The organism is Ruegeria sp. CDSA241, from assembly GCF_059611265.1.
This window is the reverse complement of record NZ_JBXWPF010000003.1, coordinates 1-110,344: the sequence shown is the minus strand read 5'-3', so window position 1 is coordinate 110,344 and position 110,344 is coordinate 1. Positions and strand designations below refer to the sequence as shown.

The window sequence follows — 110,344 nt, the reverse complement described above, 5'->3', positions numbered from 1 at the left end:
CCTGGGTCGCGCAGCCGTCTACCCTGCGGGATCCTGGGAAATTTCGGGCTTCAATGCGCAGGCCGATTTCGAAATGGGCGCCTTTAAGCCGCCAGTCCAGAATGCGGGCGATACCTGCTATATCTCGGACCACACCGACATTGGCATTGGTATGAATGCGGCCACCGCGAATCCCGAAGCTGCCGAGACGTTCCTGGCCTGGGTCGCAAGCCCGGAATTCGCCGAAATCTTCGGCAACGCCCTGCCTGGCTTCTTCCCGCTCTCGAACACTCCGGTCGAGCTGCAGGACCCGCTGGCCAAGGAAATCGTAGGCTGGCGCGAAGAGTGTGAATCGACCATCCGCTCGACCTATCAAATCCTGTCGCGTGGCACACCGAACCTTGAAAACGATACCTGGGGCGCTTCTGTTGCTGCCATCAAAGGTGCAAAATCCCCCGAGGAACTGGGTGTCGAACTGCAGGAAGGCCTGGCCTCCTGGTACGCTCCGCATCAATAAGCTGATCTATACCCGGGCGGTGCCGACCGCCCGGGTAACTCCGACACCCCTTTGAAAGCAATCCCATGACCCGCCCCCGCATCCGCTGGCATATCGTTGTATTTCTGGCACCTGCCGTACTCGTCTATACCGCTGTGATGATTTTCCCGCTGTTCAACACACTGCGCCTTGCACTGTATACAGAGGTTGATCAGGCTCGCGTGTTTGTCGGATTGCAGAATTTCCGGACCCTGTTTTTCGATCCCAACTGGTCGGATCAATTCTGGAATGCTCTGGGTAATAATTTTTGGTTCTTCCTGATCCATATGTTGGTTCAGAACCCGATCGGCATCGCGCTGGCCGCCCTTCTCAGCCACCCCCGCCTACGGTTTGCCGCCCTGTATCGCTCGGCGATCTTTATTCCTACGATCCTCAGCTTTGTGATCGTGGGCTTTGCCTGGAAACTGATCCTGTCGCCGATCTGGGGCATTGCGCCTTCGATGCTGGATGCTGTTGGGCTTAAGTCCCTCTTTGCACCGTGGTTGGGCAAAGAGGAATACGCACTGACCGCACTGGCGTTGATTTCGGTCTGGCAGTTTGTCGGCATCCCAATGATGTTGATCTACGCCGCGCTGTTGACCATCCCCGAAGAAATTCTTGAGGCCGGAGAGATCGACGGGATCACCGGAACTGCGGCCTTCTGGAAAATCAAACTGCCGCTGATCCTGCCGTCGATCGGGATCATCTCGATCCTGACCTTCGTGGGGAATTTCAACGCATTCGATCTGATCTACGCGTCACAAGGCGCGCTGGCGGGGCCGGATTTCTCGACCGATATTCTTGGTACCTTCATGTACCGCACATTCTTTGGCTTCCAGCTTCAATTGGGTGACCCGCATATGGGTTCGGCTATCGCCGGGGCGATGTTCGCCATCATCCTTGTGGGGGTCTGTATCTACCTGTTCGGCATCCAGACCCGGATGCGCCGGTATCAATTGTGAGGGCCACGCGATGAACAAAGCACGTCATAACCCCCTCAACATGGTCGCGATGCACGGCGCGCTGATCCTGTACACGCTGATCGCGCTGTTTCCGGTCTTTGTTATCCTGATCAACAGTTTCAAATCCCGCCGCGCGATCTTCCGTGAACCACTGGCCCTGCCCAATGCCGACAGCTTCTCGATGATTGGCTATGAGACGGTGATGAAGCAGGGAGATTTCTTCCTGTATTTCCAAAACTCGATGATTGTCACCGTGGCATCGCTGTCCTTCATCCTGCTTTTTGGCGCGATGGCCGCCTATGCGTTGTCGGAATACCAGTTCAAGGGCAACCTGATCATGGGGCTGTATCTGGCGCTGGGGATCATGATCCCCATCCGTATCGGCACCGTGGCGATCCTTGAGATGATGGTGGCGACCGGGCTGGTAAACTCGCTCTGGGCGCTTATCCTGGTGTATACGGCTCAAGGGTTACCACTGGCCGTATTCATCCTGTCCGAATTCATGCGACAAGTCAGCGATGACCTGAAGAATGCCGGGCGCATCGACGGTTTGTCCGAATACACGATATTCTTCCGCCTTGTTCTGCCTCTGGTCCGGCCCGCGATGGCGACCGTGGCCGTGTTCAACATGATCCCGATCTGGAACGACCTTTGGTTCCCGTTGATCCTGGCCCCAGCCGAAGAAACCAAGACCCTGACGCTGGGAAGCCAAGTATTCATCGGCCAGTTCGTGACCGATTGGAACGCAGTTCTGTCGGCCTTGTCGATGGCGATCCTGCCGGTGCTTGTCCTGTACGTCATCTTCTCGCGCCAGCTGATCCGCGGCATCACATCCGGAGCAGTCAAATGACCCGCGTTCTGATTGCAGGCCTCGGCAATATGGGTTTGAGCCACGCGCTGGCGCACCATCACCACCCCGACGCGCAGATCGTTGGTTTGGTGAACCGGTCCGGCCGTGTAGATCACCCGGACCTCACCAAGTACCCGGCCTATTCCGATTTCGACGCGGCACTGGCTGAAACCAAACCCGATCTGGTCGTGGTCGCGACCTACTCTGATAGCCACGCGGACTTTGCATGTGCGGCCATGGAGGCTGGCGCACATGTGTTTGTTGAAAAACCGCTGGCCACTAATGTCGCCGACGCCCGGCGTGTGGTCGAAACAGCAACGCGGCTAAATCGTAAGCTGGTAGTCGGGTATATCCTGCGCCATCACCCCTCTTGGATGCGGCTGATTGATGAGGCGCGCAATCTTGGCGGGCCCTACGTGTTCCGGTTGAACCTGAACCAGCAGTCGTCGGGCGCGGAATGGGAAACGCATAAGGCACTGATGCAAACCACTTCGCCCATTGTCGATTGCGGCGTGCACTATGTCGACGTGATGTGCCAGATCACCGATGCGAAGCCTGTCCGCGTGCATGGTATGGGCCTGCGCCTGTCGGATGAAATCGCACCGGACATGTACAATTACGGCCAGTTTCAGGTGGTCTTCGACGACGGCTCGGTCGGCTGGTATGAGGCCGGATGGGGCCCGATGATGTCTGAAACCGCGTTCTTCGTGAAAGATATCGTTTCGCCCAACGGGTCCGTTTCGATTACCGATGGAAACAAAGGCGCCTCCGCCGACATTGACGGCCATACCAAAGTCGGCGGCTTGCTGGTCCATACACCGCAAGGCGACCACATGATCGAGATGCCGGACGAACCCGGCCATCAAGAACTCTGCGATGCCGAGCAGGCTTATATGCTGCGCGCCATCGCCGAAGATATCGACCTGACCCGTCATATGAATGACGCCGTCCAATCGCTCGCCATTTGTCTGGCTGCGGATCAAAGCATCCGAACCGGCCAGCCCGTTTCCCTTGAGGAGCCCGCATCATGACCGCCCTGACGCTGAACAATGTGAACAAGTCCTTTGGCAACGTGCAAGTCCTGAAAGACATCACGCTGGAGGTTGAAGAAGGCGAATTCGTCGTCTTTGTCGGCCCGTCGGGCTGCGGCAAGTCCACCCTGCTGCGGGTGATTGCGGGGCTAGAGGATGCATCATCCGGTGAGATCAACATTGGCGGGCAGCAGGTCAATCTGGTGCCGCCATCCAAGCGCGGGATCGCGATGGTGTTCCAAAGCTATGCGCTCTATCCCCACCTCAGCGTTCGGGGCAATATGACCCTTGCACTGAAGCAGGAAAAGCAGCCCAAATCGGAAATCGAAGGCCGCGTGGCCAAAGCCAGCCGGATGCTGAACCTCGAGCCCTATCTGGATCGCTTCCCCTCGGAATTGTCGGGCGGTCAGCGTCAGCGGGTTGCCATTGGCCGCGCCATCGTGCGCGAACCCAAACTGTTCCTGTTTGATGAGCCCCTGTCCAATCTGGATGCCGCGCTGCGCATGAACACGCGGATCGAGATCGCCAATCTGCATCGCGCACTGGACGCCTCGATGATCTATGTCACCCATGACCAGACCGAGGCCATGACGCTCGCCGACAAGATCGTTGTCCTGCGCGACGGCCGGGTGGAACAGATCGGCAGCCCGATGGAGCTGTATAACAACCCCGCGAACCAGTTCGTGGCCGGGTTCCTCGGCTCTCCGTCAATGAATTTCCTGCCGCAGGGGTTGCTGAACGAAAGCGGTCAGAACACGATTGGCATCCGGCCCGAGGACCTGTTTGTTGCAGATGACGGACCACTCACCGCGCGTGTCAGCCATGTTGAGAAGCTGGGCGGAGACACAAATGTCATCGCGCAGATCAACGAACACGCCATAACCGCCCGGCTGTTTGGCCAGCATGCGATATCCGAAGGGCAGGAATTGCGTTTCGCCTATTCTCCGGACAAGGCCTATCGGTTCAATGCGGACGGTCAGCGCCTTACCTGACCGCTTTTCCTGTCAAAAAGCCAATAAAAACAAGATGTGATCAGCCCGTTTTGACGGGCTGATCACATCGGCGTATCCTTACGCATCCCGAGTAAATCTGTTTCCTGAGTATCCCGGCGCCATCGTTAATGGTGCTGTTATCACCCTGTCACAAATGCCCTCTAAATGCGTTTCATCGACTTTTCACCGACAGCCAGGAGCAATCCATGAAAGACGTTGACCCTACCACACTTTCCGCCGACGACTGGGACGAGCTGCATTTCCCCCGCCCTGAAGAAAACGACTTTGACCATGTCGTCGAAAGCGCCATTTCCCGCCGTGGATTTCTGTCCGGCGTCGTGGCCTTCGGCTCTGGCGCGGCTGCGTTGGGAACCGGCCTGCTTGGCTCGACCTCGGCGCAGGCACAAGCAGCATCCCGGTTCGCTTTCACCCCGATTGCCGCACAAACTGATGGCACCGTCCATGTGCCTGAAGGGTTTGAGTGGAAGATCTTGATGCGCTGGGGCGATCCGCTGTTTTCGGATGCCGATGGCTATGACCTCGCCGAGGGCGGCCCGGTCGAGAACTCGGACCGCATCTTTGGCGAGAATACCGACGGCATGGAGACCTTTACCTTCCAAGGTCATGAGCTGATTGCGATCAATCACGAATATCCGAACGGTAAAATCAACCTGCCCGCTGCGCAGGAAGGTGTTCCGGCCAGTGCTGACGACGTGCGCAAACTGCAGAACCTGCAGGGTGTGACGGTGATGGAAATCACCGAAGGCCCCGAAGGTTGGTCCGTGGTCAAGGACAGCCCGTTCAACCGGCGCATCCACCACAACACTGAGATGAACATCGTCGGCCCCGCTGCCGGCCACGACCTGCTGAAGACCGAGGCCGACCCGACCGGCACAACCTCGCTGGGCACCATGAACAACTGTGGTGCAGGCAAGACGCCCTGGGGCACGTATCTGACCTGCGAAGAGAACTTTAACGGCTATTTCGGGTCCAGCGACGAAAACGCCAGCTACGATCAAAAGGTCGCGGACGGCTTCAAGCGCTATGGCGTCAAAGCCGAAAGCTGGAATGGCTACGAACTGTTCGATCCGCGGTTCGACACCTCCAAAAACCCAAACGAGCCGCACCGAGTGGGATGGATCGTTGAAATCGACCCGACCAAACCGGACAGCACCCCGGTCAAACACACCGGTCTTGGCCGTTTCAAGCATGAGAATGCCGAGGTGACTCTGGCCGCTGATGGCCGCGTGGTTGTCTATATGGGTGATGATGAGCGGGGCGAGTATCTGTACAAATTCGTCTCGAACGGCACCTATCAGCCCGGCGGCGAAACCCAGAATCTGTTGAACGACGGCACGCTTTATGTGGCGAAATTCGATGACGACATGACAGGCACCTGGCTGCCGCTGACGCCGGATGCAACCGGCATGGATGCGGCGGATATTGCGATCTTCACCCGATTGGCGGCATCCAAGGCGGGTGGCACGACCATGGATCGCCCTGAATGGGTGGCGTCCAGCCCGGTAGCGGTCGAAGCCTATTGCTGCCTAACCAACAACAAGAACCGCGGCGTGAAACCAAATGCCGGGGGAGACGACACGTCGACCAATGGCCCCAACCCGCGTGAGGCCAATAAATATGGCCAGATCGTTCGCTGGAAACCGGACAACGACGACCACGCAGCCGACGCGTTCGTTTGGGATCTCTATGTCATGGCGGGTAATCCGACAGTGCATTCTGACGCCCGCGCCGGATCGGCCAATGTGAACGAGGGCAACCTGTTCAACTCACCCGACGGAATGACCATTGACTCGACTGGTCTGGTCTGGATCCAGACCGACGGCAATGACGACAACGAAGAAGACTTTGCAGGCCACGGCAACAACCAGATGCTGGTCGGTGATCCGGTCACGGGCGAAATCGCCCGCTTCATGACCGGTCCAAACGGGTGTGAGGTCACGGGGCTGGCTTGGTCCAGCGATCTGCGCACCATGTTTGTCGGCATTCAGCATCCCGGCAGCGAATGGCCGGATGGAGGCACGCCGCGCTCATCGGTGATCACGATCAAGCGCACCGATAACGGGCTGGTCGGTTAAGCTGTTCCAGATTGTCCCCGGTCCTATGGATCGGGGACATCTATTCCTCAGATATCCTTACCTGGCGGCTCCAACGGTCCGCCCGGAGCCATCAGGTGGCGCTCGGACAGCCAGGGGTTAAGCTCCAAGGCATGTGACAGTGCCGCACGGGCTTCATCAATCCGATGCAAGCCAAGCAGCGTCAGGGCGCGCCCGCTGATCGCCGCGACATGGTTCGGAGACAGCTCGATCGCCTTGTCCAGATCCGGCAGTGCAGATGCGAAATCCTGGCTAAGATAATATGCAAAGGCGCGCTGATTGTACCCCTCGGCATAGTGCGGGCAGTATTCGATGAGCTTGTCAAACTCCTCGATGGCGCCCCGAAGGTCCCAGCCACTGCGGCGGGTCATGCCCCGGTCCAGAACGGCCTGCGCAACAGCGTCGGGCGCATCGGTCCAGAACTCCCATAATTGATTGGAAAATGTCTGGGCTTCGGCCTCGTTTCCAACATCCTGAATTTGCGCGATTACGGCCGAGATGCTTTCGGTATGATCCGGCGAGGACGGGCATTCTTCAGACCAGGCGACACCAGGAGGGGCCACCAACACTAGCAGAGGGAACACAAAACGCTTCATACGCGTATGGTGACGCGCTTGCGCAATTCGTCAACCCACCCTGTCCAAAGCGCCTGAAACAACGGTTTCCTTAACTGCCTCCATCGCCACAAAGGTCGAGGTATTCGCCACATGCGGAAGCGAGGATATCTTCTCAGCCAAAACGGCGCGGTATTCCGACATTGAACCAGTGCGGATTTTCAGCAGATAGTCGAAATTCGACGCGATCATATGGGCTTGCTCGATTTCGGGCACCTTGCGGACTGCGGCGTTAAACTCGGCCAGTGCCTTCTCTCTTGTGTCGGTCAGGCGCACCTCGACAAAAGCCACATGGTCCAGCCCCAGTCGGATCGGGTCCAGTAAGGCGCGATACCCGGTGATCACCCCGCTAGCCTCAAGTCGCTTTAGACGCGCCTGGGTTGGGGATTTCGACAGCCCGATCCGCCGCGCTAGGTCGGCAACTGATATGCGCCCATCCTCTGAGAGAATCGCCAAGATCGCTCGATCAAACCGATCCAAATCCGGAAAGCTCATTTGCACGGCATTATCCCCTAAATACAGTCCATCCGACCAGATGAATTAAAAAATACGGCAATCGTCCTGAGAAATCGACATTATATTCAACAAAAGCCTGGAGGATTCATGTCACACAGCCTGAGCACCCATATCGACAGCCAAACCTACGCTGATCAAACCGCCGTTCTCGACAATCTTATCGATCATGCCGCGCTGTCTGAAACTGATCGAGCCCAAATCTGTGCGGCAGCCGCCCAGCTTGTGCGTGATATTCGATCCAGTACATCGCCGGGCATGATGGAGGTGTTTCTGGCCGAATATGGCCTGTCTACCGATGAGGGCGTGGCGCTGATGTGTCTGGCCGAAGCGCTGCTGCGCGTGCCGGATGCCGACACGATCGATGCTCTCATCGAAGACAAGATCGCGCCGTCCGACTGGGGCAAGCATCTTGGGCAATCCTCCTCGCCGCTGGTGAATGCCTCGACTTGGGCGCTGATGCTGACCGGTAAAGTCCTCGACGACGGCAAGCCCTCGCCTGTCAGTGCCCTGCGAGGTGCGATCAAAAGACTGGGTGAACCGGTTATCCGCACGGCCGTCGGGCGCGCAATGAAGGAAATGGGTCGTCAGTTCGTGCTGGGCGAGACCATCCAGTCGGCCATGGAACGTGCCAGCGGGATGGAGGCCAAGGGCTATACCTATTCCTACGATATGCTGGGTGAAGCCGCACGGACCGAGGCCGACGCGGCCCGATATCATTTGTCTTATTCCCGTGCCATCACCGCCATTGCAGAGGCCTGCACCCATGATGACATTCGCGCCAATCCAGGCATCTCGGTAAAGCTGTCAGCACTGCACCCCCGGTATGAGTTGGCCCAGGAACAGCGAGTGATGGCCGAGCTTGTCCCGCGCCTGCGCGCTCTGTGCCTTTTGGCCAAAGCCGCTGGCATGGGCCTGAACATCGACGCCGAAGAGGCCGACCGCCTGTCGCTGTCCCTGCAGGTCATCGAAGCGGTGATGGCCGAGCCTGCACTCGCAGGATGGGACGGGTTCGGAATTGTGGTTCAGGCCTATGGTCCGCGTGCTGGAATCGCTCTGGACGCGCTCTATGGAATGGCCGAGCGCTATGACCGCAAACTGATGGTGCGGCTGGTCAAAGGCGCCTATTGGGATACCGAAATCAAGCGCGCTCAGGTTGAAGGCGTAGAGGGTTTTCCGGTGTTTACCAGCAAGGCCGTGACCGATGTCTCCTATATTGCTAATGCGCGAAAATTGCTGGGCATGACCGACAGGATCTATCCGCAGTTTGCCACCCATAACGCCCATACGGTCAGTACAATTCTGCAAATGGCAACTGATCAGCCTTTCGAATTTCAGCGGCTGCACGGGATGGGAGAAACCCTGCACCATCTGGTTAAGAACGCAAACAACACACGCTGCCGCATATATGCGCCTGTCGGGGCCCATCGTGACTTGCTGGCCTACCTGGTGCGGCGACTGCTTGAGAATGGTGCAAACTCTTCATTCGTGAACCAAATCGTGGATGATACTGTTCCCCCGGAGGAGGTTGCGGCCGATCCGTTTCTCACTCTCCTCGAACCGGCGCGCGCCATTCCAACCGGACCCGAGCTGTTTCAACCCGAGCGGCCCAATTCGCAGGGGTTTGACCTGCGGCACATTCCCACTTTGGACCGGGTCAACGCCGCGCGGGACGCGTTTCGGACGCATCACTGGTATGCGCGCCCGTTGTTGTCCGGCGATGCGCGGCCCGATGACGATCAGCCCATCGTCAACCCCGCACAGTCGCGGGATCGCCCCGGTGCCGTTGCCCCGGCCAGCGCACAAGATGTCGAGCTTGCTTTGACTGCAGCCACCCCCTGGCAGGTAGTGGCAGATCAACGCTCGCAGGTTCTGAATGCCGCCGCCGACCTTTACGAGACCCATTTCGGTGAACTTTTCGCCCTGCTGGCCCGTGAGGCTGGTAAGTCCCTGCCCGATGCAGTCGCCGAACTGCGCGAGGCGGTAGATTTCCTGCGCTATTATGCGGCGAATATACCCGACGCAGAACCAGCGGGTGTGTTCACCTGTATCAGCCCGTGGAACTTTCCGCTGGCCATTTTCACCGGTCAAATATCCGCCGCTTTGGCCACTGGGAATGCGGTATTGGCAAAGCCCGCACCGCAGACACCATTGATCGCGCATCGCGCCGTTGAATTGCTGCACGAGGCCGGAGTGCCACGCAGCGCGCTACAGTTGCTGCCGGGCGGTCCATCGGTGGGCGCAGCCCTGACCTCGGACCCGAGGGTGTCGGGAGTGGCCTTTACCGGCTCGACCGGGACCGCCCTGAAAATCCGTGCAGCCATGGCCGGAAACTTGCGACCGGGAACGCCTCTGATCGCGGAAACCGGTGGTCTGAATGCGATGATCGTGGACAGCACCGCCCTGCCCGAACAGGCGGTTCAGTCGATCATCGAAAGCGCATTCCAATCAGCGGGACAAAGGTGCTCGGCGTTGCGCTGTCTTTATGTCCAAGAAGACATTGCCGATGATCTTCTGACCATGCTGACAGGGGCCATGGACGCGCTGCTGGTTGGCGATCCCTGGTTGATTTCAACCGATTGCGGTCCCGTGATCGACGAAGATGCACGCCTTGGTATCGCTGATCACATCGCATTGGCACGGTCCGAAGGGCGTGTCCTGAAAGAGATGTCCGTCCCCGGCGACGGCACGTTCATCGCCCCAACCCTTATCGAAATCCCCGGCATTGCCGAGTTGGAGCGCGAGGTGTTTGGCCCCGTCCTGCATGTAGTGCGGTTCAATTCCTCGGAGTTGGATCAGATCATCGCCGATATCAACGCCACAGGATATGGGCTGACCTTTGGCCTGCACACACGGATCGACGACCGCGTTCAGCACATCACCGAAGCTGTTCATGCCGGAAACATCTACGTCAATCGCAACCAGATCGGCGCCATAGTTGGATCGCAACCCTTTGGCGGCGAGGGTCTGTCGGGGACCGGCCCAAAGGCGGGCGGGCCGAACTACCTGACCCGCTTCTGCGCCCCGGACCGGCAGGTCAGTCCCGAGCAATGGTCCACCGATATGACCGATCTACCATTGCCAGAAGGAAAATCTGCTGAGATCAGGGCGCGGTTGCTGCCCGGTCCGACGGGTGAATCGAACCGCCTGAGTGAATTCTCACGCGCACCGCTATTGTGTATGGGTCCCGGAGTTGAAGCCGCACAAGCGCAGGCCAACGCGGTCAAAGCACTGGGCGGGCGGGCTATCACTGCTATCGGCGCGTTAGACCTGCACCGGCTTGAAAACCTGACTGGCTTCTCGGGCGTATTGTGGTGGGGCGACGACGCAACCGGTCAGGAAATCGAGCGTCATCTGTCCCGGCGTGCAGGCCCGATCATCCCTCTGATCCCCGGCCAGCCAGATCGCACCCGCGTTCTGGGAGAACGACATGTCTGTGTCGACACAACTGCTGCGGGTGGGAATGCCGCATTGCTGGGGGGTGCGGCCTAAACAGGCCTTGACGCTGGGCAGCCAACCGCCCAGCGTCGCACCATGTTTCCAATTCGTGACCATAACCCTTCGGGACGCACACCGTATGTCATCTATCTGTTGATGGCTGCAAATATCCTGATTTTCCTCAGCTATGCGGGAAGCATGGAGAACCAGCGGCTGATCACCCAGCTGTATACCGACTATGCGGTGGTGCCCGCCCGGATTACGGACGGCTATACGCTTGAGACCCTCGTGACCTCGATGTTCCTGCATGGCGGCTGGATGCATCTGGCAGGAAACATGCTGTTCCTGTGGATCTTCGGCGACAACCTCGAAGACGAGATGGGCCACCTGCCCTTTCTGCTGTTCTATCTTGCCGCCGGTATCGGGGCCGGTCTGATCCACGTCGTCACAGCGCCACAATCTCTGGTCCCTACGATTGGTGCGTCTGGCGCAATAGCTGGCGTCATGGGTGGCTATTTGTTGATGTTCCCCAAAGCGCGCGTGGACATCCTGCTTGTTCTGGTGATCTATTTCCGTGTCTTCTCGATCCCGGCGTTTGTCATGCTAGGCGTGTGGCTGGGTATGCAGTTCATTGGAAGCCTGTCCAGCAACCCCGACGAGGGCGGCGTCGCCTATTGGGCCCATACCGGGGGCTTCCTTGTTGGTTTGCTCTTGTGCATACCCCTTTGGTTGCGGCGCGGCGCGAGTGACTATTGGAACCGCACCCATGGGCATCCGCCCCATCCAGAGCACGAATACAAGCTGTCACAATCCCGCATCCCCCGCATCCCGCACCGGTAAGCGCCCACCGCTGAGCAAGGTAACCTCTTGCGCGGCGGCTTGTACCAATCGGCCTAATTCCGGCGCGCGTTCAGTGCTGAACCGGGCGGTAGGGCCAGATACGGAAATGCCCGCACAGGGTTCCCCCCGGTCGTTGAAGATGGCCGCACCGATGCATGACATCCCCTCGTATCGTTCCTCCCGATCATGCGACCACCCGCGGGCCCGGGTCTGATCCAGATCGCTTTGCAGTGCATCGCCGGGCACCAGTGTTTGAGGCGTGAAGACCTTTGTGTCCAACGTGCCCAGCGCTTTGATCAATGCAGCCTCGTTCAACGCGGCCAAGATCGCCTTACCGGTGCCCGAGGCATACATCGGTGTCCGCGCGCCCGGTGGAAAAAAAGCCCGGATCGGATTGGCCGTTTCGACCTGCCCCACAAACACCACTTCGGCCCCGTCCGGAACGGCCAGATTCGCCGTTTCGCCGCTATCCTGCATCAGCCGGCGTAAAATGGGCCTTCCGATTTCGATAACACCATTACGGCGTAGAAAGGACGCTCCGGTGCGATAGGTCTCGATCCCGATCATCCATTCTTGACGCTCTTCATCAAAGGCGACGAAACCGTGCTTCTGCAGCGTCACCAGAATTCGGTGTGTTGTGGCCGTGGGCACATCAACTTCGCGCGCCAAATCGCTGAGTGCTGCGCGTTCCAGACTGGCTACTGTGGTCAAAACGCTAAGCGCCCGATCCAGCGATTGCATGGTCCCGGCCGAGCTTTCCTTGAACAGCGATTTTGGTCTGCCGCGTGGCCTTTTCTGCGTTTCCATCCCAGGCATTTCCTTTCAGCTGTCCAAAGTTTCTCGCGTCCGGATTTCTTGTATGTAAAAATGAAAAACGGAAAAGTTCAATATATCAGTAGCTTAATATTTATCTTCAATAAATGAAAATATTTTTCAAGAAAATTGCGTAATGCAGCTTTTTCCCGGACACTTATCTCCAAAGCAGAGGAACAAGCCATGTCGAACCAAAACCCGGTTTTCATTCCCGGCCCGACCAACATACCTGATAGATTGCGCCTGGCCATGCAGGTCCAGACGCAGGATCATCGCGCGCCGGACTTTGTCCAGACATTTGCACCCGTACTGGAAGACACAAAGAAGGTCTTTGATACCGCTACGGCCCAGATCGTTACCTTTCCCGCCAGCGGCACAGGTGGATGGGAGGCTGCAATCACCAACACGCTCAGCCCCGGTGATAAGGTCCTGATTGCGCGCTATGGCGTTTTCAGCCACCGCTGGATTGATCTGTGTACACGTCACGGGCTTGACGTTCAGGTCATCGACTGCCCTTGGGGCAGCGGCGCCCCCGCCGACCAATTTCAGACGGTTCTGACTGGGGACAAAGCGCATGAAATTCGCGCCGTTCTGGTCACTCATAATGAAACGGCGACAGGGGTGCTTTCGGATATCGGGGCTGTAAGGCGGGCGATGGATGCCGCCAATCACCCGGCGCTTTTGATGGTGGACTGCGTCAGCTCTTTGGCCTCTGTACCGTTCGAGTTCGACCGCTGGGGCGTCGACATCGCGGTTTCGGGATCGCAGAAGGGATTCATGTTGGCCACTGGCATGGCCATCCTTTGCGTCAGCCAGAAAGCGCTGGACGCGATGGAAACCGCAGAGCTGCACCGGACCTTTTTCGATTTCCGGGATATGATGGCGGCCAATGCGACCGGAGGGTTTCCCTACACACCACCTCTGCAACTGATCTACGGGCTGCGTGAAAGCCTGAAGATGCTGTTTGAAGAAGGCTTACCTAATGTTTACGCCCGTCATCATCGGCTTGCCGAGGGTGTCCGGCGCGCCGTCGATGCTTGGGGGCTGGAACTGGTTGCTCAATCGCCAGACCTTTACTCGGACACGGTCAGCGCAATCTACGTGCCCGAAGGGTTCGACAGCAACATTCTGACCGACCATGCCTTTAACACCTACGGGATGTCCTTTGGTGTTGGCCTGGGCCAGTTGCACGGCAAGGCGTTCCGTATCGGGCATCTGGGCAGTCTGACAGATGCGATGGTCCTGTCCGGACTCTGTACGATCGAGATGGCAATGGCCGATCTAAGCTATCCGATCACGTTGGGCTCTGGCGTCGCCGCAGCCCAGGAACACTTTCGCGCCACACCCGGCAACCGAACCGAGGCCGCGGCGTAAGGAGAATGACAATGTTGGATCACCCCTCTGCCGCGGATCTGACGATCGAGGACATGCGTGTCGCGCATGATCGGATCAAACCGCATATCCGCCGAACTCCGGTCATGGTTTCGGACCACCTGAATGACCTGACCGGCGCGCAGCTGTTCTTCAAATGCGAAAATTTCCAAGAAGCCGGGGCCTTTAAGGTGCGTGGGGCCTGCAACGCTGTATTCGGCCTTGCAGACCATTTGATGCCCAAGGGTGTCTGCACGCATTCCAGCGGCAACCACGCCTTGTCTTTGTCTTATGCGGCCGGCCGCCGCGGTATTCCGTGCAACGTGGTCATGCCGCGCACAGCCCCGCAGGCCAAGAAGGATGCAGTTCGCCGATATGGCGGTACAATCACCGAATGTGACCCTTCGACAAGCTCGCGCGAAGCAACATTTGCCGAGGTTCAGGCCCGAACCGGTGGCGAATTTGTTCACCCCTATAACGACCCGCGTGTGATTACCGGTCAGGCCACCTGCTCCGCCGAACTGCTGGAACAGACTGGTGGTATGGACGCCGTTATCGCGCCCATCGGCGGTGGCGGCATGATTTCAGGCACCTGTCTGACGGTTTCGAACCTTGCGCCCGAGACCGCAATTTATGCAGCGGAACCGGAACAGGCGGATGACGCTTACCGGTCATTCAAGGCCGGTCATATCATCGCAGACGACGCACCCAAGACAGTTGCGGATGGGCTGCTGGTGCCCCTGAAAGAAAACACCTGGCATTTCGTATCCAACCACGTGACCGATATTTTTACCGCCTCGGAAGAGGAAATCATCGAAGCGATGAAACTGACCTGGAAGCACCTGCGCGTGGTGATGGAGCCGTCTTCGGCGGTTCCTCTGGCAACCATTTTGAAGAACCCAGAGGTTTTCCAAGGCAAGCGCATTGGGGTCATCGTGACCGGTGGCAATGTAGACCTGGACAAACTGCCCTGGCTGAAAGGGTAAGGAGAAACAACATGAACAAGACCGTAAATTTTGAAGACCTCGAGGTCGGCTTCGACATCCCTGCCGCGATCGGCATGGACGAAAGCGAGATACAGACGCCTTGCCTGATCCTTGATCTGGACGCGCTAGAGAGCAACATCCGAAAGATGGGCGATTTCGCAAAGGCCCATGGGATGCGCCATCGTGTTCATGGCAAGATGCACAAATCGGTCGATGTGGCCAAGCTGCAGGAACGGTTGGGCGGTTCGGTCGGCGTCTGCTGTCAGAAAGTGTCGGAAGCCGAGGTATTTGCCCGTGGCGGCATTACGGACATCCTTGTATCCAACCAGGTGCGCGACCCGGTCAAGATTGACCGACTGGCACGGCTGCCCAATTTCGGCGCACGTATCATTGTCTGCGTGGACGATATCGACAATATCTCCGACCTTTCGGCTGCCGCCTCGCGTCACGGTACAGAACTGGAAGTGTTCATCGAGATCGACTGCGGCGCAGGGCGCTGTGGTGTAACCACGACACCGGCGGTCATCGAGATTGCCAAAGCTGTGCAAGCAGCGCCAAATCTGAAATTCACCGGCATTCAGGCCTATCAGGGTGCGATGCAACATCTCGACACCTATGAGGCCCGTAAAGAGAAGCTGGATGTAGCCATTGCCATGGTCAAAGACGCTGTCGCCGGGTTGAAAGCAGAAGGGATCGAGTGCGAACTGGTTTCGGGCGGCGGCACCGGTTCCTATTACTTCGAAAGTAACTCGGGCGTTTACAACGAATTGCAATGCGGCTCTTACGCCTTCATGGACGCGGATTATGGGCGGATTCTGGATCAGAACGGCCAGCGGATTGATCAGGGAGAATGGGAAAATGCGCTATTCATCCTGACCAGCGTCATGAGCCACGCCAAAGCAGACAAGGCCATCTGCGACGCCGGCCTCAAGGCGCAGTCGGTCGATAGCGGCCTGCCCTTTGTGTTCGGGCGTGATGATGTCGAATACCTCAAGTGCTCGGACGAGCATGGGGTTATCGGGGATCCAGACGGCGTACTGAAGGTCAATGACAAGCTGCGGTTGGTGCCGGGCCACTGTGACCCCACCTGCAATGTCCATGATTGGTATGTGGGCGTACGGGGCGGCAAAGTCGAAGCCCTGTGGCCGGTCTCGGCCCGCGGGAAAGCCTATTGAGATGCGGGATGTTATGAAAAGCGACGGCCTGCTGATTGTAGGCGAAGATCTGTGCGAGAAACTGGTAGGACGCCAGCAGGCCTTTGACGCGGTACAGGCTGTGTTCGGTGCGATGGCTAAAGGTGGCGCGTGGAACTTTCCCGTTATCCGCGAGGCTTTGGGCCATGCCGACGCTCTCTATGGGTTCAAATCGGGATTTGACCGCGACGGTCAGGTGCTGGGCCTCAAATCCGGTGGATACTGGCCGGGCAATGCGGCGAAGGGCCTGACCAACCACCAATCCACGGTGTTTCTGTTCGACCCCGATACCGGGCGATTGTCCGCGCTTGTCGGGGGCAATTACCTGACAGCGGTGCGCACAGCGGCCTCTTCGGCGGTTTCGATCGCGCAGCTGGCGCGGCAAGACGCAAGAGTACTTGGTATGGTCGGGGCCGGACATCAGTCAACTTTCCAGCTGCGGGCGGCGGCGGAACAGCGCGACTTCGAAAAGGTCATTGCCTGGAACCCGCATCCCGACATGCTGCCCCGCCTTGCAGCTGTGGCCACTGAGGTTGGGTTGGAATTCGAGGCCGTCAGCCAACAGGAGCTTGGCGCACAGGCGGATGTGATCATCACCATCACCTCGGCTTTTGAGCCGCTCTTGATGAAAGACTGGATCAAGCCCGGCACGCATCTGGCTTGCATGGGCACCGACACCAAAGGCAAGCAAGAGGTCGACGCGGATCTCGTCGCTGCGGCGACTGTCTTTACCGACGAGGTCGCCCAGTCCGTGACAATCGGCGAGGCCCAACATGCCATCAGCCTTGGCGCCTTGACCGAGGATGCAATCGCGCCCATCGGCGCCGTCATCAATGGTGACCACCCCGGTCGGACAAGCGACGATCAGATCACTCTGTTTGATGGAACCGGGGTCGGGTTGCAGGATCTTGCAGTCGCCTCAGTCGCTGCACGATTGGCTGAAGAGGCGGATCTAGCCCAGCGCGCGACCCTCTGAAACGAAAAAGCGCGCCTCAATCGGGCGCGCTTGCTTAACCTGCCTGTTGGTGGCTCAGCCCCGGATGACCTTGGAAAACTGATCAAAGATGGGCTCGTTGGAACAGATGAGCTCGCCATCCTCCAGCACGTTACCTTCCGGGTTCAAAGCCTGCACAAAGCCACCGGCCTCTTTCACGATGATGATCCCGGCGGCAACATCCCAGGCATTCAGACGGCGTTCCCAAAAGCCTTCATACCGGCCAGCAGCAACATAAGCCATGTCCAGCGCTGCTGCGCCCCACCGACGTACACCGGCGCAGACTGGCATCAGACGTGCCAGATCCTGCAGGGTCGCAGGCAAGTCAGACCGTCCGCCAAAAGGCAGCCCGGTCGAAAAGATCGACTCGATCATGCGGTGACGACCCGAAACGCGGATACGGGTGTCGTTCATCCATGCGCCTTCGCCATTTTCTGCAAAGAACATCTCGTCCTTGGCGGCGTCATAGATCACACCGGCAACAATTTTGCCTTTATGTTCCAACGCGATCGAGATCGCCCAGTGCGGCAGGCCGTGCAGAAAATTCGTGGTGCCATCCAGCGGATCCACAATCCAGCGGCGGGTGGGATCTTCACCGGCAATCTCGCCGCCCTCTTCGGCCAGCCAGCCATAGGTCGGGCGCGCGCCAAGCAGTTCCTCTTTCAGGATCGCCTCGGCTGCAATGTCTGCCTTGGACACAAAGTCCCCGGCGCCTTTCATCGACACCTGAAGGTTCTCGACTTCACGAAAATCCTTGACCAGTGAACGCCCCGCTTTGCGCGCGGCTTTGATCATGATGTTGAGGTTTGCACTGCCAACCATTGTCCAAAGGCTCCTGTCCGGTCAAACCGCGCGTATACTGGGGCAATGCGCCCTTGCCAAGAGGAATGATACGCATAGCAGACCCGCGTTTTGTGCCTATTGCTCCTGCAGCTTGCGCGCCTCGGTTTTGGCCAGCTTGATCAGCTCTTGCACAAAGGGTTTTTCAAGGTCCTCGGTGCGCACTGCAGCATAAAGGCGACGTGTAATGCCCGCCTTGGTCAGCGGGCGGGTAACATAGTCGGAATTATACTTCACCTCACGCACAACCCAGTCCGGCAGCACCGATATCCCCCGGTTTGACGCGACCAGCAACAGGATCACTGCGGTCAGCTCAACCTGCCGGATCGCAGCCGGTTCAACCCGCGCAGGGATCAGCAGCTGGCTGAATACATCCAACCGTGTCCGTTCGACCGGATAGGTAATCAGGGTCTGGCCCCGAAAATCTTCGGCCTCAATGAACTCTTTCTGGGCAAGCGGGTGTGTCGAAGCCGCGACAAACACCGCGTCATAGTCAAAGAGTTCGATGAATTCGACACCGGGCAGATCTTCTGGGTCCGAGGAAACAACCAGATCGACCTCTTCTTTTTGCAAAGCCGGCAAGGCATCAAAGGCTAGGCCGGGGCGGATATCGACATCCACATCGCCCCAGGATTTACGAAAGGATTCCAGCACCGGGAACAGCCACTCAAAACAGGCGTGGCATTCAATGGCGATATGCATACGGCCCGTGCGCCCGTCGCGCAAAGAAGAGAACTCCTGCTGTGTCGCCTCGACCTGCGGCAGGATCTGCTCGGCCAGGCGTAACAGCCGCAAACCGGCCGCCGAAAGTTTCATCGGTTTGGACCGGCGCAAGAACAATTCGACCCCGGCCTGATCCTCTAGGCCTTTGATTTGATGGCTCAACGCGGATTGAGTGATGTTCAGTTGATCTGCGGCACGGGCAAGCCCGCCACATTCATGGATCGCCTTGATCGTACGCAGGTGGCGGAATTCGATATGCATTGCGTGGAACTCATGTTGTTCTTGAATAATATGAGTTTGTCTCACAATGCGTTAGCTGGCACAAGGGTCAGAGATTTCACCCGTGAGGCCGAGATGACAAGACCAGAAGTTTCATTTGAATTTTTCCCGCCACAGACGCTTGAGGCTTCATTCCGCCTTTGGGATACGGTGCAAACACTGGCACCGCTTGAACCGCGCTTTGTTTCTGTCACCTATGGCGCGGGGGGCACCACGCGCGAGCTGACGCGCGATGCGGTGGCCACATTGCACAAGTCCTCTGGCCTGCCTGTTGCTGCACATCTGACTTGTGTGGATGCGTCACGTCAGGAAACACTGGAAATCGCAGATACCTTTGCTCGGGCGGGCGTGGAGAACATCGTCGCCTTGCGCGGTGATCCGCCCAAGGGTCAGGATCGGTTCACGCCGCACCCGGAAGGGTTCGCGGACTCGGTCGAATTGATCGAAGCACTGGCAGAAACCGAGATGTTCAGTATCCGTGTTGGCGCCTATCCGGACAAACACCCGGAAGCACAGGATTTTGCCGCCGATATCGACTGGCTAAAGGCCAAGCTGGACGCTGGGGCCGACGAAGCCCTGACTCAGTTCTTCTTTGAGGCCGAGACATTTTTCCGTTTCCGCGATGCCTGTGAAAAGGCAGGGATCGACAAGCCCATCGTTCCGGGCATCCTGCCGATCGAAAACTGGAAAGGGGCGCGCAACTTTGCCCGCAGATGCGGGACACATATTCCGGATTGGATCGAGAATGCCTTTGAGAAGGCCATTCGTGACGACCGCGAAGACCTGCTGGCCACCGCATTGTGCACAGAACTTTGTTCAGACCTGATCGAGGGCGGGGTGGACAAGCTCCACTTTTACACCCTGAACCGGCCGGAACTGACCCGGGATGTGTGCTTTGCCCTTGGCGTCACACCAAAGGCCGAGCTTCAGAACGTCGCTTGATATCCGCTTGTTTCAGACTGTGCACCCGAGGCCAAAACCCCGGGTGTTTTTGCGGAATAAGTTGGGATTACCCTGTCTGACTGGGCCACTTGAACAATCCAGCTGCAGCCTTAATCATTGTCGCGATAAACCGTTCAATTCTGTTACAAATTTGACTTTAGCAACCGCCCATTCATTGTGGGGCCGTATAGTTTGTTTATGAGTGAATTTAGTATGGAACCTTTTGACAAGGTTAGTGCCCGCGCCAATGCCTTCGGCACACTTGGTCTGGCTCAAAGCGCCAGTTCAGATGACATTCGAGAAGCCTGGCGCAACATCGCATTCGAAGCCCACCCCGACAAGAATGGCGGAGACGGTGCGGCCTTGGCCAACGCCAAGGCGGCCTATGATTTGCTGCGCAGCGAGGGGCTGGCTGGGAAAGGTCTGGCGGGCTCGGCGGCGGGGAAACCACGCCGCCCCCGATTGCGCAAACGCGTTATTCAGCTGGAAACCCAAGATATTGATGCCTGTCGTGCAATGCTGAATACGGCGCTGCCCCACTTGCAGGACACCCCGGTGGACAGTCAAGATGCGGATCGCCTGCAAGATGCTGACCACATTCCGGACGCTGTCGGCTTGCATGGCCGCAACCTGACTTATTTCATTTCCGCACCTGTCTGCGAAGGTGCTAACCGCGTCGCATTGCCGACGAGTGTTCTCGCTGGCTCCAAGCGCGTCAAGACAGAGATTCTGAGCTTTCAGTCCAAAGATGCGGGCACTGGCGAAGTTGTCGTACCCGTTGCGCTTGCGACCAAGAAATTTCCGGGCGCCCGCAGCGTGCGGATCAGATTCAACGCCGACCAGCAAACGCAGGATGAGTACTGGTTGGCCGGATGACAAACAAAAAGCCCGGCAAATCAATGCCGGGCTTTGCATCCGTTGCAGAACTCTCAGTTTGCGACCGGGCCTTCGGAGGTAAACTTCGGGATCACGCTGCTGGAGGCCCCGTCGGCCTCGATGCCCGGCCAGTTTCCTTCAGCCAGATTGATATTGCCGGGAATATCTTCTTCAAAGAACCCGACAACCACATCGGTAATGTTCAGATACAGCTTGTCATCAACAATCCGCCACAGGTTCGGGTTCGCAGGCACCTTGCCACCGCGTGACACGCCATAGGCGCAGTGACCGTCATATTGCGGCGCATAATAAGCAGGGTTTTCCAGGAACTTGTCCCGGTTCTCTTCGGTCGAGAATGCCCAGGTAACGCCGTTGTATTCGGCCGTAATATCTGACCTTCCGCGAACGGCTTCGGGCTGTGATTGACCGACAGCAACCTGATCCAGACTGCGATAGGCAACCACGTCATATCCCGACACCGCATAGCCGGTGCCGTCCACATACTGATCTCCTGCAAGGGCAGGCATGGCAAATGCCAAGGTCGCAACTAAGGTCCAGGCAAGTCGTTTCATAAGGGCGGTCCTTTTTTATTGGATGGATGATCGGCCCGGAATACGGGGCTGTGCAGAGAATAGGTGATTCCTCGATCGAACGCAGTCCCGCTCGCGTCGCTGTGACATCGAATGAGAAAACGTGAAGTCTTTTGCACTGAATGTTACAAAATCTTCCCAACAGGCAGGGTTGGACTTTGCCCTTTGCAATATTAGCTGTTCAAGCGAACGGATAATTCACCCGAACTTTGCTGAGAAAGGCAATAAATGAGCGAGCAATCGACCTATACGCCCCCTATGGTCTGGACATGGGACAGCCAAAACGGCGGACAATTCGCTAATATCAACCGCCCGATTGCGGGGGCAACTCATGACAAGGATTTGCCTGCTGGGCGCCATCCTCTGCAGCTCTATTCGCTTGCTACTCCGAACGGGGTAAAAGTAACCGTCATGCTGGAAGAGCTTCTGGCGCTAGGCCATGAAGAGGCCGAGTATAACGCCTGGCTGATCAACATCGGCGAGGGAGATCAGTTTAGTTCGGGCTTTGTAGAGGCCAACCCGAACTCGAAGATCCCTGCCCTGTGGGATCGGTCCGGTGAAAAACCTGTGCGCGTGTTCGAAAGTGCCTCGATTCTGTTTCACCTGGCTGAAAGGTTCAACGCTTTCCTACCCGAATCCGGGCCCGAACGGACAGAGGTGATGAACTGGGTTTTCTGGCAAATGGGCAGTGCACCATATCTGGGTGGCGGGTTTGGCCATTTCTACGCCTATGCGCCCGAGAAATGGGAATATCCCATCAACCGCTTTGCCATGGAAACCAAGCGGCAGCTGGATGTTCTGGATCGGGAGCTGTCCGAGAAAACCTATATCGCAGGCGAGGATTACTCTATCGCCGATATCGCGATCTGGCCCTGGTACGGACAACTGGTTCTTGGGCGCCTGTACAGCGCAGCCGAGTTCCTGGACGTCGAATCCTACAAGAACGTCATGCGCTGGGCCAAGGAGATTGACGCCCGTCCCGCCGTGAAACGCGGTCGCATGGTCAATCGTGCCTTCGGCGAAAAGCATACACAGCTTCACGAACGCCACGAGGCCGGCGACTTTGAAACGCGTACACAGGACAAGCTGGAGCCGGCAGCCGAATAAACAAACCGGGCTTCGCGGATCAATCTGCGAAGCCCCATTCTGCCATTACTTAAGCAAAGGCGGTTTGTCCGGATCGCGCCCAGGAGCGATATGCGCATTCACACGTGCCTCAGGCTGCGGCAGATCGTACCGCAAACCCACCCGCGCCAAAGACGCTGCGGCCGTGTCACTTGATTTGAAAAAACCTACGTCCATTGCCCCAGCTTCGACCCCGGAAAAGGTAAGCGCTTCAGACGCGGCCTTAGCCAGAGCTGCCTCTGCCCCTTCGACGGCATCGACAAATCCCAGCAAATGCCCGAAACCACCTTCAGCCGTTTTGGTGCTGACCAGATAGGCGGCTTGCGCCAACCCAATGGCCGTAGCCAGCTTGGCGTCCAAAGCTGTCAGCAGTTCGTCGGGCAACCCCGATGGAGCCAGGAACTCGGACAGGTGCTGTTGCACCTCTTCGGGACCATGCTGCAAAGTTTCCACCAACCAGCCCAATGCCTCGGGCGGGATCAACATCGAGGACGGGGCAACTTCAAGGTTCAACCCCAGCCCGATCCCCTGCCCCGACAACATAGACGATAAAACCCGCCCCGACAGCGCAACATAGGGCACCGGGCGGTCTGCGAAGCGGGCCAGCCGGTCTTCACGATCGAAAGCCAGCACAAAACGCCCGTCTGCCACGTCGAACAATTCGGGCGAAATATTCTCGTTCTTTGCCTCTTCCGTCAGCATCAGGAACAGCTCACTGTCAGCCAGCCGTTCAAAGAAACGCAGACGGGCGGCATCATCCTGCGGAGCGGCCTCAGCCGCGGCATGGGCGGCGTCCAGAGCCGAAATCTCAGTCATTCAGAACCTCTTGCACCCGTGCGCGCAAAACCGGCAACAGATCGGCTTCGAACCACGGGTTTTTCTTCATCCATGCCGTATTCCGCCAGGACGGATGAGGCAAGGCAAAGACCCGCGGCGCATAGTCCCGCCAGTTGCGGACGGTTTCGGTGACTGACCCACGTGATTTCAGGTGATATCTTTGGGCGTGCCCCCCGACAAGAATGGTCAACGGCACAGGCCCAAGATCCGCCATGACCCGATCGTGCCAAGTCTGACCGCATACTGACGGAGGAGGCAAATCTGCCTTGCGCGCATCATAGCCGGGAAAGCAAAACGCCATTGGAACGATCGAGACACGCGAACGGTCATAAAACAGCTCCTCATCAACACCCAACCACGCCCGAAGCCGATCACCGGAAGGGTCGGTAAAAGGGCGACCCGACGCATGCACTCGTGCCCCCGGAGCCTGACCACAGACCAAAATGGGCGTGTCTTTGCGGAACCAGACAATGGGTCTTGGTTCATGCGCGGTTTCGGTTGCCGCAAATCGGTCGGCACAAATACGGCAGGCCTCTATTTCTTTTTCGAGTGGGTTCATGAGATCGCAATCAGTGCCGCATCAGGTGGTTGGTGTTCTGAAAGCAAGATAGGTAACACACATCCAGACGCCAACAGATGCAAAAGTCACATTACCAAAAACGACCCCCGGAACGCATTGATCATTTGTTTCATAATTCGACATAATGTGGCCTATATGGCGCCGTAGAGGTACCGTTCTTTCGCCGATCCGAACGGAGCAACAACAAGATAAACCCGCAGGCCTTGGATGCTTGAGTTTGAAAATGTCAGCAAGTCCTTTTGGACCGGGACGCGCCGAAAGGTGATTCTGGACAGAGTGTCTTTTCGCGTCGAACTTGGCACATCCATCGGTATTCTGGCCCCGAACGGTACCGGGAAAACCACCCTGATCAACATGATGGCCGGACTAGAGAAACCCGACGAAGGGGTCATTCGCAAATCCTGCCGCATCTCTTTTCCGATGGGATTTACCGGCGGAGTTTCAAACAAGCTGTCGGCTCTGGAGAACTCGCGCTATATCGCCAAGATCTATGGTATGGACCCGGACTATGTCGAGGCATATTGCAGTTGGCTGTGTGGCCTGGGTGAATATTTCAATCAACCGCTGGCGACCTATTCATCCGGTATGCGGTCGCGGTTCACATTCGCGTTGATGCTGGCTCTGGATTTCGACATGTACCTCATCGACGAAGGGATGCCGGCCACAACGGATGTTGAATTCAACAAAAAGGCAGGCGACATTCTGCAGGAACGGCTGCGCACAACAACACTGGTCATCGTCTCTCACAACCCGGCTCTGCTTGAAAAATTCGCGCGTCAGGCGGCGGTATTAGTGGATGGTCAGCTTCACTTGTTCGAAACCTTGGAAGAGGCAAAGCAGTTATATGACTACCAAACCCAGGGCTGATAAATACAACTGGCGCCGCAAACGGCGGTCTGCGGGAAATGCCGAAACGCGCGAAGACGCGATCTCGCGCATTCGCCAGGCCACACAGGCGCCCGGCGCAGCAAATGAACCGCCAGTAGGGACCGAGATCGACGCTATCAAACGCGAGGGATTGACCGGCCGCCAACTGAGGGTGGCACGTCGTCTTGCCCAGAAAAACGGTCTTGCGGCGACTTCGGACTATGATGCAGTTCGGTTGTTGCGCAAAAAGGGAATTGATCCGTTTGAACGCTCCAGTCTGCTGAACCTTGCCTCGGAAAAGAAAACTTCGGACGAGCAGACGAATGATCGCGTCACGATCCACCTGCCCCAGACCGTGAAAGATGCACCAGAGAACTTGCCCGGACCCGAGATGAGCCCGGCTGAGCGGCGTGAACGTGAAATCGGACAGATTCAGAGGGACATCGCCCGCCGCCGCCGTCGCAAACTGTTCGCTCTGTTTGCGCGGCTTGCAGTCTTTGTCCTGCTACCTACCTTTGTCGTGGGTCTCTATTTCTATCGGATCGCGACCCCAATGTACGCCAGCAACTCTGCCTTTCTTATCCTTCAGGCGGACGGGGGCGCGGGCTCTATCGGAGGGCTTCTGGCAGGGACCCAATTTGCGACCACGCAGGATTCGGTTGCCACCCAGGAGTTTCTGGAATCGAAAGATGCGCTTGAACTTTTGGACACAGAGGCCGGTTTCGCCGATGTGTTCAAACAGGACTGGATCGACCCCATTCAGCGATTGTCCCCGGACGCCAGTCTCGAAGAGGCTTACAAGCTGTACAAACGCATGATCACGGTCGGATATGACCCGACCGATGGCCTGATCCGGATGGAGGTGGCGACACCTGACCCCCAGACTTCGGCCGCATTTTCACGAGAACTGATTTCCTATGCCGAGCAACGGGTAAACGCGCTGACCGAAAAGAAACGCGAAGACCAGATGAAAGATGCCCGGGAAGGGTTTGTAAGCGCTCAGGAAGAACGCAAGAAAGCTCAGGAAGACCTGATCGAGCTTCAGCTGCAAGGCGCAATCCTTGACCCTGAAAGCGTCATTGCCGGGTTGCGGGGCCGCATAAACGAAATCGAGACGCTTATTCAGGACAAAGAACTGCAGCTTGCAGCCTTGTTGGACAATCGCCGCCCAAACAAAGCCAAGGTGGATGGCGCGCAGGCCGATATCGCACGGCTTACGGTTGTGCTGGAGGAATTGAACGCCGAAATGCTGGATGTCTCTGCCGGCGAGAATTCGCTGGCCAGGCTGAGTGTTCGGATTCAGATGGCACAGGCCGATCTGGCCGCTAGGGATATGATCCTGCAATCAGCTATGCAGCATATGGAGACAACCAGGACCGAAGCCAATCGTCAGGTTCGGTATCTGACGGTTTCCGTCAATCCTGTTCCCAGTCAGGAACCCAGCTATCCGCGCAAGTTCGAAAATACGATTTTGGCTTTCCTGTTGTTTGCTGGTATCTACCTGATGATCTCGCTTACCGCGTCGGTCCTTCGTGAACAGGTATCCTCGTAAGACACATGAAACATGTAAAAATCTCCGATCTCACGGTCGGCAATGATCTTCCGCTGACGATCATCGCCGGTCCCTGCCAACTGGAAACTGCCGATCATGCCCAAATGATCGCAGGAAAAATGAAAGAGGCCTGCGACGCCGCCGGGGCGCAGTACGTCTTTAAAGCCTCGTACGACAAGGCGAACCGAACTTCACTGTCGGGTGCGCGTGGTATGGGAATAGACACAGGGCTCAAGGTTCTGGATGACATCCGCAAAACCTTGGGCATTCCAGTGCTGACAGACGTACATACCGAAGCCCAGTGCGCGATTGCGGCCGAGGCTGTGGACGTGCTGCAAATCCCTGCCTTTCTATGCCGACAAACAGATATGCTGCTCGCAGCCGGCGAAACCGGCAAGGCGGTTAATGTCAAAAAAGGACAGTTTTTGGCCCCTTGGGAGATGGGCAACATCGTGAGCAAGGTCGAAAGCACTGGGAACACAAACATCCTGCTGACAGAACGCGGAACTTCGTTTGGATATAATACGTTGGTCGCTGACATGCGCGGCCTGCCGCAGATGGCCAAAACGGGATACCCGGTCGTAATGGATGCCACACACTCGGTACAGCAGCCTGGCGGCAAAGGTGGATCTACTGGTGGGCAGCGAGAATTCGCGCCTGTGATGGCCCGCGCTGCGGTTTCGCTTGGCATCGGTGCGGTTTTTATCGAAACCCATCAGGACCCTGATACTGCACCTTCCGACGGTCCCAATATGATCCCATTGGACCAGATGCCGCAGCTCATCGATACATTGATGCGTTTTGATGCGTTGGCCAAGGCCAACCCTATCCAAATCTGAACAAGAGTATTCCCATGACCAAACCCAACCCCGAGGTGACTCCGAACACCTGGAGCTTTCTGCGCGACGCAATGATCAAGCCAACCGGCTTTCGCGAATATGATGCCCGCTGGAAATATCCAGAAGAGATCAACCTGCCGGGCATGACCGCACTGGGGTTGGGTCTGGGCACACAGATGCGCAAGCGTGGGATTGAACCCGTGATTGCTGTAGCCAATGATTATCGTGATTATTCTCTGGCCATAAAAAATGCCCTGATCCTGGGCCTGATACAGGCGGGAATTCAGGTAAAGGATATCGGTCCGGCGCTTAGCCCGATGGCCTATTTCGCTCAGTTCCATCTGGACGTTCCAGCCGTGGCCATGGTCACGGCCAGCCACAATCCAAATGGCTGGACCGGGGTCAAGATGGGGTTCGAACGTCCCCTGACCCATGGCCCGGACGAGATGTCAGAGCTGCGAGACATTGTTCTGAATGGCGAAGGGCAGACCCACCCTGGCGGGTCCTACGAATTCGTTGATGGCGTGAAAGAGGCCTATATCGACGATCTGGTCGGCGATTTCAGAATATCCCGACCTCTCAAAGTGGTCTGTGCCACAGGGAACGGCACAGCATCCGCCTTTGCCCCGGAAATCTTTGAACGCATGGGGGTAGAAGTCGTGCCCAGCCATAACCAGCTGGACTATACTTTCCCGCATTACAACCCGAACCCAGAAGCGATGGAAATGCTGCACGACATGTCCGATACCGTGAAAGCCAGCGGTGCCGACATGGCGCTGGGGTTCGATGGTGACGGTGACCGCTGTGGCGTTGTGGATGACGAGGGGGAGGAGATTTTTGCTGATAAGGTCGGCGTGATCATGGCCCGCGATCTGGCCAAGATTTACCCCAATGCCACCTTTGTCGCCGACGTGAAATCAACCGGCCTTTTTGCCAGCGACCCCGAGTTGAAGGCCCGCGGGGTCAAGGCAGATTATTGGAAAACCGGCCACAGCCACATGAAGCGGCGAGTCAAAGAGATCAACGCGCTGGCTGGGTTCGAAAAGTCGGGGCATTACTTTTTGGCCGAACCGATTGGCCGTGGCTATGATTGCGGCATGCGCGTCGCGGTTGAGATCTGTAAACTGATGGACCGCAACCCGGACCAAAGCATGTCCGACCTGCGAAAGGCACTACCGAAAACATGGTCGACACCGACCATGTCCCCCTATGCAGCGGATATCGAAAAATACGACATACTCGACCGTTTGGTCGCAAAGCTGGTCGCCAAATCCGAGGCCGGAGAGACGCTAGCAGGTCGCCCGATCAAAGAAGTGGTCACTGTCAACGGTGCCCGAGTCATTCTGGACAATGGCAGCTGGGGGTTGGTCCGCGCCTCGTCGAATACGCCCAATCTGGTGGTCGTCTGCGAAAGCAGCGAAAGCGAAGAAGAGATGCGTGCCATTTTTGCGGATATCGACGCGGTTATCCGAACCGAACCGGGTGTCGGAGATTACGACCAGACCATCTGAGCGTTGGTGTCGGGGCGCTGGCCCCGACACTTCAATTTCCGCCAAACAGCTTAAGCAGTCCTTTCTTGGCCTCGTCCTCAAGCTTGTTCTTCAGCGCATCCTCGACGCTGTCCCCGTCAGTCCCGGCCGTACCGGTATCGCCGCCTATCTTGTCGATGACTTTCTTTTTGACATCATCCTCAAGCTCTTTGACCTTTCCTCCGGCGGCCGCTTCGATCACCTTGGTCAGGTCCGGCTTGATCGACGGATTGCTCCATGGTCCAACGATACGCACCGGAACCGACAGGCCCTCTCCCGAATTCGCACGCAGAGCGACCGGCGTGAACAGATAGTCGATATTGCGCGCTCCGATCCCGACTTTTCCTTTGCCATCCGCGCGGAAATTGTCCAGCGACATCAACAAATCGTTGTTCTGCAAAACGCCCTGATCAATGGTGAAGCTACCCGTCAGGCTGTTGAACACGGTGGTGCCACCCGATCCTTTGCCTCGTCCCATGAGACGATCAAGGTCAAAGCCCGATATCAACCCCTTTCCTACATCCAAGCGGCCCTTACCGCTGAGAGAACGCATGATCTGATTCTCGTTCTGGCCAACGCCCAGAAACTCGAATGATCCTGACCCGGTCCCGGACAGCCGCTCGACCCCGACCAAGGCTGTCAGAGCTTGTTTGAGGTCAATGCCCTTGGCCTTTATCTTGCCGCCAACGGACAACCCATTCCGATTATTGGCCACCACCTGCCCGTTCAGCGTTCCGGAAAACAAGGTTGCCGGGTTCATCTCCAATGCAGCCCGAGACCGGTCCAGCCGCATTGTCAGGTCGCTGGGGCCAAGCGTCAGCTCGGGCAGCGCGATAGATTTGGCTGTCAGTCGAATTTCACCATTGGCCAAAGCCAGCGCCGAGGCGTCGATCGGTTCCCTTGACCACCCCTCCGAGGCAGCACCCGCGCCGGAACCGCCTGAACTGGACGAGACCGTCTGACCACTTTGATTATAGCGAGAAAGATCAAGATCACTGGCATCCAACCGAGCGGTGATCTGTGGCGGGTTGGAAATGACAATATCAACTTCGCCTGTAAAACGGTTACTGTCGAGTGAAGCCACCAGATCGCGCACAGATATGCGGCCATCTCTGGTATAAGTCATCTGCCCCGACACATTCGCAGCGCGGCCCAACCCGTGCGGCACTCCAACGCCCTCCTGACCAAACGCGGCCAGCATTTTTTCCGTGTCTTTGGTTTTCAACTGCAGCTTGCCGTCCATCTCTCCGGCAAGGTTGACGCGCCCGTCAAATCCGATGTCACCACCAGGGGCCGCAAGTGCAAGTTCAATCTCGGATGCCGCGCCCGTGGTATAAGCCGGCAAGTCGGGTATCTTGATATCCACGCGGGCCTCACCGCCCGGAACCGGCATTTGTGCATCCAGAACCATGGGGGCCGAGACTGCTGGCCAACTGGCAGACAAATCCACATCTGCGACATCAAATCGGGCCGATCCATTTTCAACAAAGATCAGACGCGCCTGAGTCAGTTTCAGATGCTCCAGTGTCACGGCACGCGATGCATCGGCCGGTTTTGATCCACCCGTGCCGCTGGCTGTCGGGGCGACGGCCGTGTCAAACTCCCAGTTTCCGCGCCCGTCTGACAGTTCAAGTCTGAGGGTCGGATTCTCGGCAATAATCCGTTTGATCAGCACATCGCCGGACAAAATGGCCAAGGTATCGACCCCAACCGCCAGGCTTTCGGCGCTCAGCATCGGCTCAGATCCCGCCCACGAGGCATTTCCGAAGGAAACCGCCCCGGTTTCCATGCCCAGCACTGGCCAGAAGGACAGCTTAACGCCCCCCGACAGTTTCAGATCACGCCCGGTTTGTGCCTTGACCTGCTCGGCCAGAATGGTCGCCAACTTGTCGCCCGGCATCAGCAGCAATGCGCCGATGACAAGACCGACCACAACCACCAAAAGGAACAGGATGCGCATTAGCCATTTCATTTTCTGCTCTCCGACTTATTTGGCACGCTATAAAAAGATCATTCAAAGACGGCAGCGCATTTGCAAGGGGAAGCTTTCCCCACTATATGCCGCGCCATGACCACAAACCCGCCAAACCTCCGCCCCGACCTGGCACCTGCTGCCCGGATCACTGATACACCACGTCCGAACCAGCCGACCATCGGCATGGTATCGCTGGGTTGCCCCAAGGCTTTGGTCGACAGCGAGCGGATTCTGACGCGCCTGAGGGCCGAAGGATACGGCATCTCGCCGGACTATTCAGGCGCGGATGCCGTGATTGTGAATACCTGCGGATTTCTGGACAGCGCCAAGGCGGAGTCTCTGGATGCCATCGGCGAGGCTTTGGTGGAAAACGGCAAGGTTATCGTAACCGGATGCCTGGGGGCCGAACCCGATTACATCCGCGAGCATCACCCCCGTATCATGGCCGTCACCGGACCACATCAGTACGAGCAGGTGCTGGATGCGGTACACAAGGCCGTGCCGCCTGATCCCGACCCTTTCGTGGATCTGCTGCCTGCGGCCAACGTTCAACTGACGCCGCGCCACTATAGCTATCTCAAGATATCCGAGGGCTGTAACCACAAATGCAAGTTCTGCATCATCCCGGACATGCGCGGCAAACTGGCCAGCCGTCCGGCGCATGCTGTTCTGCGCGAGGCGGAAAAGCTGGTCGATAACGGTGTGCGCGAATTGCTCGTGATCTCTCAGGACACGTCGGCCTATGGGTTGGACCGGAAGTATGACGTGAATCCCTGGAAAGACCGTGAGGTCCGCAGCCATATCACCGATCTGGCGCGTGAATTGGGTCAGTTGGATGCCTGGATTCGTCTGCACTATGTATATCCCTACCCGCATGTACGTGAACTGATCCCGCTGATGGCGGATCCGGGCAGCAACGTGCTGCCCTATCTGGATATCCCTTTTCAACACGCACATCCGGATGTTTTGAAACGAATGGCCCGCCCCGCTGCAGCTGCCAGAACATTGGACGAGATCGCCGCCTGGCGCGCGACCTGTCCTGACATCACTCTGCGATCCACCTTTATCGTGGGCTATCCCGGCGAGACCGAGGCTGAGTTCCAGACCCTTCTGGACTGGATGGACGAGGCGCAACTGGATCGCGTCGGCTGCTTTCAGTACGAGAACGTCGAAGGAGCCCGATCCAACGACCTACCTGACCATGTGCCCGCCGATGTCAAACAAGACCGATGGGAAAGGTTCATGGAAAAGGCTCAGGCGATTTCCGGGGCCAAACTGGCCGCCAAGGTCGGCCATACCCTGCATGTCATCGTGGATGATATCGACGATGAGGCCGCGACCTGTCGCACCACCGCAGATGCGCCCGAGATCGACGGCAATCTGTTCATCGACGAGGGGTTTGAGGCCCTGAAGCCGGGCGACATTGTCTCGGTCGAAGTGGACGAGGCCGGGGAATATGATCTATGGGGCAAGCTGCGCTAACCACACGTAACTGAATTGACCGACCCAGCGGCAGTCAGAAAAGGCTCAACAGCCCGATTACCCAGGACAATCCGCCAGCCAAAGCAGTCAGTGCCACCGCAGCGCTGGCGGCGTCTTTGGCTTGCCCGGCCAATAGATTGTGTTCGGTCGAAGTATGATCCACCGCCCGTTCGATCGCCGTGTTGAACAGTTCGGCCACCAGAACCAACAGACCGATCACCAGTATCAGAGCCCGAACGCCATCGCTCAGGGGCAGCCACAGGGCCAGACCCGCAGAAACAAGATTAGCGCAGACCCAAGCGCGGAACGAGTATTCACCGTGCCAAGTGGCAGCCAATCCCTGCCTGCTCCAGCGGATGCGGTCCTTTAGATGGGCGACAAGTTTTCTCATGCGACCTCGGTAATTCAATAGGTCAAACAGAAACCCGAACACCGTATGACAGGCAATAAAAAAGCCACCCATAGGGCGGCTTTTTTTGTTCGATTGTGCGGGCGGCTATGTCGGAATCCGCCCGCGAAAATCTTATTGAGCAGTCGGATTACATACGGTCTGACCTGCTTCGGTCGTCGCCAGATCTGTCCCTGCCGGGCAGCTCGGCGTGCCGTATTTGTCATAATCTGGGGTAATGTATACCGGTGTCGGCTCTTCCTGTTGCGAGCAAGCAGCCAGAACCAGGGCAAACGCACTAACGGCAGCAAATTTGAGTTTCATGTCCGTCATTCCTCTAGTTAATTTCTGTTATTGCCCTGAACATGGGGCCGACTTCACAATACGGTGTGGTTGGTAATTTTGCAATAAAATCAACAGCGCGTTTGCGAAAGCAGGCAAAACCATGCCGGGGGGATTGCCTATGGAATGGGTGCCGCGTGGCAGCTACTGCTTTCGGCACATCTGTTCAGGCGATAGACTGGGGAAAGTCAGCGAACGGAGAAACCAGATGCCAGAAGGTCCAGTCATTGCGCAAAAAGCGCCCTATCCAATCGAAGTAACCGAAGGAAAAAGCTATTTCTGGTGCTCGTGCGGCCGGTCCAATCGGCAGCCATTTTGTGATGGATCTCACAAAGGAACCGGCTTTGAACCGGTCAAGTTCACGGCTGATACCAGCAAGAAACTGTTCTTCTGCGGCTGTAAAAACTGCGCTAACCCACCGTTTTGCGACGGGACACATTCCAAGATCTGATCACTTCAGCCGGTTGAAAACCTGGCTATTTACGCAGAACCCGGGCGCTGAACGAGGATCAGATTGCTGCGCCGCCAGCCATATCGTGCATTTCTCGTGACAGTCCGAGGCCCGGCAACGCGTTACCATCTCGGCGTATTCATCCGGGCTCAACCGCCCGTCGGACATGGCTTCGGTCAACGAGATCTTAAGGCATCGGGCAACGGATCGAGTTAGCCAAAAGTGCTTTTCCACGTCGCCCAGTACAGCGTGTTTCATCCCAATTCCTGCATTTGTATTACTTTCAACGCGGCGAATTGATGTTTGTTCGGGCAGGTTTGCGGTGCTCCTGCAACATCTGGATGTCTTTCCATCCAATCCGGGCAGGCAGCCGCCCAGCCACATCCCTGACACAGGCGGATCATTTCAGCCCAGTCTTCCTGACTTAGCCGACCTTTATTGTGGGCCCGCACAATATCCGTACCTGTCGCTTGCCCCATCCTCAACACAAGGCGCAAATGGGTCATGAGGTGTCCAAGGCGCGGCATTGCGGCCCCCCTAAGGGATCAACTTGCTTAACAAATCTTGGTTCCGGCAATATTCGGGTGTCTGCGTTGCCAGAACCGGTTGATTCAAAAATGATTGGCAATGGCCCGGGTTCGGGCAATCGGTGCATCGCAGAACCGCATCGGTAATCTGATCCACCGATATATGTCCAGCGATTGCAGATTCCTGCAGATCCACCCCCAGCTTGCCAGCCATACGGTCAACAAGACCAGCATGATGCCTAAGCGTTTCGCGATCGGGCATTGGCATTCCTTTCCGTTTCGCTTTGTCCGATCAGACTAGCAATACGAAACAGCCCAAGCCTTGACGCAGGTCAAAGTCCCAATTCCAGTTCGTCCAGATAAGCCCGTGTTGCATCCTGAACCCGGCGAAATCGATCACCGCCCAGCTTTTTTCCGCCATACCATCGAGTGACAATGACGATATGACCGCTCAGTTCGGCCCTTTCCAGCATGCGCAGAATCACCATTCCGGCACCGCTTTCCCCGTCATCCGCCTTGAGCGCACCAGTAGGCAGGATTGCGGCCCAGGTATTGTGCGTGGCCTTGGCATAGCTTTTGTCAGATTTCAGGTCCTGCAGGACAGCTGCCACCTCGTCACGGGAACTGACCAAAGCGCCGGACACCGCATATTTCGATCCGCGGTCCGTCAAGACAACCCCCAACCGTTTCAGTCCCGTCATTGTGTCAGCCCAAGCTGCCGCGAGGTTTCCAAAACAATTTCGACGCGCTGAGCATTCGGTGGATGGGTGCCTAGAAAACGATCGCCCGGGTCAGGAATTCGGGCAAAATAGCGGGCTCCTAACAAGGGATTATAACCTGCCCGGTGCGTGATGATCGTTCCCAACCGGTCCGCTTCCAGTTCAAAGTCCTTGACATAAATCTGGGCACCCACCTGCGCGCCCAGCTTCTGCGCCTGTTCAAGATCGGCGTCATTTGCCCCCGCTATGCGTGCAAGCTCGCCAAAAATCGCGGCACTTTCCCGTGAGTTTTCGGACTGGCGGGGAATATGGCGCAGGATGTGATGAGCAGATTCATGCCCCATCACAAAGGCCAGTTCATCGGCGTTTTCCACCGATTGAATCATCGCGCGGGTGAAGATTATGACTGGTTGATTGTCGTCATCCAAGGTTTGAAAAGCATTTGCTGGTGCGCGAGGGTTCAGATCAACCACGATCGAAAAATCGCAGTTGCTGACATTACTGCGCCGCTTGCACTCTGCGCGCGCCACATCCCCGACCCTTTGACTGATTTCGCGAAAGGTCAGCACATCGACCTGAAAATCAGTTGAAGGTTGTTGCCATTCCTCTACCGGCTGAACGCGTAACGAACCGGTGTCACAGGCCGACAGAACCAGACCAAATATCATCAAGATCAGGCGACGCATACTATTTCCTTTGGTCCGGTCATGCCTTTTCGTCGAACATAGCCCGACACAAGGCGGTTCGCCACCGGACGATTTCCCAAGAACGGGTTGCATTGCAATGTTCCGCCCGGCAAGCTGGACACATGTTTTCGATTGAGCATGAATTCGACTCGACGGTCATAACCCTGGTGGACGAAGGCGAAAAGCCTTTGAACGAGGATGTGGTTATTAACAATTTTGCAGAATGCGTAACGCTGGAACAACTGGATCCGCGCACTGACCAGGTTCAGAAGATTACGCTTTCGCCCGAACAGGTTCGTGATCTGGCTGCGGCACTGGATCTGCCCGAAGGTGTTTACCAAATTCGCGAAACCCCCGATCAGGCCTGACACACAAAGACTTTCTCGCGCGATGTCTGGCCGCGCTTCAGGATCAGTGCGGACGGAGCAACCCCCAGCGCCACCGCCAGAAGCTCACGTGTGGCTTCATTTGCCCTGCCGTTTTCGGGCGGTGCAGTGATATATACTCTGATCGTTCCGTCCCGAACCAAAATCCTGTCTGCTGCGGCTTTCGGGGTAACCCTGACCGCAATCTCAGCATTCGGTGCAACACGGTCGCTCAGGTCTGGAAGATTTCTTAGTTTCGGTTTTCCCATTGGCACCTTCTGTTAACAAAGACCCTTGCACGGTTGGGCGGGGAATGAAATTGATCCAACTGGTCCAGCCGATTGCACTTGAAACTCGCCAGACGTTCAACCAGATACAGACAGCCTATGTAAAGGAAGTTAACATATGTCCTTGAAGAATCCGGCCGCTTTTGAGTTTCTGCAGACCCGTCGATCGCGCCCAGCCAAAACGTTGATTGAACCAGCCCCTGACCGTGAGCAGCTGATGCCCCTGCTGACCGCAGCAGCCCGCAGCCCGGATCACGGAAAACTGGAACCCTGGCGGTTCATCGTGCTTGAAAAAGGCGCAATGGGGCGCCTGTCAGGGCTAACGCAGGAATGCGGTGAGGCGCTTGGCAAATCCCCTCAAGACATTGAAAAAGCGCGCGGGCAGTTCGATTTAGGCCATCTCGCCGTCGCTGTGATCGAGGTTCAGAAGCCTTCGGAAAAGATTCCAGCCATCGAGCAGACCTATTCTGCCGGGGCTGTTTGCCTTGCTTTGCTGAACGCTGCTTTGACCGCAGGATGGGGCGCGAATTGGTTGTCTGGCTGGCAAACCCACGATCCGGAATTCTGTCGCAAGGCGTTTGAATTGCAGGATAACGAACGGGTTGCCGGTCTGATCCATATCGCGACCGAGGGCTCGACCCCGCCCGAACGCCCCCGCCCGGATGTTGATGCCCTGACCGAATGGGTCACAGAATGATCATCCTCAACGCCTTTTTTTCAGCGCTTGGTCAGATCGGAGACCCGAAATTCCGCGGGGTTCTGCTGCGAGGTATCGGCCTGACCATCCTGATGCTGATCGCAGCCTGCGCCGGTGCAATTTGGCTGATCAACCGGCTGTCAGGGGACGAGATATCGCTCCCATTCATTGGTGCAGTTCCCTGGCTGAATGACGTCCTCAGCTATTCCGGCATTTTCCTGGTGCTGATCCTGCCAGTGTTTCTGATGATTCCCGTCGCCTCAGCCATCACGTCTGTGTTTCTGGACGATGTCGCGCAAGCTGTAGAGGACAGGCATTATCCGAGCCTGCCCGCGGTTCCACGCATCCCGATAGGCGATGCGATCACTGACGCGCTTGGCTTTATGGGCGTGTTGATCCTGGCCAACCTTCTGGCGCTGATCCTTTATGCGATCTTCACGCCACTGGCCCCGTTTATCTTTTGGGCGATGAACGGATTTCTGCTGGGGCGTGAGTATTTTACGCTGGCAGCCATGCGCCGTATCGGGCGTGAGGGCGCGCGAAAACTGCGGGCACAACATTCGTCAACAATTTGGCTTGCGGGCACATTGATGGCCATCCCACTGTCTATTCCGCTGGTGAACCTTGTGATCCCGATTATCGGAGCTGCTACATTCACGCATATCTTTCATAAGCTGTCAGGGCCAACGCCCTGACGCCTAGTTTCGCGGCTCCATTTGATTTAGCCAATCGAAATCCCGTACCGAAATCACGCCCGAAATAATAATCCCTGCAATGATAGCCCAGAGCATGACCGACACCCCGGTGGTGATCCATAGCTTTTTCTTCATGTGATGCACTTCCGGGGCCCCTGAATGGGTGCCGGGAACGACCTCGCCCAAATCACCCTGGGTCTTGATGCGGATCGGCAGAATCACCAAAAGCGTCATGAACCAGATGACGGCAAACAGAACCAGTCCTGCAGTGATCGTCATGTGTACACCTCCTGTGTTTATACTTGTTCCAACTCGACCAGACAGCCGTTGAAATCTTTGGGATGCAGGAAAAGAACCGGTTTCCCGTGCGCGCCGATCTTGGGTTCACCGCTACCCAGCACCCGGGCGCCGGTTTCTTTCAGGTGATCACGCGCGGCAATGATATCCTCCACCTCATAGCAGACATGATGGATTCCGCCGGCGGGGTTCTTCTCTAGAAAACCGTTGATCGGGCTGTCATCGCCCAAAGGATAAAGCAACTCGATCTTGGTGTTGGGCAATTCAATGAACACCACAGTAACGCCGTGATCAGGTTCATCCTGCGGCGTGCCAACCTTGGCACCTAAAGCGCTGCGGTACTGTTCAGACGCCGCCATAAGATCAGGGACGGCAATGGCAACGTGGTTTAAGCGGCCAATCATGGAACTCTCCTACCTTCTGAGTTGCAGCGGTTATGGGGACAGATCAGGCAAAGGACAAGTGCGCCAAATTGCCGTTAACCCCGTGTTAGCCAGAAGTTCCTAGCGTGAAGCATCTGCTGAATAGGAGTTCTGCCATGGACGATTCGAGCCCCTTCACCGCACCCGCACAGCCAACGGCCACGCGGCCGCTGCTGGGACAAACCATTTTGGTTGTTGAAGACAGCCGCTATGCCTGCGACGCTATCCGGTTAATGTGTTTGCATTCGGGTGCGCGGATCAGGCGGGCCGATTGCCTGAAGTCCGCCCGGCGCCATCTTCAGATCTATCGACCTTCGGTGATCTTGGTGGATATGGGGCTGCCAGATGGCTCTGGTGCTGATCTGATTGCCGAATTGGCCATGACTACGCCCCGGATCGGAGCGATCCTGGGCATGTCAGGCGACGACAATTCAGAAACCCTTGCGACAGAGGTTGGCGCGGACGGGTTTCTTGCCAAACCGCTTAACTCACTGTCCTATTTCCAGTCGTCTATTCTGAATTGTCTACCTGAAGACCGCCGCCCCTGCACACTCCACGCCGTTCAGGATGAGGTGATATGCCCCGATCCTATGGCCTATCAGGACGACATGGCACATATCGCAGATGTTCTGGCCGGACCGAATGACCATCGGTCACTGGACTATGCGGCCCAATTCCTGCGCGGCGTTGCCCGTGATGCGGAAGATACGGTTCTGGCCGAAGCCGCCCAGCAGTTGGCAGCCTCACGCGCCGCAGGTATGCCCATCACTGCTCTGACAGCCCAGGTTGCGGGAATAGTGCAGGCCCGTCTGGAACAGCGCGAGGCTATCTGAAGTGACAACCGCATATCTAATTACCGCATCGCTCCTTTGTCTGTGGGCATACAGACAGACACGCGTCAGCGCGCGTGACATTCGGAACAGCCGCGAGAGGAAAAAGGACCATTTCCTGTAAACCCGCTAACAGCGAATTGGGAATGGGTTGAAAACAGAAAAAACCGCCACAGGCGACTGTGGCGGGTTTTCTATCAGTCCTGAGGGATAATCCGCAGGCCCAACTCCATCAGCTGGTCCGAGGCCGGGTCGGACGGTGCCTGCATCATCAGATCCTCGGCACGCTGGTTCATCGGGAACATCATGACTTCGCGGATATTGGCTTCATCGGCCAAAAGCATCACGATCCGGTCGATACCAGCTGCACAGCCACCGTGCGGCGGGGCGCCATAGTGGAAGGCGTTGAACAGCGCGCCAAAGCGGGATTTCACCTCATCCGCGCCGTAGCCAGCCAGCTCAAAAGCCTTCAGCATGATCTCGGGCTTGTGGTTCCGGATCGCGCCCGAGACCAGCTCGTATCCGTTACAGGCCAGGTCATATTGATAACCGCGCACGTCCAGAGGATTGCCGTTCAGCGCCTCCATCCCGCCCTGCGGCATCGAGAAGGGGTTGTGTTCAAAGTCGATCGCACCGGTTTCTTCGTCTTGCTCATAGATCGGGAAATCGACGATCCAGGCAAAGGCAAAGCGGTCTTTCTCGGTCAGGTTCAGTTCATCACCGATCACATCGCGCGCCCTGCCGGCCACCTTTTCAAAGGCTTTCGGTTTGCCGCCCAGGAAGAACGCAGCGTCTCCGACGCCCAGACCCAACTGCTGGCGGATCGCCTCGGTCCGTTCAGGGCCAATGTTTTTGGCCAGTGGACCAGCGGCCTCCATCCCTTCACCCTGATCGCGCCAGAAGATATAGCCCATACCGGGCAGACCCTCTTTCTGGGCAAAGGCGTTCATGCGATCGCAGAATTTGCGGCTGCCGCCTGTGGGCGCTGGTATGGCGCGAATTTCGGTGCCATCCTGCTCCAACAGCTTCGCGAAAATCGCGAAGCCAGACCCGCGGAAGTGGTCGGAGACCACTTGCATTTTAATAGGATTCCGCAGGTCGGGCTTGTCGCTGCCATACCACAGGGCCGCGTCCTTGTAGGAAATCTGCGGCCAGTCCTGATCGACTTTACGGCCGCCGCCGAACTCTTCGAACACGCCGGTCAGAACGGGCTGAATCGTGTCGAATACGTCTTGCTGCTCAACAAACGACATCTCAAGGTCAAGCTGGTAGAAATCGGTGGGTGAGCGGTCGGCACGCGGATCTTCGTCGCGGAAACAGGGCGCAATCTGGAAATACTTGTCGAAGCCCGACACCATGATCAGCTGTTTGAACTGCTGTGGGGCCTGCGGCAGCGCGTAGAACTTGCCCGGGTGCAAACGCGACGGCACAAGGAAGTCACGCGCGCCTTCAGGCGACGATGCGGTGATAATCGGCGTCTGATACTCGCGGAAGCCCTGATCCCACATCCGGCGGCGCATCGAGGCAACAACGTCCGAGCGCAAGGTCATATTCTGCTGCATCACTTCGCGGCGCAGGTCCAGATAGCGATAGCGCAGGCGCGTTTCCTCAGGGTATTCCTGATCGCCGAACACCATCAGCGGCAGCTCGTCAGCGGCGCCCAGTACTTCCAACTCGCGCACGTAAACTTCGATCTCGCCCGTGGGCAATTTCGCGTTCACCAGATCGGCGGCGCGCGCTTTGACTGTGCCATCGATACGGATACACCATTCCGAGCGGACTTTTTCCAGTTCGGCGAATGCCGCGCTGTCGCCGTCGCACAAAACCTGTGTGACGCCGAAATGATCGCGAAGGTCGATGAATAGAACGCCGCCGTGATCTCGGACCCGATGCACCCAGCCAGACAGGCGAACGGTTTCACCGACATTGGCGGCGGTCAGAGCGGCGCAGGTGTGGCTGCGATAGGCGTGCATGGATCATATCCCTTCGGGCGCAGAATTGGTCGGGCCGATACACCGCGTCAGACTGGGAAAGTCAAGGCAAGTCGCACCGTCAAAACGGCCTTTGCACGTTGCCTGAGTAGAAATAGATGCCCAGACCCACCGCAAAGATGATGTTCCCCGCGATGGCATGCAGCAGAACCGCATAGAAAAACGATCCGCGTTTGCGATAGGCCCAGGTGAACAGCAACCCTCCGGCAAATGTCATCAGAGCTACGATCCAGCTCCAATACATCAAATGCGCAAGCGAGAAGAGCGATGCATTCAGCAGATAAGCTGTGCGTCCATTGGGCAGGATCGCGTGGTAACGACGAAAGAACAGCGACCGGAACAGCAGCTCTTGCGGCAGGGCGGAAACGAATGGGTAAAACACCCAAATCATCGCCAGCAGCTCGGGTTGGTTGTGCAACAGGAAAAAGGCAGCTTCGGGACGGGTCAGTCGTACTAGCGCAACACAAAACAGTGTCATTCCCACAGCAAAGCCGGCGACTTCGGGCCAGGACCAGTTGCGCCAGTTATATCGCAATTCAGCCCAAGCAAATCCGTGCGTGAAATGCAACAACACGATCCCGATGGCCGTAAAGGTAAACAGCGATGGAAACATCCAGTTTGGCGGGAAAAGTACGGCGATCAGCACAGGTATGGCGACGAAGAACAAACCGAATTCCAGTCGCAACCAACGGGAAGATGCTGCGGCTTCAGCCCAATCGGTTTGCCTGTTCACAGTACCGCCAATTCTGCCCAGATCAGGCCTCGCAAGGAATTGCCCATCCAGAACCTTTCCGCGCTTTGCAGGTTGGTCATGGTCAGCACCGCCTCGCTGACTTTATTATTTTCCAGCAAGTCTTCGCGCAAGATCCCGGGAAGCAAACCGGAGGACAAGGGCGGCGTCAGGCAACGACCATCGGGCATGCCCAGAAAGATGTTAGTGATGGTGCCCTCGCACACTTCGTCACGCTCATTCAGAAACAGCCACTCATCTACGCCCTCGGGCAGTGCCGCCCGGGCCCGGTCATAAACATCGCGCTGCGTCGTCTTGTGCTGCAACCAGATATCAGAGGCGGCAAGCCTCGTATTGGAAACTGCGACCCGCCAGACGGACGGGTTATCCGCCAGTGCACCAGTTGTCACGCCAAACCCGCCACTGATGTCCATCGTCAATCGACAGCGCAACGAGATTGAACCCGCAACTTGGTCAAGCGTTGCAATCGCGCGCCCTGCATCGAAAGGAAGCCCCAATGCCCGTGCCGAACGCTCCATCCGGGCCAGATGTTTTCCAACACGCACAAACCCGCTCTCTGGCCGGAATGCCAGCGTTTCGATCAGACGGAAGTCAGGGTCAGCTGGTGGGCGAAACGTGCCTTCCATAGCGCTTCCTCATATTCGGATGGGGCAGTGCTGTCCCAAACGACGCCCCCACCCACATTCAGCGTGGCCTTGTTGCCGTCGACCATCAGCGTGCGAATAGCCACGTTGAACTCGGATCGCCCGTCTGGCGCGGCCCAACCGATAGCACCACAATAGATATCGCGTGGCCAGGGTTCGAGATCGGTCAAGATCTCCATCGCGCGAATTTTGGGCGCGCCTGTGATCGAGCCGCAGGGAAATAACGCGTTTAGGATATCGGAAAGTTCTGCCCCAAGATGCAGCTGTGCCTGCACCAGCGAGATCATCTGATGCACGGTTGCATATGTTTCGACCTTGAACAGCTCGGGCACCTTCACCGACCCCGGCAAAGCGACGCGGCTGATATCATTGCGCAGAAGGTCGACGATCATGAGGTTTTCGGCGCGGTTCTTGTCGTCAACCGACAGGAAATCGCGGCGGCGCGCATCCTCGGCCATGTCTTCGCTGCGCGGCTGCGTGCCCTTCATCGGGCGGGTTTCGATCATCCGATCAGCATCGGTGCGAAAGAACAGCTCGGGCGAACGGCTGAGCAGATCGGGCAGACCATCCTGCAGCACCAACGCCCCGTGACCAACGGGCTGGCCTGCTGCCAGTGCGGCATAAAGCGCGGCGCTGTCGCCTTGGACCGTCAGATCAATGGGGAACGTCAGGTTGGCCTGATAGATATCCCCGGCCCCGATCGCATCGTGGACCAGCTGAAAGGCGCGTGCATATCTTGCCTCGTCCCAGCGCGGTGTGAATTCGGCAACACCGCCTAGGGGTGCGGGCAGATCGGCCTGGCCTGGCGCATCATAGGCGCCGAAACACAGCAGTGGCAGGCGGCGGTCAGTAGGCATCCGGACCAACAGGCGGGGTTCCAACGCATATCCAAGCTCATAGCTTGCATAACCGGCCAGCCAGGCCCCATCCGCGCGTGCCTCATCCAGCGCCGCCAAAGCCTGTGGCACGTCTTCCGCTTTGTCTGCGCGGATCACCCGGTCTGGCCGTTCGAAATAAGTTCCCGATCCGGCCGGCCCCTGATCAAAACGAATACGCACGTGCATCCTCATTTGTCGTGCTGCGCGGTATAGACAATACGGCGGTAAGGGAAAGAGGGGAAAGCGGCAATTTCGCCCCTGTTTCCGATACCTCTTGAACCTTTTGGCGCGGTCCCTATAACGCAGAACAATTTGGGCACGCGGGCGGTGCCCTGACTCGCAGTTAACCGAAGGAAACAGGCTATGCCGAGAAGAACCGACATCCAGTCGATCATGATCATCGGGGCGGGCCCCATTGTCATCGGTCAGGCCTGCGAATTCGACTATTCAGGCGCACAGGCCTGTAAAGCCCTGCGCGAAGAAGGATACCGGGTCATTCTGGTAAACTCAAACCCGGCGACAATCATGACCGATCCCGGTCTGGCTGATGCCACTTATATCGAGCCGATCACGCCCGAAGTTGTCGCCAAGATCATCGAGAAGGAACGCCCCGACGCCTTGTTGCCCACAATGGGTGGGCAGACCGGACTGAACACCTCACTTGCACTGGAAGAGATGGGCGTACTGGACGAGTTCGGTGTCGAGATGATCGGTGCGACCCGCGACGCCATCGAAATGGCCGAAGACCGCAAACTATTCCGCGAAGCGATGGATCGGCTGGGCATCGAAAACCCCAAGGCCACCATCGTTACCGCCCCCAAGCGCGACGACGGCTCCACCGATCTTGATGCTGGCGTCCAGATTGCCTTGGGCGATCTGGAAGACATCGGCCTGCCTGCCATCATTCGCCCCGCCTTTACCATGGGCGGCACCGGCGGCGGTGTGGCTTATAACCGCGAGGATTATATTCACTTCTGCCGCTCGGGCATGGATGCCTCGCCGGTAAACCAAATCCTCGTCGATGAGAGCCTGCTGGGTTGGAAAGAGTATGAGATGGAGGTGGTACGCGACACGGCCGACAACGCCATCATCGTCTGTTCCATTGAGAATATCGATCCGATGGGTGTGCATACCGGCGACTCGATCACTGTGGCCCCTGCCCTGACACTGACCGACAAAGAATACCAGATCATGCGCAACGGCTCCATCGCCGTTCTGCGCGAGATTGGGGTCGAGACTGGCGGTTCGAACGTACAATGGGCGATCAACCCCGAAGACGGCCGAATGGTCGTGATCGAGATGAACCCCCGCGTGTCGCGTTCGTCCGCGCTGGCGTCCAAGGCGACCGGGTTCCCGATTGCGAAGATCGCGGCCAAACTGGCTGTTGGCTATACGCTGGACGAACTGGACAATGACATCACCAAGGTCACGCCCGCCTCCTTCGAGCCAACCATCGACTATGTCGTGACAAAAATTCCGAAATTTGCGTTCGAAAAGTTCCCCGGCTCTGAACCTTACCTGACCACGGCGATGAAATCGGTGGGTGAGGCCATGTCCATTGGCCGCACGATCCACGAATCGATGCAAAAGGCGCTGGCCTCGATGGAATCCGGCCTGACTGGCTTTGATGAAGTGGAAATCCCCGGCCTGAACGTTGGTGTCTGGGACGAGGTCAGTGACAAAGTCGCGGTGATCAAAGCGATCAGCAAGCAAACCCCCGACCGTCTGCGCACCATCGCGCAGGCCATGCGTCATGGTTTGACCGATGAGGAGATTTTTGGGGTCACCAAATTTGACCCATGGTTCCTGGCCCGCATCCGCGAGATCATCGAGGCCGAGCGTCAGTTGCGCAAAGACGGCCTGCCGGTGACCGAAGAAGGCATCCGCAGGCTGAAAATGCTTGGCTTTACCGATGCGCGCTTGGGCAACCTGACAGGCCGTGACGAAGGCAATGTACGCCGCGCCCGCCGCAATCTGGGTGTTAACGCAGTGTTCAAACGCATCGACACTTGCGCTGCCGAGTTTGAGGCGCAGACGCCCTATATGTACTCGACCTACGAAGCCCCTATGATGGGTGATGTTGAGTGCGAGGCACGCCCGAGCGATCGCAAAAAGGTCGTCATCCTTGGCGGCGGCCCGAACCGGATCGGTCAGGGGATCGAGTTTGACTATTGCTGCTGTCACGCCTGTTTCGCACTGACTGAAGCGGGCTATGAAACTATCATGATAAACTGCAACCCCGAGACCGTGTCGACCGACTACGACACCTCGGATCGGTTGTATTTCGAGCCTCTGACCTTCGAGCACGTGATGGAAATCCTGACGAAGGAACAAGAAAACGGCACGTTGCACGGAGTAATCGTGCAGTTCGGCGGTCAGACCCCGCTGAAACTGGCAAATGCGCTGGAAGAGGAAGGCATCCCGATCCTCGGCACCACGCCGGACGCCATCGATCTGGCCGAAGACCGTGAACGCTTCCAGGCGCTAGTCAACGATCTGGGCCTGAAACAGCCCAATAACGGCATTGCCTCGACCGACGAGCAGGCGCTGAAAATCGCCGAGGATATCGGCTTTCCGCTAGTGATCCGCCCGTCCTATGTACTGGGTGGCCGCGCGATGGAAATCGTGCGCGATATGGACCAGCTGCGGCGCTATATCAACGAGGCCGTGGTGGTCTCGGGCGACAGCCCCGTGCTGCTGGACAGCTATTTGGCGGGCGCGGTTGAACTGGATGTCGACGCCCTGTGCGACGGCACGGACGTACATGTCGCAGGCATCATGCAGCATATCGAAGAGGCTGGCGTGCATTCGGGCGATAGCGCCTGTTCGCTGCCGCCCTACTCGCTGTCGAAAGAGGTGATTAGCCGGATCAAGGATCAGACTTTCAAGCTGGCCAAGGCGTTGAACGTTGTCGGCCTGATGAATGTACAATTTGCGATCAAGGATGACGATATCTACCTGATCGAAGTCAACCCGCGCGCCTCACGCACCGTGCCATTTGTGGCCAAAGCCACGGACAGCGCCATTGCCTCCATCGCCGCGCGTGTGATGGCCGGCGAGAAGCTCGCGGATTTCCCGTTGCGCCCGGCTTACAAGACCGTGGACGACACCAAGATCGCCGACCAGATGACACTGGCAGACCCGGATATGCCGTGGTTCTCGGTGAAAGAGGCGGTGCTGCCCTTCGCCCGGTTCCCCGGCGTCGACACTATTCTGGGGCCTGAGATGCGCTCGACCGGAGAAGTCATGGGCTGGGACCGCGACTTCCCCCGCGCCTTCCTCAAAGCACAGATGGGTGCGGGAATGGTGCTGCCATCCTCGGGACGTGCGTTTATTTCGATCAAGGATGCCGACAAGACGCCTGCCATGCTTGAGGCCGCACAGGTTCTGGCCGCACAGGGCTTTGCCCTTGTCGCCACCCGCGGAACGCAAAGCTGGCTGGCCGAGCACGGTATTGCCTGTGATCTGGTCAACAAGGTCTACGAAGGTCGCCCCGACGTGGCTGACATGCTTAAAGATGGTCAGGTACAGTTGGTGATGAATACCACCGAAGGTGCACAGGCGGTCGAGGACAGCAAGGCCATCCGGTCCATCGCGCTCTATGACAAGATCCCATATTTCACCACCGCCGCCGCCAGCCACGCTGCCGCGTTGGCGATAAAGGCGCAGGCCGAAGGTGATGTCGAGGTCAGGTCCCTGCAAGGCTGACCTTCTCCCACTACACCAGAATAAAGCAAAACCCCCGGTCCAAGACCGGGGGTTTTTCATTTAGACAACCGGCTGCGGTGGTTTCTTGCGCCGTTCCTCCGGCAGGAAGAACACCATGTAGAACACGGGGGCCGCCACCATGGTAAGGACCGTGGCAAAGGCCAGACCACCCATGATGGTCACCGCCATCGACCTGAAGAACGCATCCGTCAACAACGGAGCCATACCCAAAATCGTCGTGATTGCGGCCAGCATCACCGGGCGCAAACGCGAGACCGAAGCCTCGATGATCGATTCACGCAGCCCCTGCCCGGTTGCACGTACCAAATCGATCTCTTCGACCAAAACGATACCATTCTTGATCAGCATCCCTGATAGGCTAAGCAGTCCCAGTAGCGCCGTAAATGTGAACGGCAGACCCGTGCCCAGCAGACCGATCACCACTCCGTTTACCGACATCGGTACCAACAGCCAGATAATGATCGGCTGACGAATGGCGTTGAATATCAGCACCGAAATCAGAACCATGATCAACAGGCTCAACGGCAACTGACGACCCAGGCTTTTATTTGCATCGCCAGCATTCTCGAACTCTCCACCCCATTCCAGTCGATAGCCCGCTGGCAGCTCCATGCTTTCGATGGCTGTGCGGACTTCGGAATGAACCTGCGCAGCTGTCAAATCCGGCGGGATGTCGGCCCCTACCGTAATGGTCAGCACACGATCCCGGCGATGAACCAGCGTATTGAGTGCCTTATATTCGAACCTGTCGACCATCTGCTCGATCGGCACGAATTTCTGCGACTGGTCCGAGAATACAACCTGATCCACGATCGAATAATCCCCGTCCACCGGGCGGCGCAAGATGATCGGAATCAGGCGGTCGCGTTCGCGGAACACACCACCAGTGATCCCATCGGTCGAGAATTGCAGAGTCGCCGCGATATCTTCGCGCGACACCCCTGCGGTCTGCGCCCGTTCGGTCGCATAAATTGGCTGGACAGCCAGCCCTTGTTCGCGCCAGTCGTGATAGACGTTCAGCGCATTGGGCGAGGCCGCGCGCATCGTCTGCACAGCCTCATTCGCAAGTTGCCGAAGCACCGCCGGATCGCTTCCCGAGAAACGGGCCTGAATTGGATCACCGCCGCCAGGACCAAAGACCAGCCGCTTGGTGCGGAACTTGCCTTCGGGGAACTGCGCCGAGCCAAACGCCTCGAGATCCGCCCGCAAAGCCGGAATGTCATCCAAGGTTTCCGTCCGGATGATCATGTGACCGTAGCTGGGGTTCGGTTTTTCCGAAGAGTAGGTCAACAAAAAACGAGTTGCTCCTTGCCCAACAAATGTCGTGACAGATACCACATCGTCCCGATCCGCCAGCCAGTTTTCGAAAACAGCCATATCCTCGGCGGTGCGCGCAATGGGTGTGCCCTGCGGCAGGTTGTAATGCACGAAAAACAGCGGCGTATTCGAGTCTGGAAAGAACTGTTGTTTGACCAAACCAAATCCTGCGAAACAGACCACGGTAATGCCCACCAGCATTGCAATCACCATCCAACGGAACCGCAGCGCCCAGTTTAGGATCGCGCCATAAACACGGAACATGATCCCGCCATAGGCATCAATTTCACCTTCTTTGCCCTGCTTGAAGAAATAGTGCCCAAGCATCGGAGTCACCGTCAGCGCCAGGGTCCAGCTCAGCAGCAGCGATATCCCGATAACAGCAAATAGCGAAAACAAGAACTCGCCCGTCGCATCAGGGCTAAGACCAATCCCGGCAAAAGCCATGATGCCAATCACCGTTGCTCCCAACAGCGGGATTTGCGTTTTGGCCGCAGCCTCATCCGCCGCATCGCGCGAATTCTTGCCGCGCAGCATTGCAATCTGCATTCCTTCGGCCACCACAATGGCGTTGTCCACCAACATACCCATCGCGATGATCAAAGCGCCCAACGAAATTCGTTCCATTTCGATCGAGAACAATGCCATGAACAACAACGTGCCAACCACGGTCAGCAACAGAGTTGTTCCCACAACCACAGCCGCGCGCCAACCCATGAACAGGGCCAAAACCGCAACAACAATAGAGACCGACAGCGCGAGGTTCACCAGAAAGTCGTTCGATGCCTGCTCAACAACGACGTGCTGCTGGTAAATCGGCAGGATTTCGACACCATAGGGGATCTGAGAATCCAACTCGGCAAATTTCGCGTCAGCACGCTTGCCGACCTCAACGATATTATCAGTCGAAAGCCCAGCGATACCCAGAGTGAAGGCTTCGGTCCCGTTGAACCTGATGATTAAATTAGGATCGGTTAGGCGACCACGATGTACATTCGACATATCGAACAGGTTGATAACCTGGCCCTGCGATCCTACAGAAAGGCCAGCAATGGCGGAAACCGTATCGGACCCTTCGGCGGTTAATATCGCGGTCCGGCCATCTTCTGATCGCAATGACCCCGACGAGTTTACCGAGTCCGCATTTGTAATCGCGTCGGTAAGCGCCTGCAGAGGCACGTTCTGGTTCACCGAAATAGACAGGTCGGGTTCGATAAAGATCGCCTCTTGCGGCAGGCCCATCACCTCGACATCCGCGACACCGTCAACCGTCAGTAGTTCGCGCCGAAGAAATGTGGAAAGCTCATGTTTTTCAGCGTCCGAGAAGCCCTCGGCCGTGACCGCATAAAACAAGCCAAACACATCGCCAAACCCGTCATTGACCAGCGGATCACCCACCCCCGATGGCAGCTCCCGTGAGGCGTCACGGACCTTGGCGCGCAATTTGGTCCAGATCTCCGGCAGCTCGGTCCCATCATAGGCTGAGTTAATCTCGACCTCGATCAGCGAAAAACCAGGCTGGTTCATTGATGTGATTGTCTTGACCTCGCCCATCTGCTGGATGACGGATTCCAGTGGCTCTGAAACCTCCAGCGCCACTTGTTCAGCCGTTGCCCCCGGATACTGGGTAGCGATGACGGCGTTTTTGATTGTGAAGGCTGGATCTTCCAGACGGCCAAGCGACAGAAATCCCCAGATGCCGCCGAACAAGGCGATCAGGATGACCAGCCATGTATAGATAGGGCGATCAATGGATGCGCGTGCGATGTTCATCAATCCGCCCCTTAGTTGGCAAGACCGGTAAAGCGGCGCACCACCTGACCGTCAATCAAAACGTCGCCGCCGGCGACAACGATTTCTTCCCCGTCACTTAGGCCGTCCAGTACGTTGACATCACCGGTTTCCGTGGGCTCGATGGTAACGGGGACGCGGCGCAGTGTCCCTTGGTCAGCCCCAGTCGGAGAAAACACCATTACGCCCAGCGCCCCTTCGACATCGGCCACAATGGCTGTAGGCGGAACAAAGATCCCCCGTTTCTGGTCCTTGACCCGAACAGTCACAGTAGCCGACGAACCAGGCAGAATTTGCAGCCCTTCAGGCGGTGTCAGGCCAAATTGGATGCGGAAGGTTTGACCGACACTTGAAGATTCGGCGTCGAATTCGCGGATCTGAAGCGGGAAGACTTCGTCGCTCACCGGAAATTTCGCGGTGATGGTGATGTCATCCTGCTGGCCCGACCGTTGAAACAAAATTTCGGGTACGTCGACCTCAATCCGAAGTTCGGACATATCATGGATGCGCACGATCGGGGTACCTGCGGAAACAGTGGTAAAGGCCTCGACCGCCCGGCTGGACACCAGCGCGTTAAACGGTGCCGTCAATGTCGCCTGTTCCAGGTCGTATAGCGCGTCACGCACAGCGATATCAGCCAGTTGCGCCGCAGTCTCAGAGTCGTCCACAGCCACTTGGCTGGCCGCAGTTCCCCGCAGCCGAGACAGGCGGGCCAGGGTCCGATCCGCCTGATCTTTCTGCAGAACGGCACGATCATAGCGGCGCTGGAACGGCTCGCGATCCAGCTCGGCGATCAGCTCACCCTTGGGGATGACAAATCCTTCAGCCACTGGCATTTCAATGATCTGTCCAGCCACCTGAAAGGCCAGATCAACCGTTTGCCGCGCAGCGACGCGACCAAAGAACTGACGTGTGAACCCAGGTGTGGTTTCCTTTACCACCATCAGCTTTACCGGCTTGGCAGCTTCTTCAGCCATGATTGAGCTGGAGAGAATGGTCAGGGCCACGCCCAAAGCAGAGATCAGTTTCATTTCTTCAGTCCCTCGGGAATTCCAGTTTTCAGTATGTTTTCCCGGATCTTCCGGGCCAGTCTTGCGAATTCTGCCGTTTCATCTTTGGTCAGTCCGGACGCGCGCTGAAACAGGGCGCCCGCTTGGGCCACAAGCATCTGGCGTGTTTCTGTGCCTTTTTCGGTCAAAACCAAAAGCCATGCCCGGCGGTCCTCAGGGTCGCGTTCGCGCCTCAGATAGCCCGCTTTTTCCAAGGCATCGGCGGTCGACGTGATTGTCGAAGGAACTGACAGCATGTCAGCCGCTAAAACGCCCATGCGCCTGGGCTGATCCAATTTGATCACCATATGGCATTCCTGATGGCTCAGCTCTATTTCGATGGCATCGAAGCTCTCCTCGAGCTTCCAATAGAGCGCATACACACCCATCATCGCCTGCATCTCGGGGCTTAAGCGATGCAACAGAGTGTTATGATCATGGGCCATGGGATGATTCCTTGCAGAATTTGACGCGTATATACTTCGAAAAACGAACTATTCAAGAACTGAAGCTCAATTTCCAACCAAGCTTAACATTCCCTCGGGTCAATCTCTCTTGAACAATACCAATCATAACGGCATTTTAGGTGAATCCAGAAATCCAGGACCCAACATGTATACGCCAGCAATCACCGGCTCGGGTGTTTTCACGCCAGATAATGTCATTACGAATGCCGAGCTCGTTTCGGCCTTCAATGCATATGCCGACAAGATGAACACCCAGAACGCAGAGGCGATTGCCGCTGGTGACGTTGAACCGATGCAGCATTCGTCTGAAGAGTTCATTCTGAAGGCCTCCGGAATCGAAAACCGCTATGTGATGGACAAAGCGGGCGTTCTGGATCCCGACGTGATGCACCCGCTGTTTCGTCAGCGCTCTGACGATGAACCTGGCATCATGACCGAAATGGCCGTTGACGCCTGCAAGAAAGCGCTGGCACAGGCAGGGCGCAACGGGGACGATGTTGATCTGGTAATCTGCGCGGCTTCGAACCATGAACGGGCTTATCCTGCAATCGCGATTGAGATCCAGCAGGCGCTGGGATGCAAAGGCTTCGGATTCGATATGAACGTTGCCTGTTCTTCGGCCACGTTCGGCATTCAGGCGGCGGCGGATATGGTCAGGTCCGGTTCGGTCAAATGTGCGCTTGTGGTAAACCCCGAGATTTGCACGGGCCACCTGGAATGGCGTGACCGAGATTGCCACTTTATTTTTGGTGACGTGGCAACGGCCACCGTGATCGAACGGATCGAGGATGCGACCGGACCGCATTTCGAGATTTTGTCGACCAGCTGCGCCACGGATTTTTCCAACAACATCCGAAACAATAATGGCTTCCTGCGTCGCACTCGGCCAGAGGGATTGACCGACCGCCGCGACATGCAGTTCATGCAAAACGGCCGTAAAGTGTTCAAAGAGGTTCTTCCAATGGTCAGCAAGCACATTGCCGACCATATGGACGCCGAAGGTATCAGCAACGCCGATCTCAAACGTCTTTGGCTACATCAAGCGAACAAAACGATGAATGATTTCATCGGTAAAAAAGTCATGGGCCGCGAACCCGCCCCCGGAGAGCAGCCAAACATCCTGCAAGACTATGCGAACACGTCCTCGGCAGGGTCGATCATCGCATTTTCGAAATACTCGGACGATTTCACCGATGGCGAGATCGGCCTTATCTGTTCCTTCGGAGCAGGGTATTCCGTGGGTTCGGTAATCGTGAAACGCCACGGTTAAGACAACACTCCGCGCAACCACAAATTCGTACAAGAAAGCCGGGCTTATTCGACCCTGCTTGGTTGTTTGATCCTTGTTTCAGCACTGGCATCACCCCGTCCGGCGGCAAGCGGCAAAAGCCCCAGCATGCGAGCGTTCAGATCGGGTCAAGTTTGACCTAGCATGTCATGAGTATCGGTACGCACACCAAACTGGATCAAGACACGCAACTTCCCTTGCCTCAGCTCACGCTTTCTTCTTCAAGGTGCAGCTTCATCTCGATCAGAACATGCTGCAGCAGGCTGGTTTCCTTCAACAGGCGTTTGGCCTCGTTGACCGTGATGATACCGTCTTCGATAGCTGACTGATATTCGGTCATAAGCATGGCAAAGCGTTGGCTCAACGCGATGACATCCGAATTCACACCTCCGGTGCGAGGAGCGTCCGTGTTGCGGCCATCATATGACAGCGTAATGTTCTTGAGGTCGGCCAACGCCGACGTCACATGCGGAAAGTTGGCCACCGCTTCAAGGCGTGCAACCGCATCAACCGGCATGAACCGATCAGCATGCTCTGCATTATCTGAATAATATCGGCCAAGCGTGGCTTTGGATTTACCCGTGATCTCGCACGCGGACTCAATTCCAACGTCCTTGACCAACGCTTCGGTGTGCTTTTTGAGATAGGCCCCGATATCTGCCATGTTTTTACCTTTGCTACCTGCCTTCCCCACTACATCTGCCATTGCGGGGGAAAGGGAAATGAAATTTCCCATACCTGATTCATAATTGAAATGCGATATGTTGGCTATCCCTCAGATATGCGAGGGTTTTGTGAGTGAGTGGCGGCAATAATGCCGGTAGCGAGTGATAGCGGGGCACATATTAGCCCCGCTTCGTTTAGGCCGCTTATAGGCCGAAGGCGTCGCTGTTGTGAGTGCAGGGGCTCCATCCCCAAAGAGCGTGAGCTCATCCCCTAACTGGACAACGGCGGCGTCGCTCATTTCGCCACATGAGATGGCTTGCCCAGGCGGGGCTGGCGAATTAGACCCGAGCCATGGCAAAACTTTACTTCAACTACTCGACTATGAACGCGGGCAAATCGACCGTGTTGCTGCAGGCCTCGCATAATTATCGCGAGCGCGGCATGGATACTTACCTGATGACGGCTGCATTGGATGGGCGCGCCGGTGCTGGGAAAATTGCCTCGCGGATTGGGATATCATCCGAGGCTGATACTTTTGACACCGATGATGATGTTTTCGCCATGATCGAAGCCCGTCTGGCGCAAGGCAAAATTGCATGTGTCTTTATCGACGAAGCCCAGTTCCTGACCGAAGATCAGGTCTGGCAACTGGCCCGCGCCGTAGATGACCTGAACGTGCCGGTGCTGGCTTATGGGTTGCGGGTCGATTTTCAGGGCCGGCTGTTTCCCGGATCGGCCGCCTTGCTGGCGCTGGCGGATGAGATGCGTGAGGTTCGCACGATCTGCGAATGCGGCCGCAAGGCAACAATGGTGATTCGTCAGGACGAGAATGGAAATCCCATCACCCAAGGTGCTCAGGTCCAAATTGGTGGCAACGAAACCTATGTCTCGCTGTGCCGCAGGCATTGGCGCGAGGCCGTGGGCACCTAAACCGGATTCGGCAGCGGGCGCCCCTGAACAAAGGCCGCAACATTATCTAGCGCCATGTGCCCCATAGCGCTGCGGACCTCCTCAGTCGCGGTACCCAGGTGGGGCAACAGGGTCACGTTCTGCAAATCTATCAGAGCTTGCGGCACTGCGGGTTCGAATTCGTAGACATCCAGACCCGCACCCGCGATTTGCTTTTCTTGCAACGCCGAAATCAGGGCCGATTCATCCAATACCTCTCCCCGAGAAATATTGATCAGGATGGCAGCAGCGTTCATCGCCTGCAGCACCTGCGCATTGATCAGATGCCGGGTTTCGGCACCGCCCGGCACAGCCAGGATCAGGAAATCGACACCGGCAGCCAAAGCTTTGAGGTCTGAGACATAATCCGCCGGAAACTCTAACTCCTTTGGACTGCGCGATTGATAGGCGACGTGCATACCAAACCCATAGTGGCAACGTCGCGCGATGGCTTGCCCAATGCGCCCCATGCCCACAATGCCGACCCGTTTGCCGGTCACGTGATGGCCCAACATCTGTGTCGGGTGCCAGCCCTGCCAAAGGTTTGAACGTACCAGCCGTTCGCCTTCTCCGGCGCGGCGGGCCGTGGACAGCAGCAATGTCATGGCAATATCGGCAGTCGCATCTGTGACAGCGCCCGGCGTATTGGTCACCGCGATTCCGGCCTGACGGGCCGCCTCCACATCTATGTGATTATACCCAACCCCAAAGTTTGCCAGCAGTTTGCACCGCGGTTCCGGCACCTCAGCAAAGATCTGGGCAGAAAACAGGTCGCCCAAGGTCGGCACCACCACATCGAATTCGGACAGCGCATGCCCCATTTCCTTGAGTGACATCGGCAAGGTTTCACTGCGCATCTCTGCGTCAAACTCTGCGCGTGCACGTGCTGCGACAGTGGCGGTCATCGGTCGGGCAATGAACACACGCATCAGTGCATCCGCCCACCGGTTGGAACCTTGCCATCCGGCCCGATCAGGACGATCTCACCAGTCTCATCGGGCAATCCTAAAACAAGCACTTCGGACAGGAACTTGCCGATCTGGCGCGGAGGGAAATTTACCACCGCCATCACCTGCTTGCCCACCAATGAGGCGGGATCATAATGCGCAGTGATCTGGGCCGAGGTTTTCCGCTCGCCGATATCTCGTCCAAAATCGATCCACATCTTGATCGCTGGCTTGCGCGCTTCGGGGAAGGGCTCGGCGCGGATAACCTCGCCGACGCGAATGTCGACCTTGAGAAAATCGTCGAATGTAATTTCACTCACGAGACAGCTCCTTGGACCGATCAGTTGCGGCTTTAACAGCGCGGTGCAGCAGGTCGGGAAAACCGAATTCGTCGTGCATCAGGACCTCAAGCGCGGCCTGCGTGGTTCCATTAGGCGAAGTGACATTGACGCGCAGTTGCGAAGGGTCCTCGTCAGACGCCATGGCCAAGGCCCCTGCCCCGGCGACCGTGGACTTGGCCAGCCTCATCGCCAAATCATGTGGCAGGCCCTGAGCCTGACCCGCAGCAGCGAGCGTTTCTATAAGGTGGAATACATAGGCAGGGCCGGACCCGCTCAGCCCGGTAACGGCATCAATCTGCGCCTCATCCTGCAATCTGACCGTCTCACCGACCGCAGATAGCAGGTTTTCGGCTAGGGCCAGATCCGCATCCGAAACAGCAGAATTTCCAATCAACGCCGTGATTCCCTGTCGGATCGCCGTCGGGGTGTTCGGCATGGCACGCACGATTGGTGTTTTCTGGCCCAACACCTCTTCGAATGTTGAGATCGAGGTGCCCGCCGCCACCGACACGAACAAGCTGCGCCCACCGCCCAGGGCTGTAATTGCGGGCAGTGCATCGCCCATCATCTGTGGCTTTACCGCGACCAGCACTACCGCAGGCGCTTCGGGTAGCGGGGTATTGATGTTGACGCCCGACGATTTCAGCCAATCCGACGGGAAAGGATCAATCACCCAGACTGACGAGGCAGGAAGGCCATGCTCTAACCACCCGGCAAGCATGGCCGATCCCATCTTTCCGCATCCCAAAAGCACCAGCCCCTGTTCGGCGACGCGTGACATGTCCATGATTGCCCCTCCGCTTATTTGGCTCGGGGCAAAGCTTTACGCGCGGCCGTAGGCCTCTGCAATGGCGACTTGCATCGCGTCTTCCGGGGTACGGTTGCCCCATGTGACCAGTTGGATCGCGGGATAATAACGCTCGGCGCTCAGGACCGCTGCAGTGATCATCGTATCAATCTGTTCCGGGCTGGCCATCTGACCACCCGCAAGAACCAGACCGTAGCGGTAAACCATCAGCTTCTGATTGGCCCAGTATGTGAAGGCCCCGGCCCAGCACTGATCGTTCATCTTGTTCAGCAGTTCATAAAGCTCGGCCTCGCGCGCCTCAGGTGGCTCCATCTCGAACGAGCACACCATACGCAGCGTTTCGTCATAATTCGACCAGGCTAGCGTAATCGAGTAGGTGCGCCACTGTCCTTCGACAGCCATTGCGATCTGATCATCCCCGATCCGATCAAAGTCCCAATCGTGATGTTCGGCAAGATGTTCAACAATGTCGATCGGATGAAGGTCTTCTTCAAGAAACTGCTCGGAAAGGGCCATAATGCCACCTCACTAATTTCTAGCATTTCGGGGCTGGCAGCGCCCCAGCGCTAGTTGCCTGCTCTACAAGCCGGGCTTCCCCCATAGGCCTGTACTAAATATGGTGCGCTGTGGGTGGTGGCCTGACAACCCCCATTTTTGGGGATAACAGCAATAAGTTGTGGATAGCTGGCAACGGGGATCAAAATATTGGCATCAGATGCAGCTTTGTCTTGATTAATTCCCGCAAGACGGCATGATGCACAACACCGCACAACCCAGAACCGGATTGAGCGGCGTTTGTCTTTTTTCGAAAATTTCGCGGGGGGATTATTCGCCCAGCTTGGCTTCCAACGCTGCAATGCGCGCCTCGAGCGCTGTGTTTTCCTCGCGCGCTTTCTGAGCCATGGCACGGACAGCGTCGAATTCTTCGCGTGTGACGAAATCGCGATCAGCCAGCCAACGGTCGATCATCGACTTCATGGCGTTCTCCGCCTCGTCCTTTGCGCCTTGGGCAACACCCATGGCGTTGGTCATGAGTTGGGAAACATCATCCAGAATCTTGTTGCGGGTTTGCATGGTTATCCTCCGATTTGGCGGTTGGTCTCTATATGGGGAATGATTGGCGCAGGCTCAAGGTTGACTTAACCCTCAAAGCCCGGGCAATGAGACGCACATGCAGGCTGTTCTGAATTTCCCCGATCTGTCGCCCGAACTTTTCTCGATCTCGCTGTTCGGGATGGAGTTCGCACTTAGATGGTACGCCCTCGCCTATATCGCCGGGATTGTGATTGCATGGCGCCTGGGGGTGATCGCCCTAAAGCGCCCCGCCCTGTGGCCCGACAAGGCGCCACCGATGCAACCCGCCCAGCTTGAGGATTTGATCACCTGGATCATCCTGGGCGTGATTCTGGGCGGGCGACTTGGGTTCGTGCTGTTTTATCAACCAGCCTATTACCTTTCGAACCCGATCGAAATTCTGATGGTCTGGCAGGGCGGCATGGCCTTCCACGGTGGATTGCTAGGCGTCGTCGTGGCCTCATATATCTATGCAAGACGTCACCAAATTTCGATTTTGCCGCTTGCTGATCTGATCGCGCATACCGTGCCGCCTGGGCTGTTATTGGGTCGTGTCGCGAATTTCATCAACGCCGAACTGTGGGGAAGGCCCAGCGACCTGCCCTGGGCCTTTGTATTCCCTGGTCCTGCCGCCCAAAACTGCCCGGAGGTTATTGGTCTTTGCGCCCGCCACCCCTCTCAACTTTACGAAGCCGCGCTTGAGGGGTTGCTGCTGGGCGTCCTGCTGTTGTGGCTGGTCTATCGCCGCCGCGCTTTCCTACGGCCCGGTCTGGTCACAGGCGTGTTTATGGCGGGCTATGGCGCATCGCGTTTCATTGTCGAGTTTTTCCGGCAACCCGATGCACAGTTTGCTTCGGCCGGAAATCCGCTTGGACTTGCCTGGCAAATGGGCGGCTACGGCCTGACCATGGGCCAGTTACTGTCTTTGCCAATGATTGCCTTTGGCCTTTGGCTGGCATCACGCGCTAAGGCCAAGTGATGACCCTCGCCAACCTCTTACAGGCTCGTATCGCACAAGACGGCCCGATGAGTGTAGCCGACTATATGACCGAATGCCTTCTGCACCCGACGCTGGGATATTACACCACCCGCGACCCCCTTGGCCCGCAGGGCGATTTCATCACCGCCCCGGAAATCAGCCAGATGTTTGGCGAACTAATCGGGCTCGGCCTTGCGCATTGCTGGATTGACCAGGGGCGTCCGGGCCGTTTCACGCTAGCGGAGCTGGGTCCCGGGCGCGGAACGCTGATGGCTGACATGCTGCGTGCGACACAGGGCGTGGATGGCTTTCACGCGGCGGCAGATATTGTTCTGCTTGAGGCCTCACCAACCCTGCGCACCATTCAGGCAAAGACGCTGGATGCCTATGCTCCACGCTGGATTACATCAGTCACCGATCTACCCGATTCCCCGCTTTTGCTGGTGGCAAACGAGTTCTTTGACGCTCTGCCCATTCGCCAATTCATCCGTGATGGCAGCGATTGGCGGGAACGTTTGATCGGGATGAAGGACGAATCACTGGCTTTTGGCCAGGGGCCGCGGTCGCCACAGATCGCTTTGAAGAACCGGCTTGAGGACACGCAGGATGGGGATCTGGTCGAGCTTTGCCCTTCGGCCATACCGATCATCACTGTGATCGCCGGACGGATCGCGACACACGGCGGGGCCGGACTGATCCTGGATTATGGCGACTGGCATTCGCTTGGGGATACGTTTCAGGCGCTGCATTCCCACAAGCCGATAGACCCTCTTTCCAGCCCCGGACAAGCTGATCTGACCGCCCATGTGGACTTCGAACCTCTGGCGAGCGCAGCGCGAGCTGCGGGCTGCGCCCATTCGCGCCTGACACCCCAAGGCGTTTTTCTGGAACGGCTGGGCATCACTGCGCGGGCGCAAGCATTGGCGAAACCACTCAGCGGGTCCAAGCTTGAGGCGTTGATAGCCGCACATCGCCGGTTGACGCACCCAGAAGAAATGGGAAACCTGTTCAAAGTACTGGGCCTGTACCCATCTTATGCCGCATTGCCACCGGGACTGGAATCATGACGCTGGAAATTCTGACTTCGGATCTCTTGTCATCCGTACGCCATGGTTTTTTCTGCCGCCGAGGCGGGGCCTCATCCGGGATATTTGCAGGGCTCAACTGCGGTCATGGATCATCTGACCAGACCGAGGCTGTCGCGATAAACCGTAACCGCGTAGCGGATGCGATGGAGGTCGATCCCGGATCCCTTATCGGGGTGCATCAGGTGCATTCACCGACGGTCATAACTGTTGATGGTCCCATCGACGGGGAAAAGCCTAAAGCAGACGCGTTGGTTACGGCCTATCCCGGGCTGGCGCTGACCATCCTCACGGCGGATTGCCAACCTGTTCTTTTTGCCGACACCCACGCAAAAGTGATAGGAGCTGCACATGCGGGTTGGCGCGGCGCGCTAGACGGTGTGCTTGAGGCCACGTTGGACTCCATGGAGGCGCTAGGAGCACGGCGCGAGAATACAGTGGCTGTCATAGGGCCCACAATCTCTCAAACTGTGTATGAGGTCGGACCCGAGTTCCTAGAAGAATTTGCCACTGAATCATCAGAAAACCTGCGATTCTTCGCAAATGGAACGGGTGATCGGATGCAATTTGACCTCCCGTCCTATGGGCTGCACCGGTTACGTCAGGCTGGTGTCGGGCATGCAGAGTGGATTCGTCATTGCACCTATTCGGACCCGAACAGATTCTATTCGTACCGCCGATCGGTTCATGCAAAAGAAGCCGACTACGGCCGCCTGATTTCCGCAATCAAACTGTGACGCGCGTCCTGATTGTGGCGAAATCGCCGCTTTTTCGCCACATTTGTTGTGTCTATATGAGTCGCCAAAATTAGGTTTTATTGCCCTCTCTCAGATGGTTATCTGCATATTTCCGAATGTGAGCGCGGCTAGATTAAGAAAAGGAAACAACCAACTTTCTTTTGTCCCAGATTCAACCCGCGTCAGCCTTATGGCCGCCTCAATATGGCGACACGTTAGGCTCAGATTGGGTCGTTAGGCACTAAGCCTTGAACGAGTAGGACAACAGGATGAAACAAAGATCCCGCTTTCTCAGCGCTGTTCTGAAAGCGTCCAGAGAGCAAAAACTGGAGATGCCGTGGAAGCGGGTTTCCAGCCGTTCTGCCAGTGTGGCGCGCCGTTTGGCTTCGCGACGCTGATTAGACAGGCCTACCAAAGCCATTCTGCCGGCTTTGAGGGTCAAGACACACAGCGGGGGTGCTCCGATCCGGTGTGTGGCGCTTCACAGACGCTTTCTGTGAATGTGTTTAGGGGTTTGTGTGCGTAGACAATTTTCGTCTGCGAGTTGTGAGTTTGTCTGGGGGGTCAATGTGTTGACCAAGAGTTTGCGAAATTCCATCGCACCGCGCGGCCGTTACAGCCGACGTCTCGAAGTCGCCATAGCATTCAAGACAAAGAAAACCGATCAGGCGGGCCTGTACGGGGGTTCAGCCTTCCTGAGCGGATGTTTGAGGGGACGGAATTAGTATGACTATTCCACATTCTTTGGCCCGCGCCGCCAGAAACGCCGTCGATACGTCGACAATGCTGCGCGAGATTCCAAGAAATACAACAAAACAAAAAGCGCAGCTGCGGCGCTATGAGGTCAGTTCATTGTTGAGCAATGGCGAGGTATCCCAAACCCGCCACATCGCGCCAGCGCTGCCCATGTTCGAGGATGCGTTTTGTGCCTTTACGCGGGGTTCGCTTGTCGAAACCGAAAACGGGCCGATAGCGATCGAAGATCTTTTACCTGGCGATACGGTTTTGACCCAGAATGGAACTTCGGAAACCGTGGTCTGGAAGGGCTCGGTTACTTTGATCCCCGGGCGCGAAGACTCGCGTGGTCGCACGCGCCCGCTGACACGCATCATGGCGGATACCTTCGGAATGCAAAAACCGATGTCAGGCGTGACTGTCGGTCCGGCTGCGCGCCTGTTAGGCACCCCAGCACATCTGCGGCACTTGTATGGCGGATCTCCTGTTTTGACGCCCGCACACGAGTTCCAAGACGGGATGGGCGTCATCGAGATGCTACCGCCTACCCCAATCGAATTGTTTCACATCTGTCTGAAACGCCATTCGGTTATCAAGGTAGACGGATTACAGTTTGAATCATATCATCCAGGCGTAAATGCGGTTCGGATGATCAGCCATTCGCTTCGCTCAATCTATTTGAACTTGTTCGAGCATGTCGAATCGCTGAATGACTTTGGCCCGCTGCAGTTACCGCGTGCCGGAGATGGAGAGGTGGACGCAATCACTGCCTGAGTTTTAACCAGTACTGCAAAGTGGGGGCTTTATGCAGATTTTAATTAGTTGGGTTTTGTTTCTGGTTGTCACGGCGATTCTGCCGCCGTGCACCAGCCGTCACAAAAGGATGCGCTTTACGCCGTCCGGTTCATTCGTTCTTCCAGGACGTCAAACGGTACACCGGGCTCGTCCTTAGCGCCGCGTATCACAAGTGAGGTTTTAACGCTGGCTACGTTTGGCGTGGTCAGCAACTCGCCTGTTAAAAACTGCTGAAAGCTGCTGAGATCAGGAGCGACGCATTTCAGAATAAAATCCACTTCGCCGTTCAACATGTGGCATTCACGGACAAGTGGCCACTCGCGGCAGCGTTCCTCGAATGCGCTGAGTTCGGCTTCGGCTTGGCTTTCCAGTCCGACGCTTGCAAAGACCTGAACCTCAAAACCCAGCTCACGCGCATTCACTTCCGCGTGGTATCCGCGGATAAGGCCCGAGTCCTCCAATGTGCGCACGCGCCGCAGGCACGGAGGCGCGGAAATTCCCACACGTTTCGCGAGCTCTACATTGGTCATGCGACCGTCTGCCTGCAATTCTGCCAGAATCTTGCGGTCAATCTCGTCCAGCCGTGTCGCGACCATAAAAAGCTCCTGAATTTTCGGTTGTTATATCAGCACCCAAGGGATGCGCAATAATGTTTCGCGTTTGCGCAATATTCTTTGGTTTTCCAGGTATTTTTCTAGCGCGAGTTGTGAAACGGATTCTCCGATACGGCACGAAGGGGCTTTAAGCGCCTCAAGGGGGTCGCTATATCCATTCGCCAAGGGGCCGCAGGCCCGTATCAGGCAGATCGAGTCGGGGGTATCATGGCCGAAACAAAACACACCAGGGTTCTGATAATCGGATCAGGACCTGCCGGTTATACTGCGGGCGTATATGCCAGCCGTGCGATGCTGGAACCGATCCTGGTTCAGGGCATCGAGCCGGGCGGACAGCTGACGACCACCACCGAGGTCGAGAACTATCCCGGTTTTACCGAAGTCCAGGGGCCTGATCTGATGATCAAGATGCAGGAGCACGCCGCCGCGATGGGGTGCGAGATCATCGGCGACATCATCAGCGATCTGGATGTCTCGAAACGCCCGTTCACCGCAAAGGGCGACAGCGGCACCATCTACACCGCCGATGCGGTCATTCTGGCCACTGGCGCGCGGGCGAAATGGCTGGGATTGTCCTCGGAAGAGAAGTTCAAAGGCTTTGGCGTTTCCGCCTGCGCCACATGCGACGGGTTCTTCTATCGCGGGCAGGAGATCGTTGTAATCGGCGGCGGCAATACCGCCGTGGAAGAGGCGCTGTTTCTGACCAACTTTGCCAGCAAGGTCACCTTGATCCATCGCCGCGATGAATTGCGCGCCGAAAAGATTCTGCAGGATCGGCTGATGAAGAACGACAAGATCGAGCCCCTGTGGTTCCACGAACTGGACGAGGTCACCGGAACCGATGCGCCTTTGGGTGTCGAAGGCGTGCGCGTCAAGAATGTGAAAACCGGTGAGATTCGCGAAATCCCCTGCAAAGGTGTTTTCATCGCCATCGGCCACGCGCCCGCGAATGAGCTGGTCAAGGACTCGCTGGAAACCCATATGGGCGGCTATGTGATCACCAAACCGGGCTCCACAGAAACCTCCATTCCAGGTGTCTTTGCTGCCGGAGACCTGACAGATCACATCTACCGTCAAGCCGTTACCAGCGCCGGGATGGGCTGTATGGCCGCGCTGGATGCTGAACGGTTCCTGGCCGAGCAGGATTAATCAGGTGATCGAATTCTCCGGCCCGATCTGGAGAATTCTGTTCCTGTCACAGATAGACGCCCCTTTGGCCCCAGCACGGGCGCCAGAGGGGCGTTTTCATTATGCGGGCCAATTCGCGCTTTATTCTTCGCTGAGCGCTGAGGGTGCCGAAATAGCCATCAAACGCTATGTCTGCCCATCCGATCCACCACGCATTCTTCAAAAATGCCGGATCACCGGCGCTCGGCTGGTAGATCTGCGGGGGCGCAGCGAAGCCTCGGTCGTGTGGCAGGATACCCACGAAAAAGAAGGCGCCTCACCCACCTGGCTATTTTCGGATGACGCCCGCGCCAAAGGCGCCGATGGCTTGCTATACAGCTCGCGATCCCGGCCAGAACTCAGTCATGCGGTTTTGTTTAGCACCTCGCCAGAGGTAGTGTGCCTGGATGGGGATCCGCATCCCTGGTTGCCGGGGCATAGAGGCTTCGCTTGACCCCCGCTCTGCGCCGTTACAGACTCTGAGATGCGAGCAAAACGAACACAGGTGAACCGAGTGAAAAGCGTACTATGGCAAGGCGGGTGGGCTACCCGGCTGAGGATCATGAGCGGCCTGATCCTGTTCATCTTTGCCTTCTTTCACTTCATCAATATCGGTCTGGGACTGTTTCATACTGATTATCTCCACGGAATGCAGAAAGGCCGCCATGTCATTACGCGCAATAACATCGGCAGCGCGATTCTATATCTGGCCTTGCTCGTGCATTTTGGGCTGGCGCTGTATTCGTTAGCTCAGCGCAGAACCATGCGAATGCCTTTCAGTCTGGGGCTACAGGTGGTGCTTGGATTTGTGATTCCACTGCAACTGATCTCGCACCTTGTTCACACCCGATACGCACATTCAGTTTTCGGGGTTAATGATGAGATGGGTTATATCATCGCGCTAATGTGGCCCAGCTATGCAATCTGGACACAAAGCCTGCTTTTGCTGGTGGTTTGGGTCCACAGTTGCATCGGTCTTCACATGTGGCTGCGCCTGACATCCTGGTGGCAAAGGACGCTACCTTATTTGATCGGGCTCGCCGTGTTCATTCCGTCTTTCGCTCTGGCAGGTCTTTTGACAGAGGGCCGACGCATCTGGGCTGATTTCGCCGACCCGTTTCTGCGCGATCAGTATATCGAACATTACAACTGGCCATCGCCCGAGGCATTTCAGGCTCTGATGGGTGTGAGGCAAGATACGCTGCTTGCATTCGGGCTGGCGGTTGGCGCTACATTGCTTGTGTTTCTGGTGCGCAAAATTTTGCGACGCCGGCATTCGGTGCGCATCAAATATGTGGAAGGCCCCGAAATTGTGGCCGAAAAAGGCATGACTCTGCTTGAGATTTCTCAGGCCAACGGCATTCCCCACACTGCGCTATGTGGTGGCAAGGGGCGCTGCACCACCTGTCGCGTTATTGTCGAGAATGGTGCAGATCAGCTCCCCGTCCCCAGTGAGATCGAGGCCCGCAGCTTGGCTGCCGTAAAAGCACCCGAAGGCGCACGCCTGGCCTGTCAGATCCGCCCGACCGAGCCAATCACGGCCTTTCGGATGTACAATCCCGGTAGCGGTCGCAATCGCGCCCATGCCAGTCAGGGGCAGGAACGTAAACTGGCGGTGCTGTTTCTGGACATGCGTGGGTTCACGGCACTGACCACCGGGCAGTTGCCCTATGACATCGTTTTCCTGCTCAACCGGTTCTTTGACGCCATCGTACCAGCCATCACCTCGGATGGGGGTGTGGTCGACAAGTATATGGGTGACGGGCTGCTGGCGGTGTTTGAAACCACCGATGCTGCAAGTTCAGCACGGGCCGGGATGAAAGCTGCAGCCAATGTCAGCCGCGCATTGCAACGGTTCAACGAACAACTCGAAACCGAGGGCAGCCCGCTTATCCGCATTGGAATGGGGTTACATCTGGGCGATCTGGTTCTGGGCGAAATCGGCGCCGTGGGCACTGCAAGCCGCACGATTATCGGCGACGCCGTGAATGTCGCCAGCCGATTGGAGGCCGAGACCAAGGGGTTGGGTGTCGAGCTTTTGGTTTCGGGCGATCTGCTGAAGGCAGCGGGGCATGACGGTTGGCAGAACGATCTGCGCCCCTTCCAGTTGCGTGGGGTAACAAGGCCAATTTCTGCCCTGCCGATCGAACGTGCATCCAACCTCACCCCCAAGATTGCCACCTGAGAACACACTCATTCAAACCGGTCTATTTGGCCTTGATCCAAGGGATTGTCGTCGGGTTTCGCGTCAAAATGTGGAAAATCCTTCCAATCCGGAGAAAAACCGCGCATATCGTCCTTTGTTTCATAAATCCATCTGGACTTCACCCGGCCGCCGGGGCACATGCCCGGCAAACGCCCCTGAATCACTGGCCAATCCATCCTTCGACAAGAGAATTCCCATGACGATGTTAAGCAATCTGGCGCCGATCTCTGAACTTTATGTTTCGTACGAGTCCGCACAGAAACTGAAAGTAGAAGCTGCCGACCTGACAAGCTGGGACCTGAGCCCTCGTCAGATCTGTGATCTGGAACTGCTGATGAATGGCGGGTTCAACCCGCTGAAAGGGTTCCTAAGCGAGGCCGATTACGACAATGTCGTCGAAAACATGCGCCTGGCCGACGGCACCCTTTGGCCGATGCCAATCACGTTGGATGTCCGCGAAGACTTCGCTGAGGGCATCAAACTGGGTCAGGACATTGCACTACGCGACCAGGAAGGTGTCATTTTGGGCACCATGACTGTGACCGACCGCTGGACGCCGAACAAGGCACGCGAGGCGGAAAAGGTCTTTGGTGCAGATGACGATGCCCACCCGGCGGTCAACTACCTGCACAACACTGCAGGCAAGGTTTACTTGGGCGGTCCTGTTGTTGGTATCCAACAGCCCGTTCACTATGACTTCCGCGCTCGCCGCGACACACCGAACGAGCTGCGCGCCTATTTCCGCAAGCTGGGTTGGCGCCGTATTGTTGCGTTCCAAACCCGCAACCCGCTGCACCGCGCGCATCAGGAACTGACCTTCCGTGCCGCCAAAGAGGCGCAGGCCAACCTACTGATCCATCCGGTTGTTGGTATGACCAAGCCGGGCGACGTGGACCACTTTACCCGCGTGCGTTGCTATGAGGCTGTTCTGGACAAGTACCCGGCCTCGACAACTTCGATGTCACTGCTGAACTTGGCGATGCGTATGGCAGGCCCGCGCGAGGCGGTGTGGCACGGGTTGATCCGCGCCAACCACGGCTGCACGCATTTCATTGTCGGCCGTGACCACGCAGGCCCCGGCAAGAACTCGGCCGGCGAGGATTTCTACGGTCCCTATGATGCGCAAGATCTGTTCCGCCAGTTCCAGGATGAAATCGGCGTTGAAATGGTCGATTTCAAACACATGGTCTTTGTGCAGGAACGCGCTCAATACGAACCGAATGACGAGATCGCCGACAAAGACAACGTCACGATCCTGAACATCTCGGGCACAGAACTGCGCCGCCGTCTGGCCGAAGGCCTGGAAATCCCCGAATGGTTCAGCTTCCCTGAGGTTGTGACCGAGCTGCGCAAGACCAAACCGCCGCGCAGTCAGCAGGGTTTTACCGTATTCTTCACCGGTTTCTCCGGCTCGGGCAAATCGACCATCGCCAACGCGCTTATGGTAAAGCTGATGGAGATGGGCGGTCGTCCGGTGACCCTGCTGGATGGTGACATTGTTCGTAAGAACCTGTCATCGGAACTGGGCTTCTCGAAAGAGCACCGCGACCTGAACATCCGCCGCATCGGCTATGTGGCCAGCGAGATCACCAAGAACGGCGGCATCGCTATCTGTGCCCCAATCGCACCCTACGCCACGACCCGCCGCGCCGTCCGCGAAGATGTCGAAGCGTTTGGCGCTTTCTGCGAGGTTCACGTGGCCACCAGCATCGAAGAATGCGAACGCCGCGACCGCAAGGGCCTGTACAAGCTGGCGCGTGAAGGCAAGATCAAAGAATTCACCGGAATTTCCGATCCCTACGACGTACCTGCCAATCCCGAGCTGAGCGTCGAGACCGAGAATGTGGATGTAGACAACTGTGCCCACCAGGTTCTGCTCAAGCTGGAAAGCATGGGTTTGATCGCCGGATCGTAACCTGCGCAAAGAATCAAGCAAAAGGCCCTCGGTTTCCGGGGGCCTTTTTCTATTGGATTATAGTTCTGCCCGAATGGCGGCGACAGCGCGTCCTTCGAAATCACCAAATTCCGCCGCTTTGGACTGGCTGGCCCGCAGGGCATCTAGACACGCGGCATATTCATCGACCGAAGCGGCTTGAATCGCACTCCGAATGTCGGCCTCGGAATCGCACAGGACCATCCCGGATGTGTCGAAGAAATCACCAATATTGGGACAGCCCCAATAGATCGGCACAGTCGAGCACAAAATCGCGTCTGTCAGCTTTTCCGAAAAGTAATTCCGCTCCCGCACATTCTCGATCACCACCGAATAGCGATATGGGGCCAGCCCGTCAGACTTCAAGTCAAACGGAGTATAGCCACGCCCCATAATATCGACATCTGCCCCGGATTCACGAACCCAGTCGATCACGGAATGGCGCAGCTGATGTCCTTCGAGATCACGTTTGGCCGAGGCGATCAGAGAACAGGATTTAGATTTCTCAACCAAAAGTTCTTGCCAATCAGGCACCATCGTCACGCCATAAGGCAGAAACACGGCGTTTGGGATACCTTGCAACAAAACATCATGAAAGGTCAGCACCCGGAAGAACCGCCGCCACGTATAGCGCAACATGCGATCATGTTTAGCATGGATGGCCGAAGGTTCTCCCATCATCAAAGATATCCGCGCACGTGTTCCCCGACGAAGACGCAAATGTACGGTGGAATTGGGGTACATGATCAGATGGTCCGTGTGCGCAAGATCGCCCACTGTTTTTCCGATCAGACGATCCGGGCAACCTTCGGGCCAGGTCAGTTCCGACAAAGGAACCGTGGCCAGTTTCGGCCCTAACCGATGCCCATAGGGCAATATGGCGATTGCAGGTTCTGTCATCATCCGGCATCTGGCAAATTAACCTGACCCCGCATCAGGATATGCCCGCGACCGGCGACCTTGATGCCTGTCATCGCATCCGATGGACCAGCTCGGGTAACAGTCGCCTGACCGGGGCGCCCCATATCATGGCCTTGCTCGGCAATAAAAACGTCCTTTGGCATCAGCCCATGTTTCCAGAGATACGCCGCCATCGCACCAGTGGCAGATCCGGTAAACGGATCCTCGGGCGGGCTGGGCGGGGCCAACAGCAATCTCGAGAATGTATCGCCTGCTTTGGTCGCGCCTTTGAGCGTTACAAGAAAGGGTTCGGCCATATCGGAGCCGGAAAAGCCCGCCTTTTCGGCAATCTCGCGCAAAGACCTTTCGACCAGTTTTGCCGCGCGCAGGGCGTCGTGATCACGAAGAACAGTGACACAGAAGGGCAGCCCGGTAGAAACAAATTGCGGAGGCGAGATGATCGCCTCTTTGGGCAGACTGATGGCAGAGGCGACCAGCTCGGCGGGAACATAGGCGCCGAATTGTGGTGCAATCTGCGTCATCTCGATTTCATCACCGCTGATGCAGATCGAAACGATCCCCGCGCCGGTTTCAAGCGTCAGGGTATTGCCTTGCAGCATTCCTCTGGACTGCATTGCAGCTACGGTGGCGATCGTGGGATGCCCGGCAAAGGGGATTTCGCGACTGGCCAGAAAATAACGAACCCGGAAATCGGCCACATCGGACGGGCCAGTAAAGGTGCATTCAACCAAGGACGTCTCGCGCACATAGGCCATGCAGACGTCTTCGGACAGAGCTGCCCCACCATGAACAACAGCGCAACCATTGCCACCAAAGGCGCGATCGCTGAAGGCGTCTACCCAGTCAAAGTCGAACCAGTTCATGTGTCGTGCACTCCGATATTCGAACCATCATAGGTTCGACTGTCTCGCCCGACAGGCCATGGATGTCACGAGGAAAACGTACGGAGGCCGCTTTAGTGCACGGCCACCGGTGAAAAATCATGCTCGCGCGCCAGGTTAAACGCCAGCTTGCGATCAGCAACCAGTGCCAGTTGCTGGCCGTCGGCATCGTGTACCGCATATAGCAGGCTCAGATCTCCGGCCTGTTCGCGAACTTCCCGAGGTAGATCGGCGACTTCAACTGTTTTGACATAGACGATCCGATCGCCTTCGGCGTTGATTTCAAACGGTGTATTCATTGCTCTTACCCCTTCCTTATGTTGATCGTTTGCACCACGGTTTCGGGCACGGCGCGGGTCAGATCCACATGCAGCAGACCATTTTCAATGATCGCTTCGCCAACCTCGACCCCATCGGCCAACACGAACATGCGCTGAAACTGACGTGCCGCGATCCCACGGTGTAGAAAGATACGTCCTTCGCTGTCGTCGCGCTGACGTCCCCGGATCACCAACTGTCGATCTTCGATGGTAATCGACAGGTCCTCTTCTGCAAACCCAGCCACAGCCAGGGTAATGCGGTAGGAAAAATTCGAGGTCTGTTCAATATTATAGGGCGGATACCCCTCATTTCCGGCCTTTGCAGACCGCTCCAGAAGGCGTTCCAACTGCTCGAACCCCAAAAGATGCGGGTATGAGCCCAGAGTAAGTTTAGACACGTATTTTCGTCCTTTATTGCCAAAGCGACGTGTTGTGCGGCCCCATTCTGGCAACCGCGTATAATAGAATATGGGAATATACAGCGATGTCCACAAGGTCTGGCCGGATCAAGCCTGACACACTATCTTGTGTGACAAGCACCACAACAACTCTGAGTCGCCAATGAACGCGCCCACCGATCTTTCGATGAAAACTGATGAGGTTCTGCGGGTAGAGCTGGAAGTTTTCCGCCGTCAACACCGTGATCTTGACGAAGCAATCGAGGCGCTTCAGGCCACTGGCACCTCGGATCAACTGACGATCAAACGGTTGAAAAAGCAGAAACTGCGCCTGAAAGACATCATTCGCCTGATCGAAGACCGCCTGACCCCGGATATCATCGCCTGAGACATCTGAACCGCATTGCCACAAAGGCGGATTTGGCTATAGTTCGCGCTCTTTCGGAAGGCAGGGACGCAAGCGGATGAGCGACGTTAAAGTGGGGATCATCATGGGAAGCCAGTCAGACTGGTCCACGATGAAAGAAGCCGCAGATATTCTGGATGAGTTGGGCGTGGCCTATGAAAAACGCATCGTTTCAGCGCACCGCACCCCAGATCGCTTGTGGGACTATGGCAAGACTGCTGTCTCGCGCGGATTGCAGGTGATCATTGCAGGGGCCGGCGGGGCCGCGCATTTACCGGGTATGATGGCCTCGAAAACACGCGTTCCTGTGATCGGCGTTCCGGTGCAGACGCGGGCACTGTCTGGCGTCGATTCGCTCTATTCCATTGTTCAGATGCCCAAAGGGTTCCCGGTTGCGACTATGGCGATCGGGTCGGCAGGCGGTGCCAATGCGGGATTGATGGCCGCTGGCATTCTGGCGCTGCAGGATAACGCTCTGGCCGACCGGCTGGATGCCTGGCGCGACGCGCTATCGGCCTCAATCCCCGAAGAACCCGAGGGATGAGCCGGATCGGATTTATCGGCACGGGCCATATTGCGGCCCCGATGGTGCGTTTTTTGGCCCGTAAAGGGCACGAGATCTCCGTGACAGAACGCAATGACCAGGTTTCAACCGCGCTAAAGGCTGAACTGGGTGTGTCTGTCACGACGCCACAGGCCGTGATTGATGCATCCGAGATCGTGTTCCTGTGCCTGCGCCCACATATCGCTGCGGACGTTCTGGCCGCCTTAACGTTTCGATCCGACAATCAGATCGTCTCGGTCATGGCAGCAGTTTCGAAAGATGAACTAACCGAGCTCTGCTCTCCGGCGCCGGCAATCGTGCAAACCATTCCGCTGGGATTTTTGGAAGCCGGTGGCTGCCCGCTGGTCGCTTTCGGCAACGATCAACTGCTGGCCGATTTGTTCGCACCGGAAAACCCGGTGATCAAGGTCGCAGATGAGGCGGCACTGAACGCCCATTTCGCCATTTGCGCCATGGTTCCCGGCCTTCTGGACCTGATGGCGACCGGAGCAACTTGGCTGGGAGACACAACCGGAGACGCAGCCGGGGCCGAATTCTACACCACCCAGTTGGTATCGGGCTTTCTGCACGCGATGGATAAGAAGGCCGCAGGCCGCCTAGAGGCCGAACGCGATGCGCTGGCCACTGACGGCACGCTGAGCCTGCAAATGACACAGACCCTGCAAGATCAGGGCGCGCACAAGGCATTGCACGGAGCACTTGGCGCTATTGGCAAACGTTTGGAGAGTTGAGAATGGTGGAAATGCTTGCCCCCGGCGCGACAATCGGGATTTTGGGCGGCGGTCAACTGGGCCGTATGCTGTCCGTTGCTGCAGCCCGGCTGGGTTTTGTGTCGCATATTTATGAACCCGGTGCGACCCCGCCTGCGGGTCATGTGGCGGATCGTGTGACCACCGCCTCTTATGATGATGCCGAGGCCCTCAAGGCCTTTGCCGAAGCAGTCGATGTCATCACCTATGAGTTCGAGAACATCCCCACCGAAGCACTGGACATTCTGGAAGTCCACCGCCCCATCCGCCCGGGGCGCGAGGCGCTGCGGGTCAGTCAGGATCGACTGAACGAAAAGGCTTTCTTGCAAGGGCTGGGCCTGAATACCGCACCCTTCGCCGATATCACGGATCTGGACAGCCTGAAGGCTGCGATTGACCAGATCGGCACCCCTGCCATCCTGAAGACCCGCCGATTTGGCTATGACGGCAAGGGACAGGCCCGGCTACGCAGCACCGATGACGCTGAAACTGCTCTGGCAGACATGGCGGGTGCGCCTGCGATCCTGGAAGGCTTTGTCGATTTCAGCCATGAGGTTTCGATCATTGCCGCGCGCGGATTGGATGGTCAGGTCGCCTGTTTCGACCCCGGTGAGAACGTGCATCGCGATGGCATTTTGCATACCACCTCCGTCCCTGCCCGCCTGCCCGCAGCAAAGCGCACAGATGCGATCCTGTTGGCGGCAAATATCCTGAACGCCTTGGACTATGTCGGCGTCATGGGGGTCGAGTTGTTCGTGACCCCGCAGGGTCTGATCGTGAACGAGATCGCACCGCGCGTGCATAACTCGGGCCATTGGACACAGAATGGCTGCGCGGTGGATCAATTCGAGCAACATATCCGTGCCGTGGCAGGCTGGCCTCTGGGCGACGGGCAGCGTCATTCAGACGTGGTGATGGAGAACCTGATCGGCGACGATATGGACCGCGTACCTGAACTCGCGACCGAACGTGATGTTGCGCTGCATCTTTATGGCAAGGCCGAGGTGAAGGCAGGCCGCAAGATGGGTCATTTTAACCGCATCACGCGGTAAATCAGCCGACAAACCGCGCGGCGATATCCCCGGCCATATAGCTGACGCGCCCGGCAGCCAGCGTTGCCGCGACACGGTTTGTATCTGCCTCCAGAATGACCAGATCGGCACGCTGCCCGGGGGTGAGCGTGCCGCGATCTTGCAACCCAAGTACGCGGGCTGGCCCTGACGACACCAGCGCCCATGCGCCCGCCATGTCCAGAAGGCCGGATTTGGCCAGCATCAAGGCTGCCCGGCGCGGGCTGGGATAGTGATAATCCGAGGCCAGTGCATCGCACAGCCCCATCGCAATCAGGTCCAGCGCGCTAACATTCCCTTTATGCGACCCGCCGCGCACCACATTGGGCGATCCCAGGATGATGTGATCCCCGGCGGTGCGGGCGGCCTCGGCGGCTTCCAGCGTTTCGGGGAACTCTGAAATCCGCGCGCCCCGCGCGCGCCAATCGGCGCGAGTTTGGGCTGTGGCGTCATCGTGGCTGCCCATCCGGACGCCCTGCTTTGTCAAAGCAGTACAGAGTACATCCAGTGCGGTATACACCTCATCCCGGCGAGCATGCATCGACAGCAGCATTTCGAAATGCACCTCGGGATTGCGACCGGCCTTGAGCGCCTGTCCGGTCAGACGCGGGGGCTTACGCCCCTCAGCCAGACGGTCATGCGGCAGGTGGTCGTTGAACACGACATAGGGCACCTGCCAAGCCGCAATCTTTTCTGCCAGTCCGGCGTAATTGTCCAGCATATGCGTTTCGAACCGAAGCTGGGGCATCAGATCGGTGACGGTGTGGTCCTTGACTGCCGCAATGGCATCAAACACCTGCCCTGCGAACTCAGGCCCGCGCACCCCACCTTCCCAACTGTAAAACTGGGCCAGAACGGCTGTGGTGATGCCATTGGCCGCCAGTTCAGCCTCGACCGAGAGGATCCCTTCGTTCATCTGCTTCATGGCACCGCGACGGGGCGCGATGTGCCGTTCAAACCCATCACCATGCAGGTCGATAATACCGGGCAGAACCAGATATCCTGACAGGTTGATCTGCCGCCCGGCAGGGCCTGTCTGAACCACGCCATCGGCAATAGACAGATCGGCATCCGTCAGCCCCTCGTCGGGCAGAAGAACCTCTGCACCGGTCAGGGTCAGGCTTAATGCGGTCATTGCGTGGACTCCGAGTCAGGTTCCGAGCAATCCTGTCCGATGCAGATCTCATCAATAGCTTCCATCACCCCGTCAAGCCAGGTGATCTGCGGGTCGAACTGGCCGAATTCGATGAAGTGCAGGGCCTGAGCTATGACCCGCGGATTGTTCATCATAAACGTGTGGGTCACCGGCAGAACCAGGTGATCAGTCATTCCTTCGACCTTGGTGCTTTCAACGGAAACCTTACCGTCATCAGGCCCATCAATCAGTGAAGAAAATACCGGGTTTAAGGAGTTTTCGCCGGCGATAACACCTAGTTCAAAATCCACCGGCGGTAGACGACCCGGGATCCCTTCGGCGCCTGTGCCCAGTTGAAGGCCCGCAGGTCCGTTGAGATAGCCGAACACCTCCCACGCGCTAAGTTCATCGACCAGTTGGCTGCCCTGATTGGGCGGCCCCAGCATGATGACACGACCCAGGTTTTCCGGGCTATGATCCTTGAGCCAATAGCGCAACAAAATGCCGCCCATCGAATGTGCTACCACATTGACAGTGTCATCGCCACAAGCCGCAAAGGCATCAGGAATGGTTTGTTCGGCCAGTTCGGGAATACCGATCTCGGTCGAGGGATAGCCCGGGCGCACAACCGAATAGTCATGTGACTTGAACAGCTGCTCCATCACGGTGAAAGAGGCCTCGGTCCGCGCAAGACCATGCAACAAGACCACGCATTTCGCGCTGGCCGCGGCGGGGAGCAGAAAGATAAGCAGGGCGATCAGAATTTTCATAAGCGCCAGATAATGTCTTAGCGCCGCTGATGAAAGCCCTACCCCCGCTGACGTCGCAGCACCGCCAGCGCAATGCCGCCCAACACCAGCGCTGCGCCAATCAAAAGCCGGGCCTCTGCTGTTTCGCTCAGCAAGAGGACACCGCCCAGAATAGCAATCACGGGCACGCTCAACTGCACCACAGCTGCAACGGTCGGTGCCAGTTGGGGCAAAACATGGTACCACAACGCATATCCCAGCCCCGAAGTGACCGCCCCGGATATTGCCGACAGCAACAAACCGGTGCCCGTCATCTGCCAACCTCCGCCGAACAGCAGCAAAGCTCCGGCCGTCACCGGAAGGGCAATGACGAAATTCGCCGCCGTCCCGGCAAGCGCATTTGGCTCGGACCGTCCCGCCAGAGAATATGCTGCCCAGCCAATCCCGGCAGCGCACATCAGGGCGGCTCCGACCGGATCCACCTGAACCGTGCCCGACGGCCAAAGCACATAGGCGAGGCCACCCAGTGCAATCGCCGCTCCCAGAAGTTGCTGTCGTGTCGGTGAATTTCCAGTCACGGCAGTGGCCACGAACATCGTGATTTGCACTATCCCAAATAGGATCAAGGCGCCCAGCCCGGCATCCAGTGTAAGATAGGCGATCGAGAACCCGATCATGTAAAGCGACAAGGCGCCAGCGCCAATGAACCGGCGAGGGCTGCGCAACGGCAGGCTGCCGCCACGTATCAAAACCAGCACCGCCAGCATCAGCGCCCCTGCCAGAACGCGCATAACCGCAAACCCCGCCGGGTCGCTATCGCCGCCTTCAACGGCCATCCGGTTCAGAATGGAGTTCGCTGCAAAGGCGCACATGGTGAGGGCGGTCAGAAGGAACAGTCGCATATCAACCCGATACCGGTTTCACACCGGTTTGGGTACTCACTTTCCTGAAGGGACCGGTTAGACCGTCGACCTCGGAACAGTTTGAGCCACAGTTTCAGTCATAAGCGGCGTGCCAAAACGAAACGGGGCCGCCCGAAGGCGACCCCGTTCCTTAGCTCTGCAGCTCCCCTCTGGGCAGTTTGGCTATACTGCCAAGCGCCTGTGGGGCCGCCAGAATTCGTCTAAGCGAATTCGACGTTTTACATCATGCCGCCCATGCCGCCCATGTCGGGCATGCCGCCGCCAGCAGGTCCATCTTTCTGCGGCTTGTCAGCAACCATTGCTTCGGTAGTGATCAGCAAGCCGGCAACCGACGCTGCATCTTCCAATGCGGTACGGACAACTTTGGCCGGGTCAATCACGCCGAATGCGAACATGTCACCATATTCTTCAGTCTGCGCATTGAAGCCAAATGCCACATCGTCGCTTTCGCGAACTTTGCCCGCAACAACCGCACCGTCGACACCTGCGTTTTCAGCGATCTGGCGCAGAGGCGCTTCGATTGCCTTACGAACGATGTTGATGCCTGCGTCCTGATCAGCGTTTGCGCCTTGCAGAGTGTCCAGTGCTTTACCGGCCTGAACCAGAGCAACACCACCGCCCACGACAACGCCTTCTTGAACAGCAGCGCGGGTCGCGTTCAGAGCATCGTCCACACGGTCCTTACGCTCTTTCACTTCAACTTCGGTCATGCCGCCGACGCGGATAACAGCAACACCGCCTGCCAGTTTGGCAACGCGCTCTTGCAGCTTTTCACGGTCGTAGTCCGACGAGGTTTCTTCGATCTGGGTGCGGATCTGAGCAACACGCGCTTCGATCTCGGCTTTTTCGCCAGCACCGTCGACGATGGTGGTTTCGTCTTTGGTGATTTCGATTTTCTTGGCAGTGCCCAGCATGTCCATGGTCACGGACTCAAGCTTCATGCCCAGATCTTCGCTGATGACCTGACCGCCGGTCAGGATTGCGATGTCCTGCAGCATGGCCTTACGGCGATCGCCGAAGCCCGGTGCTTTGACAGCAGCAATTTTCAGGCCGCCGCGCAGTTTGTTTACAACCAGAGTTGCCAGCGCTTCGCCTTCAACGTCTTCTGCAATGATCAGCAGCGGCTTTTGCGACTGGATCACTTGCTCGAGCAGCGGAACCATCGGCTGAAGCGAGGACAGTTTCTTTTCGTGCAACAGGATCATGCAGTCTTCGAGGTCTGCAACCATCTTGTCAGCGTTGGTGACAAAGTAAGGCGACAGGTAGCCGCGGTCGAACTGCATGCCTTCGACAACATCGGTCTGGGTTTCCAGGCCTTTGTTTTCTTCGACGGTGATAACACCTTCGTTGCCGACCTTCTGCATCGCGTCTGCGATTTGCTGGCCGATCTCGGTTTCACCGTTGGAAGAAATGGTGCCAACCTGAGCAACTTCAGCCGAGTCCTTGACTTCACGCGAGGCGTTCTTGATGCCTTCAACAACCTTGGCAGTTGCCAGGTCGATGCCGCGCTTCAGGTCCATCGGGTTCAGGCCCGCTGCAACCTGCTTCAGACCTTCTTTGACGATGGACTGAGCCAGAACGGTTGCGGTGGTGGTGCCGTCGCCGGCTTCGTCATTGGTGCGGCTGGCGACTTCTTTCACCATCTGCGCGCCCATGTTTTCGAACTTGTCTTCCAGTTCGATTTCCTTGGCAACCGAAACACCGTCTTTGGTGATGCGCGGTGCGCCGAAAGATTTGTCCAGAACCACGTTGCGGCCTTTGGGGCCCAGGGTCACTTTGACAGCGTCGGCCAGGATGTTCACACCTGCCAGCATGCGGTTACGGGCATCGGTGTCGAACTTGACGTCCTTAGCAGCCATGTCGTTTCTCCTTGAGAAAATGTATTGGGATGAAGATCAGAGGAAGCGCGTGGGCTTACTCGATGATCCCCATGATGTCGCTTTCTTTCATCATCAGCAGCTCTTCGCCGTTGACTTGGACCTCGGTGCCCGACCATTTGCCGAACAGGATCTTGTCGCCAGCTTTTACAGCCATTGCGATCAGCTCGCCGCTGTCCTTGCGTGCGCCTTCGCCGGTCGCAACAACTTCGCCTTCGCTGGGCTTTTCTTTCGCGCTGTCGGGAATGATCAGACCACCAGCGGTTTTCTCATCGCTTTCGGTACGGCGAACCAACACGCGGTCATGAAGCGGTTTCAATGCCATCTTTGCAGCTCCTTGGGCTCAAAGTTTATTTATCCTCCCCTCACCTTGCGGCGAGGCGTTAGCACTCGACCCTTGCGAGTGATAACGGCGTATAGCTAGGGGGTCGAAATCCCTGAGTCAACAAGCGTGAAGAATTTTTTATCCTTGGGACTCAGTCAGGCTGATCCCAGCTATAGGCCCAGTGCTTCAGACCCTCTTGTCCGGATTCCGACAAGGCGTAGACGCCTTTTTCAATTTTGTCGAACCAGCCATAATGGTTTTCGCGCATCAGCCGGGTCGCAATCGAAACACCGGTTGCCTTAGCAACATCTGCCCCTTTTGTGGCACCACATTCTGCAAGATGCGCCGCACAGCGCAAAGCATCCTGACGATAGGCGGTGACGAGGCCGTGGCGTGTGGCGCCGCCTGCGTTCGGATCACCTTCAAGCCTGTCAAACTCGCGCAGCAGCCGCGCTGTTTTGGCCTTGTCTTTTCGCGGGGCGTAGGGCCCAGGATCACAATGCACCTCGACAACGCCATCCGCCCGAACAGTTATCAGGCCAAGGCCCAACCTTCGACATAGCGCCGTGTTGTCCTTCAACGCCCGCCTGGCCGTGCGTCCGCGGGGCTTGAGAACACAGATATAGACATTTTCAGTAACCTTCAGTCGGGTGATTGCCTGGTGAAACAGCGCCAATGAGAAACGCAACTTCAACTCTACAATCACAGGCTCTTCACCCTCACGAACAGCCATGACATCGACCGCACCGACCTCGCCTTTGACGGTATAGCCCTGACGCTCTAACAGCGCCTTGATTGGGGGGTAGAGATCCTGCTCGCGGTCCATGTGGCTCATGCTATTCGAATTACTGTGGAATGCCAGACACAGATCAGGTCAGTGTCCATCCAGGCAGGTTGAACACCGGCCTTGGCCCCGGCAAGGTCGCACCCCATATAGGGATTGATCCAACCAGGATGGTACGATGCGTTTTTTGATCTTTTTGGCTTGTCTGCTGGTACCTTTCTCGGCCCAAGCGGCCTGCGAGGGGCGCGACCTGAGGTCTGACCTAAGTCCAGTGGCGCAAGCTGATTTGCAGCAGGCTTTGGCCGACTTCCCGTACCCGGAAGGAAATCACTGGATCGCGACAAAAGGCGATACAGTTCTGCATCTGATAGGAACGCTGCACACAAACGACCCGCGTATGGACGCCGTCACAGAAAGGCTGGAACCGACACTCAGCCAGGCGGATGCGTTCTATTTCGAAGTGACCCAGGACGAAATGACTGCATTTGAACAGGAATTGGCCAAAGACCTCAGCCCTGTTCTGATCACCTCAGGTCCCACCCTGATTGAGCTGATGCCGGAAGAAGACTGGGCCGCCCTGTCCAGCGGCCTGGCAGAGCGTGGCATCCCCAGTTGGATGGCTGCAAAAATGCGCCCCTGGTTTCTGAGCATGATGCTGGGTGTCCCCCCATGCATGACCGAGAATCCGGAAGCCAGCTATGGAATGGACGCGCGCCTGACCGACATGGCCGAAGCCCATGACATCCCCCAGTACTCTTTAGAGCAGATTGACGATCTGATGGCGATGTTTGACCAGCACCCGATCGAAAAGCAGGTGCAATCACTGATCCGCATGGCCAGTGCCTTTGAAAGCAGCGAGGATCAGCTGGCGACTATGGTCAATGCCTATCTGGAAGAAAAGCACGCAGAGATCATCCAATTTGCCAGACTACAGGGGCTTGAAACATCCGGTCTGTCGCAAGAGGTTTTCGACGAAGAGTGGTCCAGTTTCGAACAGCAACTTCTAGTCGGGCGCAACAACAACTGGATGCAGCACATATTGGCCATTCAGGACCAAACGGTGGTCATTGCTGTGGGCGCCGGACATTTGGGCGATGACCATGGTCTGTTGAACCAGTTGGAACAGGCTGGATACACGCTAAAACGTGCCGCTTTCTAGGCCCGGCCTTACCCTTCGTCGCAGTTTACGCAGGGGCGGGTGACAAGTGTGCCAGACCACCCTATAAGGCGCCCAAATCTACTCTCCTCAGGACGCTGAAATGACAACCCTCGTATTTGGACATAAATCCCCCGACACTGATTCCACTGGTTCGCCGATCCTGTGGTCGTGGTACATGAACGAAATCAAAGGCGAACAGGCCGAGCCTGTCCTGCTGGGCGAACCCAACACTGAAGCAGCCTTTATGCTACAGCACTGGGACCTGCCCAAGCCGCGCATCATCGCAGACGTAGAGGCTGACGCACCGGTTGTTATTGTCGACACGAACAACCCCGCCGAGCTACCCGCCAGCATCAACGGAGCCGATATTCGCGCCATTATCGACCACCATAAACTGGTCGGCGGTCTGGAAACCAAAGGCCCGATCGACATCACCGTGCGGCCGCTGGCCTGCACCGCCACTATCATGGTCGACATGATCGGCGACGATGCCGCCAAAATGCCCGATGCCATCAAAGGCGCGGCGCTGACCTGCATCCTGTCGGACACGTTGGAATTCCGCTCGCCCACCACAACCGCGCATGACCGCGCCGTGGCCGAAAAACTGGCCGCGGATCTGGGTCTGGACGTCTCGGCCTATGCTGCAGAAATGTTCGCGGCCAAATCAGATGTGTCCTCATTCTCGGACGCCGAGCTGATCCGGATGGACAGCAAGGAATACGAAGTCGACGGCACCAAATTCCGCGTTTCGGTTCTGGAAACCACAGCACCGGGTGTCGTGCTGGACCGCAAAGACAGCCTTGCGGCGTCGATGGCCGACGTAGCCAAAGAGGACGGTGTCGATCAGGTATTGCTGTTCGTGGTCGATATTCTGAACGAAGAAGCCACCCTGCTGGTTCCCAACGATCTGGTCAAAGCCGTGGCCGAGAAAAGCTTTGACGCCTCGGTTGATGGCGACGTGGTCGTTCTGCCCGGGATCATGAGCCGTAAGAAACAGATCATTCCGAACCTCAAGGTCTGATCCCAAAATCACCAAAGGCGCCTTGATCGGGCGCCTTTTTTGCTAGGCATTGCCCTTACTGGCCAAACACCACACGCACTGTCTTAGGCTCAAACGACACTCTTTGCAGATCAATGGGGGCCCATCATGACGCAGATCATCCACGCATTGCCCGAGGTTTCCAGCCGTTATAAGGCCCTGTTCGTCGATCTTTGGGGCTGTGTACACAATGGCATCACTGCTTACCCCGAAGCGGTTGCGGCCCTGCAGGCCTATCGCGCGCAAGGCGGCATTGTTGTCCTGGTGACCAACTCTCCCAAGCCGCGTGCTGGAGTCGCCACCCAGCTGGCGCAATTCAATGTCCCAGACGACGCCTATGACACGATTGCAACCAGCGGAGATTCGGCCCGGTCGGCCATGTTCCGGGGCGCAGTCGGCGAAAAGGTCTATTTCATGGGCGAATGGCAGCGGGACGCGGGATTCTTTGAACCGCTGAAGTTGTTGGACCACCCGATTCATATCGAGCGCGTGCCGCTGGCCGAGGCAGAGGGCATTGCTTGTTGCGGCCCCTTCGATCCCATGGCCGATCCGTCCGTGAACCGTGCTGATTTCCTGTACGCCAAACAAAAGGGGCTGAAGCTGCTTTGTGCCAATCCCGATATTGTGGTGGACCGCGGCGAGGTTCGGGAGTGGTGCGCAGGTGCGTTAGCCAGGCTTTATACGGAAATGGGTGGCGAAAGCCTATATTTCGGAAAGCCTCATCCGCCGATCTATGATCTTGCCCGCCGCAGGTTGCAGGAACTTGGCCACGACATTCCCGATGGGGACATTCTTGTCATCGGAGACGGTCCGCACACCGACATTCTGGGTGGAATGGGGGAAGGCATTGATTCTCTTTTCATCTCGGGCGGGCTAGCCGCGGCCGAGACAAAAACCGAAGCACATCCGCATCATGAATCCCTAACTGATTATATTCAAAAGGAAAAGATAAATCCGACCTATACGATCGGCCGCCTTAGGTAGTCAAAAAAGGCTTGATTTTCTGCAGTTGCAAAGTAATAAAGTTTCCCAACAGGGGTGACTTTGATTTTTTTGTTGCCCGATGAATTCGAGTGAGGGCAACATGTTGGATAATCTTCCACGCGGCACGATCTGTATTGAAGACATCGAGATGGGCATGTCCCGTCACCTTCGCAAAGTGGTGACGGACGAGGATATCGAAATGTTCGCTCAGGTGTCGACCGACAGAAACCCCGTACATCTGGACGACGATTACGCCCGCGACACGATCTTCGAGGGGCGCATCGCGCATGGGATGCTGACCGCGGGTCTGATCTCGGCCGTGATCGGCGAGCAGTTGCCAGGCCACGGCACAGTTTACATGGGGCAGTCGCTGAAGTTTCTCGCTCCTGTTCGCCCGGGTGACATGGTCTATGCCGAGGTCAAGGTGATCGACATTGATTTTGCCAAGCGTCGGGTCAAGCTCGATTGTCACTGCGCAGTGGATGGCAAGAAGGTGCTGGTCGGCGAAGCCATGGTGCTGGCCCCGTCGCGCAAATTCGACTGAGCGTTTCCGGGGGTCTCAGACCCTTGAACAAGCGCGCCTGTCCCGCTAGGCAGTCGCTATGCGCATCATTCGTGACCTCCAATTCATCGAACCCCAAGATCGCGGCGCCAGCGTGGCGATCGGGAATTTCGACGGCGTTCATATCGGCCACCAATCTGTGATCGAACTGGCCCGCAGCGCCGCGCCGAGTGCACCTTTGGGCGTACTGACATTCGAGCCGCATCCCAGAGAATATTTCGCCCCGGACACCCCGCCCTTTCGCCTGATGCGCGGCAATGCCCGCGCGCACCGGTTAGCAAAACTGGGGGTCGAAAAGCTGTATGAGCTGCCGTTCAACGCCGCATTGGCTGGCCTGACGCCAAGGGAATTCGCCCGCAACGTGATCTGCGACGGGCTCGGCCTGTCGCATGTCGTCGTAGGTGCCGATTTCTGTTTCGGCAAAGGCCGCAGCGGCACCGCTGATGACTTGGTGCTCTTTGGGCAAGAGATGGGGTTCGGTGTCACCATCGCTCCGTTGATGGAGCGGTCCGAAAATGTCGTTTCATCCACTGCGATCCGTACTGCACTGACCGAGGGCCGCCCGCAGGATGCCGCTACTATGTTGGGTCACTGGCACCGGATCGAAGGCGAGGTGATCGGAGGCGAACAACGGGGCCGTGAACTGGGATTTCCCACCGCAAACATGTCCATTGAGGGGCTGCATCCGCCAAGATTCGGCGTCTATGCCGTTCTGGTCGATGTTCTGGATGGACCTCATCTGGGCAGCTATCAGGGCGCAGCCTCGGTTGGGACGCGACCGATGTTCAATGGTGAGGTCCCCAATATCGAAACCTTCCTGTTCGACTTCTCGGGTGACCTTTATGGCGCGACCCTGTCGGTGGGTCTGGTAGAATACCTGCGCCCCGAGATGACCTTTGACAGTCTGGACGGCCTGATCGCGCAGATGGATGCCGACTGCGACAAGGCCCGCGGCCTGCTGGCGGACCGATGACAACGGATCCGATCGACCGCACCGGCCTGGCCCCCAGGTTCTGGGAACGAAAACCGTTAACCCGCATGAACCAAGCTGAATGGGAAGCTTTGTGCGATGGCTGCGGCAAATGTTGTCTGAACAAACTGGAAGATGAAGACACCGGTGAGGTTGCGCTGACCTGCGTCGCCTGCCGTCTGTTGGATGACGAAAGTTGCCGCTGCACCCAATACGATATCCGCCACCAATTTGTGCCGGAATGTATCGTGATGACGCCGGGCAATATCAACGATCACGCCTATTGGCTGCCACAGACCTGTGCCTATCGCCTGTTGTGGGAGGGCAAACCCCTACACGATTGGCACCCGTTGATTTCGGGCACACCGGACAGCGTTCATGCCGCCGGAGTCTCGGTGCAGGGGCGGACCGTGTCCGAATTCGAAACTCCGCTGGAAGAGTGGGAAGATCATATCATCGAGGAGCCCAGCTAATGTACTTTGCCTCTGACAATTCGGGGCCGGTTCACCCGGCGGTCATGGAAGCGCTGAATGCTGCCAATCAGGGCTATCAGATGGCCTATGGAACCGACACCTTGATGAATGAGGTCCGGGATCGCATTCGCGGGGTGTTCGAGGCACCTGGCGCCGCCGTGTATCTGGTGGCCACCGGGACGGCCGCGAATTCGCTGGCGCTGGCGACGCTGGCGCAGCCGTGGGAGACGGTGTTCTGCTCACCCGTGGCACATATCCACGAGGATGAGTGCAACGCGCCCGAGTTTTACAGCGGCGCCAAGCTGACGCTGGTTCCGGGCGCGGACAAGATGGCGCCGGACGCGCTGCGCGGCTCGATTCTGGCCGAAGAAACACGCGGCGTGCATGGACCGCAGCGCGGACCTGTATCCATTACGCAGGTGACCGAACGAGGGTCTGTTTACACCCTGTCAGAATTGCAGGCGCTCTGCGCCGTGGCCAAAGAGTATGGGCTGCCAGTCCATTTAGACGGTGCGCGTTTTTCCAACGCCCTTGTTGCGTTGAACTGCTCACCCGCCGAGATGACGTGGAAAGCAGGCGTGGATGCGGTCAGTTTTGGCGGGACCAAAAACGGGCTAATGGGCGTCGAAGCCGTTGTCTTCTTTGATGAAAGCAAAGCCTGGGAATTCGAATTGCGCCGCAAGCGCGGGGCGCACCTGTTCTCCAAGCACCGCTATCTGTCCGCTCAAATGGCGGCGTATCTGCAGGATGATCTGTGGCTGACACTGGCCCGTCAGGCCAATAACAACTGCGCCCGTCTGACCGAGGGATTGCGGGCCAAAGGTGCCTCTTTCCTGCACGCGCCGCAGGCGAATATGATTTTTGCCCAGTTTTCACGCGCCCAACACAAGCAACTGCATGCCGCAGGTGCTGTTTACCACCTGTGGGGGGCAGAGCTGGACGGGGCAGATGACAGCGAAATTCTAGCCTGTCGGCTGGTTTGTGACTGGTCCATCGAGCCTGCGCAAATTGATCGGTTCATCGCGCTCTTGTAACGACGCGCCCGAAGCTTCAGGCAGTGGCAGGCAGTCTGTTCCAAAAAGCCTCGATCAGAGCGCCGGTCTCTGTCGGGTGAGAGATCGGAGCCATATGCCCTGCCCCTTCGATCACGGCGCTTTCGGCCATTGGAAGACGGGATTTCAATCCAGAGTTTATCGCGACCATCACTGGGTGGGTGAGCGCGCCATGCAGCAGCAATACCGGCATATTGGCGTGTGCGATCCGCTCGGGCCGTAGCAAGCCTTTGGAATCCATTATCAGTTCGTTTTCGACCTCGGATACCAGATGAATTCCACGCACCATCCCCGCCCGTGCAGTTTCGGGCATGTCTGACCAACGCGGCCCCCTATCTCCGGCCCACAACCGGTTGAACAGCCTTGCCGCCAGAGGTTCGTCGCCTGATGCAAGCGCGTCCATACAGGGTTGGGCAACATGCGCGTATTCCGCCACAAGGTCCGGGGCATCCTGCTGTGCCACGGCAAAATACACCGGTTCGATCAGTACGACACTGCGAACCAACGCGGGATGCTCGACCGCCAGCCGCAATGCAATCGCCGCGCCAAAAGAATGCCCGATCACGCCCATCGGCTCGGTCAGATGTTCAAGTGTGGCTTCGGTCAGCCGGTCATACAGATCCCCCTGGCGATCCCAGTCCGGGCTGCGCCCATGGGACAGCATATCCGGTGCAATAAAACTTGCCTGCCCTTTCATCACCGCGGCTAGGCCTGCCCAGACCCCGGAATGAGCAATGGTGCAATGCAAGGCCAGCACAGGGCGATCACCCTGCCCCAACTGCGTGACACGCAGGTTCTGCGCAACGGCCATTATGTTGTCCTATCCCTTCAGCCCGGCCAGATGCCTGTCCAGATCGTCCAACCTGTCTTGGCCCCAGAACCGCTGATCGTCTTCCGTTATATAGAACGGAGCTCCAAAAACTCCGCGTTCCACGGCTTCTTCCAGATTGGCGGTATAGGTCTCAGCCCCGAGCAGCAAGCCGCTATCGGCCAGATCCGGGGAAAACCCAGCGTCAGCCAGGCAAGCGCGGATCACGTCGTCCTGCGCGATGTCCTTTTCCTCGGCCCAGCAGGCGCGCACAAAGGAATGCACCAGCTGCCCCACATTCCCCGACCCGTCCTGAATGGCCGCGATAATGGCATAGGAAGACGGCGCCGCATTGGTGGGCCAATGGGCCGGTTGCAGGTTGAACGCCATACCCAGCTTTTTTGACTGTCGCTGCATTTCTTGCGTCCGGTATTCGATGCGCGAGATATGGCGGTCCTTGGGCGGAACACCTCCCGTACGTCCGAACAGGGCGACGATATCAAGCGGCTTGTAGTTGATTGTCGCACCATGTTTGGCCGCAATCTCCTCCAGGCGCAGTCCCGCCAGGTAGGTGTATGGCGAGAGTGTCGCAAAATAGTAGTCAATTTGGGCCATGTTCACTTTCTCCGCAGCGTTATCTTTGCTGGACGGTAAGGCCATGCTAAGCGGTGTCAACATCACGAATCTGTCACATTTGCCATTGCTGCCCAAGGACCTCAGCCGATGCCGACACTTCACGAACCCAAGTTAATCGCTGGGAACGCTAATCTTCCGCTTGCCGAATCCATTGCACGCCGAATGAGCCTGTATCGCGGCGTCGATCAGGGTCTGGTCGATGCCCGGGTCGAACGGTTTAACGACGGTGAAATCTTTGTCGAAGTGTTCGAGAACGTGCGCGGCGAAGATATGTTCATCGTCCAGCCCACCTCGAACCCGGCCAATGACAATCTGATGGAGCTGCTCATCATTGCTGATGCGCTGCGCCGTTCGTCGGCCCAACGGATTACCGCCGTGATCCCCTATTTCGGCTATGCCCGCCAGGACCGCCGCACCAAGGCCCGCACACCGATCAGTGCCAAGCTGGTGGCCAACATGCTGACTGGCGCCGGGATCGAGCGCATCCTGACCATGGATCTGCACGCAGCGCAGATTCAGGGGTTCTTCGACATGCCTGTCGACAACCTTTATGCCTCGCCGATCTTTGCGCTGGATGTGAAACATCAGTTCAAGGACAGCCTCGACGAGATCATGGTCGTTTCGCCCGATGTGGGCGGCGTGGCCCGCGCGCGCGAGTTGGCCAAGCGGATCAACGCCCCGCTGTCGATCGTGGACAAACGCCGCGAAAAAGCCGGCGAAGTCGCTGAGATGACCGTAATTGGCGATGTCAGAGACAAGATCTGTTTGATCGTTGACGACATGTGCGACACGGCCGGTACTCTGTGCAAAGCGGCGCAAGTACTGCTGGATAATGGTGCGAAAGAAGTTCATTCCTACATCACACACGGCGTCATGAGCGGCCCTGCGGTCGAACGCGTGACCAATTCGGTGATGAAATCTCTGGTGCTGACCGACACGATCCAGCCGACAGAAGAAATTACCAAGGCCAAGAACATCCGCATCGTGCCCACAGCCCCGATCTTTACGCAGGCGATCCTGAATATCTGGAACGGCACCAGTGTATCGTCACTGTTCGAGGATAAGACCCTGACGCCGATCTACGAGTCGATGTATCATAGGGATTGATCGAACGCGGCGGCCCAAGGGCCGCCTCTTTTCTTTCTGCAATACAGGTCGGAGTTTACCGTGACAGCCTCAAAACGCATTGTTCTATCCAGCGACCACGCAGCCATCGAATTACGCCAGGCGGTTGCCTCTCATATTGCGGCCCAGGGATGGGACGTCGTCGATATCGGCCCCAAGACACCTGAGAGCACCCATTACCCTGTTCATGGCAAGGCCGCCGCCCAAGCAGTGGCTTCCGGGGATTGTCAGCTTGGCATCGTTCTGTGTGGAACGGGTCAAGGTATCATGATGGCGGCCAACAAGGTCCCCGGCATTCGCTGCGGTGTCTGCTCGGATGCCTTTTCCGCACGCATGATCCGCCAGCATAACGACGCCAACATGCTGTCTGTCGGCGCCCGGGTCGTGGGTGAGGGTCAGGCGCTGGATATAGTGGATGCGTTCCTGTCAGCCGAATTCGAAGGCGGACGGCATGCACACCGGGTCGCCATGATAGAGGCATCGGACGAGTCTTAAACCCAAGGCTGGCTTCACAGAATATCCCAGTCATCCTCATGCGGCACTTCGCCGAACGCTGTCCAAGATATTCGGATGCGCGCGATGCGGGTATCCGACCAGGTACGGAACACCGCAGCAAATCCCTCGGGCGTGATGTCCTCGGCCTTGACCTCGGCGCGCAATGCCGAAGATGTATCAACATCCCACAGTGACACGCTGATCTGTACAACAGGCGCGGAACGGAATGGCTGGCTGAATTCTATGTCCGAGCGTCGTTCGCGCGGCCCCTCGCCTGTCCACATGTCGCCGCCATCTGCGAAGTCGGAGAACAGCACAACTTCGCCTTGGTCGATACCAATCGAATGGGTACTAAAAGTCTGCATTTTGTCGTCTTTTATAAAGAATTACGGAACCTTAGACCGCCCTTCATCCAAAATCACCACAAAAAAACGGCCCCGCACAGGCAGGGCCGTTTCTAAATCTACATGTCCTGAAACTTACAGGCTCATATGTGTCCCAAGAGCTTCCATATCGGCCAGCAGCTTGGCCGCATCGTCGACGACTGATTGATCGTCGCCGCCTTTGGCCGCGTCATGCGACGCACGTGCCTCGGCGATCAGATCGTCCAGATGCGTGCGGGTCACTTCAGAGACCGGAATGGCCTTTTCGGCCAGAACCGACATGCTGTCGCCATTGATCTGGGCAAACCCGCCGGTGACCAGGTATTCGCTGGACCCTTCGGGTGCCTCGACCTTTAGCAGACCGGGGCGCAACGTGGTGATGGTGGGGGCATGATCGGGCATCGCCGTCATGTCTCCGTCCGCGCCGGGAAGCTGGACCGCAGTCACCGCGAGCGAAGCAAGGCTCCGCTCGGGGCTGACGAGGTCAAAGTGCATCGTGTTTGCCATCAGGTGTGCTCCTTAGGCGGCTTCTGCGGCCATCTTTTCCGCTTTGGCGATCACTTCATCGATGCCGCCAACCATCAGGAAGGCTGCCTCGGGCAGGTGATCGTATTCGCCGGCCACAACGGCCTTGAACGACGCGATGGTGACATCCAGAGGAACCTGAACACCAGGCGAGCCAGTGAAGACTTCGGCCACGTCAAACGGCTGCGACAGGAAGCGTTCAATCTTACGGGCACGGGCCACGGTCAGTTTGTCTTCTTCCGACAGTTCGTCCATGCCGAGGATCGCGATGATGTCCTGCAGCGACTTATAGCGCTGGAGGATCTGCTGAACGTCAGTCGCAACGGTATAATGCTCTTCACCGACGATGGCCGGGTCGAGAAGACGCGAGGTCGAGTCGAGCGGGTCAACGGCAGGGTAGATACCCTTTTCTGAAATCGCACGGTTCAGAACGGTGGTCGCATCCAAGTGTGCGAACGAGGTGGCCGGCGCAGGGTCGGTCAAGTCATCCGCAGGAACATATACGGCCTGAACCGAGGTGATCGACCCGGATTTGGTCGAGGTGATGCGTTCCTGCATCGCGCCCATGTCGGTCGCCAGTGTCGGCTGATAGCCCACCGCCGAAGGAATACGACCCAGCAGAGCCGAAACCTCGGAACCCGCCTGCGTAAAGCGGAAGATGTTGTCGACAAAGAACAGAACGTCGGCACCGGTTGCATCACGGAACTGTTCCGCCAGGGTCAGACCCGACAGAGCGATCCGCATACGGGCTCCCGGAGGCTCGTTCATCTGGCCGTAAACCAGCGCGATTTTCGAATCTTCCAGCTTGTCGGGAACGATAACGCCGGATTCAATCATCTCGTGATACAGGTCGTTGCCTTCACGGGTCCGCTCACCAACACCGGCGAACACGGACACGCCAGAGTGCACTTTGGCGATGTTGTTGATCAGTTCCATGATCAGAACGGTTTTGCCAACACCGGCGCCGCCGAACAGGCCGATCTTACCGCCTTTGGCGTAAGGGGCCAGCAGGTCAACAACCTTGATGCCGGTCACCAGAACTTCGGATTCAGTGGCCTGATCCGCGAAATCCGGCGCGTCCTGGTGGATGGAGCGCGTTTCGGTGGTTTCCACGGGACCTTTTTCGTCGATGGGCTCGCCCACAACGTTCAGGATACGGCCCAGGGTGGCGTTGCCGACCGGAACCGCGATGGGTGCGCCGGTGTCCGTGACTTCGGCACCACGTACAAGACCTTCTGTCGCGTCCATCGCAATGGTGCGGACAGTGTTTTCGCCCAGGTGCTGTGCCACTTCCAAAACCAGCTTCTTGCCGTTGTTGGTGGTGTCCAGCGCGTTCAGAATTTCAGGCAGTGCGTCATCGAACTGCACGTCGACGACGGCCCCGATAATCTGAGTGACTTTGCCTTTTGCATTCGCCATGTTTCGTCTCCGGTTTGTCTCTACAGCGCTTCGGCGCCGGAAATAATTTCAATCAGCTCGTTGGTGATCACGGCCTGACGCGAACGGTTGAACTGGATCGTCAGCTTGTCGATCATCTCACCCGCGTTGCGTGTCGCGTTGTCCATCGCGGACATCCGTGCACCCTGTTCCGAGGCCCCGTTTTCGAGCAGTCCCGAGAAGATCGCAGTCGCAACCGCCTTGGGCAGCAGATCGGCCAGGATGGCCTCTTCGCTGGGCTCGTAATCAAAGACCGCGCCGCTGTCGTCCCCTTCGACATCCTCGAACGAGGCAGGGATGATCTGCTGTGCCGTCGGGGTCTGGCTTACGACGTTGACGAACTTCGAGTAGAAGATCGTGGCTACGTCGAACTCACCCGCGTCGAAACGGGACAGGACGTCTTTTGCGATGTCCTGCGCGTTGGTATACCCCAGACGTTTGACCTCGCTCAGATCGACATGGCCCACGAACAGGTCGCCAAAGTCGCGCTTGATTGCATCACGACCTTTTTTGCCAACGGTCAGAATTTTGACCGTCTTGCCTTTTGCCTTCAGCTCGTAAGCTTTGGCGCGGGCCAGCTTGGCGATGTTCGAGTTGAAGCCGCCACACAGGCCGCGTTCAGCTGTCATGACAACCAGCAGATGGACATCATCACTGCCCGTACCACGGAGCAGCTTGGGGGCGCTGTCGCTGCCCCCGACCGATGCCGCCAGCCCCGCCATCACGGCATTGAACCGTGCGGCATAGGGGCGCGAGGCTTCGGCAGATTCCTGGGCGCGGCGCAGTTTTGCGGCCGCGACCATCTGCATGGCCTTGGTGATCTTGCGGGTCGATTTGACCGACTCGATCCTGTTTTTTAGATCCTTAAGATTTGGCATGTGCCCGCCTCTCCCTTAAGCGAAGGTTGCGGCGTATTCGTCCAGCGCAGCCTTGATCTTGTCGGAAGCATCACCCTTGATCTTGGGATCTTCGTCCGTGATCCACTGAAGCAGATCCGCGTGCTTGCCACGCAGATGCGCCAGCAGGCCAGCTTCATAGCGGCCAACATCGGTGACGTCGATCTTGTCGAGGTAACCGTTGGTTCCGGCGAAGATGACGCAAACGATTTCAGCGTTGGTCAGCGGTGAGTACTGCGGCTGTTTCATCAGCTCGGTCAGACGCGCACCACGGTTCAGCAGCTGCTGGGTTGCGGCGTCAAGGTCGGAACCGAACTGCGCGAAGGCAGCCATTTCACGGTACTGAGCCAGTTCCAGCTTAACCGGGCCGGCAACCGACTTCATCGAGTTGGTTTGAGCCGAGGAGCCCACACGCGAAACCGACAGACCGGTGTTCACAGCAGGACGGATACCCTGATAGAACAGCTCGGTTTCCAGGAAGATCTGGCCGTCGGTGATCGAGATCACGTTGGTCGGAATAAACGCCGAAACGTCGCCACCCTGGGTTTCGATAACCGGCAGAGCCGTCAGCGAGCCCGCGCCAAAATCTTCGTTCAACTTCGCCGAACGCTCCAGCAGGCGGGAGTGGAGGTAGAAAACGTCGCCAGGATAGGCTTCACGTCCGGGCGGACGACGCAGCAGCAGCGACATCTGACGATAGGACACGGCCTGTTTCGACAGGTCATCATAGATGATCAGCGCGTGGCGGCCATTGTCACGGAAGAACTCAGCCATCGCGGTCGCGGCATAGGGTGCCAGGAACTGCATCGGCGCCGGATCGGACGCGGTTGCGGCCACAACGATCGAATATTCAATCGCACCGGATTCTTCCAGTTTCTTCACCAGCTGAGCAACAGTCGAACGCTTTTGGCCGATGGCCACGTAAACGCAGTACAGCTTCTTGGACTCATCGTCGCCCGCTGCTTCGTTGTACACTTTCTGGTTCAGGATCGCGTCCAGAGCAACGGCAGTTTTACCGGTCTGACGGTCACCAATGATCAACTCTCGCTGGCCACGGCCAATCGGGATCATCGCGTCGACCGATTTCAGGCCGGTTGCCATCGGCTCGTGAACCGATTTACGCGGGATGATGCCCGGCGCTTTGACGTCTGCAACGCCGCGCTCGGTGGATTCGATCGGGCCCTTGCCGTCCAGCGGGTTGCCCAGGCCGTCAACAACACGACCCAGCAGACCGTTGCCGATCGGCACGTCCACGATCGAGTTGGTGCGCTTAACAGTGTCACCTTCTTTGATGTCACGGTCAGAACCAAAGATAACAACACCGACGTTGTCGCTTTCCAGGTTCAGCGCCATGCCCATGATGCCACCGGGGAATTCGACCATCTCACCGGCTTGCACATTGTCCAGGCCGTATACACGGGCAATCCCGTCACCGACGCTCAGCACGCGACCGATTTCGGCCACTTCGGCTTCCTGACCAAAATTCTTGATCTGGTCCTTCAGGATTGCAGAAATCTCTGCAGCTTGGATTCCCATTTATCCGACCTCTTTCATTGCATTCTGTAGGGAGTTGAGCTTGGAGCGGATCGAGCTGTCGATCATCTTCGAGCCCACTTTAACGACAAGACCGCCGATGAGGCTTTCATCAACGGTCGCATTTATTGTCACGGTCTTGCCCACACGCTCGGACAGCGTTTTGGACAGTTTATCCATCTGTGTCTTAGTCAGCGCCTTGGCCGAGGCGACATCGGCGGTCACTTCGCCACGCTCTTCGGCCAGCATGTCGCGCAGAACCTGCACCAGTTGCGGCACAACGAACAGACGGCGTTTCTGCGCCATCAGACCCAGCGTGTTGCGCAGGATGGCGTTCAGACCCATCTTGTTGGCAATCGCTGTAATCGCGCCTTCTTGTTCAGCGCGCGAAACCAGAGGCGAGGCGATCAGGTCGCGCAGATCGGCACTGTCGCCCAATGCTGCTGCCAGATCGTTTATTCCGGTTTCCAGACCTGCGAGGTCTTTATTCTCTTTAGCGATCTCAAAAATCGCTGTGGCATAGCGCTCGGCGATGCCTGTGGAAATCGAAGCTGGTTCGGACACGTCCACCCTTCCGATATTTTGGGCCCCGAATTCGCGTTGCGGCAGCTACCCGGGGGCGTGAAGAAACCCCGTCCATAAGGCCGGGGATCAAAATCAACGGGGATGTAGCAGAGGTAAACCCAGCTAGCAACATATTATCACCATGGGCACCTTATCCACAAAGCATTCAATTTCAGATACTTAGCTTGGGTGCGACCCTTTTATACGGCTGATGAGGGTGAAAAATGTTACCAAACCGCAAGGTTTTGCGATTCCTGCAGCCATTTTCGCGTGTTTCGGCCTTATGACGGAAGGTAGTACCGGCGTTGCGCTAGGCTGGCTTGAGCAGGCCATCCAGCGCCTTGATCTGACGGCGCCCTGTCGCTTTGGTGACGGTTCCGCTGGGCGGTCTGATTTGCTTTGTCGCCTCAACCATCAGAACGCCGCCTGCCATGATCGTCGGCAAACGCTGGCCAGTTTTCTCTATCAGGCTGCCGGATTTCAACCAGAACCGACGGAAGGACGGAGGCAAATACAAGGCGGAACAATAGTTATCCGTCATAAAGTGATGCGCTCTAAGCTGACTTTCCAACTGCGAGGCAGAATAAGGGCGCCCGAATCCAAACGGCGTTCGATCGGTCCGTGACCACAGCCCCGCACGGTTCGGTACGATAAAAAGCGCCCGTCCACCGGGACCAAGCACACGCCAGCATTCCGCCAGCAATTCGGCGGGACGTTGTGACGTTTCAAGCCCATGCATCACCACCAGCTTGTCCACATGACCCGTTTCAATCGGCCACAAGGTCTCTTCCGTCAAAACAGATACGTTGGGCATTCCCGCAGGCCAGGGCATCACCCCCTGCGGCCCGGGCATCAGCCCGATGACGCGGCGCGCATCTTTCAGGTAGGGCCGCAACAACGGCACAGCAAAGCCAAACCCTACGACGGTTTGACCTTTGGCCTCGGGCCACAGATCAATCATTCGCCCACGAATGGCCGCCTGCGCTGCACGACCAAGAGTGCTGCGGTAGTAGAAATTCCTCAGATCCTGCACATCAAGATGCATTGCGGACACCTGGCCAATCGGATTAGCTGAGCGCAGTCTAGCAACGAAAGGGCAAAAGGCCATGCCTCTTGAGATCGTCACCATCCCATGTCTCAGCGATAACTACGCATTTCTGGCGCATGACGCGGTTAGCGGCAACACCGCATTAATCGACGCGCCCGAAAGCGAACCGATTCTGTCAGAACTGGAACGACGTGGCTGGGGCTTGTCTCATGTGTTGCTCACGCATCACCATTTCGACCACGTAGACGGGTTGCCGGCCATTTTGGAACAGCACCCGGCGACGGTGATCGGCGCGGCAGCCGACGCACATCGCCTGCCACCTTTGGATCAACAGGTCAATGACGGCGACAGTTTTGAAATCGGCGGGGAACCCGTCCTTGTTCTGGACGTTTCGGGGCATACTCTTGGTCACATCGCCTTTCACATGCCGCAAAGCGCGGTGGTCTTTACCGCCGACAGCCTGATGGCAATGGGTTGTGGACGCCTGTTTGAAGGCACCGCACCGCAGATGTGGGAATCGCTGTGTAAACTGAGCGCCTTGCCGGATGACACGCTGGTTTGTTCAGGGCACGAATACACGCAGTCCAATGCCAAATTCGCTCTCACCGTCGATCCAGGAAATTCTGCGCTGCAGAAACGCGTCGCAGAAATTGACAGCACCCGAGCCGCACAACAGCCTACAGTTCCCTCCACTCTGGCGCTGGAAAAGGCCACTAACCCCTTCCTGCGCGCCGCTGACCCGGCGATTCAGGCGCATCTGGGTATGGCAGGCGCCGAACCAGCCAAAATTTTTGCTGAAATCAGGGCTAGAAAAGATCGGTTTTGATACCTATTTCACCTACTTCACAGCCACGGTCACAACAAATGTGACTGTCAAGAGCAAGAAAACCCTTGAAGCCGGGCTCTGATCAACCAAACTCTAATAGTATGAGGACATGGTTGGGATGGGGATCCGGCCTTCAGCCCGCCCCCTTCTGACCCAAGACAGAGGAGCACCCGCGTGCCTTCATTCTCGAGCACACTAGAACAAGCCATCCACGCGGCCCTGGCGGCTGCGAATGAACGGCGACATGAATTCGCAACGCTGGAGCATCTGCTTCTGGCATTGTTGGAAGAGCCCGATGCGATCCGCGTGATGAAAGCCTGCAGCGTCGATCTTGACGAATTGCGCAGCACTCTGGTGGAATTCATCGACGAAGACCTATCGAACCTTGTCACCGATATTGACGGGTCCGAGGCTGTACCGACAGCCGCTTTCCAACGTGTGATCCAGCGCGCTGCGATCCATGTTCAAAGTTCGGGCCGGACCGAAGTGACCGGGGCGAATGTTCTGGTCGCGATCTTTGCCGAACGCGAAAGCAACGCAGCCTATTTCCTGCAGGAACAGGATATGACCCGGTACGATGCGGTGAATTTCATCGCCCATGGTGTGGCCAAGGACCCGGCCTACGGCGAAAGCCGTTCGGTATCGGGCGCGGATCAGGCAGAAGAGGAAACTCCGGCCAGCACCGCCGATGGCGAGCAAAAAGAAAGCGCGCTGGGGAAATACTGCATCGACCTGAACGCGAAATCGCGCGCGGGCGATATCGACCCGCTGATCGGTCGTGCCGATGAGGTTGAGCGCTGCATTCAGGTGCTATGCCGCCGGCGCAAGAACAACCCGCTTCTGGTCGGTGATCCGGGCGTTGGCAAAACCGCAATCGCAGAGGGACTGGCATTTAAGATCATCTCTGGCGAGGCCCCCGATGTCCTGTCAGAAACCACCATCTATTCGCTGGATATGGGTGCATTGCTGGCAGGCACCCGCTATCGCGGTGATTTCGAAGAACGCCTGAAAGCGGTCGTGACCGAGCTTGAGGATCACCCAGACGCGGTTCTGTTCATTGATGAAATCCACACCGTCATCGGTGCCGGTGCCACCTCGGGCGGGGCAATGGATGCCTCGAACCTGCTGAAACCGGCCCTTCAGGGTGGAAAACTGCGCACTATGGGTTCGACCACCTACAAAGAGTTTCGCCAGCATTTCGAAAAGGATCGCGCGCTCAGCCGCCGGTTCCAGAAGATTGACGTGAACGAACCTTCGGTCGAGGACAGCGTAAAAATCCTGCGCGGTCTGAAGCCCTATTTCGAAAAGCATCACGAGATCAAATATACAGCCGACGCGATTAAAACCGCGGTCGAGTTGTCAGCACGCTACATCAATGACCGCAAGCTGCCCGACAAGGCGATCGACGTGATTGACGAAGCCGGTGCGGCCCAGCATCTGGTTGCTGAAAGCAAGCGTCGCAAAACCATCGGCGTCAAAGAGATTGAGGCCGTTGTTGCCAAGATCGCCCGCATTCCACCCAAGAATGTCACCAAGGACGATGCCGAGGTTCTGAAAGACCTTGAAAAGTCGCTCAAACGGGTGGTCTTCGGACAAGACGTGGCGATTGAGGCGCTGTCCAGCGCCATCAAACTGGCGCGCGCCGGTCTGCGCGAGCCGGAAAAGCCCATCGGCAACTATCTGTTTGCTGGCCCAACCGGTGTGGGAAAGACCGAGGTCGCGAAACAGCTGGCGGATACGCTGGGAGTGGAACTGCTGCGTTTTGATATGTCGGAATACATGGAGAAACACGCGGTCAGCCGCCTGATCGGTGCGCCTCCGGGCTATGTCGGGTTCGACCAAGGCGGTTTGCTGACTGATGGTGTCGACCAGCATCCGCATTGCGTTCTGCTGCTGGATGAGATCGAAAAAGCCCACCCGGACGTGTTCAACATCCTGCTGCAAGTGATGGACCACGGAGAGCTGACCGACCACAATGGTCGCACGGTGAACTTCCGCAACGTGGTGCTGATCATGACCTCGAATGCGGGGGCGCAAGAACAGGCAAAGGCGGCCATCGGCTTTGCCCGCGACCGCCGCGAAGGTGAGGATACCGCCGCGATCGAACGTATGTTCACGCCGGAATTCCGCAACCGTCTGGATGCTGTCATTTCCTTCGCGCCGCTGCCGAAAGAGGTCATCCTGCAGGTGGTCGAGAAGTTCGTGCTGCAGCTTGAAGCACAGCTACTGGACCGCAATGTGACCATCGACCTGACGCCAAAAGCCGCCGAATGGCTGGCCGACAAAGGCTATGACGACAAGATGGGCGCACGCCCATTGGGACGCGTCATTCAGGAACACATCAAGAAACCTCTGGCCGAGGAGCTGCTGTTCGGCAAGCTGGCCAAGGGCGGTGTCGTTCGCGTCTCGGTCAAGAAGGGAGAGCTGGATCTGGACATTTTTGGCCCCGATCAACCGCGCATCCCTGGCGACAAACCCCCGCTTCTGACTGCAGATTAAAAGCAGCGCATCAAATCAAAGCCCGGCTTCTACGCCGGGCTTTTTTCTCGCCCGAGCCGAGTCACCTGTCTCAAAAGAAAATCTCAGGGGCGCCCGGAAAACCACCCAACTCTGACAATGGGCCTTCCTTGCTGCAATCAGCGCTCGGTCAGCTTCAATTCGATCCGGCGATTCTGAGCGCGCGCTTCTGGGGTGTTTGCGGGGTTGAAGGGTTGGAATTCACCAAAGCCATTGGCCGCCAGACGTTGCGGTGGAATACCCAGCGCATCGACCATATAACGGACAACCGACAAGGCGCGTCCCTGGCTAAGCTCCCAGTTGTCCCGATAGCGGCCAGTTCCGGCCAGCGGGACATTGTCGGTATGGCCGTCCACGCGAATAACCCAGTTCAGGCCTTCGGGAATTTCAGCCGCGACACTGCGCAGTATATTGGCCACCTTGGCGATCTCAAGCTGACCCTTGGGCGACAGCACTGCTGATCCTGTATCGAACAGTACTTCGGACGAGAACACAAACCGATCGCCTTCGATCCGAACGCCTTCCTGATTACCCAGCACATCGCGCAACCGGCCGAAGAATTCCGAGCGATATCGCTGAAGATCCTCGGCCTGCGCCGTAAGTTCTTGGTTCTGACCCGAAAGGGCCTCGGCCTCGGCCTCAAGCCGAGCGCGCTCGGCCTCTTCCAACAGACGACGACGACGCTCTTCCGAGGCGGCTCGGGCGAGTGCGGCGTTCAGATCCTGACCCAATGTTTGAATACGAATATCAGCGGCGGCGTTGCGGTCTTCGTAATCGTCCAGCAAGGCCTGCAATCCACCCAACTGCTCGCGCAGGGCTGCCATCTGCTGGTTTAGCAAGGCAGTCTGACGCTGCGCCTTTGCTGAAACGGCTTTCTCGGCAGAGATTGCCTCACGCGCAACGGCCAGCAAGGCTGCGCGTTCTTCGGCCAATGTACGCTGTATCTGCTCCGCTGTCAGAGCGTCGGTTTGGGCGGCCAATGCCGCTTGCAGCTGGGCCTGCAACTCCTGACTATCAAGTTCACCAAATTGCCGCTCGAGCTCAGCCTTGGCAGCTTGCGCAGCGGCCAACAGGGTCAGGGTTTCTTCGGCTTGCTTGCGTTGCGCTTCCAGAGCCAGCGTCATAGCGGTCAGTTCCGCATCCGCGTCCTGCAGACGATTGCGCAGGTTTTCGGCAACCGCAGCTTCGGCCAGGCGCGCGGCCTCTTCGGCGTCAAGCTGGCCTTCAAGCTCGGTGACCAATGCGGCCTGCGCGGCCTCATTTTGTTCCAGATCCGCCACCAACGCTTCAAGCGCTTCGCGGCGGGCAGCATCAAGCCGGGCGGCCTCGGCCTGGGCATCGACCTCGGCACGGCTTTGGGCAAGGGCCAGGTTCAGGGCCTCTTGTTCATTCAGCAATTCCGAACGCTCAGATTCCAGTGAGGCGATAACCCCCAGCGACCGCTCCTGATCGGCCAACAGAGATGCGACCTGTGCTTCGAATGACGTGATCCTGGTTTCCGCCTGCGCCAGATCTTCCTCGGCCTGCGTCAGGGTCGCATTCAGCGCCCCTAACCGGGCCTGAAGGCGGCTGTTTTCCCGTTCTTCCAACCCAAGCGCACCCGCAAGGGCCGCCACTTCGCCGGACAGGGCGGTCAGTTCATCCTCTTGCCCCGAAATCGTCTCGCGCAGCACGAATTGCACCACCATGAAGATGGTCAACACAAAGGTCAGCACCATCAACAGCCCGGTCATCGCATCCACGAAACCCGGCCAGACCGACCCCTGAAACCGCTGACCTGTGCGACGGGACAGAGCCATGGATTACTCTCCTTCCGGAGCGGTTCGAACGGCGCCTCGGGGCAATGTAAGAGCTTTGACCAACAGTTCGATGTCCTTGCGCAGCTCGCTCATGCTTTCTTGGCGGCCTGCAGAAATTTCTTCGAGGATACGCAGCAACTGAACATCCATCGAGCGCAGGCGCATGCGGCTTTCTGCGTCTATTCCTTCGCTGGTCCCCTGTTCCCGCAGATGATCCAGCAGAGCGTCCTGCCCCAGTGCGACACGTTCCAGCGCAGCGGTGACATTCTCGGTCTCAGACTGACGCTGGTTCATATCTCCGATTGCGCCGACAAGATGCCCCAGCTTGCCCGACAGCTCGGCCCGGTCGGTTTCCTGCGCCGAAAACAAGTCCTGCAGGGCGTTCATCTGTTCGGACATTGCATCCAGAACCGGTGTCAGAACCGCCAGTTCGGTGCTGCTGCCGTCATCGCCTGCTGCAAAGCCGACACGGGTGATCGAGGACAACCATTCTTCGAGCTCTCGATAAAACCGGTTCTGCCCGTGGCCCGCGAACAGTTCCAGCAACCCCACAATCAGCGATCCGGCAAGGCCCAGCAACGAAGACCCAAAGGCCACGCCCATTCCCTGCAGTTGGGTTTCAAGGCCAACCATCAGGCGATTGAACACGGCCAGCCCTTCTTCGCCATCCTGCGGATTGAGACTGCGGATCGTGTCGACAATAGCGGGGACCGTCGTGGCCAAGCCAAAAAACGTTCCCAAAAGCCCAAGATAGATCAGAACATTGGTGATATAACGCGTGATCTCACGCTCTTCCTCGACCCGTTCGGCCACCGAATCCAAAATAGACCGGGTCGAACTGGAACTGATCTGCGACCGCGCACCCCGGTCCCGCAGCAGCGACGCCAGCGGTGCCAAAAGCTGAGGCGTGCGCGCGTCCTCATGAACAACGCCACCAACGAAGGACTCGATCCAGCGCACCGAACCGATCAACTGTGTCACCTGATAAAAACAGGCAATTACGCCGACGAAAAATACCAGAAGGATAAAACCGTTCAGATACGGGTTTGCATAGAAAACCGGCAAAACGTAAGGCAACGCCATGAAGATGCCCATACCAGCCAGGCCGATCGCCACAAGCATCGTTACGATCTGACGAATGGGTTGCGAGAAATGCGGTCTCGCGCCCTGTTGTGCCTGCGCCATGCGCGTTTTTCCCGGTTCTTTTCTGCTCTGACGCGAATCTACCGAAAATCTGCCGGTGACGCCAAGGGTTTATGAGGTAATGCTTCGCACCCGTTGCGCTAACCACTCAAGATCGGGATCACGCAGACCAATCTCGGTCAGATGTTCAGCTGTGTTATAAAGGTATTCGGTATTTGGACCGCGCCCGCCGACAGCATGGGCAATGATCTGCGCCTGGTCTTCCAACGGCATGCCCCCGCAATACTGCACGTGATCTGCGTCGATAACATAGGTGACAGCCGTTACGACCTCGTCCGTTTCCAAATGCACATCAAGCATCTTTTCGACATAGGCCGACGAGATCAGCTCGCGCTCGCGCAGTTCATGCAAGGTACGCTCTTCGTGGCCTGCCTCGACGGCGAGGGCCAGACCTTTGCACAGGGTGTCACGCTGTTCATCCAACGCCAGAACAAGGCCGGGTTTCTCTTCGGTTCCGCGGTGATGAATCGAACTCATGCAGAAAGACCGCGCATATCCATTCAGGGTTGCGCGTTCGCTGCGGGACACGGGAAAGCCGGGATTCCACAGCAGCGACCCATATCCGAAAACCCACATCGTCATAGCACTGGTCCTTGCCCGTTTGCGCCTATAAACATCAATTTCAAGGCGGGAAAAAGGGCCATTAGCAATGCGCGGGCTAATACGAGTAGTCATTTTCATCACTGCGATCTGGAGCGCCTATTGGTTCGTCGCCGGATATGGATTGCGCAACGCGATCACAACTTGGTTCGACAACCAACAAGAAAGAGGCTGGCTGGCCGATTTTTCGGACGTAGCCACAGCAGGCTATCCATTCAACCACGTCACCCGACTGAACAGCCCCGCTCTGGCCGACCCGGTCAACGGCACCGCCTGGAGCGCCGACTGGATCGAATTCCAAAGCCCCGCGATCTGGCCGGGTCGACAGGTTCTGCGTTTCGCGGAAACGCCGCAGCTGCTGTCCTATTTCGATCAAACGTCGACCATCGTTGCAGCTGACCTGCAGGCCGAGCTGCAGTTGCAACCTGGTGTCGCGCTGGTGCTAGAGAAAATGTCTCTGACTGCCGGACCATGGTCCGTTGCCAATGATGCTGATTTGCTAGCAGCGGGAACCACGCTTGGTCTGGTGATGGAGCAAACCGAAAATCCTCAAGCCTATGCGATCAGCGCGCGGATCGATGGCTTTTCCCCCGGCGATGATCTGCGCGCCATGATGCATTCCGCCACCACACTGCCCCAGACATTCGATGCGCTGGAAATGGATATGGTCGCCACCTTTGACAAACCGTGGGATCGATCTGCACTGGAACAAAGCCGACCTCAGCCCACCCGGATCGACCTGCGTCTGGCTGAGATGAAATGGGGTGCATTGCGCCTGTTCGCTGCCGGAGAGCTGGACGTAGACGATCAGGGTATTCCTACCGGAGAGATTTCGATCAAGGCCGAAAATTGGCGTGAGATGGTTGCCATGGCCAACGCCGCAGGGGCCCTGCCCGATCAGGCGGTAGACCCTGTGACACGTGCCCTGAAATTCATGGCTGGCTTGGGGGGCAATCCCGATTCGCTGGATCTGCAGTTGAACTTCCGTGAGGGCTATGTGGCGCTTGGCCCGCTACCCCTTGGTCCGGCCCCGCGGTTGATCCTGCGTTAACGGCAGTACGGGCCACGGCGATACCGGGCTGTGTCCAAGTGAAAATGATCCCGGTGATACCGGTCCGCATTCGGGCCAAGTACCGTTCCGAACGGCCCGCAGGCGGCGCGCCAGATCTTGGTCAGTTGCTTCTTTGACGGGTTCTTGCGCCAACCGTTCAGAACGGTCACAACCTCGCCATTCGCCATCTTGAAACCTGATATGTCTATGGCCCGGCCCTTACCGTGTTCCGATATCCGCGCACCCTTGCGGTTGTTGCGCGTTCGGCATGCGTAGTGGGCCGCGACCTGCAGTTCGACAACGGGACCGCGCCTTTTGAAGGTGGGCTTCACGCTTTTCTCGACCCATTGGTTCAGCGCAATTGCTGTGCCGCAATCCATGGTGGACGGACGGCTAAGCGCCACACCAGAAACTGAGGTGATCTGTACCGCTTCCTTGATCCCGCAGGCTTTGATCTTGCCGGGAACATTACCCACCGGCTTGCCCTGAATTTCGATATTCCCGCAGACCGATGTTTTGCGCAGCTTACGCTTTTTGAACAGCACCTGCTGTACCAGCGTATTCGGTTGCAACTCTGGCTGCATCCCGACCGGAGCGGCAAAGGCCAGAACCGGTTGGTCATCGGGGGTCAACCGGTGTTCAGATGGCGTTGCATTCCCCATTGTGGCACCAAGTACCAACCACCCAATCGACAGAACGCTCCAGCCGCGCCTCATGGGTTGGTTTTCCCGCGACCGAAATCCGGGGCATCCGTATCCTGCCCGGCATCAATGATCCCGCGCCGGATCGCACGTGTGCGCGTGAAATAATCGAACAGCTGATCGCCGTCACCTGTACGAATGGCCCGCTGCAGCGCAAACAGTTCTTCGGTGAAACGCCCCAATATCTCTAGCGTCGCATCCTTGTTAGTCAGAAACACATCGCGCCACATAGTCGGGTCCGAGGCCGCGATCCGGGTGAAATCCCGAAAGCCCGCGGCCGAGTATTTGATGACCTCGCTATCGGTCACACGGCGCAGATCATCCGCTACGCCGACCATCGTATAGGCGATAAGGTGTGGCGCATGGGATGTCACTGCAAGAACCAGATCATGGTGATCGGCATCCATCTCATCAACATTCGAACCCAAACCCGTCCACAACGAGCGTAGTCGCGCAACGGCCTCCGGGTCCGAGCCCTCTACCGGCACCAAAAGGCACCACCGATTATCGAACAGCTCGGCAAATCCGGATTCAGGGCCGGAATGCTCGGTCCCGGCCAGCGGATGCGCGGGAATGAAATGAACATCCTGCGGGATGTGAGGTGAGACATCCTGAATGACGTGTCGCTTTACCGAACCCACATCTGACACGGTCGCGCCCGACTTCAGGGCAGGCGCAATCTCCTGCGCTACCGCACCCATCGCGCCAACAGGCACGCACAGAACCACAAGGTCTGCACCCTCAACGGCCTCTTGCGCGGTGTCACAGATCCGGTCGCATAGGCCAATCTTGCGCGCGGTGTCGCGCGTGGCCTCGGACCGGGCATAGCCGGTTACTTCGGCGGCCAATCCAGCACGTTTAATCGCCCAGAACATCGACGATGCGATCAGGCCCAAACCGATCAGCGCAACGCGGTCATATACCTGGCTCATGCGGCGCCCCCTTTGAAAGCGGTTATGGCCGCAACGACACGGCGACAAGCCTCCTCGTCCCCAACCGTGATCCGAAGAGCATTTGGCAGGTTATATCCCGCGACGCGGCGCACGATCAAACCCTGTGTCTTGAGGTAATCGTCGCACGCTTCGGCCTCGGCCTGATCCTTAAAGCGGGCGAGAATAAAATTGGTGCTGGACGCATCCGAAGATACGCCGATTTTGGACAACTGGGCCGAAAGCCAAACCCGCAAGCGTGCATTTTCGCTGTGGCAAAAGGTCAGGTACTCTTCGTCCTTTATGGCGGCTTCGGCAGCGGCCAACGCAGTCAGCGACAGGTTGAAGGGCTGGCGCACCCGGTTCAGCACATCAATGATCTCTTGCGCCGCATAGCCCCAACCGACCCGCATCCCGCCCAGTCCATAGATCTTGGAAAAGGTCCGCGTCATGATCACATTCTCGAACCGATCCACCAGAGCGCGGCCTCCGTCGAACCCTTCGACAAACTCGGCATAGGCGCCATCAATCACCATCAGACAAGTCTGCGGCAAGCTTTCGGCCAGTCGGATAAGATCAGCCTCGGGGATCATGGTCGATGTCGGATTGCCCGGATTGGTCACGAACACGATCCGGGTCTGGTCAGTCACAGCGGCAAGAATGTTGTCCACATCCACGTGACGATCGGTTTCAGGCACCATCACCGGAGTTGCCCCCGCCATCCGAGCGATGATCGGGTACATCGAAAATCCGTGTTCGGTATAGATAACCTCATCCCCCGAACCGGCATAAGCCTGTGCCACGAATTGCAGCACCTCGTCACTGCCCACGCCGCAGATAATGCGCGCTGGGTCCAGCCCGTGGCGTTCGCCAATGGCCTTACGCAGACTGGCGTGATCTGTACTGGGATACCGATTCAGGGTGGCCGCACTGTCCCGTACTGCCTCGATCGCTTTGGGGCTGGGGCCAAAGGGGTTTTCGTTCGAGCTCAACTTGATCACATGGTCGACCCCCGCCACCTTCGACTGGCCGCCCTGATAAAGCGCGATGTCCATAATGCCGGGTTGAGGGGTGATCTGGGTCATAAGAGGCTCCGTATTTAGAAGCCCCTCATACCCGTCTCAAAGCGTTGAGAAAAGCGGCAATTCCCTTATGCCGCCTTGAAGCGGGCTGTCGCCGGGTCGGCGTCGTAAAAGGGAGTAAACTCTTCGGTCCGCCGGGACAGGTCATTGACGCTGTCGATGATGAAGCGGACAGTCTCTTGGGACATCAGATATGAAAAGTTCAGACGCACCCAACCGGGTTTTTTCAACTCTTCACCAGCACCAAGCGCCGCATGCAACTGCTCCGAGGCTGCACGATCAATACCCAGCAACCGATGCGCATAGGGCCCGGCACAAGCACACCCGCCCCGCGCTTGAATGCCATAAACATCACTCAGCATCCGGGTGAATAACTGCTGGTGCACCGGCTGACCTTTACTGTCATGAACAAGAAAGGAAAAAATCGGCAACCGATGTGGATTGTCCGCGCCCAACAAGGTCAGACCTGGGTTATCTCCCCACCCTTCCAATGCCATCTGGTTATAAAGCGCCTCGCGCCTTGCGATTTCGTCTGCGCCAACCGCATCCTTGACCATGAAAGCCAACGCGGCACGGATGTCGCCTAAGACATTCGGCGTTCCCGCCTCTTCGCGCGTTGCAAGATCGGCGCTGTAGTCATGCCCCCAAGGGGACACGAAACTCACAGTGCCACCACCGGGCCAGCTGGGGCATGTGCGCTGCACAACGTTTTGATTGACGATCAATACACCAGACGCTCCAGGTCCACCGGCAAATTTATGAGGAGAGACCACGATCGCATCCTTGCGCGCATCCGCCGGGCCCATTTCCATTGGCAGATAAGGCCCACCGCCCGCATAATCCCAAACCGCTACAGCACCATTAGCCTTAAGCAGCCGCGTAACCGGGTCGGGATCAGTGATTATGCCCGTCACGTTCGAAGCGGCCGAAAATGACCCGATGATCAGATCCGAGTCCTCGTTTTCAACCAAGGCACGCTCTAAAGCCGACAGATCGACACCCCCTTCGGATGCTTCGGGGATTTCAATCACCAGCGCTTTGCTTTCCCGCCACGGCAAGATGTTCGAATGGTGCTCATATGGGCCGATCATTACCACTGGTCGTGCTGCCGCCTCGATCCCCAACAGATTGACCAGCCGGTTGAGACCCGCTGTAGCGCCCGATCCGGTAAAAATCACCGCATCATTTTCCCCGGCGCCAACAATCCGGGAGATTTCCGCACGGGCCTCGCGGCGCAGTCGGGTCATGTAGGCCCCGCAATAAGACGCCTCGGTGTGGCTGTTGGCATAAAACGGCAACACATGCGCGGCCACAAAATCCTCGACCTGCTTCAATGCGCGGCCCGACGCAACATAATCCGCGTAAACCAAAGGTATGTCCCCGCGCAGCCCCGGGATCATAACATTCTCGCCGATTAAGCCATCGCGCAACGTGTCGCTACGAACAGCAGCTTCAATGTCAGAACGAAATTGGGAAAGTGTCATTATATGGACTCCGAAGTTTCCCAACAAATATGATTGATATGTGTTGTGTATATAATGCATATTTTTAGATGGATTTCATAAATCATGTGTCATATGATTTGGAATGTCAAAAAATCTAGATCATATTGACCACCGCCTGCTGCGTGAATTGCAAACCGACGCTACGCTGTCCCAACGAGAACTGGCCGACCGCATCGGGCTGTCGCAAAACGCCTGCTGGCGTCGGCTGAAGGCCCTGAATGATCAGGGCGTCATCATCGGATCGACGGCGCAAATCGCGCGCGAAAAACTAGGGCTGAGCCTTGTGGTCTTCGTCATGCTGCGTACGAGGCACCACTCGGCCGAGTGGTTACAGGCCTTTCGCAGACATGTTCTGACGATACCAGAGGTCGTGGACTTTCACCGCATTGGCGGCGACTACGACTATCAGCTCAAGGTTGTTACGCAGGATATGGCTTCGTACGACAAGGTCTATCAACGCCTCATCGAAAAAGTCGAGCTGGACAGCGTAACCTCATATTTCGCGATGGAGGCAATTGCAGAAGGACGACCCTTGCCAATCTGATCCGCTCTTTATTTGGCCAAAAAAATTGCTCGGGGGGCATCGCGACTGGTCGTGATTGGGGGCAGAGTCCCCTAAAACGAAAAAGGCCGCGCAACCGCGCGGCCTTTCGAATTTCGATTTCGGCGAAGATTAGTTCTTCGCGTAGAATTCGACAACCAGGTTCGGTTCCATCATGACAGGGTAAGGCACATCGCCCAGACCCGGTGCGCGCACGAAAGTCGCGGTCATTTTCGAGTGGTCGGCGTCGATGTAATCAGGAACATCACGCTCGGCCAGAGCAGCAGCTTCAAGAACAACGGCCAGTTGCTTGGACTTGTCACGTACTTCGATGACGTCGCCTTCTTTGACACGGTAGCTGGGGATGTTGACCCGCTTGCCGTTCACTGTGACGTGGCCGTGGTTCACGAACTGACGCGCGGCGAACACGGTCGCGACGAATTTGGCGCGATAGACAACGGCGTCCAGACGGCGTTCCAGCAGACCAATCAGGTTTTCACCGGTATCGCCGTTGACACGAACAGCTTCGGCATAGATGCGGCGGAACTGCTTTTCGGTCAGGTCGCCATAGTAGCCCTTCAGCTTCTGCTTGGCGCGCAGCTGCAGACCGAAGTCAGACAGTTTGCCTTTCCGGCGCTGACCGTGCTGACCAGGGCCGTATTCACGACGGTTGACCGGGGATTTCGGACGACCCCAGATGTTTTCGCCCATCCGGCGGTCGATTTTGTACTTGGCAGACGTGCGTTTGGTCACGGCTGATCTCCTTCTTAAGGTCGAGGCCCTGATAGGCCACTATGAAGGGCGTTGTCCTCTTGAGGTTTCCCTCATGACAGGCCTCCCCTTGCGGGGGCCACCAACACCAATGAAGCCGCGCTTATATCCGCAGCGCTGGCAGAGTCAACATGCCGAACGGACGGAACCGAAACTTTCTGAAATTCAATTCAAAGACGGCACCACTAACGGGATTTAGTCCGCTAAAGTGGCACCGTTTACAGTTGCGCGTAGGTTCGCGACACCAGTGTACTGGAACTGAGTGGCCTTGCGATGAAACGCGACGACAGTTCCGTCCTGCTCTGCAACTTCACCACTCTGATGCTTGATCTGAGTATATGCGCTGATCCAGAATTCCTGATCGCGTGAAGGACAGCCGCTTTCAAACACCAGCGACGGGCTTTCATCATCATCGGAAACGACCAGTAACGCTGAAAACCGTTGCGCCCCGTTCATAAGCTCGAGCGTTCCGACGACATTATCCGAAAAAGTCGTGCCAGGAATAACGCGCCCGATTGTACCTGATGCAAATGCGTTTTTACGCCCGGCAACTTCAGCGCTGCCTTCCAGCATCGATGCCTGACCGCGCCAGGACCAGGCCGACCCTACATTTAAAAATGCCAGAGGCGCCGCCTCTAGCCCATCAATCTCTGTCTGCGACCATGAAATGGCAACACGACCGTTTACCCCGGTATTCATTTTACCGCCCGTACCCCTCAACAAATCACTGCCCGATGGCCAAGGGTTTATCAGTGACGATTCCGGCAGAAAAGGGACGGAATTGCAGCAATCACGAGAATGTTGCAGAACAGAATCAGAATCCGGGTGCAGAAATCCGCGTTTCAAAGACCTAAAGGATCATACTGAGCCCGAATGTCGGTCTGCCCTGCATTCGGTCTGATCAGGCTTTTTTTCGATTCGCCAATCACAGCGGATTTAAATTTCAAATGCGTGCGCCCTAATCGGCACACTGCACGAGCTGTCAGTTCACCAGCCCCCGATCCGCCATTCCACCGGAAAAGCGGAGGCTGCGGATATCTTCCGGCATCGTCTTGTACTGGTCTCGAAAAGCACGTTTTAGTGACGTTGTAGACGAAAACCCTGTGGCGGTGGCAATCTCGATTTGTGGCAAATCCGTAAACCGCAGCAGGCTATGCGCACGTTCCAGACGCAATTCTCGGTATGTGGCCAAAAGCTTTGCCCCCGTCTTGTTCAGAAACCGTCTCTGAAGCTGCCGGGTTGAAGTGCCGACCATGTTCGAAAGATCCGTGATCCTGAGTGGCTCTTCGACATGGTTCAGCATTGCCTCAACGGCTGACATAACCAGGTGATCCCCGCCCGCACGATGGATCAAGCGATTGGCAAGCTGGCTTTCGCAGTCCCGCTTGGGTTCGGACAGGCCGATAAACCCGCGCAGGTTATCTGCCATGTTCTCACCATGGTCCAACGAAACAAAATCCGCCAACAAACGCAGCGTACTCAGACGTGTCGTCGCGCTATGCGTGCGCCCGCGCGCCGCCAGATATGTGCCTGTACCACAGTTGGTCAAACCTGCTTCACGCGCTGCTGCATCGAAGTTGGGGTGAATGGCCGCGACTGTTTTTTCCGACAATCTAATCTGGGCCAGCAAAAGCACGGCACCACCGACAAGAACGGTCCGTGGCGAAAGATTCAGAACTTGTGAGACCCATGTTCTTTCGGCGTCGGACAACGTCCAACAATCCGAAAAATCGCCCCAGAAAACAGCCGCTCTTCCGGTCCAGTACTGCGGTCCTCCTACAGACCCCGCACCAGCCAAACGCAGATTAACGACATAGGAATGGTCGCCGGTCAGATCGCTCAGGGCACGATAAAATTCCCTGATCATCTCGGCCGAGGCAAATGCACTACTATCGCGCACGATCACATCGATGTTGTGGGTTCGCACGAAGGCAGCAGAGGTTGGCTCAGCCAGATAGGCTAGGTCATTTTCGAAGATGCAATGCTTCATGTCTCCCCCGCTGAAATGCCTGGGCCACAGGCAAAGGCATATGACCCAGGATGGATCAGCCCCTGGCCATTGCGGGGGCTGATCTGGTTGTCGTCTGTTTACTCTGCGGCTTCTTCGTAAGCGTCCATTG

The 110,344-nt window shown here is 57.3% G+C and carries 116 protein-coding genes (1 of these 116 cut by a window edge); 53 read left to right on the top strand and 63 right to left on the bottom strand.

All coding sequences use genetic code 11. The features are described 5' to 3' along the window. The 6 genes from AC2FJV_RS04100 to AC2FJV_RS04075 all read left to right on the top strand — a co-directional run. A protein-coding gene (locus tag AC2FJV_RS04100; RefSeq protein ID WP_281994953.1) for an ABC transporter substrate-binding protein crosses the window boundary here: on the top strand, positions 1-496 show its 3' portion. It extends 758 nt beyond the left edge of the window; 496 of the gene's 1,254 nt are visible here — the last part of the coding sequence; its start codon lies off the left edge, out of view; it ends in the stop codon at positions 494-496. A 65-nt stretch (positions 497-561) separates the two neighbouring features. Then, the gene (locus AC2FJV_RS04095; protein WP_496712770.1) at positions 562-1,476 is read left to right on the top strand and encodes a carbohydrate ABC transporter permease; all 915 of its coding nucleotides are present in this window, start codon (positions 562-564) and stop codon (positions 1,474-1,476) included. Positions 1,477-1,486: 10 nt separating this feature from the next. Continuing rightward, the gene (locus tag AC2FJV_RS04090) at positions 1,487-2,326 is read left to right on the top strand and encodes a carbohydrate ABC transporter permease (protein WP_058275926.1); all 840 of its coding nucleotides are present in this window, start codon (positions 1,487-1,489) and stop codon (positions 2,324-2,326) included. Then, positions 2,323-3,357 (top strand): Gfo/Idh/MocA family protein, encoded by a 1,035-nt coding sequence (locus AC2FJV_RS04085; RefSeq protein ID WP_496712767.1) that lies wholly within the window; start codon positions 2,323-2,325, stop codon positions 3,355-3,357. Before AC2FJV_RS04090 ends, AC2FJV_RS04085 begins: the two co-directional genes overlap by 4 nt. Continuing rightward, positions 3,354-4,349, top strand: a complete 996-nt coding sequence (locus tag AC2FJV_RS04080; protein ID WP_496712765.1) for an ABC transporter ATP-binding protein — start codon at positions 3,354-3,356, stop codon at positions 4,347-4,349. Before AC2FJV_RS04085 ends, AC2FJV_RS04080 begins: the two co-directional genes overlap by 4 nt. A gap of 206 nt (positions 4,350-4,555) precedes the next feature. Continuing rightward, entirely contained in the window at positions 4,556-6,445 is a 1,890-nt protein-coding gene (locus tag AC2FJV_RS04075; protein WP_496712763.1) for a PhoX family protein, read from the top strand. Between the two features lie 47 nt (positions 6,446-6,492). Here AC2FJV_RS04075 and AC2FJV_RS04070 read toward each other — a convergent pair whose 3' ends face one another. After that, the gene (locus AC2FJV_RS04070) at positions 6,493-7,059 is read right to left on the bottom strand and encodes a tetratricopeptide repeat protein (RefSeq protein WP_496689625.1); all 567 of its coding nucleotides are present in this window, start codon (positions 7,057-7,059) and stop codon (positions 6,493-6,495) included. 30 nt (positions 7,060-7,089) lie between these two features. After that, the gene (locus AC2FJV_RS04065) at positions 7,090-7,572 is read right to left on the bottom strand and encodes an Lrp/AsnC family transcriptional regulator (protein ID WP_142636662.1); all 483 of its coding nucleotides are present in this window, start codon (positions 7,570-7,572) and stop codon (positions 7,090-7,092) included. Positions 7,573-7,680: 108 nt separating this feature from the next. Between AC2FJV_RS04065 and putA the strand changes: the two genes are divergently transcribed. Next, complete coding sequence (putA, locus tag AC2FJV_RS04060; protein ID WP_496712761.1) at positions 7,681-11,082, top strand: bifunctional proline dehydrogenase/L-glutamate gamma-semialdehyde dehydrogenase PutA; 3,402 nt, start codon at positions 7,681-7,683, stop codon at positions 11,080-11,082. Between the two features lie 42 nt (positions 11,083-11,124). After that, entirely contained in the window at positions 11,125-11,868 is a 744-nt protein-coding gene (locus tag AC2FJV_RS04055) for a rhomboid family intramembrane serine protease (protein ID WP_496712759.1), read from the top strand. On the opposite strand, the gene AC2FJV_RS04050 is transcribed toward AC2FJV_RS04055, so the two are convergent. Next, complete coding sequence (locus AC2FJV_RS04050) at positions 11,833-12,675, bottom strand: IclR family transcriptional regulator (protein ID WP_496712757.1); 843 nt, start codon at positions 12,673-12,675, stop codon at positions 11,833-11,835. The genes AC2FJV_RS04055 and AC2FJV_RS04050 overlap by 36 nt on opposite strands. 189 nt (positions 12,676-12,864) lie before the next feature. On the opposite strand from AC2FJV_RS04050, the gene bhcA reads away from it, so the two are divergent. The 4 genes from bhcA to bhcD are packed head-to-tail and all read left to right on the top strand — an operon-like array spanning position 12,865 to position 17,207. Beyond that, positions 12,865-14,055, top strand: a complete 1,191-nt coding sequence (gene bhcA / locus AC2FJV_RS04045) for an L-aspartate--glyoxylate aminotransferase BhcA (RefSeq protein ID WP_142636654.1) — start codon at positions 12,865-12,867, stop codon at positions 14,053-14,055. Positions 14,056-14,066: 11 nt separating this feature from the next. After that, on the top strand, positions 14,067-15,038 hold the full coding sequence (bhcB, locus tag AC2FJV_RS04040) for a beta-hydroxyaspartate dehydratase BhcB (RefSeq protein WP_281972689.1): 972 nt from the start codon (positions 14,067-14,069) through the stop codon (positions 15,036-15,038). Between the two features lie 11 nt (positions 15,039-15,049). Further along, the gene (gene bhcC, locus AC2FJV_RS04035; RefSeq protein WP_496693861.1) at positions 15,050-16,213 is read left to right on the top strand and encodes a 3-hydroxy-D-aspartate aldolase BhcC; all 1,164 of its coding nucleotides are present in this window, start codon (positions 15,050-15,052) and stop codon (positions 16,211-16,213) included. A gap of 1 nt (position 16,214) precedes the next feature. Beyond that, complete coding sequence (gene bhcD / locus AC2FJV_RS04030; RefSeq protein WP_496693862.1) at positions 16,215-17,207, top strand: iminosuccinate reductase BhcD; 993 nt, start codon at positions 16,215-16,217, stop codon at positions 17,205-17,207. Between the two features lie 54 nt (positions 17,208-17,261). On the opposite strand, the gene AC2FJV_RS04025 is transcribed toward bhcD, so the two are convergent. After that, on the bottom strand, positions 17,262-18,047 hold the full coding sequence (locus AC2FJV_RS04025; protein ID WP_496712755.1) for an inositol monophosphatase family protein: 786 nt from the start codon (positions 18,045-18,047) through the stop codon (positions 17,262-17,264). Between the two features lie 96 nt (positions 18,048-18,143). After that, on the bottom strand, positions 18,144-19,049 hold the full coding sequence (locus tag AC2FJV_RS04020; protein WP_142636644.1) for a LysR family transcriptional regulator: 906 nt from the start codon (positions 19,047-19,049) through the stop codon (positions 18,144-18,146). Positions 19,050-19,142: 93 nt separating this feature from the next. Here AC2FJV_RS04020 and metF point away from each other — a divergent pair, with 93 nt between their 5' ends. Together metF and AC2FJV_RS04010 are read left to right on the top strand one after the other, a co-directional pair. Beyond that, positions 19,143-20,009 (top strand): methylenetetrahydrofolate reductase [NAD(P)H], encoded by an 867-nt coding sequence (gene metF, locus AC2FJV_RS04015; protein WP_496712753.1) that lies wholly within the window; start codon positions 19,143-19,145, stop codon positions 20,007-20,009. A gap of 198 nt (positions 20,010-20,207) precedes the next feature. Next, positions 20,208-20,885: a J domain-containing protein gene (locus AC2FJV_RS04010; RefSeq protein ID WP_246097226.1), complete on the top strand. Its 678-nt coding sequence runs from the start codon at positions 20,208-20,210 to the stop codon at positions 20,883-20,885. Positions 20,886-20,938: 53 nt separating this feature from the next. On the opposite strand, the gene AC2FJV_RS04005 is transcribed toward AC2FJV_RS04010, so the two are convergent. Continuing rightward, positions 20,939-21,457 carry a YHS domain-containing (seleno)protein gene (locus AC2FJV_RS04005; protein WP_496712751.1) on the bottom strand — a complete coding sequence of 173 codons (519 nt, stop codon included), beginning with the start codon at positions 21,455-21,457 and terminating at the stop codon, positions 20,939-20,941. A 246-nt stretch (positions 21,458-21,703) separates the two neighbouring features. Here AC2FJV_RS04005 and yghU point away from each other — a divergent pair, with 246 nt between their 5' ends. Further along, a complete protein-coding gene (gene yghU / locus AC2FJV_RS04000; RefSeq protein ID WP_271949300.1) occupies positions 21,704-22,582 on the top strand; it encodes a glutathione-dependent disulfide-bond oxidoreductase in 879 nt (292 codons plus the stop codon). Positions 22,583-22,627: 45 nt separating this feature from the next. Here the strand turns inward: yghU and AC2FJV_RS03995 are convergent, their stop codons facing one another. Together AC2FJV_RS03995 and AC2FJV_RS03990 are read right to left on the bottom strand one after the other, a co-directional pair. Next, positions 22,628-23,416 (bottom strand): SseB family protein, encoded by a 789-nt coding sequence (locus AC2FJV_RS03995; protein ID WP_281972684.1) that lies wholly within the window; start codon positions 23,414-23,416, stop codon positions 22,628-22,630. Beyond that, the gene (locus AC2FJV_RS03990; RefSeq protein WP_496712749.1) at positions 23,409-23,996 is read right to left on the bottom strand and encodes a uracil-DNA glycosylase family protein; all 588 of its coding nucleotides are present in this window, start codon (positions 23,994-23,996) and stop codon (positions 23,409-23,411) included. The genes AC2FJV_RS03995 and AC2FJV_RS03990 overlap by 8 nt, the downstream gene beginning before the upstream one ends. A gap of 228 nt (positions 23,997-24,224) precedes the next feature. On the opposite strand from AC2FJV_RS03990, the gene AC2FJV_RS03985 reads away from it, so the two are divergent. From AC2FJV_RS03985 to AC2FJV_RS03970, 4 genes are read left to right on the top strand one after another with little or no spacing between them, the layout of a single operon-like run. Beyond that, on the top strand, positions 24,225-24,884 hold the full coding sequence (locus tag AC2FJV_RS03985) for an ABC transporter ATP-binding protein (protein WP_496712747.1): 660 nt from the start codon (positions 24,225-24,227) through the stop codon (positions 24,882-24,884). Further along, positions 24,862-26,436 (top strand): KpsE/RkpR family capsule polysaccharide export protein, encoded by a 1,575-nt coding sequence (locus AC2FJV_RS03980; protein ID WP_496712745.1) that lies wholly within the window; start codon positions 24,862-24,864, stop codon positions 26,434-26,436. The genes AC2FJV_RS03985 and AC2FJV_RS03980 overlap by 23 nt, the downstream gene beginning before the upstream one ends. Before the next feature lie 5 nt (positions 26,437-26,441). Further along, positions 26,442-27,275, top strand: a complete 834-nt coding sequence (gene kdsA, locus AC2FJV_RS03975; protein WP_142636626.1) for a 3-deoxy-8-phosphooctulonate synthase — start codon at positions 26,442-26,444, stop codon at positions 27,273-27,275. Between the two features lie 14 nt (positions 27,276-27,289). After that, positions 27,290-28,786, top strand: a complete 1,497-nt coding sequence (locus AC2FJV_RS03970; RefSeq protein ID WP_496712743.1) for a phosphomannomutase/phosphoglucomutase — start codon at positions 27,290-27,292, stop codon at positions 28,784-28,786. A 31-nt stretch (positions 28,787-28,817) separates the two neighbouring features. Here the strand turns inward: AC2FJV_RS03970 and AC2FJV_RS03965 are convergent, their stop codons facing one another. After that, entirely contained in the window at positions 28,818-30,776 is a 1,959-nt protein-coding gene (locus AC2FJV_RS03965) for an AsmA family protein (RefSeq protein ID WP_496712741.1), read from the bottom strand. Between the two features lie 96 nt (positions 30,777-30,872). Here AC2FJV_RS03965 and rimO point away from each other — a divergent pair, with 96 nt between their 5' ends. Beyond that, on the top strand, positions 30,873-32,261 hold the full coding sequence (gene rimO / locus AC2FJV_RS03960; protein ID WP_496693870.1) for a 30S ribosomal protein S12 methylthiotransferase RimO: 1,389 nt from the start codon (positions 30,873-30,875) through the stop codon (positions 32,259-32,261). 34 nt (positions 32,262-32,295) lie between these two features. On the opposite strand, the gene AC2FJV_RS03955 is transcribed toward rimO, so the two are convergent. After that, entirely contained in the window at positions 32,296-32,652 is a 357-nt protein-coding gene (locus AC2FJV_RS03955; protein ID WP_496712738.1) for a diacylglycerol kinase, read from the bottom strand. Positions 32,653-32,784: 132 nt separating this feature from the next. Further along, positions 32,785-32,973, bottom strand: coding sequence for a hypothetical protein (locus tag AC2FJV_RS03950; protein WP_142636616.1), 189 nt, complete (start codon positions 32,971-32,973; stop codon positions 32,785-32,787). Between the two features lie 226 nt (positions 32,974-33,199). On the opposite strand from AC2FJV_RS03950, the gene AC2FJV_RS03945 reads away from it, so the two are divergent. Continuing rightward, positions 33,200-33,442 (top strand): CDGSH iron-sulfur domain-containing protein, encoded by a 243-nt coding sequence (locus AC2FJV_RS03945; RefSeq protein WP_142636614.1) that lies wholly within the window; start codon positions 33,200-33,202, stop codon positions 33,440-33,442. On the opposite strand, the gene AC2FJV_RS03940 is transcribed toward AC2FJV_RS03945, so the two are convergent. The 5 genes from AC2FJV_RS03940 to AC2FJV_RS03920 all read right to left on the bottom strand — a co-directional run bounded on the left by AC2FJV_RS03940 (position 33,443) and on the right by AC2FJV_RS03920 (position 35,374). Further along, positions 33,443-33,700, bottom strand: a complete 258-nt coding sequence (locus tag AC2FJV_RS03940; RefSeq protein WP_271949278.1) for a DUF6455 family protein — start codon at positions 33,698-33,700, stop codon at positions 33,443-33,445. It lies immediately after the preceding gene. Beyond that, positions 33,697-33,969, bottom strand: coding sequence for a DUF6455 family protein (locus AC2FJV_RS03935; RefSeq protein ID WP_271949276.1), 273 nt, complete (start codon positions 33,967-33,969; stop codon positions 33,697-33,699). The genes AC2FJV_RS03940 and AC2FJV_RS03935 overlap by 4 nt, the downstream gene beginning before the upstream one ends. Before the next feature lie 10 nt (positions 33,970-33,979). Beyond that, positions 33,980-34,183 (bottom strand): DUF6455 family protein, encoded by a 204-nt coding sequence (locus AC2FJV_RS03930; RefSeq protein WP_246097229.1) that lies wholly within the window; start codon positions 34,181-34,183, stop codon positions 33,980-33,982. Positions 34,184-34,301: 118 nt separating this feature from the next. Next, positions 34,302-34,670 carry a YigZ family protein gene (locus AC2FJV_RS03925; RefSeq protein WP_142636608.1) on the bottom strand — a complete coding sequence of 123 codons (369 nt, stop codon included), beginning with the start codon at positions 34,668-34,670 and terminating at the stop codon, positions 34,302-34,304. Beyond that, positions 34,667-35,374: a M48 family metallopeptidase gene (locus AC2FJV_RS03920; RefSeq protein WP_271949271.1), complete on the bottom strand. Its 708-nt coding sequence runs from the start codon at positions 35,372-35,374 to the stop codon at positions 34,667-34,669. Before AC2FJV_RS03920 ends, AC2FJV_RS03925 begins: the two co-directional genes overlap by 4 nt. Positions 35,375-35,496: 122 nt before the next feature. Between AC2FJV_RS03920 and AC2FJV_RS03915 the strand changes: the two genes are divergently transcribed. Beyond that, the gene (locus AC2FJV_RS03915) at positions 35,497-35,742 is read left to right on the top strand and encodes a DUF8831 family protein (protein WP_271949269.1); all 246 of its coding nucleotides are present in this window, start codon (positions 35,497-35,499) and stop codon (positions 35,740-35,742) included. On the opposite strand, the gene AC2FJV_RS03910 is transcribed toward AC2FJV_RS03915, so the two are convergent. Beyond that, positions 35,733-36,008 (bottom strand): DUF167 domain-containing protein, encoded by a 276-nt coding sequence (locus tag AC2FJV_RS03910; RefSeq protein WP_496712735.1) that lies wholly within the window; start codon positions 36,006-36,008, stop codon positions 35,733-35,735. The genes AC2FJV_RS03915 and AC2FJV_RS03910 overlap by 10 nt on opposite strands. A gap of 136 nt (positions 36,009-36,144) precedes the next feature. On the opposite strand from AC2FJV_RS03910, the gene AC2FJV_RS03905 reads away from it, so the two are divergent. Both AC2FJV_RS03905 and AC2FJV_RS03900 read left to right on the top strand, forming a co-directional pair. After that, positions 36,145-36,723, top strand: a complete 579-nt coding sequence (locus AC2FJV_RS03905; protein ID WP_281972678.1) for a nitroreductase family protein — start codon at positions 36,145-36,147, stop codon at positions 36,721-36,723. Next, entirely contained in the window at positions 36,720-37,418 is a 699-nt protein-coding gene (locus tag AC2FJV_RS03900) for an EI24 domain-containing protein (protein WP_282021506.1), read from the top strand. Before AC2FJV_RS03905 ends, AC2FJV_RS03900 begins: the two co-directional genes overlap by 4 nt. 3 nt (positions 37,419-37,421) lie before the next feature. On the opposite strand, the gene AC2FJV_RS03895 is transcribed toward AC2FJV_RS03900, so the two are convergent. Continuing rightward, positions 37,422-37,697: a DUF1467 family protein gene (locus AC2FJV_RS03895; RefSeq protein WP_496689574.1), complete on the bottom strand. Its 276-nt coding sequence runs from the start codon at positions 37,695-37,697 to the stop codon at positions 37,422-37,424. Positions 37,698-37,714: 17 nt separating this feature from the next. Then, positions 37,715-38,119, bottom strand: a complete 405-nt coding sequence (mce, locus tag AC2FJV_RS03890) for a methylmalonyl-CoA epimerase (protein WP_281972677.1) — start codon at positions 38,117-38,119, stop codon at positions 37,715-37,717. Positions 38,120-38,253: 134 nt separating this feature from the next. On the opposite strand from mce, the gene AC2FJV_RS03885 reads away from it, so the two are divergent. Further along, positions 38,254-38,970, top strand: a complete 717-nt coding sequence (locus tag AC2FJV_RS03885; protein ID WP_496712733.1) for a response regulator — start codon at positions 38,254-38,256, stop codon at positions 38,968-38,970. A gap of 194 nt (positions 38,971-39,164) precedes the next feature. On the opposite strand, the gene aspS is transcribed toward AC2FJV_RS03885, so the two are convergent. The 4 genes from aspS to AC2FJV_RS03865 form a co-directional block, all read right to left on the bottom strand. Continuing rightward, a complete protein-coding gene (gene aspS, locus AC2FJV_RS03880; RefSeq protein ID WP_142636592.1) occupies positions 39,165-40,940 on the bottom strand; it encodes an aspartate--tRNA ligase in 1,776 nt (591 codons plus the stop codon). Between the two features lie 79 nt (positions 40,941-41,019). Continuing rightward, positions 41,020-41,691, bottom strand: coding sequence for a CPBP family intramembrane glutamic endopeptidase (locus AC2FJV_RS03875; RefSeq protein ID WP_496689569.1), 672 nt, complete (start codon positions 41,689-41,691; stop codon positions 41,020-41,022). Next, positions 41,688-42,335 (bottom strand): aminotransferase class IV family protein, encoded by a 648-nt coding sequence (locus tag AC2FJV_RS03870; protein ID WP_496689567.1) that lies wholly within the window; start codon positions 42,333-42,335, stop codon positions 41,688-41,690. Before AC2FJV_RS03870 ends, AC2FJV_RS03875 begins: the two co-directional genes overlap by 4 nt. Beyond that, complete coding sequence (locus AC2FJV_RS03865) at positions 42,290-43,417, bottom strand: aminodeoxychorismate synthase component I (RefSeq protein ID WP_496689565.1); 1,128 nt, start codon at positions 43,415-43,417, stop codon at positions 42,290-42,292. The genes AC2FJV_RS03870 and AC2FJV_RS03865 overlap by 46 nt, the downstream gene beginning before the upstream one ends. Positions 43,418-43,594: 177 nt before the next feature. On the opposite strand from AC2FJV_RS03865, the gene carB reads away from it, so the two are divergent. Then, positions 43,595-46,939 (top strand): carbamoyl-phosphate synthase large subunit, encoded by a 3,345-nt coding sequence (gene carB, locus AC2FJV_RS03860; protein WP_496712731.1) that lies wholly within the window; start codon positions 43,595-43,597, stop codon positions 46,937-46,939. A gap of 60 nt (positions 46,940-46,999) precedes the next feature. On the opposite strand, the gene AC2FJV_RS03855 is transcribed toward carB, so the two are convergent. The 3 genes from AC2FJV_RS03855 to AC2FJV_RS03845 are packed head-to-tail and all read right to left on the bottom strand — an operon-like array spanning position 47,000 to position 51,563. Continuing rightward, the gene (locus AC2FJV_RS03855) at positions 47,000-50,050 is read right to left on the bottom strand and encodes an efflux RND transporter permease subunit (protein WP_496693876.1); all 3,051 of its coding nucleotides are present in this window, start codon (positions 50,048-50,050) and stop codon (positions 47,000-47,002) included. Positions 50,051-50,061: 11 nt separating this feature from the next. Further along, entirely contained in the window at positions 50,062-51,099 is a 1,038-nt protein-coding gene (locus AC2FJV_RS03850) for an efflux RND transporter periplasmic adaptor subunit (protein WP_281972671.1), read from the bottom strand. Continuing rightward, entirely contained in the window at positions 51,096-51,563 is a 468-nt protein-coding gene (locus AC2FJV_RS03845) for a MarR family winged helix-turn-helix transcriptional regulator (protein ID WP_496708115.1), read from the bottom strand. The genes AC2FJV_RS03850 and AC2FJV_RS03845 overlap by 4 nt, the downstream gene beginning before the upstream one ends. A gap of 166 nt (positions 51,564-51,729) precedes the next feature. On the opposite strand from AC2FJV_RS03845, the gene AC2FJV_RS03840 reads away from it, so the two are divergent. Beyond that, the gene (locus tag AC2FJV_RS03840) at positions 51,730-52,854 is read left to right on the top strand and encodes a beta-ketoacyl-ACP synthase III (protein ID WP_281972669.1); all 1,125 of its coding nucleotides are present in this window, start codon (positions 51,730-51,732) and stop codon (positions 52,852-52,854) included. A gap of 220 nt (positions 52,855-53,074) precedes the next feature. Here AC2FJV_RS03840 and AC2FJV_RS03835 read toward each other — a convergent pair whose 3' ends face one another. Next, positions 53,075-53,536, bottom strand: coding sequence for a hypothetical protein (locus AC2FJV_RS03835; protein WP_142636888.1), 462 nt, complete (start codon positions 53,534-53,536; stop codon positions 53,075-53,077). Positions 53,537-53,889: 353 nt separating this feature from the next. Between AC2FJV_RS03835 and AC2FJV_RS03830 the strand changes: the two genes are divergently transcribed. Then, positions 53,890-54,468: a thymidine kinase gene (locus AC2FJV_RS03830; protein WP_142636576.1), complete on the top strand. Its 579-nt coding sequence runs from the start codon at positions 53,890-53,892 to the stop codon at positions 54,466-54,468. On the opposite strand, the gene AC2FJV_RS03825 is transcribed toward AC2FJV_RS03830, so the two are convergent. The 5 genes from AC2FJV_RS03825 to AC2FJV_RS03805 all read right to left on the bottom strand — a co-directional run bounded on the left by AC2FJV_RS03825 (position 54,465) and on the right by AC2FJV_RS03805 (position 57,656). Continuing rightward, entirely contained in the window at positions 54,465-55,415 is a 951-nt protein-coding gene (locus tag AC2FJV_RS03825) for a 2-hydroxyacid dehydrogenase (protein WP_496712728.1), read from the bottom strand. The two genes, AC2FJV_RS03830 and AC2FJV_RS03825, sit on opposite strands and share 4 nt — an antisense overlap. After that, positions 55,415-55,753 (bottom strand): tRNA-binding protein, encoded by a 339-nt coding sequence (locus AC2FJV_RS03820; RefSeq protein WP_271949232.1) that lies wholly within the window; start codon positions 55,751-55,753, stop codon positions 55,415-55,417. The genes AC2FJV_RS03825 and AC2FJV_RS03820 overlap by 1 nt, the downstream gene beginning before the upstream one ends. Further along, complete coding sequence (proC, locus tag AC2FJV_RS03815; RefSeq protein WP_496712726.1) at positions 55,746-56,561, bottom strand: pyrroline-5-carboxylate reductase; 816 nt, start codon at positions 56,559-56,561, stop codon at positions 55,746-55,748. Before proC ends, AC2FJV_RS03820 begins: the two co-directional genes overlap by 8 nt. Before the next feature lie 36 nt (positions 56,562-56,597). Next, on the bottom strand, positions 56,598-57,098 hold the full coding sequence (locus tag AC2FJV_RS03810) for a type III secretion system chaperone family protein (RefSeq protein WP_281972666.1): 501 nt from the start codon (positions 57,096-57,098) through the stop codon (positions 56,598-56,600). 309 nt (positions 57,099-57,407) lie between these two features. Beyond that, on the bottom strand, positions 57,408-57,656 hold the full coding sequence (locus AC2FJV_RS03805) for an accessory factor UbiK family protein (protein ID WP_142636566.1): 249 nt from the start codon (positions 57,654-57,656) through the stop codon (positions 57,408-57,410). Between the two features lie 97 nt (positions 57,657-57,753). Here AC2FJV_RS03805 and lgt point away from each other — a divergent pair, with 97 nt between their 5' ends. The 3 genes from lgt to pgeF are packed head-to-tail and all read left to right on the top strand — an operon-like array spanning position 57,754 to position 60,457. Next, positions 57,754-58,635, top strand: a complete 882-nt coding sequence (gene lgt / locus AC2FJV_RS03800; RefSeq protein ID WP_496712724.1) for a prolipoprotein diacylglyceryl transferase — start codon at positions 57,754-57,756, stop codon at positions 58,633-58,635. Next, positions 58,635-59,702 carry a class I SAM-dependent methyltransferase gene (locus tag AC2FJV_RS03795; protein WP_496712722.1) on the top strand — a complete coding sequence of 356 codons (1,068 nt, stop codon included), beginning with the start codon at positions 58,635-58,637 and terminating at the stop codon, positions 59,700-59,702. The genes lgt and AC2FJV_RS03795 overlap by 1 nt, the downstream gene beginning before the upstream one ends. Beyond that, complete coding sequence (pgeF, locus tag AC2FJV_RS03790) at positions 59,699-60,457, top strand: peptidoglycan editing factor PgeF (RefSeq protein ID WP_496689554.1); 759 nt, start codon at positions 59,699-59,701, stop codon at positions 60,455-60,457. The genes AC2FJV_RS03795 and pgeF overlap by 4 nt, the downstream gene beginning before the upstream one ends. 241 nt (positions 60,458-60,698) lie before the next feature. On the opposite strand, the gene AC2FJV_RS03785 is transcribed toward pgeF, so the two are convergent. After that, a complete protein-coding gene (locus AC2FJV_RS03785) occupies positions 60,699-60,878 on the bottom strand; it encodes a hypothetical protein (protein WP_185956677.1) in 180 nt (59 codons plus the stop codon). 305 nt (positions 60,879-61,183) lie between these two features. On the opposite strand from AC2FJV_RS03785, the gene AC2FJV_RS03780 reads away from it, so the two are divergent. Beyond that, positions 61,184-61,966 (top strand): Hint domain-containing protein, encoded by a 783-nt coding sequence (locus AC2FJV_RS03780; protein WP_271949219.1) that lies wholly within the window; start codon positions 61,184-61,186, stop codon positions 61,964-61,966. Positions 61,967-62,082: 116 nt separating this feature from the next. Here the strand turns inward: AC2FJV_RS03780 and AC2FJV_RS03775 are convergent, their stop codons facing one another. Continuing rightward, the gene (locus tag AC2FJV_RS03775) at positions 62,083-62,583 is read right to left on the bottom strand and encodes an Lrp/AsnC family transcriptional regulator (RefSeq protein WP_142636556.1); all 501 of its coding nucleotides are present in this window, start codon (positions 62,581-62,583) and stop codon (positions 62,083-62,085) included. 225 nt (positions 62,584-62,808) lie between these two features. On the opposite strand from AC2FJV_RS03775, the gene trxB reads away from it, so the two are divergent. The 4 genes from trxB (at position 62,809) to AC2FJV_RS03755 (ending at position 67,889) form a co-directional block, all read left to right on the top strand. After that, positions 62,809-63,750, top strand: coding sequence for a thioredoxin-disulfide reductase (gene trxB / locus AC2FJV_RS03770; RefSeq protein WP_496677643.1), 942 nt, complete (start codon positions 62,809-62,811; stop codon positions 63,748-63,750). Positions 63,751-63,754: 4 nt separating this feature from the next. Further along, positions 63,755-64,222: an RES family NAD+ phosphorylase gene (locus tag AC2FJV_RS03765; RefSeq protein ID WP_282021516.1), complete on the top strand. Its 468-nt coding sequence runs from the start codon at positions 63,755-63,757 to the stop codon at positions 64,220-64,222. A 60-nt stretch (positions 64,223-64,282) separates the two neighbouring features. After that, entirely contained in the window at positions 64,283-65,953 is a 1,671-nt protein-coding gene (locus AC2FJV_RS03760) for an adenylate/guanylate cyclase domain-containing protein (RefSeq protein WP_496712720.1), read from the top strand. Between the two features lie 217 nt (positions 65,954-66,170). Continuing rightward, positions 66,171-67,889 carry a bifunctional sulfate adenylyltransferase/adenylylsulfate kinase gene (locus tag AC2FJV_RS03755; RefSeq protein ID WP_496712718.1) on the top strand — a complete coding sequence of 573 codons (1,719 nt, stop codon included), beginning with the start codon at positions 66,171-66,173 and terminating at the stop codon, positions 67,887-67,889. Positions 67,890-67,946: 57 nt separating this feature from the next. Here AC2FJV_RS03755 and AC2FJV_RS03750 read toward each other — a convergent pair whose 3' ends face one another. From AC2FJV_RS03750 to AC2FJV_RS03735, 4 genes are all read right to left on the bottom strand, one after another. Continuing rightward, positions 67,947-68,807 carry a hypothetical protein gene (locus tag AC2FJV_RS03750; protein WP_496712716.1) on the bottom strand — a complete coding sequence of 287 codons (861 nt, stop codon included), beginning with the start codon at positions 68,805-68,807 and terminating at the stop codon, positions 67,947-67,949. After that, on the bottom strand, positions 68,807-69,691 hold the full coding sequence (locus AC2FJV_RS03745; protein ID WP_496712714.1) for a PhzF family phenazine biosynthesis protein: 885 nt from the start codon (positions 69,689-69,691) through the stop codon (positions 68,807-68,809). Before AC2FJV_RS03745 ends, AC2FJV_RS03750 begins: the two co-directional genes overlap by 1 nt. A 92-nt stretch (positions 69,692-69,783) precedes the next feature. Next, positions 69,784-70,008: a DUF1150 family protein gene (locus AC2FJV_RS03740; protein ID WP_142636543.1), complete on the bottom strand. Its 225-nt coding sequence runs from the start codon at positions 70,006-70,008 to the stop codon at positions 69,784-69,786. A 5-nt stretch (positions 70,009-70,013) separates the two neighbouring features. After that, positions 70,014-70,427: an Hsp20 family protein gene (locus AC2FJV_RS03735; RefSeq protein ID WP_142636541.1), complete on the bottom strand. Its 414-nt coding sequence runs from the start codon at positions 70,425-70,427 to the stop codon at positions 70,014-70,016. A gap of 163 nt (positions 70,428-70,590) precedes the next feature. Here AC2FJV_RS03735 and AC2FJV_RS03730 point away from each other — a divergent pair, with 163 nt between their 5' ends. From AC2FJV_RS03730 to AC2FJV_RS03715, 4 genes are all read left to right on the top strand, one after another. Then, a complete protein-coding gene (locus AC2FJV_RS03730) occupies positions 70,591-70,815 on the top strand; it encodes a YdcH family protein (RefSeq protein ID WP_037308505.1) in 225 nt (74 codons plus the stop codon). Positions 70,816-70,891: 76 nt separating this feature from the next. Continuing rightward, the gene (purE, locus tag AC2FJV_RS03725; protein WP_271949196.1) at positions 70,892-71,377 is read left to right on the top strand and encodes a 5-(carboxyamino)imidazole ribonucleotide mutase; all 486 of its coding nucleotides are present in this window, start codon (positions 70,892-70,894) and stop codon (positions 71,375-71,377) included. Then, a complete protein-coding gene (locus tag AC2FJV_RS03720) occupies positions 71,374-72,129 on the top strand; it encodes an NAD(P)-binding domain-containing protein (RefSeq protein WP_496712712.1) in 756 nt (251 codons plus the stop codon). The genes purE and AC2FJV_RS03720 overlap by 4 nt, the downstream gene beginning before the upstream one ends. 2 nt (positions 72,130-72,131) lie before the next feature. Next, on the top strand, positions 72,132-73,199 hold the full coding sequence (locus AC2FJV_RS03715) for a 5-(carboxyamino)imidazole ribonucleotide synthase (protein WP_496701495.1): 1,068 nt from the start codon (positions 72,132-72,134) through the stop codon (positions 73,197-73,199). 1 nt (position 73,200) lies between these two features. On the opposite strand, the gene AC2FJV_RS03710 is transcribed toward AC2FJV_RS03715, so the two are convergent. From AC2FJV_RS03710 to AC2FJV_RS03685, 6 genes are all read right to left on the bottom strand, one after another. Next, entirely contained in the window at positions 73,201-74,352 is a 1,152-nt protein-coding gene (locus AC2FJV_RS03710) for an alpha-D-ribose 1-methylphosphonate 5-triphosphate diphosphatase (RefSeq protein ID WP_496693885.1), read from the bottom strand. Then, positions 74,349-75,122: an alpha/beta fold hydrolase gene (locus tag AC2FJV_RS03705; RefSeq protein WP_496712709.1), complete on the bottom strand. Its 774-nt coding sequence runs from the start codon at positions 75,120-75,122 to the stop codon at positions 74,349-74,351. The genes AC2FJV_RS03710 and AC2FJV_RS03705 overlap by 4 nt, the downstream gene beginning before the upstream one ends. Before the next feature lie 38 nt (positions 75,123-75,160). After that, entirely contained in the window at positions 75,161-76,003 is an 843-nt protein-coding gene (locus AC2FJV_RS03700) for a DMT family transporter (RefSeq protein ID WP_496689542.1), read from the bottom strand. Positions 76,004-76,242: 239 nt separating this feature from the next. After that, positions 76,243-77,883 carry a chaperonin GroEL gene (gene groL / locus AC2FJV_RS03695; protein WP_142636527.1) on the bottom strand — a complete coding sequence of 547 codons (1,641 nt, stop codon included), beginning with the start codon at positions 77,881-77,883 and terminating at the stop codon, positions 76,243-76,245. A gap of 55 nt (positions 77,884-77,938) precedes the next feature. Further along, the gene (locus tag AC2FJV_RS03690; RefSeq protein WP_120632017.1) at positions 77,939-78,226 is read right to left on the bottom strand and encodes a co-chaperone GroES; all 288 of its coding nucleotides are present in this window, start codon (positions 78,224-78,226) and stop codon (positions 77,939-77,941) included. Positions 78,227-78,377: 151 nt separating this feature from the next. Further along, positions 78,378-79,052, bottom strand: a complete 675-nt coding sequence (locus tag AC2FJV_RS03685) for a DUF2161 domain-containing phosphodiesterase (protein WP_282021525.1) — start codon at positions 79,050-79,052, stop codon at positions 78,378-78,380. A gap of 136 nt (positions 79,053-79,188) precedes the next feature. On the opposite strand from AC2FJV_RS03685, the gene AC2FJV_RS03680 reads away from it, so the two are divergent. The 7 genes from AC2FJV_RS03680 to AC2FJV_RS03650 all read left to right on the top strand — a co-directional run bounded on the left by AC2FJV_RS03680 (position 79,189) and on the right by AC2FJV_RS03650 (position 85,231). Further along, positions 79,189-80,169 (top strand): TraB/GumN family protein, encoded by a 981-nt coding sequence (locus AC2FJV_RS03680; protein ID WP_496712669.1) that lies wholly within the window; start codon positions 79,189-79,191, stop codon positions 80,167-80,169. A gap of 100 nt (positions 80,170-80,269) precedes the next feature. Continuing rightward, the gene (locus AC2FJV_RS03675) at positions 80,270-81,190 is read left to right on the top strand and encodes a manganese-dependent inorganic pyrophosphatase (protein ID WP_496689538.1); all 921 of its coding nucleotides are present in this window, start codon (positions 80,270-80,272) and stop codon (positions 81,188-81,190) included. A 126-nt stretch (positions 81,191-81,316) separates the two neighbouring features. Then, positions 81,317-82,192, top strand: a complete 876-nt coding sequence (locus AC2FJV_RS03670; RefSeq protein WP_142636518.1) for an HAD family hydrolase — start codon at positions 81,317-81,319, stop codon at positions 82,190-82,192. A gap of 100 nt (positions 82,193-82,292) precedes the next feature. Beyond that, the gene (locus tag AC2FJV_RS03665) at positions 82,293-82,736 is read left to right on the top strand and encodes a MaoC family dehydratase (RefSeq protein ID WP_074736482.1); all 444 of its coding nucleotides are present in this window, start codon (positions 82,293-82,295) and stop codon (positions 82,734-82,736) included. 58 nt (positions 82,737-82,794) lie between these two features. Further along, the gene (locus tag AC2FJV_RS03660) at positions 82,795-83,727 is read left to right on the top strand and encodes a bifunctional riboflavin kinase/FAD synthetase (protein WP_142636514.1); all 933 of its coding nucleotides are present in this window, start codon (positions 82,795-82,797) and stop codon (positions 83,725-83,727) included. Then, positions 83,724-84,197 (top strand): YcgN family cysteine cluster protein, encoded by a 474-nt coding sequence (locus tag AC2FJV_RS03655; RefSeq protein ID WP_142636512.1) that lies wholly within the window; start codon positions 83,724-83,726, stop codon positions 84,195-84,197. The genes AC2FJV_RS03660 and AC2FJV_RS03655 overlap by 4 nt, the downstream gene beginning before the upstream one ends. Next, the gene (locus AC2FJV_RS03650; RefSeq protein WP_281994979.1) at positions 84,197-85,231 is read left to right on the top strand and encodes a threonine aldolase family protein; all 1,035 of its coding nucleotides are present in this window, start codon (positions 84,197-84,199) and stop codon (positions 85,229-85,231) included. Before AC2FJV_RS03655 ends, AC2FJV_RS03650 begins: the two co-directional genes overlap by 1 nt. Before the next feature lie 16 nt (positions 85,232-85,247). Here AC2FJV_RS03650 and AC2FJV_RS03645 read toward each other — a convergent pair whose 3' ends face one another. Further along, complete coding sequence (locus AC2FJV_RS03645) at positions 85,248-86,060, bottom strand: alpha/beta fold hydrolase (RefSeq protein WP_496712667.1); 813 nt, start codon at positions 86,058-86,060, stop codon at positions 85,248-85,250. A 9-nt stretch (positions 86,061-86,069) separates the two neighbouring features. Then, positions 86,070-86,672, bottom strand: a complete 603-nt coding sequence (locus tag AC2FJV_RS03640; RefSeq protein WP_496712665.1) for a 2-hydroxychromene-2-carboxylate isomerase — start codon at positions 86,670-86,672, stop codon at positions 86,070-86,072. Positions 86,673-86,780: 108 nt separating this feature from the next. On the opposite strand from AC2FJV_RS03640, the gene AC2FJV_RS03635 reads away from it, so the two are divergent. Further along, positions 86,781-87,800, top strand: coding sequence for a ribose-phosphate pyrophosphokinase (locus AC2FJV_RS03635; RefSeq protein ID WP_142636504.1), 1,020 nt, complete (start codon positions 86,781-86,783; stop codon positions 87,798-87,800). Positions 87,801-87,860: 60 nt separating this feature from the next. Beyond that, positions 87,861-88,313, top strand: coding sequence for a ribose 5-phosphate isomerase B (gene rpiB, locus AC2FJV_RS03630; RefSeq protein WP_142636502.1), 453 nt, complete (start codon positions 87,861-87,863; stop codon positions 88,311-88,313). A gap of 14 nt (positions 88,314-88,327) precedes the next feature. Here rpiB and AC2FJV_RS03625 read toward each other — a convergent pair whose 3' ends face one another. The 7 genes from AC2FJV_RS03625 to AC2FJV_RS03595 form a co-directional block, all read right to left on the bottom strand. Then, complete coding sequence (locus tag AC2FJV_RS03625; protein ID WP_496712663.1) at positions 88,328-88,678, bottom strand: H-type lectin domain-containing protein; 351 nt, start codon at positions 88,676-88,678, stop codon at positions 88,328-88,330. 114 nt (positions 88,679-88,792) lie between these two features. Then, positions 88,793-89,203 (bottom strand): F0F1 ATP synthase subunit epsilon, encoded by a 411-nt coding sequence (locus AC2FJV_RS03620; protein ID WP_496712661.1) that lies wholly within the window; start codon positions 89,201-89,203, stop codon positions 88,793-88,795. 12 nt (positions 89,204-89,215) lie between these two features. After that, positions 89,216-90,640, bottom strand: coding sequence for a F0F1 ATP synthase subunit beta (gene atpD, locus AC2FJV_RS03615; RefSeq protein WP_142636495.1), 1,425 nt, complete (start codon positions 90,638-90,640; stop codon positions 89,216-89,218). Positions 90,641-90,660: 20 nt separating this feature from the next. Next, the gene (locus AC2FJV_RS03610; RefSeq protein WP_496691024.1) at positions 90,661-91,536 is read right to left on the bottom strand and encodes a F0F1 ATP synthase subunit gamma; all 876 of its coding nucleotides are present in this window, start codon (positions 91,534-91,536) and stop codon (positions 90,661-90,663) included. Positions 91,537-91,551: 15 nt separating this feature from the next. Beyond that, positions 91,552-93,090 carry a F0F1 ATP synthase subunit alpha gene (gene atpA, locus AC2FJV_RS03605; RefSeq protein WP_142636491.1) on the bottom strand — a complete coding sequence of 513 codons (1,539 nt, stop codon included), beginning with the start codon at positions 93,088-93,090 and terminating at the stop codon, positions 91,552-91,554. Continuing rightward, a complete protein-coding gene (locus AC2FJV_RS03600; RefSeq protein WP_496712659.1) occupies positions 93,091-93,651 on the bottom strand; it encodes a F0F1 ATP synthase subunit delta in 561 nt (186 codons plus the stop codon). A 310-nt stretch (positions 93,652-93,961) separates the two neighbouring features. Next, on the bottom strand, positions 93,962-94,696 hold the full coding sequence (locus AC2FJV_RS03595) for a class I SAM-dependent methyltransferase (protein ID WP_142636487.1): 735 nt from the start codon (positions 94,694-94,696) through the stop codon (positions 93,962-93,964). A gap of 61 nt (positions 94,697-94,757) precedes the next feature. Here AC2FJV_RS03595 and gloB point away from each other — a divergent pair, with 61 nt between their 5' ends. Continuing rightward, positions 94,758-95,525, top strand: coding sequence for a hydroxyacylglutathione hydrolase (gene gloB, locus AC2FJV_RS03590; protein ID WP_496712657.1), 768 nt, complete (start codon positions 94,758-94,760; stop codon positions 95,523-95,525). A 174-nt stretch (positions 95,526-95,699) separates the two neighbouring features. Beyond that, a complete protein-coding gene (gene clpA / locus AC2FJV_RS03585; protein WP_142636483.1) occupies positions 95,700-98,024 on the top strand; it encodes an ATP-dependent Clp protease ATP-binding subunit ClpA in 2,325 nt (774 codons plus the stop codon). A 137-nt stretch (positions 98,025-98,161) separates the two neighbouring features. Here the strand turns inward: clpA and AC2FJV_RS03580 are convergent, their stop codons facing one another. The 3 genes from AC2FJV_RS03580 to AC2FJV_RS03570 all read right to left on the bottom strand — a co-directional run bounded on the left by AC2FJV_RS03580 (position 98,162) and on the right by AC2FJV_RS03570 (position 101,626). Next, positions 98,162-99,841 (bottom strand): peptidoglycan -binding protein, encoded by a 1,680-nt coding sequence (locus AC2FJV_RS03580; protein ID WP_496712655.1) that lies wholly within the window; start codon positions 99,839-99,841, stop codon positions 98,162-98,164. Positions 99,842-99,844: 3 nt separating this feature from the next. Further along, the gene (locus AC2FJV_RS03575; protein ID WP_282021534.1) at positions 99,845-101,026 is read right to left on the bottom strand and encodes a biopolymer transporter ExbB; all 1,182 of its coding nucleotides are present in this window, start codon (positions 101,024-101,026) and stop codon (positions 99,845-99,847) included. Between the two features lie 69 nt (positions 101,027-101,095). Further along, complete coding sequence (locus tag AC2FJV_RS03570) at positions 101,096-101,626, bottom strand: gamma-glutamylcyclotransferase (RefSeq protein WP_142636477.1); 531 nt, start codon at positions 101,624-101,626, stop codon at positions 101,096-101,098. 67 nt (positions 101,627-101,693) lie between these two features. Here AC2FJV_RS03570 and AC2FJV_RS03565 point away from each other — a divergent pair, with 67 nt between their 5' ends. Next, positions 101,694-102,695, top strand: a complete 1,002-nt coding sequence (locus AC2FJV_RS03565) for a DUF2125 domain-containing protein (protein WP_142636475.1) — start codon at positions 101,694-101,696, stop codon at positions 102,693-102,695. Here the strand turns inward: AC2FJV_RS03565 and AC2FJV_RS03560 are convergent. The 4 genes from AC2FJV_RS03560 to AC2FJV_RS03545 all read right to left on the bottom strand — a co-directional run bounded on the left by AC2FJV_RS03560 (position 102,692) and on the right by AC2FJV_RS03545 (position 106,891). Next, the gene (locus AC2FJV_RS03560; RefSeq protein WP_282027583.1) at positions 102,692-103,411 is read right to left on the bottom strand and encodes an extensin-like domain-containing protein; all 720 of its coding nucleotides are present in this window, start codon (positions 103,409-103,411) and stop codon (positions 102,692-102,694) included. The two genes, AC2FJV_RS03565 and AC2FJV_RS03560, sit on opposite strands and share 4 nt — an antisense overlap. Continuing rightward, positions 103,408-104,328, bottom strand: coding sequence for a prephenate/arogenate dehydrogenase family protein (locus AC2FJV_RS03555; RefSeq protein WP_496677616.1), 921 nt, complete (start codon positions 104,326-104,328; stop codon positions 103,408-103,410). The genes AC2FJV_RS03560 and AC2FJV_RS03555 overlap by 4 nt, the downstream gene beginning before the upstream one ends. Further along, positions 104,325-105,410, bottom strand: a complete 1,086-nt coding sequence (gene hisC / locus AC2FJV_RS03550; RefSeq protein WP_496677614.1) for a histidinol-phosphate transaminase — start codon at positions 105,408-105,410, stop codon at positions 104,325-104,327. Before hisC ends, AC2FJV_RS03555 begins: the two co-directional genes overlap by 4 nt. 65 nt (positions 105,411-105,475) lie before the next feature. Beyond that, positions 105,476-106,891, bottom strand: coding sequence for an aminotransferase class V-fold PLP-dependent enzyme (locus AC2FJV_RS03545; protein ID WP_496712653.1), 1,416 nt, complete (start codon positions 106,889-106,891; stop codon positions 105,476-105,478). Between the two features lie 103 nt (positions 106,892-106,994). Here AC2FJV_RS03545 and AC2FJV_RS03540 point away from each other — a divergent pair, with 103 nt between their 5' ends. Beyond that, a complete protein-coding gene (locus AC2FJV_RS03540) occupies positions 106,995-107,456 on the top strand; it encodes an Lrp/AsnC family transcriptional regulator (protein ID WP_142636466.1) in 462 nt (153 codons plus the stop codon). A gap of 129 nt (positions 107,457-107,585) precedes the next feature. Here AC2FJV_RS03540 and rpsD read toward each other — a convergent pair whose 3' ends face one another. From rpsD to AC2FJV_RS03525, 3 genes are all read right to left on the bottom strand, one after another. Then, entirely contained in the window at positions 107,586-108,206 is a 621-nt protein-coding gene (gene rpsD, locus AC2FJV_RS03535) for a 30S ribosomal protein S4 (RefSeq protein WP_058279997.1), read from the bottom strand. Positions 108,207-108,419: 213 nt separating this feature from the next. Beyond that, positions 108,420-108,923 carry a hypothetical protein gene (locus tag AC2FJV_RS03530; RefSeq protein ID WP_496712651.1) on the bottom strand — a complete coding sequence of 168 codons (504 nt, stop codon included), beginning with the start codon at positions 108,921-108,923 and terminating at the stop codon, positions 108,420-108,422. Between the two features lie 283 nt (positions 108,924-109,206). Further along, positions 109,207-110,214, bottom strand: a complete 1,008-nt coding sequence (locus tag AC2FJV_RS03525; protein WP_496712649.1) for a helix-turn-helix domain-containing protein — start codon at positions 110,212-110,214, stop codon at positions 109,207-109,209. Between the last annotated feature and the right edge of the window lie 130 nt (positions 110,215-110,344).

What these genes read in the sequence shown, in the direction of transcription:
- AC2FJV_RS04095 (WP_496712770.1), top strand. Translation starts at nt 562, where the DNA reads ATGACCCGCCCCCGCATCCGCTGGCATATCGTTGTATTTCTGGCACCT.
- AC2FJV_RS04090 (WP_058275926.1), top strand. Translation starts at nt 1,487, where the DNA reads ATGAACAAAGCACGTCATAACCCCCTCAACATGGTCGCGATGCACGGC.
- AC2FJV_RS04085 (WP_496712767.1), top strand. Translation starts at nt 2,323, where the DNA reads ATGACCCGCGTTCTGATTGCAGGCCTCGGCAATATGGGTTTGAGCCAC.
- AC2FJV_RS04080 (WP_496712765.1), top strand. Translation starts at nt 3,354, where the DNA reads ATGACCGCCCTGACGCTGAACAATGTGAACAAGTCCTTTGGCAACGTG.
- AC2FJV_RS04075 (WP_496712763.1), top strand. Translation starts at nt 4,556, where the DNA reads ATGAAAGACGTTGACCCTACCACACTTTCCGCCGACGACTGGGACGAG.
- AC2FJV_RS04070 (WP_496689625.1), bottom strand. Translation starts at nt 7,059, where the DNA reads ATGAAGCGTTTTGTGTTCCCTCTGCTAGTGTTGGTGGCCCCTCCTGGT.
- AC2FJV_RS04065 (WP_142636662.1), bottom strand. Translation starts at nt 7,572, where the DNA reads ATGAGCTTTCCGGATTTGGATCGGTTTGATCGAGCGATCTTGGCGATT.
- putA (WP_496712761.1), top strand. Translation starts at nt 7,681, where the DNA reads ATGTCACACAGCCTGAGCACCCATATCGACAGCCAAACCTACGCTGAT.
- AC2FJV_RS04055 (WP_496712759.1), top strand. Translation starts at nt 11,125, where the DNA reads ATGTTTCCAATTCGTGACCATAACCCTTCGGGACGCACACCGTATGTC.
- AC2FJV_RS04050 (WP_496712757.1), bottom strand. Translation starts at nt 12,675, where the DNA reads ATGGAAACGCAGAAAAGGCCACGCGGCAGACCAAAATCGCTGTTCAAG.
- bhcA (WP_142636654.1), top strand. Translation starts at nt 12,865, where the DNA reads ATGTCGAACCAAAACCCGGTTTTCATTCCCGGCCCGACCAACATACCT.
- bhcB (WP_281972689.1), top strand. Translation starts at nt 14,067, where the DNA reads ATGTTGGATCACCCCTCTGCCGCGGATCTGACGATCGAGGACATGCGT.
- bhcC (WP_496693861.1), top strand. Translation starts at nt 15,050, where the DNA reads ATGAACAAGACCGTAAATTTTGAAGACCTCGAGGTCGGCTTCGACATC.
- bhcD (WP_496693862.1), top strand. Translation starts at nt 16,215, where the DNA reads ATGCGGGATGTTATGAAAAGCGACGGCCTGCTGATTGTAGGCGAAGAT.
- AC2FJV_RS04025 (WP_496712755.1), bottom strand. Translation starts at nt 18,047, where the DNA reads ATGGTTGGCAGTGCAAACCTCAACATCATGATCAAAGCCGCGCGCAAA.
- AC2FJV_RS04020 (WP_142636644.1), bottom strand. Translation starts at nt 19,049, where the DNA reads ATGCATATCGAATTCCGCCACCTGCGTACGATCAAGGCGATCCATGAA.
- metF (WP_496712753.1), top strand. Translation starts at nt 19,143, where the DNA reads ATGACAAGACCAGAAGTTTCATTTGAATTTTTCCCGCCACAGACGCTT.
- AC2FJV_RS04010 (WP_246097226.1), top strand. Translation starts at nt 20,208, where the DNA reads ATGAGTGAATTTAGTATGGAACCTTTTGACAAGGTTAGTGCCCGCGCC.
- AC2FJV_RS04005 (WP_496712751.1), bottom strand. Translation starts at nt 21,457, where the DNA reads ATGAAACGACTTGCCTGGACCTTAGTTGCGACCTTGGCATTTGCCATG.
- yghU (WP_271949300.1), top strand. Translation starts at nt 21,704, where the DNA reads ATGAGCGAGCAATCGACCTATACGCCCCCTATGGTCTGGACATGGGAC.
- AC2FJV_RS03995 (WP_281972684.1), bottom strand. Translation starts at nt 23,416, where the DNA reads ATGACTGAGATTTCGGCTCTGGACGCCGCCCATGCCGCGGCTGAGGCC.
- AC2FJV_RS03990 (WP_496712749.1), bottom strand. Translation starts at nt 23,996, where the DNA reads ATGAACCCACTCGAAAAAGAAATAGAGGCCTGCCGTATTTGTGCCGAC.
- AC2FJV_RS03985 (WP_496712747.1), top strand. Translation starts at nt 24,225, where the DNA reads ATGCTTGAGTTTGAAAATGTCAGCAAGTCCTTTTGGACCGGGACGCGC.
- AC2FJV_RS03980 (WP_496712745.1), top strand. Translation starts at nt 24,862, where the DNA reads ATGACTACCAAACCCAGGGCTGATAAATACAACTGGCGCCGCAAACGG.
- kdsA (WP_142636626.1), top strand. Translation starts at nt 26,442, where the DNA reads ATGAAACATGTAAAAATCTCCGATCTCACGGTCGGCAATGATCTTCCG.
- AC2FJV_RS03970 (WP_496712743.1), top strand. Translation starts at nt 27,290, where the DNA reads ATGACCAAACCCAACCCCGAGGTGACTCCGAACACCTGGAGCTTTCTG.
- AC2FJV_RS03965 (WP_496712741.1), bottom strand. Translation starts at nt 30,776, where the DNA reads ATGAAATGGCTAATGCGCATCCTGTTCCTTTTGGTGGTTGTGGTCGGT.
- rimO (WP_496693870.1), top strand. Translation starts at nt 30,873, where the DNA reads ATGACCACAAACCCGCCAAACCTCCGCCCCGACCTGGCACCTGCTGCC.
- AC2FJV_RS03955 (WP_496712738.1), bottom strand. Translation starts at nt 32,652, where the DNA reads ATGAGAAAACTTGTCGCCCATCTAAAGGACCGCATCCGCTGGAGCAGG.
- AC2FJV_RS03950 (WP_142636616.1), bottom strand. Translation starts at nt 32,973, where the DNA reads ATGAAACTCAAATTTGCTGCCGTTAGTGCGTTTGCCCTGGTTCTGGCT.
- AC2FJV_RS03945 (WP_142636614.1), top strand. Translation starts at nt 33,200, where the DNA reads ATGCCAGAAGGTCCAGTCATTGCGCAAAAAGCGCCCTATCCAATCGAA.
- AC2FJV_RS03940 (WP_271949278.1), bottom strand. Translation starts at nt 33,700, where the DNA reads ATGAAACACGCTGTACTGGGCGACGTGGAAAAGCACTTTTGGCTAACT.
- AC2FJV_RS03935 (WP_271949276.1), bottom strand. Translation starts at nt 33,969, where the DNA reads ATGCCGCGCCTTGGACACCTCATGACCCATTTGCGCCTTGTGTTGAGG.
- AC2FJV_RS03930 (WP_246097229.1), bottom strand. Translation starts at nt 34,183, where the DNA reads ATGGCTGGCAAGCTGGGGGTGGATCTGCAGGAATCTGCAATCGCTGGA.
- AC2FJV_RS03925 (WP_142636608.1), bottom strand. Translation starts at nt 34,670, where the DNA reads ATGACGGGACTGAAACGGTTGGGGGTTGTCTTGACGGACCGCGGATCG.
- AC2FJV_RS03920 (WP_271949271.1), bottom strand. Translation starts at nt 35,374, where the DNA reads ATGCGTCGCCTGATCTTGATGATATTTGGTCTGGTTCTGTCGGCCTGT.
- AC2FJV_RS03915 (WP_271949269.1), top strand. Translation starts at nt 35,497, where the DNA reads ATGTTTTCGATTGAGCATGAATTCGACTCGACGGTCATAACCCTGGTG.
- AC2FJV_RS03910 (WP_496712735.1), bottom strand. Translation starts at nt 36,008, where the DNA reads ATGGGAAAACCGAAACTAAGAAATCTTCCAGACCTGAGCGACCGTGTT.
- AC2FJV_RS03905 (WP_281972678.1), top strand. Translation starts at nt 36,145, where the DNA reads ATGTCCTTGAAGAATCCGGCCGCTTTTGAGTTTCTGCAGACCCGTCGA.
- AC2FJV_RS03900 (WP_282021506.1), top strand. Translation starts at nt 36,720, where the DNA reads ATGATCATCCTCAACGCCTTTTTTTCAGCGCTTGGTCAGATCGGAGAC.
- AC2FJV_RS03895 (WP_496689574.1), bottom strand. Translation starts at nt 37,697, where the DNA reads ATGACGATCACTGCAGGACTGGTTCTGTTTGCCGTCATCTGGTTCATG.
- mce (WP_281972677.1), bottom strand. Translation starts at nt 38,119, where the DNA reads ATGATTGGCCGCTTAAACCACGTTGCCATTGCCGTCCCTGATCTTATG.
- AC2FJV_RS03885 (WP_496712733.1), top strand. Translation starts at nt 38,254, where the DNA reads ATGGACGATTCGAGCCCCTTCACCGCACCCGCACAGCCAACGGCCACG.
- aspS (WP_142636592.1), bottom strand. Translation starts at nt 40,940, where the DNA reads ATGCACGCCTATCGCAGCCACACCTGCGCCGCTCTGACCGCCGCCAAT.
- AC2FJV_RS03870 (WP_496689567.1), bottom strand. Translation starts at nt 42,335, where the DNA reads ATGGAAGGCACGTTTCGCCCACCAGCTGACCCTGACTTCCGTCTGATC.
- AC2FJV_RS03865 (WP_496689565.1), bottom strand. Translation starts at nt 43,417, where the DNA reads ATGCACGTGCGTATTCGTTTTGATCAGGGGCCGGCCGGATCGGGAACT.
- carB (WP_496712731.1), top strand. Translation starts at nt 43,595, where the DNA reads ATGCCGAGAAGAACCGACATCCAGTCGATCATGATCATCGGGGCGGGC.
- AC2FJV_RS03855 (WP_496693876.1), bottom strand. Translation starts at nt 50,050, where the DNA reads ATGAACATCGCACGCGCATCCATTGATCGCCCTATCTATACATGGCTG.
- AC2FJV_RS03850 (WP_281972671.1), bottom strand. Translation starts at nt 51,099, where the DNA reads ATGAAACTGATCTCTGCTTTGGGCGTGGCCCTGACCATTCTCTCCAGC.
- AC2FJV_RS03845 (WP_496708115.1), bottom strand. Translation starts at nt 51,563, where the DNA reads ATGGCCCATGATCATAACACTCTGTTGCATCGCTTAAGCCCCGAGATG.
- AC2FJV_RS03840 (WP_281972669.1), top strand. Translation starts at nt 51,730, where the DNA reads ATGTATACGCCAGCAATCACCGGCTCGGGTGTTTTCACGCCAGATAAT.
- AC2FJV_RS03835 (WP_142636888.1), bottom strand. Translation starts at nt 53,536, where the DNA reads ATGGCAGATATCGGGGCCTATCTCAAAAAGCACACCGAAGCGTTGGTC.
- AC2FJV_RS03830 (WP_142636576.1), top strand. Translation starts at nt 53,890, where the DNA reads ATGGCAAAACTTTACTTCAACTACTCGACTATGAACGCGGGCAAATCG.
- AC2FJV_RS03825 (WP_496712728.1), bottom strand. Translation starts at nt 55,415, where the DNA reads ATGCGTGTGTTCATTGCCCGACCGATGACCGCCACTGTCGCAGCACGT.
- proC (WP_496712726.1), bottom strand. Translation starts at nt 56,561, where the DNA reads ATGGACATGTCACGCGTCGCCGAACAGGGGCTGGTGCTTTTGGGATGC.
- AC2FJV_RS03810 (WP_281972666.1), bottom strand. Translation starts at nt 57,098, where the DNA reads ATGGCCCTTTCCGAGCAGTTTCTTGAAGAAGACCTTCATCCGATCGAC.
- AC2FJV_RS03805 (WP_142636566.1), bottom strand. Translation starts at nt 57,656, where the DNA reads ATGCAAACCCGCAACAAGATTCTGGATGATGTTTCCCAACTCATGACC.
- lgt (WP_496712724.1), top strand. Translation starts at nt 57,754, where the DNA reads ATGCAGGCTGTTCTGAATTTCCCCGATCTGTCGCCCGAACTTTTCTCG.
- AC2FJV_RS03795 (WP_496712722.1), top strand. Translation starts at nt 58,635, where the DNA reads ATGACCCTCGCCAACCTCTTACAGGCTCGTATCGCACAAGACGGCCCG.
- pgeF (WP_496689554.1), top strand. Translation starts at nt 59,699, where the DNA reads ATGACGCTGGAAATTCTGACTTCGGATCTCTTGTCATCCGTACGCCAT.
- AC2FJV_RS03785 (WP_185956677.1), bottom strand. Translation starts at nt 60,878, where the DNA reads ATGGCTTTGGTAGGCCTGTCTAATCAGCGTCGCGAAGCCAAACGGCGC.
- AC2FJV_RS03780 (WP_271949219.1), top strand. Translation starts at nt 61,184, where the DNA reads ATGACTATTCCACATTCTTTGGCCCGCGCCGCCAGAAACGCCGTCGAT.
- AC2FJV_RS03775 (WP_142636556.1), bottom strand. Translation starts at nt 62,583, where the DNA reads ATGGTCGCGACACGGCTGGACGAGATTGACCGCAAGATTCTGGCAGAA.
- trxB (WP_496677643.1), top strand. Translation starts at nt 62,809, where the DNA reads ATGGCCGAAACAAAACACACCAGGGTTCTGATAATCGGATCAGGACCT.
- AC2FJV_RS03755 (WP_496712718.1), top strand. Translation starts at nt 66,171, where the DNA reads ATGACGATGTTAAGCAATCTGGCGCCGATCTCTGAACTTTATGTTTCG.
- AC2FJV_RS03750 (WP_496712716.1), bottom strand. Translation starts at nt 68,807, where the DNA reads ATGACAGAACCTGCAATCGCCATATTGCCCTATGGGCATCGGTTAGGG.
- AC2FJV_RS03745 (WP_496712714.1), bottom strand. Translation starts at nt 69,691, where the DNA reads ATGAACTGGTTCGACTTTGACTGGGTAGACGCCTTCAGCGATCGCGCC.
- AC2FJV_RS03740 (WP_142636543.1), bottom strand. Translation starts at nt 70,008, where the DNA reads ATGAATACACCGTTTGAAATCAACGCCGAAGGCGATCGGATCGTCTAT.
- AC2FJV_RS03730 (WP_037308505.1), top strand. Translation starts at nt 70,591, where the DNA reads ATGAACGCGCCCACCGATCTTTCGATGAAAACTGATGAGGTTCTGCGG.
- purE (WP_271949196.1), top strand. Translation starts at nt 70,892, where the DNA reads ATGAGCGACGTTAAAGTGGGGATCATCATGGGAAGCCAGTCAGACTGG.
- AC2FJV_RS03720 (WP_496712712.1), top strand. Translation starts at nt 71,374, where the DNA reads ATGAGCCGGATCGGATTTATCGGCACGGGCCATATTGCGGCCCCGATG.
- AC2FJV_RS03715 (WP_496701495.1), top strand. Translation starts at nt 72,132, where the DNA reads ATGGTGGAAATGCTTGCCCCCGGCGCGACAATCGGGATTTTGGGCGGC.
- AC2FJV_RS03710 (WP_496693885.1), bottom strand. Translation starts at nt 74,352, where the DNA reads ATGACCGCATTAAGCCTGACCCTGACCGGTGCAGAGGTTCTTCTGCCC.
- AC2FJV_RS03705 (WP_496712709.1), bottom strand. Translation starts at nt 75,122, where the DNA reads ATGAAAATTCTGATCGCCCTGCTTATCTTTCTGCTCCCCGCCGCGGCC.
- AC2FJV_RS03700 (WP_496689542.1), bottom strand. Translation starts at nt 76,003, where the DNA reads ATGCGACTGTTCCTTCTGACCGCCCTCACCATGTGCGCCTTTGCAGCG.
- groL (WP_142636527.1), bottom strand. Translation starts at nt 77,883, where the DNA reads ATGGCTGCTAAGGACGTCAAGTTCGACACCGATGCCCGTAACCGCATG.
- AC2FJV_RS03690 (WP_120632017.1), bottom strand. Translation starts at nt 78,226, where the DNA reads ATGGCATTGAAACCGCTTCATGACCGCGTGTTGGTTCGCCGTACCGAA.
- AC2FJV_RS03685 (WP_282021525.1), bottom strand. Translation starts at nt 79,052, where the DNA reads ATGGACCGCGAGCAGGATCTCTACCCCCCAATCAAGGCGCTGTTAGAG.
- AC2FJV_RS03680 (WP_496712669.1), top strand. Translation starts at nt 79,189, where the DNA reads ATGCGTTTTTTGATCTTTTTGGCTTGTCTGCTGGTACCTTTCTCGGCC.
- AC2FJV_RS03675 (WP_496689538.1), top strand. Translation starts at nt 80,270, where the DNA reads ATGACAACCCTCGTATTTGGACATAAATCCCCCGACACTGATTCCACT.
- AC2FJV_RS03670 (WP_142636518.1), top strand. Translation starts at nt 81,317, where the DNA reads ATGACGCAGATCATCCACGCATTGCCCGAGGTTTCCAGCCGTTATAAG.
- AC2FJV_RS03665 (WP_074736482.1), top strand. Translation starts at nt 82,293, where the DNA reads ATGTTGGATAATCTTCCACGCGGCACGATCTGTATTGAAGACATCGAG.
- AC2FJV_RS03660 (WP_142636514.1), top strand. Translation starts at nt 82,795, where the DNA reads ATGCGCATCATTCGTGACCTCCAATTCATCGAACCCCAAGATCGCGGC.
- AC2FJV_RS03655 (WP_142636512.1), top strand. Translation starts at nt 83,724, where the DNA reads ATGACAACGGATCCGATCGACCGCACCGGCCTGGCCCCCAGGTTCTGG.
- AC2FJV_RS03650 (WP_281994979.1), top strand. Translation starts at nt 84,197, where the DNA reads ATGTACTTTGCCTCTGACAATTCGGGGCCGGTTCACCCGGCGGTCATG.
- AC2FJV_RS03645 (WP_496712667.1), bottom strand. Translation starts at nt 86,060, where the DNA reads ATGGCCGTTGCGCAGAACCTGCGTGTCACGCAGTTGGGGCAGGGTGAT.
- AC2FJV_RS03640 (WP_496712665.1), bottom strand. Translation starts at nt 86,672, where the DNA reads ATGGCCCAAATTGACTACTATTTTGCGACACTCTCGCCATACACCTAC.
- AC2FJV_RS03635 (WP_142636504.1), top strand. Translation starts at nt 86,781, where the DNA reads ATGCCGACACTTCACGAACCCAAGTTAATCGCTGGGAACGCTAATCTT.
- AC2FJV_RS03625 (WP_496712663.1), bottom strand. Translation starts at nt 88,678, where the DNA reads ATGCAGACTTTTAGTACCCATTCGATTGGTATCGACCAAGGCGAAGTT.
- AC2FJV_RS03620 (WP_496712661.1), bottom strand. Translation starts at nt 89,203, where the DNA reads ATGGCAAACACGATGCACTTTGACCTCGTCAGCCCCGAGCGGAGCCTT.
- atpD (WP_142636495.1), bottom strand. Translation starts at nt 90,640, where the DNA reads ATGGCGAATGCAAAAGGCAAAGTCACTCAGATTATCGGGGCCGTCGTC.
- AC2FJV_RS03610 (WP_496691024.1), bottom strand. Translation starts at nt 91,536, where the DNA reads ATGCCAAATCTTAAGGATCTAAAAAACAGGATCGAGTCGGTCAAATCG.
- atpA (WP_142636491.1), bottom strand. Translation starts at nt 93,090, where the DNA reads ATGGGAATCCAAGCTGCAGAGATTTCTGCAATCCTGAAGGACCAGATC.
- AC2FJV_RS03595 (WP_142636487.1), bottom strand. Translation starts at nt 94,696, where the DNA reads ATGCATCTTGATGTGCAGGATCTGAGGAATTTCTACTACCGCAGCACT.
- gloB (WP_496712657.1), top strand. Translation starts at nt 94,758, where the DNA reads ATGCCTCTTGAGATCGTCACCATCCCATGTCTCAGCGATAACTACGCA.
- AC2FJV_RS03580 (WP_496712655.1), bottom strand. Translation starts at nt 99,841, where the DNA reads ATGGCTCTGTCCCGTCGCACAGGTCAGCGGTTTCAGGGGTCGGTCTGG.
- AC2FJV_RS03575 (WP_282021534.1), bottom strand. Translation starts at nt 101,026, where the DNA reads ATGGCGCAGGCACAACAGGGCGCGAGACCGCATTTCTCGCAACCCATT.
- AC2FJV_RS03570 (WP_142636477.1), bottom strand. Translation starts at nt 101,626, where the DNA reads ATGACGATGTGGGTTTTCGGATATGGGTCGCTGCTGTGGAATCCCGGC.
- AC2FJV_RS03565 (WP_142636475.1), top strand. Translation starts at nt 101,694, where the DNA reads ATGCGCGGGCTAATACGAGTAGTCATTTTCATCACTGCGATCTGGAGC.
- AC2FJV_RS03560 (WP_282027583.1), bottom strand. Translation starts at nt 103,411, where the DNA reads ATGAGGCGCGGCTGGAGCGTTCTGTCGATTGGGTGGTTGGTACTTGGT.
- AC2FJV_RS03555 (WP_496677616.1), bottom strand. Translation starts at nt 104,328, where the DNA reads ATGAGCCAGGTATATGACCGCGTTGCGCTGATCGGTTTGGGCCTGATC.
- hisC (WP_496677614.1), bottom strand. Translation starts at nt 105,410, where the DNA reads ATGACCCAGATCACCCCTCAACCCGGCATTATGGACATCGCGCTTTAT.
- AC2FJV_RS03545 (WP_496712653.1), bottom strand. Translation starts at nt 106,891, where the DNA reads ATGACACTTTCCCAATTTCGTTCTGACATTGAAGCTGCTGTTCGTAGC.
- AC2FJV_RS03540 (WP_142636466.1), top strand. Translation starts at nt 106,995, where the DNA reads ATGTCAAAAAATCTAGATCATATTGACCACCGCCTGCTGCGTGAATTG.
- AC2FJV_RS03530 (WP_496712651.1), bottom strand. Translation starts at nt 108,923, where the DNA reads ATGAATACCGGGGTAAACGGTCGTGTTGCCATTTCATGGTCGCAGACA.
- AC2FJV_RS03525 (WP_496712649.1), bottom strand. Translation starts at nt 110,214, where the DNA reads ATGAAGCATTGCATCTTCGAAAATGACCTAGCCTATCTGGCTGAGCCA.